The following is an 82,061-nucleotide window of genomic DNA, read 5'->3' on the forward strand; positions in this document are numbered from 1 at the left end:
CCGTCACCACCGTTTCGAACCACCTCAAAGACCTCGAAGACGCCGGAGTCATTAACGGCTACACACCCATCGTCGACTACGACGAACTCGGCTACGACGTCACCGCCGTCCTCCAGCTCAAGGTCGAGGGGAACAGTCTCCCCGACATCACCGACCGGATGCGCGCCCACAAGCAGATGGTGTCGGTGTACGAGGTCACGGGCGACTACGACATCTTCGCCGTCGGGAAGTTCCGCGACACCGACGACATGAACAACCTCATCAAGACGCTGCTCGGCGACGCCGACATCAAGGAATCCAGCACGAGCGTCGTCCTCAACGCCGCCGCCGAGCACGAACAGTTCGAACTCGACATCAACGAAGAATAGGTCGTTCTCGCGGGATTGCTCTTCGGTTCTGAAAAAGCGTGCGTAGGGCCGAGTGCAGTCGTCGAACGGTGCGAACGCGGAGCGGCGGTTAGTGGGCTAGTGTGAAGCTCTCCGAGAGTTTCACATCATGCCGCCCATGCCGCCGCCCATGCCGCCCATGCCGCCGCCGGGCGCACCACCTTCGTCGTCGCCCTTGTCGGTGGAGAGGTCGCCGGCGGAGATGATGTCGTCAATTTTGAGCACGAGGTTCGCGGCCTCGGTGGCGCTACTGAGCGCCTGTTCCTTAGCGTGTGCGGGTTCGACGACACCGGCCTCGTAGGTATCGTCGAGGTCGCCCGTGAGAACGTTCAGGCCGGTGTTCTGCTCGCCGGTCTCGTGGGCCGCGCGGAGGTCGACGAGGATGTCGATGGGGTCAAGGCCCGCGTTCTCGGCGAGGACGCGCGGGATGAGTTCGAGCGCGTTCGCGAAGGACTCGACGGCGAGCTGTTCGCGGCCGCTGACGGAGTCCGCGTAGGAGCGGAGGCGGTCCGCGAGTTCGACTTCGATTGCGCCGCCGCCGGGGAGGACGCGACCGTCCGTAATGGTCTGGGCGGCCACGTCGAGGGCGTCCGTGACGCCGCGTTCGAGTTCGTCGACGACGTGGTCCGTGCTACCGCGGAGGAGGAGCGTGACGCCGTGCGCCTCCTCGGCGAGACCTTCGACGTAGAAGAGGTCGCCCTCCTCGTCACGTCGGACGCTGCCGCGGCCGAGGTCGTCGGCGGTGAGGCTGTCGAGGTCCTGGACGACACTGCCGCCGAGGACGTTCTTGAGGAAGCCGATGTCGGACTTCTTCACGCGGCGGACGGCGAGCACGCCCTCCTTCGCGAGGTAGTGCTGGGCCATGTCGTCGATGCCCTTCTGGCAGAAGACGACGTCGACGCCGGTTTCGACGATCTTGTCGACCTTGTCCTGGAGCTGTTTTTCCTCCTGGTCAAGGAAGCTCTGGAGCTGGTCGGGGCTGTCGATGCTCACACTCGTGTCCGCGTTCGTCTCCTCGACCTCGATGGCTTCGTTGAGGAGGAGCGTGTTCGCGTCGTCGAGGTCGACGGGCATCGAGTCGAGGACGGGGTCCTTGTCGATGGCGGCGCCCTTGAGGAGTTCGGACTCGCCGACGGAGCGGCCCGTCTGGGTCTCGATGTTGATGTTCGCGACGTCGACGACGGTGGAGCCGTCCTGGGCGTCGACGGACACCTGATTGAGCGCCTCGTAGAGGAGTCCGCTGAGGAGTTCCTTGTCGATTTCGGCGCTCTTGCCCGTCATGGACGTCTCGGCGACGGAGCGGATGAGGGCTTCGTCCCCGGGGTCGACGGAGACCGCGATGTTGTCGACTTCCTCGCGGGCCTTCTCAGCGGCCTGATTGTAGCCCTTGATGATGGCCGTCGGGTGGATGTCCTGTTCGAGGAGGTCCTCGGCTTCCTTGAGGAGTTCGCCCGCGATGGCGACCGCGGTCGTGGTGCCGTCGCCGGCCTCGTCCTCCTGGGTCTCGGCGACTTCCACGATCATCTCCGCGGTGGGGTTGTCGATGTCCATCTCCTCGAGGATGGTGACGCCGTCGTTCGTGATGGTTACGTCACCCATCGAGTCGACAAGCATCTTGTCCATCCCTTTCGGACCGAGGGTGGAGCGCACGGCGTCCGCGACGGCGCGTGCCGCAGAGATGTTGTGTTCCTGCGCGTCCTTGTCCTTGACTCGCTGGGCGTCGTCTCCCATGATAATCATGGGCTGGCCCTGCATTCGCTGTTGCGACATAGCTACTCGAATGATTGTTTGTCCTTCTATATAAAACCTTGGTGCCTGTTGGGGGAGAACGGCGGCGAGACGCTCCGAAACCCCAGAATTCGTGTTGTATGTTCACACAGTACACTCCGGTGGCTGTCGCCCGCCACGCATTTCACGGTGCTCTGAGAACCCCCGGGTATGGCGACGCTCACACCGGAGGACGAAGGCAAGTTCCTCGTGGACATCGAGGGCGAACAGCTCGGCATCGTCACCGCCGTCGAGGACAACACCGCCTGGGTCGACCCCGAACCCGGCCTCGGCGAATCCGTGCTCGCCGCGTTCGGCTGGACCGAGAAGGGCGAGGACGACTACACCGTGAGCGGCGACGCCGTCGACACCGTCACCGACGAGGAAGTCCGCGTCCACGCCGACCTCTAGAACAAGAATTAAGCCACATACTCGACCAGTCCGCCGTATGACGACCGAATCACGGTGGGTGCGGGGCGCGGAACTCGCGGGGCGAACCCTTGCGGGCGCGCTCGCGTGGCTGCTCGTGCTCGCCGGCACACTCTGTGTCGGCTACACACTCCTTCGAGCGTTCGGCCCCGCGCCGTGGAGTACGGTCGGGTTCGCGCTCGCGCTCACCGTCTCCCTCCTCGCCGTCGCGGCCGGCCTCTACGGTCACCCCGGCATCCGCGAACGCGTCCGCGCGCGACGCGACTAACCGCAACCCCCGCGTCCCCTGGTTTTACCTTCCGCGTCCCGCAACCCCAGTCCATGTCCGCCCTCCTCATCGGCGTCGGCGTCGTCCTGCTCCTCATCGCCGCCTTCGCCGGCGTGTACGGCCGCCGCCAGCACCGCCGAAGCGCGCTCGTCGCGGGAACCGAAACCACCGACGTACGGAACCTCCGCGACGAGGGCCGCGTCGAACTGAAAGGCACGATTCGAAGCGAACACCCGTTCGACTCCCCGATTCGTGGCGAGCGCGCGGTGCTCTCCGCGTGGGAGGTCGAGGAGTGGGACGAACGCGGAAGCTCGGACATGTGGGAGACGCGCGCCGAGGGCGTGTACGCGACCGCGTTCGACCTCGACGACGGCACCGGCAGCGTCACCGTCGACATCGGCACGCACGTGGACGACACGTCCACCGGAACCGGCATCGACGACATTCAGGTGAGCGCCATCGACGTGGACCGCTTTCTCTCCACCGGCGTCACCGTCGACGGCGTCACCGCCGCCATCGACGGCTTCTCCGCCGAAACCACCGTCCCGCCGGACGCGGAACCCCCCGAGCGCATCACGGAGTTCGTGCGCGGCGAAGGGAGCGTCGGCGAACAGACCGACTCCATCACGAACGTCATCGACCTCGGGAACGCCCACGGCGAACGCCGCTACTACGAAGGCACGCTCTCCCCCGGCGACGACGTCTACGTCCTCGGGCACGCCCGCGCCAGCGAGACCGCAACCCACCCGCTCAAACCCGAGGACATAGTCATCGAACCCGTCGAGGGCGAGACGTTCATCGTCTCCGACAAACCCGAAAGCGAACTCGTCGAGACGTTCGGTCGCTACACGTACGCGTACGCCATCGCCGCCGTCCTCGCCATCGCCGGCATCGCCGCCATCGCGTACGGCGCAGGCGTGGTGTAGAATCGCTCGTCGCGGAGTTCTCCGACAGTCACGTGCGGGACGTCAATTTCGCCGGGAGCCATCAGACAGATTCGGGACGAGAACTATTCCACAGTATACGACAGTCTTATAATATTATATATCACTTTTTCAAATATGAAGGGTGCTGCACTACAACGGTTCGCGATACTCATAGTGCTATTTGGATGGCTATTCGAAATATATCGGTTACTCCAGCTTGAGATCGGCAGTGGTACTGCTTCTTTCGAGATACTTTATCTGGGTTTACTCATCGGAATTATCGGCCTAGTAATTGAACTCGCGGAATCCATGAATAGAGAGTAAGTGTTCGTTACACGTGGCGTGCCAGTAGACACCGCTTGGCCACCAAGCGAGCGTTTAGAATACCCACTAGGAGTTCACGACCGCACGCAGACCAACACGCTGACCGCTTCGCGGTGTGAGTTATAGAGAAGCGCCGGGACTGGAAGCTTGAACTGGGCGAGACGCCCGCACTTCGCCGCCGAAACGTAGCGCGTTTCGGCTGCCAGCGAGCGCTTCGCTCTCGCCTCGTTCGGCTGCGACTCGCTGGCTCAAATCCCAACCGGGCTACCGCATCCTCGACCGGGGACGCCCAGCCGAGACTGGGCGTCTCGGTCTCAGTAGAAAACGCCGGGACTGGGAGTTTGAACAGCGTCAGACTCCCTACGGTCGCCTGACTGGCTCAAATCCCAGTCGAACGTTCTCCCACTCACTGGTGACTGAGCGACCGCTACGCGTCGCTCAGGGGTGTCGTTCGTGGAGAGAAGCGCCGGGACTGGGATTTGAACCCAGAACCCCGTAAGGGGACACGCTTTCCAGGCGTGCGCTTTGCCATTCGGCCATCCCGGCCTACACGATTTCGTAGCCGAGTCGTGGGTTTAAACCCTTCTCATTCGGGCGGCGACGGCGGGAACAGTGACGGTGGTGACGGCGAAGACGGCGATGGCGACACCGAGCAGGACGGGGAGGCCCAGACCGTCGCCGGTGGCGAGGCGGTAGCCCTGCGCGAGAACGAGAAAGGTGAGCGCGCCGACGACCCCCCAGACGGCGGCGTCACGGTTCATCTAGTCGCGGGTGGCGATGGCTTCGATTTCGACGCCGACGCCCTTCGGGAGCGCGCCCGCCTGCACGGCGCTCCGCGCGGGCGGATTGTCCTGGAAGTACTCCGCGTACGCCTCGTTCATCTCGTCGAAGTCGTCGATGTCAGCGAGGAACACCGTCGTCTTCAGCACGTCCTGCGTGGTGATCCCCTCCTCCTCGAGGATTGCTTTCACGTTCTCGAGGCTCTGCCGGGTCTGGGTGGCGATGGGTTCGTCGTCGAGGAGGTCGCCATCGGGCGTCATCGGAATCTGACCGGCGGTGAACACGAGGTCGCCGTTCGTCGTCGCCTGACTGTACGCGCCGACGGCTTCCGGGGCGTCACCGGTGGAGATAGTTCGCTTCATACCTGAACGGACACCGCGGGACGACTTAAGTTCCCGCGACTAGCCGTCGGCTTGACGGCGCAGGAACCCGAACAGGCCGTATGGACACGCGGAGTGCGGGCGGCGTGCTCGCGGGACTGATTGGACTGGCCGGCATCGCGCTGTCTCGCGAGCGTGCGCGCGGGATTCCGTTCAGTCCGGTCAACGGCGGTGCGCGAATCGGCGCGGACTTTCCGGAGCGCGCGGGGCTTGCGAACGACGACGCGTCCGCGCCGCGCGGCGAGATGGACGACTTCGACGCGTTCGCGCGCCCGGACTTCGACACCACCCGCGTCGCACCCGGAATCCGCTCGTTCTACGAGGAGACACGCGACTTCGAGATGACGTATCGCGCTACCTGGCATCGTCCGTTCCGCACCGGCGCGCGCCTCGCCGCCCCGCTGACGACCCTGTTCCAGCAGTTGAACCTCCCCGCGCCCGGCGACCACGAGGCGAAACGGCTGGAGAGCCACTTCGTCCCGCTCGACCCCGAAGTCGACCCGCGGCCGGGCGCGCGTGCCTGGGTTCGCACCGACCCCGAGACGGGCGACGCCGTGTTCGTCGCGCTCTACGCTCACCACGACGCGGACCACGGGCCCGCTGGCTCACGAACCCCGGAGCGGTTCGTGAACATTGCCGCACCCCTGCCGGGCGGGAACCTCTCGACGGTACTCCACCTCGAATCGTTCGCGACGGACAGCGCGCGAGGAGACGGGCTGCGGTTGACGACGCGCGCGCCCGGCGACCCCGGGCTCTACCTCGTGCGGGACGGCACGGGGTTCTGGCTGCCGATGGAGCAGACGTTTACGGTGTGGCCCGCGGACGCCACGGACGCACCGGACGCGCCCGCCGGGGGAGCGGGCGTCGTGGCGACTCACGAGATGTGGCTACTCGGCGGGAAGTTCCTCACCGTGACGTACGGAATCGAGCGATAGCGAAGTAGGCGAACGGCCCCGCCTTACGCCGCGTAGCCGTCGCGGAACGCGCCGGCGGTGCGAACAACGGCCCACGAGACGGCGGCAAGGAGGGCGACGCCGGCGAGCGCGAGCAGTGATGCGGGACCGAACAGGAGAAGCGGGCCCAGGAGGACGGCGGCCGCACTCCCGTACCCGGAACGTGACATACGAACGAATAGTTCGGAGTCGGTGATAGGCGTTTCCTATACGAGGACTTCGACGTCGTAGCCGCGCTCGCGGAGGCGGTCAAGGAGGTCCTCGACGTGGTCTTCGCCCCGGGTTTCGAGGTCGAGTTCGACTTCGGCGGCGTTCATCGCGATGTCGCGGTTGGTGCGGTCGTGCTGGATGGCGTAGATGTTCGCGCGGGCGTCGCTGAGCACCTCGATGAGGTCGTCCAAGGCGCCGGGGCGGTCTTTGAGGACGGTGCGAATCTTGATGTAGCGACCGCTCGCGACCAATCCGCGGGTGATGACTGTGGTGAGGAGGTTGAGGTCGATGTTCCCGCCGCAGAGCGCGGGGACGATGACCTCGTCCTTCTCGTACACGAACTTGCCTTCGAGGAGCGCGGCGAGCGGAACCGCGCCAGCGCCCTCGACGAGCGTCTTCCCGCGTTCGAGGAGCATCGTGAGCGCGCTCGCGATTTCGTCGTCAGTGACAGTGACCACGTCGTCGACGCGCTCCCTGATGACGGGGAACGTCTGCTCGCCGACCCGGCGGACGGCGATACCGTCGGCGATGGTGTCGACGGAGTCGATGGCCTCCGGACTTCCCTTGCGGAGGGACTGCGCGACGGTCGAAGCGCCCTCGGCCTGCACGCCGACGACGCGCGTGTCGGGGCTACGGGCCTTGATGGCGGTGGAGATACCGGAGATGAGGCCGCCTCCACCGATCGGGACGACGACTGTCTCGACCTCGGGGAGGTGGTCGAGGATTTCGAGGCCGATGGTTCCCTGACCCGCCATCACGCGCTCGTCGTCGAACGCGTGGACGTACGTCCGGCCCTCCTGGCTCTCGAGTTCGTGCGCGCGCTCCTGGGCGGCGTCGTAGTCCACGCCGTGCAGGACGACCTCCGCGCCGTAACTCCGCGTCGCCTTGATTTTCGAGATGGGCGCGGTCTCGGGCATCACGACCTTCGCGTCGACGCCGGACCGGGACGCGGCGAGCGCGACGCCCTGCGCGTGGTTGCCCGCGCTGGCGGTGACGACGCCCGCGTCCGCCTCCTCGTCGGAGAGCGTGCGGATGCGGTTCGCCGCGCCCCGAATCTTGAACGACCCCGTGCGCTGGAAGCACTCCAGTTTCAGGTGGACCTCGGCACCCGTGAGGTCCGAGAACGTGTGCGAGTAGTCGAGCGGCGTGTGGCGGGCGACGTCGCTCACGCGGTCCTCGGCTTCGAGGACGTCCGCGAGTTCGAGCATACCGGGGAGAGAGCAGGGGATACAGTAAGAATAGCGATATAGGGGAGAGGGAGCGTGTGACTCCACTCACGTCTACGCGTAGTCGAATCATAAACCCGCGGGAAGCGGAGTGAAAGTGGAACGGATGACGGTTCCGTGGGAAACCGGAACGCGCCCTCGACAGCCACACGAGCGCGTTTTCGGCCGGTTCCTCGGGCGCGTTCAATTTCACCGGGGTCGGTCTTCCGGTTCCGGTACGGTGAACACGCTCGGCCCTGTCGCTGGACGTAGTGCGCTCTCACCGCGCGGTCTGGAAGCGCGTCCTCTCGCTCGCGTGGCCGGTGATGACCGAGCAGACGCTCCGCACGCTGATGCGGACGGTGGACATCGTCGTCACCGCGACGTTCAGTCCCGTCGCCGTCGCCGCCATCGGTCTCGCCGACCTCTACGCGCGCTTCCCGCTCCGCGTCGGATTGGGTCTCGGCGGCGGCGCAATCGCGCTCTCCAGTCAGGACACGGGCGCCGGCGCGGACGCGAACCGCGACGAAGCCATCAGCCAGGCCATCCTCATCGGCGGCCTCACGGGCCTCCCGTTCGTCGCGTTCGGCGTCCTGCTCGGCGCGCCCGCCATCGGCGCGCTCAACGCCCCCAGCGAGGTCGCCCGGTTGGGGGGCGCGTACCTCGCCATCGTCCTCGCCACCGCGCCCGCCCGCCACGTCGCGCTCATCGCCGCACGCGCCCTCCAGGGCACCGGCGACACCCGCACGCCGATGTACGTCAACGTCGTCGCGAACACGCTCAACATCACCGGGTCGGTCGTGCTCGGCCTCGGCCTGTTCGGCGCACCGCGGCTCGAAATCGTCGGCGTCGGCCTCGCCACCGCCGCCGCGAACGTCCTCACCGCCGCCAGCCTCATCGGCATGCTCGCAAGCCCGTGGACGACCGCCGGCCTCGTCCGCCCGCGGGGCTGGATAATCACGAAACAACTCCTCGTCGTCAGCGCGCCGAAGGTCGCGGAAGGGTTCGCGTCCGCGCTCGCCGAGTTCCCGTTCAACGCCATCCTCCTCGGGTTCGGCACGCCCGTGAACGCCGGCTTCCAGATCGGCCGCCGGATGTACCAACAGGTCACCGGCCCGCTCTCCAGGGGGTACAACGTCGCCGCGAACGTCGTCGTCGGCCAGTCGCTCGGGGACGGCCGCCCCGACGACGCGCGCTTTCAAGGGTGGAGCGTCACCGCGCTCGGCACCCTCACCGTCGGCGCTATCGGTCTCGCGCTCTCCGCGCTCGCGGACGCCTTCGTCCGGCTGTTCGCGACCGACCCAGAGACCGTCCACTACGCAGTCCGGTTCGCCCAAGTGTACGGACTGACAGCGGGCTTCCTCGTCGCGTTCAGCGTGCTCTCCGGCGCCCTCCAGGGCGCGAGCGAAACCCGCGTCCCGTTCGTCGCGCGCACCACCGGCATGGTCGGCGGATTCCTCGGCGTCACCTACGTCTTCGGCGTCCTCCTCAACTACGGCCCGCTCGCCGCGTACGCCGGCGTCGCCGTCGCCTACGTCTGGATGGCCGCCGTCGCCGCCTGGGGCTTTCGCGACGGCGACTGGGCCGCCCGCGCCGCCGACATGATGGACGAACGCGCCACTACCGACTGAACACCACGCTAACGAACGAAACGACCCGAAAAGAAACGCCGTCTACCGTTCGTCAATCGGCGTCCACTCGTTGTTCTCGTCGCCGATGTAGCGGCCGCGCGGCCGGATGAGGCGGTTGTCCTCCTGGTATTCGAGGACGTGGCCGACCCAGCCACCCACGCGAGACATGGCGAAAATGGGCGTGTAGAGGTCGAGGGGGATGCCGAGCTGGTAGTAGACGGTGCCCGAGTAGAAGTCGACGTTCGGGGCGAGGCCCTTCTCGTCGAAGTTCTTCTCGTCGACGAGGTACTGTTCGATGTCGTGGGCGATGTCGTACCACTTCTTCTCGCCGCTCGCGTTCCCGAGGTCCTTCGATTTGCGTTCGAGGATGACGGCGCGCGGGTCCTTGACGTTGTAGACGCGGTGCCCCCAGCCGGGGACGCGGAGGCCGTCGGCGATAGCGTCGTCCACCCACTTGAGGGGGTCCTTGCCGGACTCCTCGACTTCGACGAGGAGTTCCATGACGTCCTGGTTCGCGCCGCCGTGGAGGCTGCCGGAGAGCGCGCCGATGCCGCCGGTGACGGAGGAGTACATATCGGCGAGCGTCGAGGCGATGACCATGCTCGTGAACGTGGACGCGTTCAGACCGTGGTCGGCGTGGAGCGTGAGCGCCATGTCGAACGTCTCGGCGGCCACATCGTCGGGTTCCTCGCCGGTGAACATGTAGAGGAAGTTCGCGGCGTGCCCGAGGTCCTCGCGGGGTTCAACCACGTCTTCGCCGCGACGGAGGCGGTCGTAGGCGGCGAGGATAGTCGGAATCTTCGCGGTGATGCGGCGGCCCTTCCGGAGGCTGGCGTCGAGGTCTTCGGGGTCCGCGTCGTCCTCGGGTTCGTACGCGGAAAGCTGGCTGACGGCGGTGCGCAGCGCGTTCATCGGGTCCTCGTCCGCGTCCACGAGGTCGCGGAGGAGGTCGACGACGCCGTCGTCGACCTCGCGCTCGGCCGCCATCTCGGACGCGAACTCGTCGAGTTCCTCGCGAGTGGGGAGTTCGCCGTGCCAGAGGAGGTAGAGGACTTCCTCATAGCTCGCGTTCTCGGCGAGGTCCTCGATGGTGTATCCACGGTAGACGAGTTTGCCCTCGTCACCGTCGATGTAACTTAGCGAGGACTCGGCGACGAGCACGCCTTCAAGCCCCTTGTGAAGTTCGTCTGCCATAGCCAGGGGTTCTTCGCGGTCTTTCAAAAGGATTGTCTATTAGGAAGCGCGCGAGGGTTTTTATTCGCGGGCGCTGAACCCGGACGCATGAGTGGCCGCGTCGAGTACGAGCCCGCGAGCGTGAAGGACCTCCTCGCGGAGATGAAGGACACCGCGGAGCTCCTCATCGACCTCTCGTACTCCGCCGTCCTCCACGGGAGCGACGACATCGCGCAGGAAGTGCTCACGCTGGAGGAGCGCATGGACGTGCTGCAGATGCGGGCGCGGATGAGCGTGATGATGGCGGCGCGCAATCCCGAGGAAGTGGAGTCGCTCGCGCCCGTGCTCGGCATCACGGGCGCGGCGGAGAAGGTGAGCGACGCCGCGGGCGACATCGCGAAAATCGTCCTAGAGGACATCGGACTGCCGGAGGCGATTCGGGCGGCGCTCCCGGAGGCCGTGGAGACGCTGGTGCGCGCGGAACTCGACGAGGAGTCGACGTACGCGGGCCGGACGTTCGCGGACGTGAACCTCGAAACCGAGACGGGCGTGCGCGTCATCGCGGTGCGGCGGGGCGGCGACTGGCTCCTCAATCCGGACCGGGAGACGGCGTTCGAGGCGGGCGACGTGCTCCTCCTGCGGGGGCCGGAGGAGACCATCGGGGACGTGGTGGAGACCGCGACCGGTGGGACGTACCACCCGCCGGACCCCGTAGAACCGGATATCGGGGACCTCGAACGGGCGGTGGACTCGCTCGTGTTGATGAAGAACATGAGCGAACTCGCCGTGGACCTCGCGTACGGGAGCGTGCTCTTCGACTCCGAGGAGATAGCGGAGGAAGTAGTCGAACTCGAGGCCGAGGTGGACGCGCTGAAATCGCGCTTCGAAGCGTGGACGCTCCGCGCGGCCGCGGACGTACCCGACCCCGTTCGACTGCGCGGCCTGATGCACCTCGCGACCGCCACCGAAGTCATCAGCGACGCCGCGGTCGAAATCAGCGAGGGCGTCCTCCGCGGGCTGGACACGCACGTCGTCGTGCAGGAAGCCGTCGAGGAGTCCGACGAGGTCATCGTCCGGCAGACCGTCGAATCGGGAAGCGCCCTCGACGGCACGACGCTCGGCGAGCGCGCGGTGAAGACGGAGACCGGGATGCGCATTATCGCCGTGCGGCGGCCCGATACTGACGACGAGTGGGTCGTGCAGCCCGGCCCGGACACGGAAATCCGCGCGGGCGACGTGCTGCTCGCGAAGGGCACCCGCGCGGGTGCCGAACGCCTCGACGCGCTCGCGTCCGCGTGACCGCGCTCTCCGGGGGTTCTCCGGGACCGAACCAATCAATACCTTCCAGCGGCGGATTGTAGGTAATGACTACGCTGGGCTCCGCGAGCGCCGAGCCGGGGGAGGCCGGGTTCGGCCGCCTCGACGTCGGCGAGACGCGGGACGGAACCACCATCGGACTCCCCGTCGCCGTCATCAACGGCGCCGACGAGGGAGAGACGCTGTACGTGCAGGCGGCGAGCGACGGCGACGAACTCAACGGCGTCGGCGTCGTGAACCGCGTCGTCCCCCAGCTCGACCCCGACGAACTCGCGGGCACGGTGCTCGTGGTCGGTATCACGAACTGGCACGCGTTCCAGGTGGCGGAGCACCGCAACCCCATCGACGACACGAAGATGAACCGCGCGTACCCCGGTGACGCGAACGGCTCCTCCTCGGAGCGCATCGCGCACGCGACGTTCGAGGCCGCCCAACGCGCCGACCTCGTCCTCGACCTCCATCAGGGGTCGACGAGCCGGATGCTGAACGAGGTCCGGGTGCGCTGCGGGCGCCGCCACCGACTGCACGACGAGTGCCTCGAACTCGCGAAGGTGTTCGACTGCGGGCACGTGCTCGACCAGAAGGGCCCGGACGGCCAGCTCGCGCGCGCCGCGCCCGACGAGGGCGTTCCGACCATCGACCCCGAGCTCGGCGGCGCGGTGGGCTGGGACGAGGAGTCCATCGAGTACGGCGTTCGGGGCGTCTGGAACGTCCTCGAACACTACGGCTTCCTCGACGGCGACGCCGAGCCGGAGACGCAGACGCGCGCGAAGCGCTTCGACCGGTACGGTGCACCGTCGGGCGGTATCGTGAACTTCGAGGCCGACCTCGGCGACGAGGTGTCCGCGGGCGACGTGCTGTTCCGCGTGACGGACGTGTTCGGGTCGCTGAAGGCTGAAGTCGCCGCGCGCAGCGACGGCGTCTTCTGGCGCTCCCGGCGGCTCCCGCAGGTCGCGACCGGCGAGTACGTCTGCTCGGTCGGCACGAGCGTCGACACCGTATGACCCTGGAGTGTCGGTCGTGCGGCAATACGTACGCGGAGAGCGCGGCCGAGCCGTGGCGCTGTGAGTGCGGGCACGCGCTCGACTTCGCGGACCGCGCGCTCCCCGAACCCCGCGACGTGGACGCCTCTCGGGGACTGTGGGCGTTCGAGTCATTCCTCCCCGCGGGCCCCGCGGTGACGCTCGGTGAGGGGTTCACGCCGCTGACCGACGCGCCCGCGTGGGACGCCCAGTTCAAGCTCGACTTCGTCTTCCCGTCCGGGAGTTACAAGGACCGCGGCGCGACCGTCCTGCTCTCGCGCGCGGCCGAACTCGGCGTGGAGCGCGTGGTCGAGGACTCCTCCGGGAACGCGGGCGCGGCCGTCGCGCAGTACGCCGCGCGCGCCGGTATCGACGCGGACATCTACGTGCCGGCGGACGCGAAACCCTCGAAACTCCGCGCCATCGAGGCCGCTGGCGCGACCCCAGTTAGAGTCGACGGGACGCGCGGGGACGTGACGGACGCGTGCGTCGAGGCGGTGGAGGCGGGCGACAGCTGGTACGCGAGCCACGCCTGGAACCCCGGGTTCTACGCGGGCACGGAGACGTTCGCGTACGAGCTCGCCGTCCAGCGCGAGATGGACGTGCCCGACGCGGTCGTCCTCCCGCTCGGCCACGGCACGCTCTTTCTCGGCGCGTACCGCGGGTTCCGACGACTCCACGACGCCGGCTGGACGGACTCGGTTCCGCGACTGTACGGCGTGCAGGCGGCGGGCGTCGCGCCCATCGCGAACCGCCTGCACGCGGACGGCGACGGCGAGAACGACGTGGCGGACGGCATCCAGATAGCCGACCCCGCTCGGGCCGACCAGATTCTCAACGCCATCGACGCCGCGGGCGGCGACGCCATCGCGCTGGACGCAGCCACCACCCGCGAGGAACTGGAGCGTCTACACGACCACGGCTTCTACTGCGCGCCGACGAGCGCCGTCGCGCCCGCCGGCCTCCGCGCGTACCGCGAGCGCGGCGAAATCACGGAGAGAGAGGACGTGGTGGTGCCGCTCACCGGGAGCGGGCTGAAAACGTAGCTAGCGGCAGTCGTCGAGCGAGACGAACGCGTCCTCCGTGGCGGTGAGCCACGTCGTCACGTCGTCCTCGGGGGCGTCAGCGGGGTACACGGTGCACTCGTCGCCCTCCGGGTACGACTCCACGCGACAGGCGAGCTCGAATCGCGGCCAGCGCTGGCTCGCGCGGGGTAGTTCGCCGCGCTCGGCGCACGTCGCAGCGTCGTGGGCGTCGGCGCCACTCATCGTGCGGCCACCTCCGCCGTGGGTGCGACAGTCGAATCGCGCATCGGCTGCCCGACGATTCACACCCCCAGTATTTACGTCCACCTATTCCGTTCCGAAATTAAAATCGGAAGTATACAAACCCCGTCCGAAGTCGGCCCGAAAGGATATATGTGAAAACGAACCGGAGTCGGGCTCCCCGTTCCTCAACATCGAATACCTGGACCAGAGGCACCTCCGGACCGCACCGTCAGCCCTCCGGATGCGTCGGCGCGTCGAATCCGCCGCGGACGAGCGGTTTGGCGACGTGCCGGCGCGCACACGGCGGAACCTCGTACCAGCCCGGCGCGAGGTCGCGGCGGAGCGGTCGCTCGGTCTTCCCGGGCGCGCTGGTGTCGCAGTCCCGACAGCGATACCCCTGGTCGCGGCCGGCGGACTCCATGCGATTTCCGCAGTCGGGACACGTCGGCGTGCCGCGCTCCACGGAGACGAGCGCGTCGACGCGGAGCTTTTCGAGTTTGAGCGTTCCATCACTGACCTCGCCACAGGCGAGCACGCGGTCGCCGGGGCGGAGCGCGCGCACCCGCTCGCGGAAGCGCTTCGTCGGCTCGAACGCCGCGCACGCGAGCGTTTCACCGTCAGCTTCGATGTCGACGAAGACGTGGCCGCCGCGCCGCGTCTCCGGGTCGGACGCGACCACTCCCCCGACGCGGTACGCGCCGCCGTCCGCGACCTCCGGGAGGGCGGCGTCTTGGAGGTGGGCGTCCGTCCCCTGGTTCGTGACGAACGTCCGCGCGGCGTGCACGGGTTCGGAGTCGATGCGCTCCGAAACGTCGCTGACGGCGGTCGGGCTGTCGCCGCGAATCCCGTGGAGGACGGGGCCGGGCGTGTGCGGGACGCAGACCGCCTCGCCCTCGCCCCGGTCGACGGTGTCCCAGACATCGGGATAGCCCGCGTCCGCGGCCGCGAAGACGGACTGATGGGAGAACTCGCGCGGGGTGCCCCAGCGCTCGGGCTCTCGATACGAGATGCGTTCGTACGTCCAGTCGGAAAAAGCGGTCCACGCGCCGACGGCGGCCAGTGCGCCGATGCGGCCGCGGCCGCCCCGCCAGCCCTCGTGGCGGTAGCCGAGGTCGTCGGCGAACGCGAGCGCGTCGTTCAAGTCGAGGAGGTCTCGGACGGCGGTCCACGCGAACTCGCTCGCGCCCGCGCCGTCGTCGGGCGCGACCACGACGCCGGGCTGGGTGTTCGGGTCGTCGACCGCAGCGGCCTCGCTCACCACGGCGCTAGCGGCGTCGAACGCCCTCCCGGGGTCGGCGTCCGTGTGAATCGCGAGCGCGGCGTTCCCCCGCGTTTTGTGCGGGGCGGCGGGATTCAGGCGGACGAGGAGGACGCGCTCGACGCCGTCACCCCCGGATTCGAGCCGTTCGGCGACCCGGTGGGCGGCGTACGTCGTGCACATCCCGCGCTCCCGGGAGTCCGTGTCGTCCAGGCCGACGATAGTCACACGCACAGTTCTCTCGCCGCGGATTAACAGCTTTCGGACGCTCTGCGGGCGGCACAACGCATATATGCGCCCAACGGCTTATTTTAGGCTATGTCACGGTCGGCACTCATCGAGAACGTCACCGCGATGCTCGCGGACGCCGGGTTTTCGGTGAGCGACCGCGCCACCATCCGACCGAAGAGCTTCGACGTCGCCGCCCGCCGCGGCGAGGACGTCGTGTTGCTCAAAATACTCGCGAACATCGACGCGTTCGACGCGCCGACGGGCGCGGAGATGCGGCGGCTCGGCCACTACCTGAACGCCACCCCGCTCGTCATCGGCCTGCGCAGTCGCGACGAGGAGCTGGAACACGGCGTGGTCTACTTCCGGCACGGCGTCCCCGCCATCAGCCCGGACACCGCGCTCGACTACTTCCTCGAGGGCGTCCCGCCGCTCATCTACGCCGCACCCGGCGGTCTCTACGTGAACATCGACGGCGACGTGCTCGCGGACGAACGCGAAGAACAGGGGTTGAGCCTCGGCCAGCTCGCCCAGGAGCTCGGCGTCTCCCGGCGCACCGTCTCGAAGTACGAGGACGGCATGAACGCCAGCATCGACGTGGCCGTTCAGCTCGAAGACCTGTTCGGCGACTCCCTCACGAGTCCGGTGAACGTCATGGAGGGCGCGGAGGACGTACGGGACGCCGAGCCCACGCCAGAGGACCCGGACGTGGACCCCGCCGACCAGCCCGTGCTCACCGTCCTCACCCGCGTCGGGTTCGACGTGCACCCGACCACGCGCGCGCCGTTCAAGGCCGTGAGCGAGGACGAACGCGAACCCAGCCTCCTCACCGGCAACTCAGACCTCACCGAAGCCGCCGTCAAACGGGCGCGCATCATGTCGAGCGTCGGCCACATCACCCACACCCGCTCGGTGTACTTCGTCGATAAGTCGAAGAAGACATCCATCGACGGCACCGCCATCATCGAGCGCAGCGAGGTCGAGGACATGGACGACCCCGAGGAGTTCCGCGACCTCCTCAAGGACCGCGGCGAACCGAGCGAAGCGTGACTGGGTGTACGTGACCGACGTTCGCCGTGGCTACGACGAACTCGCCGACGAGTACGCCGACGCGAGAGAACTGAGCGAGCGGGAGCGCCGGATTCTGGACGGGTTTTTCGACGGCGTGCCGGCGAACTCACGAGTGCTGGACGCTGGCTGTGGCCCGGGAACCGTCACCCGGTCCGCCGTCGGCCTCGACTTCTCCCGCAAACAACTCCAGCTCGCCTCGGAACGCCTTTCAGTCGTACAAGGCGACCTCCGACAACTCCCGTTCTCCGAGGAAACGTTCGACGCAGTGGTGGCGTCAAACGCCGTGATTCACGTCCCCGTTCCCGACCACGAAACCGTGTTCGCGGAGTTCGCGCGCGTCCTCGAACCGGGCGGCCGTCTCCTCGTCTCCGAATCCGACATAGCGAGAGAACGCACGAACCCGGACTGGCTCGGCGAAGGTCGAGAGATGACGTGGCACATGGCCGGGGCCGACGCGACGCGGACGACGCTCCGCGAGGCCGGATTCGAAATCGAAGACGAGTGGCTCGCCCCGGAAACAGAGGGAGCGCCGGAGCCGCCGTACCTCGCGGCGCGCCGTCAGTAGGGGTCGTACTCGGCAACTGGAAGAACGGACTGCACGTCGTCGCGCCAGAAGTGTTTCTCCGCGGTCGCGAACGTCGCGCCGTGCTCGCGTGCGGACGCCGCGATGAGCGCGTTCGGGTGGTCGGCCGGAACGCCGAGGGAGAGGAGTTCGTCCTGGAGCGTCGCGGCTTCGTCGGCAGTTCGTGCGGTGGCGTCGAGGACGTCCATCGACATCGTGACTGCACGTCGAACCGTCTCCGGGGAGCCGTCGATGTAGCCGTGAACGCAACCCAGGTACGCCTCGTAGAGGACTATCGAGGAGACCGCCCACGGCTCGTCGTCGTACTGTTCGAGGAAGTCGCGGGCGGCATCGCGGCCGTCGAGGTAGTCGCTCAGCAGGTTGTTGTCGAGGACGAGCATCAGGGCTCGATGTCCTCGGCCGTGCCCTCACGCATCTGCTCTCGAATTGTCTGCATTCCCTCCCGGGTCGACCCTTCCGAGTCCGCGAGCGCGCCGAACCCGGCCCAGTGGTCGCCCTCGGTCAGTCGCATGATGGCGTCCTCGTAACTCTCGCCCTCGCGCTTGTATCGATCGAGGCGCTGTTTCGCCTCCTCGGACACCCGAATCGACGTGCCGGACATGTATGCAGGTACGTATGCAACCGCGAAAAGTGTTGCTGCGCCGCGAAACCCCGTTTACGCGTACTGTTTTTCGAGGTACTCGACGATGTCGTCGGATTCGGGCATCCCTTCGACGCCGTTCTCGGGGTCGACGAGAACCGGAACGCCGGTCTGGCCGCTGACTTCCTCGACCTCGGTGCGCTCCGAGTGAGCGCGCGGCACGTCGATTTGCTCGTAATCGAGGTCGAGCTCCGCGAGCTTGTCTTTGACTTTCGCGCAGTACGGGCAGCCGGGGAGGTTGTAGAGCGTGATGTCGCTCATGCTCGAAAGGAGAGCGTGGAGAACAAAGAGCGGTGGGGTAGGGGCGTTACGCGACAGTGCTCTGGAGGATTCCACTAGTTCGGACGAAGAAGTAGAGGACGAAGGCGAGGGCGAGGAGCCACTGGCCGACGCTGACTTCGTCGTACTCGCCGACGGCGGTCTTGACGACCGGGTAGGAGACGATGCCGGCGGCGATGCCGTACGCGATGCTGTACGTGAACGGCATGACGAGGATGGTGAGGCCGGCGGGGATGGCGTACGTGAGGTCGTTCCAGTCGATGCCGGTGACGTTCCCGAGCATGATGACGCCGATGACGACGAGCGCGATGTGGCTCGCGTACTGGGGGATGACGGCGGCGAACGGAACGAACACGAGGCTGACGAGGAAGAGGATGGCGATGACGAGCGCGGTCATTCCAGTTCTTCCGCCTTCCTCGACGCCGGTCGCGGATTCGATGTAGGCGGTGACGGTGGACGTGCCGAGCATCCCGCCGACGGTCGTGCCGACCGCGTCCGCCATGAGGGACTTATCGGCGTCAGGGAGGTCGCCTTCCTCGTCGAGGAACCCGCCGGCCTGGCCGACGCCGACGAGAGTGCCTGCGGTGTCGAAGAAGTCGACGAAGAAGAACGTGAAGACGATGAGCGCGAAGCTCAGGGCTTCGACGTTCTGGAAGCCCTCGATGAACGCGCCGGCGAGCGGCGTGATGTCGTACTGGGCTTCGGGGAGTTCGCTCCACTGGAAGCCGGAGGTGGTGACGAAGTCGGCGGCGAGGTTCCCGCCGCCGAAGCCGGCGAGGGTGAGGGCGACGCCGGCGACGGTGGTGCCGACGATGCCGAAGATGATGCTGCCGGTGACGCCGCGGGCGTAGAGCGCGAGCGTGAAGAACAGGCCGACGATGGCGAGGATGGCGACGGGGTTCTGCGCGAGGTTGCCGAGGGAGACGGCGGTCGCGGAGTCGGTGACGACGACGCCCATCTCCTGGAAGCCGATGAGCGCGAGGAACAGCCCGATACCGGTTCCGACGGCGAACTTCACGGGTTCGGGGAAGAGCTTGATGACGTATTCGCGCGCGCCGATGGCGGTGAGGACGATGAACAGCACGCCCTCGGTGACGACGGCGGCGAGCGCGGTCTGCCAGGGGACGCCGAGCGCGCCGACGACGGTGAACGCGAAGAAGGCGTTCAGGCCGAGGCCGGGCGCGAGTCCGAACGGTCGGTTCGCGTAGAACGCCATCACGAGTATCGCCGCGGCGGACGCGAGGATGGTGACGACCGCGAGCATCTGCACCGTCTCGGCGTACGTGTAGCCCTCGACGACGAACCCGCCGAACTCGTCGCCCTTCTTGGCGAGCGTGGCGGGGTTGACGACGATGATGTAGCTCATCGCGAGGAACGTGGTGATTCCCGCGACGGTCTCTGTCCTGAGGTCCGTGTCGTGTTCGTCGAACCCGAAGTAGTCGGCGAGGGTATCAGCGAGTCCCATGATGCACGTTCGAGCGTACACGGCAGACGTTACTTAAACGTTACCACACAGTTGTGCTAGACGTGCAATAATTGACTTTCACAGTGGGGAAAACAGCATATTCGTGCTTACTTCTCGAACTCGGTGAGGGTGCCGACCGGCGCGTCCGTGCGCTCGCGGGCGCGCTCGACGCCCTCGTCGCCGACCGCGATGAGCGTGAACACGCCCGCCACGTCCGCCTCGGCCGTCCCCGCGATATCGAGGAGGAGTTCCTGCGTCTCCCCCGAGCGGATGAGGTCGTCCACGACCAGCACCGACTCGCCCGCGGAGAGCGCGGACTCCGGGAGGTAGTACGTGAGTTCGATGCCGGAGTCGAGGCGCTGGCGGGCTTCGATGAAGTCGTCGACGGCGGTCTCCTTCGACTTCTTCGCGTACGCACAGCGCGCGTCGAAGTAGGAGGCGAGCGCCGCCGCGAGCGTGATGCCGTCCGTCGCCGCCGTGAGCACCACGTCCGGCTGGCCGAAATCGTAGGACTCCGCCGCGACCGGTGCGACCAAATCGAGGAAGGACTGGTCGAACACGACGCCGGAGTTGTCGACGTACCCTTCGTCGTCCACGGAGACGCGGGCTTCGAGTTCGTCGCGGAGCGTCTCCGTCCCGACGCCCTCGACGACCTCGCGGGCGCGGTCCGCGCTCGGGAGGACGTGCCCGTTCACGTACCGGTTCAGGTCGCCGGCCGGGAGTCCCGTCTCCGCCGCGAGTTCGTCGTACGTCCGCGTTTCCTTCAGGGTTCGGAGAACCGATACCGCCTGCAACTGGAGGGTCGCCTTCTCGGCGCGATTCATACCCCTATTCACGATTCCACAAGTATGAATAACTCGGATTCGTTCAGCGGAGAAAGCCGCACGTCCACGCGCTTACCGGCCCGCGTCCGCCAGCAATTCCTCGGCGGTGACGAGCGACTCCAGTTCGAGGTCGTGTTCCGCCAAGAGGTCGTTTCCGCCCTCTTCCCGGTCGACGACGACCAGCACGCGGTTCACTTCCGCCCCAGCATCCCGGAGGGCTTGGGCGGCGTCGAGCGCCGACTGCCCCGTCGTCGCGATGTCCTCCACCACCACGACTTCCTCACCCTCCGAGAGCCGTCCCTCGATGCGGTTTCCGGTGCCGTACTCCTTCGCCTGCTTGCGCGCGATGACGTACGGATTGTCGGTTTCGACGCTCGTCACCGCCGCCAGCGGAACCCCGCCCAGGGCGACGCCACCCAGTTTCTCGTCGTCGACGAGGTCCGCGAACGCCTCCGCGATGAGGCGCAAGCATCCGGGGTCCGTCTCGAACAGGTACTTATCGACGTAGTACTCGGAAGTCCCGCCGTGGGACAGCTCGAACTCCCCGAACCGGACCGAGTCGGCGTCCCGCAACGCCCGAATAAGGTCGTCGTTCGCCATTACGGAGAGAATCGAGAGGACAGGTGAAAAACGGTTCGCGTTGACGCTGACCGGACGAAACGGCTATGTGGTCGGCGTCGAGTCGAAAGAGGATGCGAGTCGTGCTCGACTACGGCGGTGTCGTGGTGAACCACGTGGACGAACGCGAGTACGCCCACCTGCTCGGGGTGTCACCCGACGAAGACCCGTACCCGGGCTGGCTCGCGTACTACCTGTTCAGAGCAGGGTTCCTGGATACGCACGCGCAGTACATCTCGCTCCTCTCGACGCTGACAGGCGCGAGCGAGGACGCCTGCGAGGAGTACGTAGAGGAGACGTGGCTCAGCCCCGAGTTCCCCGAGTCACACGTCCGAGTTCTCGAACGAACCGCTGACGACCACTCGATAGTGACGCTCAGTAACATGGTGAAGCCGTGGATGGAGACAGTGCTCCGACGACGCCGGGTACTGGAGTTATTCGACGCGCTCTACGTTTCGAGCGAGCTGGAACGCCCGAAACCGCACCCACGTGGCTACGTCCGGAGCATCGAGGACACCAACGAGGACGCCGTGATGGTGAGCGACGAGTTCAACGAGGACCTCTTGATGGCGCAGCACTTCGGGGTGACGACGGTGTGGCTGGAGAACGAGGACGACGAAGAACCGTACGACCGCCCCGACCACACCGTTCAGGCGTTCGAGGACGTTCCCGGCGTGCTGGACGAGATAGCGGCGGAGTAGCCGGAGTACGAGCTACCGCTCGACAGTCGTTCGCGTCGGGGACGCGGTTCGCTCGCGGTCGCAGAGCAATCAGTTCTGAGAGTGCGTTCCGGACACGCTTCGCGCGTCCGGTCTGTTTGGTGGTGAGCAAGACGCTTCGCGCCTTGCGACTTCCGCGAAGCTTCGCTTCGCAGAACAGGTTTTTGCGCCGAGTGGGTCGCCGGAGGCGACCCCGCGAAGGAAAAAGGGGCGTTACCAGGGTTCGTCCTTCAATCCCAGCTGGTAGGCGATGGCGTTGGTGAGGAGGTGGAGGAGGGGGGTGAGGACGAGGATTGCGAGGAGCACGTCGAGCGTGAAGTAGCGGCTGAACCACGCGGGGTCGGCGAGGGCGGTGAGGGCGAGCGCGACGACGACGAAGTCGAGCTGGTCGAGGAGGGGGAAGGACGCGCCGCGTTCGCGGCCGGTGCGGCGCTTGACGAAGGAGGCGAGGATGTCGCCGAGCATCGCGCCGGCGGGGAGCGCAATCATGGCCTCGAAGGGAAACCAGGGGAGCGCGACTCCGATGGCGCTGATGGCGTCAATCTGGAGGACGTTGAGCGCGGCGGCGACGGCGAACCCGGCGAGGACGCCGAAGACGGTGCCGCGGTACGTCTTCCCGTCACCGAGGACGCGTCGTCCGCCGAGGGTGCGGCCGCCGTCGATGGGCGCGCCGCCGCCCGCGAGCACGGCGGCGTTGTTCGGGACGTACGCGGGCAGCATCACCCATATCGCAGTCACGACCGTCGCGTAGAGACTCACACGGCCTCCTCGGCGCGCGCGAGCCATAAACGGCCGGGGTCGAGAGCAGGGAAGTTAAGCCGGCCACCGGCAAATCTTGGGATATGATTCCACCCATCGCGAGCCGGTTCGTCGCGGGTGAGACGCCAGCGGACGCCCTCGACCACGTCGCGGAGCTGAACGACGGCGGCGTGAAGGCCATCGTGAACCTGCTCGGCGAGCACTACCACGACCGCGGGCCGGCGGACGCCGACGCGGACGCCTACGTCGAGCTCGTCGAAGACATCGCGCACAGCGACGTAGAGGCCTGCATCAGCGTCAAGCCCTCCCAGATAGGGCTGGGCGTGGCGGACGACGTGTTCGAGGAGAACATCGCGCGCATCGCCGCGGCCGCCGACGAGCACGGCGTGTTCTGCTGGATAGACATGGAGGACCACGAGACGACGGACGTCACGCTCGACGCCTACGAGCGCCTCGCGACCGAGTACGGGGGCGGCGTCGGCGTCTGCGTGCAGGCGAACCTCAAGCGCACCAGCGACGACCTCGAACGCCTCGCGCCGCTCCCCGGGAAGGTCCGGCTCGTGAAGGGCGCGTACGACGAACCCAGCGAACTCGCGTACAAGAAGAAAGAACGCGTGAACGACGCGTACCGCGAGCACCTCGAATACATGTTCGAGCACTTCGACGGCGGTATCGCGGTCGGCAGCCACGACCCCGCGATGATAGAGTACGCGACCGACCTCCACGAGGAGTACGGGACTGACTTCGAACTCCAGATGCTGATGGGCGTCCGGAACGACGCCCAGTTCGAACTCGCGGAAGAGTACGAGATGTACCAGTACGTGCCGTACGGCTCCAAGTGGGTCTCCTACTTCTATCGGCGTGCGATGGAGCGCAAGGAGAACCTCCTGTTCGCACTGCGCGCCGTCCTGGGCCGGTAGGAGAAGGCTGATAGTCCAGCGCGCTAGAATCTCTCTCGATGGCAACGTGGAAACGGGACGCCGCGAGCGGCCTCATCGTACTGGTCCCCCTCCTCCTGACGCTGTTCGTGGTGTACTGGATTTACTCGCAGATAGCGAACTTCGGCCTGCTCGGCGCTATTGAACCGCCGGCGCTCCGGGTCGCGCTCGCCGTCGTCGTGTTCGTCGGCCTCGTGTTCGCGGTCGGCTACCTGATGCGGACCGCGGTCGGGAGCGTCGGCGAGGCGTACATCGACGACGCCATCAACCGCCTCCCCGGGTTGCGTGTCGTCTACAACGCCTCGAAGATGGGCGTCGAGACCGTGCTCGCCGGCGGGAGTGGCGAGTTCCAGAAGCCCGTGAAGATCGAGACCTGGGACGGCCTCCGCATGACCGCGTTCAAGACCGGGAAAAGCACCGACGACGGCCGCGAAATCGTCTTCATCCCTACCAGTCCCAACATCACCACCGGGTTCGTCGTCGAAGCGAAGCCCGAGGACATCGAGGACCTCGACGAGTCCACCGAGGACGCCCTGACGCGCGTGCTCTCAGCCGGGTTCGGCGAAGCGCACGAGAAAGACCTCGAAGAGCTAGTGGATTAGACGTAGGTGAACCACTCGTCGTGGTCGTCTGTGCGGCGTTCGACGAGGTCGAAGAAGGCGGTCTGGAGTTCCTCGGTGACGGGGCCGCGGGTGCCCTCGCCGATGGTGACGTTGTCCACCTGACGGATGGGCGTGACTTCCGCCGCGCTCCCGGTGAAGAACAGTTCGTCGGCGGTGTTGAGTTCGCCGCGACTGATGGAGACGTTGTCGTGGACCTCGTAGCCGCGCTCTTCGGCGAGTTCGATGACGGTGTTCCGGGTGATGCCGTCCAGGATGGACTCGCTGAGGCCGGGCGTGAAAATCTCGCCGTCCCGCACCAGGAAGATGTTCTCGCCGGGCCCCTCCGCGACGTTCCCCTCCTTGTTCAGAACGATAGCTTCCGCGTAGCCGTTCCGTCGCGCCTCCTCGCCCGCGAGCATGCTGTTCACGTACAACCCCGTGGTCTTGGCGTTCGTCGGGACCTGACTGGACGCGTGCTTGCGCCACGAGGACACCATCACCTCGATACCGTTTTCGAGCGCTTCCTCGCCGAGGTACGCGCCCCACGGCCACGCGGCGAGCGCCACGTCGGTCGGGCAGTCCTTCGGACTGACGCCGAGACTGTCGTAGCCGTAGTAGGCGAGCGGCCGAATATAGGCGGATTTGAGGTCGTTGCGGTCGAGGAGTTCGAGCGTCGCCTCGGTGAGTTCCTCGCGCGTGAAGTCGATGTCCATGTCGTAGGGTTTCGCGGACGCGAAAAATCGATCGAGGTGTTCGTCCCAGCGGAAAATCGCGGTTCCCTCGTCGGTGTCGTAGGCGCGAACGCCCTCGAAGATGCCCGTGCCGTAGTGGAGGCCGTGCGTGAGCACGTGAATCTGGGCGTCGTCCCAGTCCACGAACTCGCCGTTCATCCAGATGGTGCCGGAGCCTTCCATCTCGTCGAAGCCAGCCATACCTGAGGAATCGAAAGCCCCCGTAATAGAGGTTGTCAGTTCGGAACCCCCGACGAACGGAGGGGCTTACGCGAGTTCGTCGACGAGCGCGGCGCCCTCGACGAACACGAGGTCGTGGCGGTCGGCGTACGCGCGGGCGTCGTCCACGGAGCGCGCGCCGCCGGTCTCCTCGTCCAGCATCTCGCAGACGACGGCGGCGGGTTCGCGGTCGGCGGCAGCGGCGAGCGCGACGCCGAGTTCGGTGTGGCCCGTCCGGTGCGCGAGCGAGGGCGCGGCGCGGAGGACGTGGACGTGGCCGGGCGCGCGGAACTCCGCGGCGAAGTCCGTGTTGTCGGGGTCGGCGGCGGCGTGCCCGAGTTCGGTGATGGTGCGCGCGCGGTCGTCGTCCGTGATGCCGGTGTAGGTGTCGCGGTGGTTCACGGGCAGCGAGAACGACGAGCGCGAGTCGTAGCCGAGGTCGCCGCCGTCCGCGGCGGGGTGGTCGATTTCGTCGACGAGGAACGGGAGGTCGAACGCGTCCGCGACCTCGTGGGAGAGTGCGACGCAGATGAGGCCGCCGGCGTCGGTGCGCATACGGGCGACGGCGGCGGGCGTGACGGACCGCGCCGGGTAGACGAGGTCGACCTCGCCCTCGCGGTCCGCGAAGTCGTGGACGAGAACGGGCCGGCCGTCGCGGAACGCCTCGATGGCGGCGTCGACGGAGGTGTCGAGCGCGGGCATCACTCGTCCTCCACGTGCACGACCACGTCGTCGCCGTCGTCGAGGCCGAGTTCGTCCCGCAGGCGGTCGGGCGCGATGAGTTCGAGCTGGTCCTCGTCGTGGTGGGTGCGGTCGGGAACGATGACGTGCACGGGCCGGTACGTGCCGCTGTCGGCTTCGAGCATGGCCGGGTAGCAGGTGGCGCTCCCGTACGTGCGCTCGTCGTCCTCCCACGAGTCGATGGGGACGCCGTCGAGCGACTCCATCGCGGCGCGTTCGCGCTGGCTGCGCGCGGACAGCGAGACGTTGAGCGTTCCGGGGAACGGCTCGTAGCCGAGTTTCTCGCCGAACTGGCGCTTGTATCCGGGGAGGTTGATGTAGTGTCGGCCTTCGCCCATTCCGCCGGTCACGGTACCGGTGAGGGAGAGGTCGCTCGACTCCTCGAAGATGCGGCGGTAGTCCTCGTACTCGCTCTCGAGGAGGCGTTCGCCGTCCTCGGTGACCTGCACCCACTGGCCGTCGCTGACGAGGTCGCGGTCGACGAGGCCGTCCTCGTCGAGGGACTGGAGGCGGCGGGACGCGGTCTGGCTGGAGGCGTCGAGCCGGTCCGCGAGGTTCGCACAGGACACCTTCACCTCGCCGCGGCGCGCGCCGTCGAGCGCGAGGAGTTTGAGGACGGCGAGCTCGTCCGAGCCCACCGCCGCCCGCGTGGTGTTCGACATGGACTCGAGTAGTCGCCCGCCGGCTATAATGGTTTTGGGATGCCTCTCAATTTTGCTACGGGCTACGGGGAGTGCGTGAGCGACTCCACCCACGTGTCCTCCTCGCGCGCCAGCAGCGCCACCGACGACTGCTCCTGGTCCTTGAGAACCGAGTGCTCGGGGAGGTGCGCCTGAACCTCACGCGCGAAGTCGAGCACGTCCTCGTGGCGCGGCATCGCCGACCGGTCGAGGCGGCCGCGCGAGTGCCCGACGTGCATGTACGCCTTCAGCTCCACGAAATCCGGGTCCGCGCGCTCGTAGAGACCCGCGTACCAGTCCGGGTTCTGCATGTTCTCGCCGTTCACGAGCGTCGTCCGCAGCGTCGTCCGACAGTCCTTCCCCGAGAGCACGTCGAGCGTTTCGACCAGTTTCTCCCACGCGTCCTCCTCCATCGCACCCACCACATCCTCGAACGTCGCGCGCTCCGGCGCGTCCACGGAGACGTACAACTGGGTCGGGTCGCACTCGCGCAGCACGTCCGGCCGCGTGCCGTTCGACACGAGGAACGTCGTCATCCCGCGGTCGTGGAACGCCTCGACGAGTTCGGGCAGGTGCGGGTAGAGCGTGGGTTCGCCGTCCAGACTGATGGCGACGTGCTGGGGGTCCATCGCCTCCTCGAAACGCTCCCGCGGAACCTCGTCGTTCCCGCCGAACCCACTGAGGAGTTTCTTCTGGAGGCGGATGGAGGCGTCCACGACCGCCTCGGGGTCGTCCCACTCCACGCCGTCGAGTTCGTACGTGTGGCCGGCGTGGTCGCGCCAGCAGAACACGCAGCGCTCGTTACACCGGACGACGGGCGTCATCTGGATGCAGCGGTGAGAGCGAATCCCGTAGAACGCGTACTTGTAACACGTGCCCTCGCCGCGCAGCGAGTTCGCCGTCCAGCCGCACGTCTGGGCCGCGGTGTGGTTCTCGCTGTGGTACTCCGGCGAGGACACCTGCTTCGGCCCGTCCGACTCGCTCATTACGGGAAACCCACACGCTCCCGGGTGAAGTAGTCGTTGCTCCCCTGCGCACATCAAGCGAATATCTGAGCCGTCTATCGCAGAACGGGAAGGAACGCAACCGCGTTATACGCGACGTGAGCGAGTATTGGCGCGACAAGCGTCCGTGTCCGCAGATAGAGTGCACCGAGGAGGACAGACTGGGCGAACACGGTCGCCACAGAAACGGTGAGGATGAGAGGCGGTGCGGAGACGTACAGTGGGAGGTGTGGAAGAACGAAGAACGCACTTGCCGCACTGAGAGCGAGCGAGGGAGAAAACACCTCGGAGAACCGCCGTAAGAAAACACCACGGTACAGTACCTCCTCGCCGACTGGAACGAGAAGTACTCCAATAAGCAAAACGGGAAGCGCATCGGTGGTTCTGGCCGGGAGCGTTCGAGACGCCGCAGGAGAGACGCCGGGAACGGCCGAGGTAACCGTTGCTACGAGAAGGAGACAGACAACGGTAACAGCCACAGGAAGCAGCGTACGCGGAGTGCAGCGTGTCAAACCTATCCCGCTTGTAGGCCATGGTTTGTACAGACGCAGATAGATGAAGACAGCAACTGCGTATCCGATAACGGTGAAACTGCCGCTGAGCCAGAACGAGATGTCGGATAGCCATATCAATAGGAGACTCCGGAAACTCGCTGAAACAGCTATTGCAGCCGTGAAAACAGCGAAGCACTCCCAGAATGCAGCTAGTCCGGGAGATAAACTATCTCGAAGTGATGGATAGGTGCGGGTTTCGAGAGGTTCGAGCGGGCCACACTGAAGCGTGGCGTTCGCGTATTGATAGCTTGATAAAGAAACAATTGATGAGAGAAACGCCCCGAAGAGAACGCCCAAGAGGGAGGAATCGGGATAGACGATGAACGAACTGGCCGCTATGAGTGAGAGTGCGAAGACGAACACCGAGTACGAGGCGAGGGCGGTTCGAGCCGGTATCGAAATCGTCGTTCGTGAAGAGAGTGAATCTGTATTCGGGAATCGGATACCGAGCGCCACCGAGAACGCTCCACCGGCTAGTAGGGCCGGGATGAGTATCCCCAGAAGGAGTATCGACTGCGTGAGTGTGTAGCCGGCTAGATGGCTTGCAAGGAGGGCGAGAGGAACGAATACGATGGTGTTCGGAATGAGCGTGGTGAGGAGTTTCCCAGCAAAATACTCGTCTGGTTTCAGGTTTCCGGAGAATAATAGCGCGAGGATGTCAGCGTCAATTCCGAGGGCGTTTAGCGTCGGACTGACGCCCGTACTCAATAGACCAAGCGTTACGCACGCGATCGGAAGAATTTGGATAGAACGAGATCCAGAGAAGACGCTGTACCACGTGAGCAGAAGACCGAGTGCAGGAAACGTGGCATAGAGGAGTGTCGTCGGGGAGCGGATGTACGACCGGAAGGACAGATGAAGTGCGGTGAAAACTCGCCGAAGTTTGGTGGTATCTCGAAAACGGGAGGGGACTGTAAACGTCGTTGGCGGCTCCGTTTCGGACCCCATATCTACGGTAGTCGGTCTCCACGCAATACGGGTTACCAGGGGAGTCGTGGCGGCGACGAGAACAGCGGAGACCACAAGCGCCAGTAGTGGAAGGCCAAGACCGTCGGTTAGAGAGAAGACAGAAGATCCAGCGAGTGCAAAACGACCGAAGGTCGAAAGCGGCGTATCAACCAATTGAGAGACAACGATAGCCCGTTTCAGAATCAGTGCCTCGTACAGTAGAAGGACCCCGAGACCAACTAAGAACTTGATCCGGCGTCCCGAGAGGACGGACGCTAGTAAGGTATTTAGGCCGATTCCAAGAGGGAGACCAAAGAGAACCGCTGTCGTGGTAAGCGACGCGCTTGCCGCAAGCGTGGACATACCGACGAACAGACTATGTCCACCGAGTGAAAGGGCGATAGCGGTCATGAAAGCAGGGATAGTGACGAGGAAAAGCGCACTCGCGAGTTCGGAGAGGACTACGCCATACGTGTGGAGACAAAGCGGGATATGGAGTCGCTCGCGATGAACAGTCGACTCAAAGGTCGCCGTATTCGTTGCTCCACGAAAGACGTATAGCAGAAAGATAAGCATGAAAAACGTAACAGCCGTCGTTCTGGCGGCAGACAATACCTCTGCAGTCGCACCCACGAAGAGCAATCGACCGTAGTGGTACGCGCCGACACCGAGCGGGTTGACAAGGACGAACGATAGACCACAGACAATGATTCCAAGGAGTGCTGCCAGGGGTGGCGAACTCCTAGCTTCGCGTCCACGGACTCTGAGCCGGGAGGAGATGACGGCGCGTATCGAGCGAAGACGGCTCATGGGTTCGTGAGCTCCAGAAAGGCGGATTCGAAGTCGGTTTCTGTCTCGTCGCGGACCTGTGAAGGCGTCCCTTCGAAAACAAGCGTCCCATCGGATATGATACCGATGACGTCCGCTACTTTTTCGACGATGGAGAGGATGTGTGTGGAGAGCAAGACTGTGTTTCCTCGGTCGGAATACTCTTCGACGAAATCCTTGAATACGCGAACCGACTGAGGATCGAGGCCCGCCGTTGGCTCATCAAGAATTAGGACGGAGGGTTCGTGCAGGCACGCTTGCAAAAGGTTCAGTTTCTGTTTCATCCCTGTGGAGTACGTTTCAACCCAATCATCCGCCGCGTCAGCTAAATCAAACTGGTTCAATAGCTCAGAAATCCGTTCATCCGCGTCCTCTGGCCGAAGGCCCCGAAAATCAGCGACGTATCGGAGGTGTTCACGAGCGGACAACTGGGGGGAGACCGCCGGTGTTGCCGGAGCGTATCCGAGGCTGGAGACTGCGTAGTCGGTGTTGCTAACGGGATTCCCGCGAATGTATACGTCTCCGTGCGTGGGTTCGATTAACCCGGTAATCAGTCGAAGTGTGGTAGTCTTCCCGGATCCGTTCGGCCCCAGAAACCCGTAAACAACACCGGAGGGGACTGTCATATTCACAGTATCGACGGCGCAAACATCTCCAAACGACCTCGATAGCTCCTTGGTTTGTAGTTCCTTCATAAAATGAGTGAGGGGTGTGGATCAGGAACTCAGAACCTGATAGGTGAATGCCGCGGTTCCGACCGCAACCCCGGCGACAGCGACCGCGCACAGCGGAGTGAGCGTAGCTATCATCGGTTCAGCTGGCGTAGTGTGCGGCGGCACCAGCCGCACCGCCAGCAGCAAGGGCGGCAGCGGCCAGTATAACGCCACAGAGAGGGGCTAATCCCGTCATTGTTCGATCCGCCACGAAGCAGAGTGATCTCTCCTCATGGCATTGAACCCTTATTCGTCAAGATAAAAAAACTACTGTTCAGGTTTTAAATATACTCCTGAATGACAGACATCCATTAGTTGTGGGATGGATGAGGAGGGCAGCAAGTATAACACACGATGTCGTCAGACTCAGCAATGCACGACCCTTCTTGGCACGCGGTTGCCAATTGAGATCGTGATTGAAGTACATCGGTCAAGAACGGTAACAGCCGTGTGCGCCGCCGTCGCGATCACCGGCTGATACCTCATCACGGAGTACACGTCCGCGGACTCGGCGTCAATCATCGTCCTGCTCGGCATCGGCGTCGTCCTGCCCATCTCATCAACAGCTACCTCGACAGGAACGACGGCGAGTAGGCGAGCGCTTTAGGACGTGTAGTCCGTCTCCTCCGGTATGAGCGACCCGACCGTCGTTTCCCTGCTTCCGTCGGCGACGGAGATACTGTACGCGCTCGACTGCGAACCCGCCGCCGTCTCCCACGAGTGCGACTACCCGCCAGCGGCGCGGGAGAAGCCGGCGGCGAACCGTCTCCTCATCGACCCGGACGTGTCGAGCGACGAGATAAACGACCAGCTGGAGGGCGCGAGCGACGTGTACGAGATTCGGCGGGACGTACTGCGCGAGATCGACCCCGATATCGTGGTGACGCAGGGCGTCTGCGACGTGTGCGCGGTGGACGAAATCCTCGTCGAGGACGCCGTCCGCGACCTCGGTCTGGACTGCGAGATTCTCACCACCGACCCGCACCACCTCGACGACGTGTTCGGCGACATCGAACGCATCGGGGCCGCCGTGGGGCGCGACGAGCGCGCAAGCGACCTCGTCGCCGACCTCCGCGAGCGCGTTCGAGCAGTCGAGGAACGCGTCCCGGACGGCGAGCGCCCGCGGACGCTGGTGTGCGACTGGATGAGTCCACCGATGGTAGCGGGCCACTGGGTGCCCGAACTCGTCGAGAAAGCGGGTGGAACGTACGGCCTCACCGACCCCGGCGCGTACAGCGCGCCCGAGGACTGGGACGACATCGTCGCGTTCGACCCGGAGGTGTTCGTCGCCGCGCCCTGCGGGTTCGGGATGGACCAGACGCTCGACAACCTCGACGAACTCCGGGAGCGAGCGGGCTGGCAGGACCTGTCGGCGGTCGAATCCGGACGAGTGTTCGCAGTGGACGGCCACCATTACGTCAATCGGCCGGGACCGCGGCTCGTGGACACGCTCGAACTGCTCGCGTGGTGTCTGCACCCGGACGCGTTCGAGACGCCCGACAGGGCGGACGCGCGGCGGGTCGCGCGGCAAGTGGCGTAGGCCGGCCGCGGCGAGGCCGCGCCGGCGGGTTCGCGGTCGCGGTCCGCGTAACTCACAACGCCTTTAGGCAGCGCAACCCCACGAATCCGTATGTTCCTCGCGTTTCGCACGGAGGTCGAGGACGCCCTGAGCGGGGCGCTCTCGGCGCTCGACCTCCCGACCGACGACCTCGGACTCGAAGAACCGCCCGAGGACGTGCCCGCCGTACTCGCGTCCAGCGTCGCGTTCCGCCTCGCCAGCGAGGCGGGCGTCGCGCCCGCCAGCGTCGCCGCGGACATCGCCGACGAGCTCGACACGAGCGGGTACGACTACCTCGGGGACGTGACGACACAGGGCCCGTACGTGAACTTCGAGGTCACGGGTCAGTACGACGCGGACACGCTCGCCGCGACCCGCGAGGAGGGGTTCGGCCGCCTCCCCGACACGGGCGACAGCGTGGTCGTGGAGCACACGAGCGCGAACCCCACCGGGCCCGTGCACGTCGGGCGCGCCCGCAACCCCATCATCGGGGACGCGACGGCGCGCGTGCTCGACCACGCCGGCAACGACGTGACCCGCGAGTACTACGTGAACGACGCCGGCCGCCAGATGGCCGTGTTCACGTGGGCGTACGAGACCTTCGACGAGTCCGACCTCCCCGAGCCCGAACGCGAGAAGCCCGACTACGACCTCGTCCGGTACTACCGGAAGGGGAACGCGTTCCTCGACGAGGCGTCCGAGAGCGAGGTCGCAGCCGCCGAAGAGGAAATCGCAGACCTCATTGAAGGCCTCGACAGCGGCGACGAGGAGACGTACGAGCGCGTGAGCGAGGTCGTCGACCAGGTTTTGGAGGGGATGACCGACACGCTCAGCCGGCTCCCCGCGGAGTTCGACGAGTTCGTGAAGGAGACGCGATTCCTCCAGGACGAGTCCACGCACGAGGTCGTCTCCCGGCTGAAGGACGCCGAGTACGCGTACAAGGAGGAGGGCGCGTGGCAGCTCGACCTCGACGACTGGGACATCGAGCAGTCGTTCGTCTTCCTGCGCTCGGACGACACGACGCTCTACACGACCCGGGATTTGGCGCACCACGAGTGGAAGTTCGACGAGTTCGACCGCGCGGTCACCGTGCTCGGCGAGGACCAGGAACTCCACGCGAACAAGCTCCGCGCCGCGCTCGACATCCTCGGAAACGACACCGAACAGCTCGAAGAATTGTTCTACGGCTGGGTGAACCTCCCCGGCGGCGAGTCGATGAGCACGCGCGCCGGTACGGGCGTCGACATGGACGACCTGCTGGACGAAGCGGTCTCCCGCGCCCGCGACGAGGTTGAAAAACGCCTCGACGACCGCATCCGCGAGGACGACCTCACCGAGGACGACATCGAACGCATCAGCCGCCAGGTCGGCATCGGCGCGGTGCGCTACGACATCGTCGCGAAGCAACCGCAGAAGGCAATCACGTTCGACTGGGACGACGCGCTCGACTTCGAGGGGCAGAGCGCGCCCTACGTCCAGTACGCCCACGCCCGGTCCTGCGGGATTCTCGACAGTCAGACCGTCCCGGAGAGCGTGGACGCGAGCCTGCTCACCGAGGACGCCGAAATCCAGCTCGTGCGGTCCGTCGCCCGCCTCCCCGTCGTCGTCGAACGCAGCGCGGACGAACTCGAACCCCACCAGGTGGCGACGTACGTCCGCGACCTCGCCGACGACTTCAACACGTTCTACCGCGAGTGCCCCGTCCTCGCCGACGACGTGGACGACGACGTGCGGGACGCCCGCCTCGCCGTCGTCAACGCCGCCCGCGAAGCCCTCGACACCGGCCTCGGACTCCTGGGTGTGGAAGCGCCCGAGTCGATGTAAGCGGACACGGAGTGTCCGCTGAACGAACGAACGGGGAACGCGAGTGACCCGTGAGTAGGACGGGAAATCGAAGATTTCCCGGAAGTAGCGAACGGGGAACGCGAGGGACCCGCGAGCGGACACGGAGTGTCCGCTGAACGAACGAACGGGGAACACAAGTGACCCGTGAGTAGGACGGGGAATCTCTGATTTCCCGGAAGTAGCGAGCGGGGAGGAACGACCCGTGAGCGGACACGAAGTGTCCGCTGAACGAGCGAGCGGGGAACGCAAGTGACCCGCGAGCAGGGCAACTCGGAGAGTTGCCCGGACGCGGCGTGTCGCCCGACCGAGCGTGCGTGTGTTTCGGACGCTCAGCGGCCGCGCGCGGGCGCGCTGAGAGTGTCAAAGGTTACTTACCGTTTCGCGGGCTAGTTCCGTGTAATGAGTGAACAGCAGGAGGAGCAGTCCGAGGACCGGAAGAAGTACGAGTTCCGGAAGCTCATCGAGGAGCTGAAGGAGCACTCCGGTTCGGGGACGCAGCTCGTCACTATCTACATTCCGCCGGAACGCCAGATTTCGGACGTGGTGGCGCACGTCACGCAGGAGCACTCGGAGGCGTCGAACATCAAGTCGAAGCAGACGCGGACGAACGTGCAGGACGCCCTGACCTCCATCAAGGACCGCCTGCGGTACTACGATACGTTCCCGCCGGAGAACGGGATGGTGTTGTTCTCGGGCGCGGTGGATTCGGGCGGCGGGCAGACGAAGATGGTGACGGAGGTTCTGGAGAACCCGCCGCAGCCGGTGGAGTCGTTCCGCTATCACTGCGACAGCGAGTTCCTGACGGAGCCGCTTGAGCACATGCTGGCGGACAAGGGCCTGTACGGCCTCATCGTGCTCGACCGGCGTGAGGCGAACGTCGGGTGGCTGAAGGGCAAGCGCGTGGAGCCGGTGAAGTCCGCGAGTTCGCTCGTTCCCGGGAAGCAGCGGAAGGGTGGACAGTCAGCGCAGCGGTTCGCGCGTCTCCGGTTGGAGGCTATCGACAACTTCTATCAGGAGGTCGCGGGGATGGCGAACGACCTGTTCGTCGCGAAGCGCCACGAACTCGACGGCATTCTCGTCGGCGGCCCCAGCCCGACGAAGGACGAGTTCCTGGACGGCGACTACCTCCACCACGAACTCCAGGACAAGGTGCTCGGGAAGTTCGACGTCTCGTATACGGACGAGTCCGGACTCTCGGACCTCGTGGACGCGGGTTCGGAGGCGCTCTCCGAGGCGGAGTTGATGCAGGACAAGGACGACATGAACGAGTTCTTCTCGGAACTCCAGGGCGGCGGCCTCGCGACCTACGGGTTCGAGCCGACCCGTCAGAACCTCGTGATGGGGTCGGTGGACCGCCTCCTCTTGAGCGAGGACCTCCGGAAGGACGTTGTCGTCTACGAGTGCGAGAACGACCACGAGGAGTACGAGGTCGTAGAGCGCCGGGCGTCCACGCCGAGCCACGACTGCACGGACTGCGACGCAACAGTTGCAGCCGAGGACGGCGAGCGCGAGGACGTCATCGACTTCCTGATGAACATCGCGGACCAGCGCGGGACGGACACGCACTTCATCAGCACGGACTTCGAGAAGGGCGAACAACTCCTCACGGCGTTCGGCGGAATCGCGGGTCTCCTCCGGTACGACACCGGAATCTAAGCTCAGACCATCGCGTCCGATTCTATCTCCGGGTGTTCTCTGACGTAGTCGACGAGCGCGTCGACGTAGCTCTCGAACGGCGGACACTCGGTGTGTTCGAGGTCGCGTCGAGTGTTCGGACAGACGTACGTCGTCGGGTGCGTGAAGTAGTCGACCGACTCGGGGAGAATGTCGGTTTTGCGGCCGATGCGGGTGCGGAGGAAGCGTTTCGTGAGTCCGCGCGTGCTCGGCACGGGGAGTGTTTTGGTGGCGGCGGCGTCCGCGAGTAACGCGGTGAGTTCCGGAATCGTGGGCGGGTTCGGGTCGCAGAGCTGGTAGACGGTCCCCGAAGAGCGCTCCAGCCGGCTGAGTTCGTCGATGGCGTCCACGACGAAGTCGCGGGGGACGACGTTGAGTTCGGTGTCGAGCGACCCGGGAATGAACGGGACGGGCGCGACGCCGGGACAGCGGAGGAGCCAGCGGAGGATGAAGTAGGGACCGTCGTACTTCTGGGTCTCACCGGTTTCGGAGTCGCCGACGGCGATGGCGGGCCGGTAGATAGTGGTGGGGATCTCTCCCATTCGGTCCCGAACGGCGCGCTCGGCGAGGAACTTCGTCTCCTCGTAGTGGTTGTTGAAGGACTGCCCCACGTCGAGGTCGGTCTCGCGGAAGACGCCGTCGTGGCGGCCGGAGACGTAGCACGTGCTCACGTACTGGAGGCGGCGGAGGTCGGCGTCCGCGGCGAAGTCGAGGACGCGCTCGGTTCCCTCGACGTTCACCGCCATCCCGCCCTCGCGGTCGACGGCGAGGTCGTAGACTGCGGCGAGGTGAAACACCTCGTCGGCGTCCGCCTGGAGTTCGTCGTACGCGTCGGGGTCGAGGCCGAGGTGGGCCTGCGTGATGTCGCCCTCGTGGAGCGCGATCGTATCGGTCCAGTCGTCGCCGGCGATGGCTTCGGCGCGCGCCTCGGCCTGCTCGCGGTACCGGGACTGAATCAGGCAGTCGATGCGGTCGGTGCGGTCGCGGAGCCGGTCGACGAGCGCCGACCCGAGGAAACCCGGGAAGCCCGTAAGGAAGACGCTCACGGCAACCACCCCGTGACGCGCTTCAGCGCACGCAGGCCGAGCGTGAGGCCGGACGCCCAGAGAGACTGCGGGAGCGGTCCCGGGTCGATGCGGACGCCGCGCTGCGTCGCGACCGTCTGGGACTCCGTGTACTTCAGGAGGCCCTCGTCGCCGTGGCGGCGGCCGACCCCGGAGTCCTTCATCCCGCCCATCGGCGCGTCGATGGACGCCCACGCGGCCGCGTACCCCTCGTTCACGTTCACCGTCCCGCACTCGATGCGCTCGGCGACGCGCTCGCCGCGCGCCGTATCGGTGGTCCAGACCGACGCGTTCAGGCCGTACGGCGAGTCGTTCGCGCGGTCGACCGCCTCGTCGACGGACTCGACCTCGTAGAGCGCGACGACGGGGCCGAACGTCTCCTCGCCGGAGAGCGTCATCTCCGAGGTCACGTCCTCAAGCACGGTCGGTTCGTGGAAGTACGGGCCGAGGTCGGGGCGCGCGCGACCGCCGGCGAGCACGGTGGCGCCGCGCTCCACCGCGTCCTCGACGTGCGCGGTCACCTTCTGGAGTTGCTGGTCGGACTGGAGGCTCCCCATCTCGGGGCCGTACTCGAGTCCCGGGCCGAGCGCGAGGTTCCGTGTCTCGCGGACGAACGCGTCCACGAAGTCGTCGTAGGCGTCGGTGTGGACGTAGAGGCGTTCCGTGGAGATGCAGAGCTGGCCGGCGTTCGCGAAGGACGCGCGGACCGCGCCCGCGGCCGCCTTCCCCGGGTCGGCGTCGTCCAGTACGAGCAGGGGGTTCTTCCCGCCGAGTTCGAGCGACACGTCCGTGAGGTGTTCGCCGGCAAGCGCGCCGACCTCGCGGCCGACCGCGGTCGACCCGGTGAACCCGATGTGGTCGACGCGCTCGACGAGTGGTTCGCCGAGGTCCGCGCCGTCGCCCGAAACAATCTGGAGGAGGCCGGGCGGGAGGCCGGCGTCCTCGAGGAAGTCACGGGCGAGCAGCGCGGTGTGCGTGGTGGACTCGTCGGGCTTCAGGACGACGCCGTTCCCAGCGAGCAACGCGGGGAGCGCGTCCGAAATCGCGAGCGTGAGCGGATAGTTCCAGGGCGTGATGAGGCCGACGACCCCGACGGGACGGTGATGAACGACCGCCTTCGTCAGCAGCGGGAACGCGCCGGTTCGGCGCTCCGAGTCCAAGAGGCCCGTGCAGTCAGCGTAGTGGCGGGCGGTCGACGCCACGTCGAGCACCTCCTCGAACGCGTCCCGCCGGGTCTTCCCGGTTTCGAGCTGCATCACGTCCAGGAGGTCGTCCTGACGGTCGAGCACGATGTCGTGGAAGTCGGACAGGACGCCGGCGCGCTCCTCAGCGGGTCGCGCAGCCCACGCCGCGCCCGCCTCCCGGGCCTGGTCGACGGCCGCGTCCACGTCCGCCGCGGTGCACGCCGGCACGTCCGCGATTCGCTCGCCCGTGAACGGAGCCCCCACGGGAAACGTCGGTCGGTCGTCGACGCGCGTGATTCCCTCACGTAACGCCGCCAGCCGGTCCGGGTTCGCCCAGGCAGTATCCATAGGCCCCGGTCGTCCCGCGTGGGAATAAGTGTCAGGGGCGCGCTACTCGTAGAGAAGCTGTTCGAGCTGGCGACTCCGCCGCGACACGTCGAAGTACGGCTCGATACCGTCGGTCGCAGCAAGGCGGTCAATCAGCAAGAGCACGTCCACGCCGCGGCGTTCCGCCTCGCCCGCGAGCGCCGATACCTCCGCGCGGTAGAGCGCGAGCGAGTCCGCGAGCGCGAACAGACACGCGACTATCGCGCCCGCCTCGCCGTCCGGAAATCCCGGAATCGACGCGGAGAACGCGGGATACTCGCCGGGCGGGTCGTCCACGGGCTCGACCGCGAGACACCGCGTGCAGAGCGCCGCGCCCGGCCGGTCGTCGGGAAGGTGGTCGCGCGCCACCGCAGGCACGGGAAACGGGAGTTGGTCGCCGCCGCACAGAGAACACGCCATACGCGAAGAAAACAGCGAGAGGAGATTTAGTTGACGACCGCGCGTCTACGTCTCGGCTTCGCGCGCCCGCTTCGCCTCTTCTTCCTTCTTGTTCTTCACTTTCTTCATGCGGAACGTCTCCTCGCGCTCCTGCTCTTCGAGCTTCTGCTCGATGTAGTCCTGGTTCTCCCGGAGTTCGGGCAGGATGTTGAACTCGAGGGCGTTCACGCGGCGCTTCGTCTGCTCGATCTCGTCGAGCATCTTCTTCATCGCCGTCTCCACCTCGGCCGCGAGGATGATGGATTCGAGAAGCTCCTCGTAGGCGTCCGCGGCCTCGTCGATGCGTGCGGACGTGCCGATGACGCCGTACCCGCGCTCGTCGAGGTTCTTCTTCACCTTCGAGGACTCGATCTGGGGGACGACGACGCCCATGATGTTCTTCGACTCCACGGTGAGCTCCGGCTCCTCCTTCAGGGCCGCCGCAGCACCGCGAACGGCGACGTCGCCCTCCATCGCGCGCGCCATGTTGATCTTCTTCTGCGCGTCCTCGTAGTCGTCTTCGAGGTCGGAACGCACGTCCTGCGCGGTGTCGAGGATGTCCATGAACTCCATGATGAGGCCGTCACGCTTCTGTTCGAGCGTGTCGTGCCCGCTCTCGGAGAACTCGATGCGCTCCTCGATCTCCATCAGGTTCTTGCGCGTGGGTTTGACGTCTCCTGCCATGGTTTAGTCGGCGCTGACGGGTGAGTCGTCGGACTCCTCGGAGTCCGTCTCGACCTCCACGTCCTCCGTGTAGTACTGTTCGATGTGCTCCTCGTCGAGGCGGTTGAGCTCCTCCTTCGGGAGCATCGAGAGCACGTCCCAGCCGATGCCGAGCGTCTCCTCGATGCTGCGGTCGGTGTCGAAGCCCTGGTCGACGAACTCGGACTCGAACGCGTCCGCGAAGTCGAGGTACTTGTTGTCGCGCTCGCTGAGCGCTTCGCGTCCGACGATGTTCACGAGGTCGCGAAGGTCTTTGCCTTCCGCGTACGCCGCGAACAGCTGGTCGGCCACGTCGCCGTGGTCGCCGCGGGTGAGACCCTCGCCGATACCGTCGTCCATCAGCCGGCTGAGGCTGGGGGAGACGTCCACGGGCGGCGTGACGCCCTGACTGTTGAGGTCGCGGTCCATCATGATCTGGCCTTCCGTGATGTATCCCGTGAGGTCGGGAATCGGGTGCGTCTCGTCGTCACCCGGCATCGTCAGGATTGGGAGCTGCGTCACCGTGCCCTCCCGGCCCTTGATGCGGCCCGCGCGCTCGTAGAGCTGCGCGAGGTCCGTGTACATGTATCCGGGGTAGCCACGGCGGCCCGGCACTTCCTCGCGCGCCGCACCGATTTCGCGCAGCGCCTCACAGTAGTTCGTCATGTCCGTGAGGATGACGAGCACGTGATAGCCCTTGTCGAACGCGAGGTACTCCGCGGTCGTGAGCGCGAGCCGCGGCGTAATCGTCCGCTCCACGGCCGGGTCGTCGGCGAGGTTCGTGAAGACGACGCTGCGTTCGAGCGCGCCCGTGCGCTCGAAGTCGTCCATGAACTCGTTCGCCTCCTCCTGCGTGATACCCATCGCGCCGAACACGACCGCGAACTCCGTGTCGTCGTCCTCGTCGCCCTCCTCCGGCACCTCGGCCTGACGCGCGACCTGGAGCGCGAGGTCGTTGTGCGGGAGGCCGGACGCGCTGAAGATCGGGAGTTTCTGGCCGCGCACGAGCGTGTTCATCCCGTCGATGGACGAAACACCCGTCTGGATGAAGTCCTCGGGGTACTCGCGGGCGTGCGGGTTGATGGCGGAGCCGATGATGTCGCGGCGCTCGTCGGGGACGATGTCGGGACCGCCGTCGATCGGGTTCCCGGAGCCGTCGAGCACGCGCCCGAGGAGGTCCTCGGTCACGGGCATCTTCATCGTCTCGCCGAGGAACCGCACCGACGCGTCCTGACCGATACCTTCCGTGCCCTCGAACACCTGAATCGCGACGAGTCCGTCGCTGGATTCGAGGACCTGACCGCGCTTGGTCTCGCCGCTCGGGGTTTCGATTTCGACGATCTCGTCGTACCCGATCGGTTCGTCGATCTCGACGTAGACCAGCGGGCCGCTGACTTCAGTGATGGTCTGGTACTCTTTCATTAGTACTTCTCCCGGAGCTGTTCGGTGAGCTGTTCTTTGATATCCTCGACCTCCGCCTCGGCCTCGTCGTCCGGCGTCGTGCCGAGCCGGTTCAGCCGCGGCGCCGCGTCGACGTCCGTGATTTCCTCCACGGGAACGCCGGCTTCGAGCGCGCGGAACGCCTCCTCGCTGTAGTGATGGATGGCGGTGAGGATGAGGTAGGTCTTCTCGGGCGGACAGTACGTGTCCACGTCGTGGAGCGCGTTCTGCTGGAGGAACGCCTCCCGGATGTAGCGCGCCACGTCGAGCGTGAGGCGCTGGTCGTCCGGAAGCGCGTCCTCGCCGACGAGCTGCACGATCTCCTGAAGGTCGGCCTCCTCGTCGAGCACGTCCACGGCCCACTGGCGCTCGTCCGGCCAGTCCTCGGCGACGTTCTCACGCCACCAGTCGTCGAGCTGGTCCTTGTAGAGCGAGTAGGACTCGTTCCAGTTAATCGAGGGGAAGTGACGGCGTTCCGCGAGGTCGGAGTCGAGCGCCCAGAACGTCTTCACGATACGGAGCGTGTTCTGGGTGACCGGCTCCGAGAAGTCGCCGCCCGGCGGGCTGACCGCGCCCACGACGGAGACGGAGCCCTCGCTGCCGTTCAGGTTCTCGAACAGGCCCGCGCGCTCGTAGAACTGCGCGAGACGGCTCGCGAGGTAGGCGGGGTAGCCTTCCTCGCCCGGCATCTCCTCCAGCCGGGAGCTGATTTCGCGCATCGCCTCCGCCCACCGGCTGGTGGAGTCGGCCATCAGCGCGACGTCGTACCCCATGTCGCGGTAGTGCTCCGCGATGGTGACGCCCGTGTAGATGCAGGACTCGCGCGCCGCGACCGGCATGTTCGAGGTGTTCGCGATGAGGCACGTCCGCGCCATCAGCGCGTTCCCCGACTTGGGGTCCTCGAGCTCGGGGAAGTCCTCGATGACTTCCGTCATCTCGTTCCCGCGCTCGCCACACCCGATGTAGACGACGATGTCCGCGTCGCTCCACTTCGCGAGCTGCTGCTGGGTGACGGTCTTCCCGGACCCGAACGGCCCCGGAATCGCCGCCGTCCCGCCCTTCGCGAGCGGGAACAGACCGTCCTGGACGCGCTGACCCGTGACGAGCGGCGTCTTGGGCGTGTGCTTGTCCACCGTCGGACGGGCCTCGCGGACCGGCCACTCCTGGTGCATCGTCACCGTCTCACCCGAGTCGAGTTCGACCACGGAGTCGGTGACGGTGTACGCGCCCTCGTTCGCGGTGGTGACCTCGCCACCCTCGTAGCGGGGCGGAACGAGGACCTTGTGTTCGATGCTCTCGGTTTCGTCGACCGTCCCGACGACATCGCCGGGTTCGACGACATCACCCTCTGAGACGACGGGCGTGAACTCCCACTCCTTCTCCATGTCGATGCCCGGTGCGTCGACACCACGGTCGAGGAAGGCGCCCATCTCGTCTTCGAGGACGTCGAGCGGGCGCTGGACGCCGTCGTAGATGGAGTCCAACATACCCGGTCCGAGGTCCACGGTCAGCGGGTCGCCCGTGTTCTCGACGGGTTCGCCGGGCGCGACCGCGGACGTCTCCTCGTAGACCTGAATGGTCGTCACGCCGCCTTCGATTTCGATGACCTCACCCATCAGCCCCTCTTCACCGACGTACACGACGTCGTTCATTTGGGCGTCGAGGTCCGTGGCGGTCACGACGGGACCGCTCACGCTCTCGATTTCGCCGGAATCAGTGATTGTTTCTGCCTGACTCATTCGTTCTCACCGTCTTCGTCCGCCATCAGGTCGATACCGATGGCGCGCTTGATTTGTTCGCGGAGGCCGCTCCCGCCCGCTTCGCCGCTGCCGATGGTGACGACCGTCGGTTCGACGCTCGTCTCCACCGCGTTGCGGGTCTGCCGGGAGAGGTAGTCGAGGTCGTCCGCGTGCATCACGACGATACCGACATCGTCGTTCGCGAGCACGCCTTCGACGGCCTCGTCGAGTTCGTCGGGTTTCTCGTCGTCGGGGACGTTCTCGAACGTCTGTACGCCGGCCAGTCGGAACCCCGTGGTGAATTCGGCGCTCCCGACGACGGCTATTTCCTGACTCATAGGATGACGAGTTCCTCCTCGATCTCTTCTTCCGTGAGGCCGACCTCACGGCCGCGCGCGATGGCGCGGACGTTGTCCACTTCGCGCTCCTTCGCCAGCACGTACCCGAGCACGGGACACACGGACAGCGGGAACACGTGCGAGAGGTGTTCCGAGTACGAGAGCAGCGCGGCGTCGAGCGCGTGCTCGAACGCGATGAGGCTGTCCGTCTCGTCGAGCTCGTCGAGTTCGTCCGCCAGCTCGTTCCCGTAGTGGCTGTCGCGGAGTCGCGCGACGAGTTCGGTCCAGTTGTCCGCGAGCGCGTCGAGTTCGGTCGGCTCGAACAGCCGGCCGCCCTCGATGTAGTACTCGGCGGGGTCGAGGTCGGCGCCGCTTCGCGCGAGACGAACGGCGTTCCGGACGTTCCGGAAGTCGATGTCCGCCTGCAGGAACTTCACGAACTCGCGAGTGCCCGCGGACGTTCCCTGCACCTGCTTCAGGAGGCGCTCGTAGAACGCGAGGTCGACCGCGTTCTCCAGCGGGACGAGCGAGTTCGTCTCCTCGAACTCGCCGTACGCGTCGTCGAGCGCCGGTCCGAACAGCGTCTCGGAGAGCGCGTCGACGACCGTCCGAACCTCGTCCGCGTCGGCGAGCACGGCGAGCGTGTCGTCAGTGAGTTCGCCCGCGCGGATGAAGTCCTGTTCTATCTCCGCCGAATCGGTGTCCGAGTAGACGCCGCGGAGCGCCGTCTTGACGTTCCACGCGTCGAACTTCCGGAAGTATCGGACGAGGAGGTCGCGGAGCGTCCCCTGCGACCACTGGAGGAGGTCGTCGAAGTGCTTCGCGAGGTTTCGGTTCAACGCGTACTCCACCAGGTCGACGCCGGAGAACCGCGAGCCGAGGTCGTTCACTTCCGTTTCGTACTCGGACTCCTCGAGGAATCGAGCGATCTCGCTCGTCCCCATCCGCATCAGCGTCCGGTAGTCGTCCTCGTCGAAGAGGACGGCACGCCGCGACTTCACGCGGGCGTTAACGTACGCGTAGTTCGATGCGTCGCGGCTGATGACGTTCATTGTTCGTCGAAGAGCCGGTTACTGATCTGTTTGAGGTCGTCCTCCCAGACGTCGTCGAGAACCGAGTCGAACGTGTTCTTCACGCGCACTCGCGAGGTCTCGCTCTCGACGACGACGCCGCCGAGGCAGTCGTACTCGCCCGCGAGCGAGACGTGCGTGTAGTCGTCGAGGATGTCGGAAAGGAGGTCCTCGTCGCTGGGCGCGTAGTGGACGGCGAGCTGCTCGTCCTCGTCGAACGCGTCCAGCGCGTCGTCGAGCAGAGCACGAGTGAGTTCCTCGCGCTCGTCGCCGTCGAGTCCCGCGATTCGGCCCTCGACTTCCTCCCGGACGGATTCGAGGGCGTCGCGGCGAGCGCTCATTCGCTCGTGTTTCGCGTCGAGCTTCGCGCTGGAGAGCGCCTGTTCGCGCTCGCGTTCGATTTCGCGCTCGACCTCCGCCTCGGCCTCCTCACGGATGTCGTCGGCCTCGGACTCGGCGGCCGACACGATGTCGTCGGCGCGTTCCTCGCCCTCCTGGCGGATTTCGTCGGCCCGTTCCCGGGCGTCCTCGCGGATCTCTTCGACTACCGTGTCCAGACTCATCTTAGATGATGAAGATGACGACAATCGCGAGGATGACGAGAGTCTCGGGGAGGACCGTGAACAGGATCGCGTTCCCGAAGAACTCCTCGTCCTCGGCGAGGGCGCCGACTGCTGCGGCACCGATTCCGCCTTCCGCGACACCGGCACCGAGCGCGGCGACGCCAACGCCGAGCGCGGCGCCGGCAGTGGCGATGTTCCCCGTGAGTTCGGCGGGGGCGATAGCGGCGTTGTTCAGGAGCGGTGCGAGAGCGTTGACGAACGCGATAACGAATTCAAACATGACTAATTAGTCTTGGGTCGTGTAGGATCGGTCGTAGCCGAACGGTTCGTATTTCGTCCCACCGCCTTCATAAAACTTCCCAAAGAACTCGACGTATTCGAGGCGAACGGCCTGTAGGCCGGCGCTCGTGACGCCGAGGGCAAGCACTAAGAGGTGGCCGAGGACGAAAATGAGGATGCCGCCGAGCACGGCCGTAATCGGGCCGTGCACGAGGCCGCCGAACATCAGTTCGGCCTCGGGGTAGTGTTCCTGTACGTAACTCCAGTCGTAATCGAGCATGAAGTGGAACTTCCCGTCCTGCGTCTCGTACGCGCCGAAGAAGAGGAGGTTGACGACGAACGCCATCCCTCCCTTCGCGAGCATCACGGCGGCGAGCCGCGTGTACGAGAGGACGTGAGTGAGCGAGTTCAGCGCGCCTTCGATTGCGCCGACCGCGCCCTCCGCGTAGATGAGGAGCGCGTATCCGACGACGCCGACGCCGAGCGCCGCCCAGCCGATTGTCGCGTCGAGTCCGGTGAAGCCGAGCGGCGGCCCGGACAGCGCGGTGAACAGGAGGTCGGGTTTCGCGTCGGAGAGCGCGTGACTGAACACCCACACCCAGAGGCCGACCATCAGAATCGCCCACGACGCGCCCTCGGTGAGCGCGTCCCAGACGCCGTGACGCATCCGCTTGTACGTGTCAATGGCGTACCCGAGCGTGAGGTGGGCGAGCGCCACGAGCACGGAGACGACGAGCCAGAGGCGCGCCCACTCCGCGTTCCCGGGCATGAGTCCCTTGTGAATCGGCGGATTGCCGTTCCAGAGGTACTCGCCGACGAGGTGGAAGCCGAATATCTCCCCGTACAGGAACCCGAACACGATCGTCGAGAGTCCCGAGAGAACGGCGACGCCGCCGAGTGCGGCGAGCGCGTCCGAGTCGAGGGACGTGTACATCCACCAGCCGAGCGCGGTGTAGATGACGCCGTACCCGACGTCCCCGATCATGAACCCGTAGAACGCCGGGAACGTCAGGAAGAGGATGATGGTCGGGTCGAGGTCGTAGTAGTTCGGGCGGTTGATGACGCGGACGAGCATCTCGAACGGCTTCACCGGCCCGGGGTTGTCCTGCACGACCGGCGGCTGTTCCGCGGTGCCGCCGTCTGTCGCGGCTTCCTGCTCACCGTGTCCGATTTCGTGCTCGGGCGGCTCGTACTCGGCGCGTTCGAGTTCCTCGACGTCGACGCCGTCACCGCCGGCGTCCTGCACCGCGGACGCGAACTCGGCGTACTCCGTGGTCGGAACCCAGCCCTCCGCGACGAACGCGTGGTCCGTGGTCGCGAAGTTGAGCGGGGCTTCGGCCTTCTGCACCTCGATGTTGAGCTTCTCCTCCGCCGCGAGGAGGAATCCCGCGTGTTCGAGGCGGAGTCCTTCGAGTTCGTTCTCGACGGTCGCGAGTTCGGATTCGAGCTTCTGGCGCTTGTGCTCCAGCGAGTCGAGGTAGTCCGCGGGGCTGCCGTTCCCCGACGGGATTTCGTGCTGGATGAACTCCACGCCGACGAGCGCGTCCTCCAGAACAGCCTCGCTGTCGCCGCTCGGGTACGCGAAGACGGCGACGACGCCGCCCTCGCTGAACGTCTCGAACGACCGCACGTCGCCCTCGTCCGCGAGCGCGTGCTCTATCTCGTCACTGTCACCCTCGCCGACGGCGACCTCCACGGTATCGTACCCCTGGAGGAGGTCGAGGTCGATGCCGAGCGTGACGAACGGCTCGACCGCGTCGACGCGGTCTTCGAGGTCGCTCAATCGGTCTTCGACCTCGGTGCGGCGCTCGTCGAGCTCGTTGACCTCGTCGCGGATGTCCGCGAACTCGTTTTCGAGCGCGTCGTCCGTGACGATGCGAGTCGGACCGGCGTCCTCCTCCTCGACACCGAGGATGGAGAGGAGCGACCGGACCGTCACCAGTTTGTCGGAGGCGTCGTCCGCCCCGTCCAGGGGGGAGCCGGCGTCGAACCCTTCGACACCGACCTCGCCGCTGGAGTCGCTGAAGTGGAGAACGTTCTGGTCGTGCGCCGCCTCGATGACGTCCTGCACGACTCGATTGGTGCCCACGACGGACACCTTGCTCATTCGCTCAGGTCTGAGCATGCACCGCCTCCGTGAACCGGTCGAGGGCGAACGCCACCGCGTCATCCTCGTTCTCGGCGGCCGTCGCGAGCAACGCCTCGCGTTCCGCCTCGCCCTCTTCGAGGATGCGTTCTTTCTCGCTCTGTATCTCCTCGCGGGCTTCGGAGAGGCGCTCTTCCTTGCGCTCGGCCGCCTCCTCCTCGGCCTCCTGACGGATGTCCTCTGCCTCCTCGCGGGCTTCCGAGATGCGCTGCTCGCGCGCCTCCTTCGCCTCCGCGATGATGTCGTCGGCGTCGGACTCCGCCTCCTTTAGTCGTGTAAGAACCTCTGGCCTCGCCATGGGCTAACGGGCGAGATATTGAGCGAGCGCGTATAAGGTAGTTGCGAAAGAACCGAGCGAACTATGCCGCGTCCGGCCGAACGCCGAGACAATGGGAGTTCTCGAAGACAAGGGCAGGGCGCGCGTCTTCTACAAGTACCTCTCGAAGGTGTACGACGAGGTGAACGCGTTCATCTGGACCGAGGAGATGCGCGAGGAAACCCTGGAGTGGTTCGACCTCGACGCCGACGATTCCGTGCTCGACGTGGGCTGCGGCACCGGATTCGGCACCGAGGGCCTCCTCCGGTACACGGACGACGTGACCGGCCTCGACCAGTCCGAACACCAGCTAGAGAAGGCCATCGCGAAACTCGGCACCGAGGACGCGGACTTCACGCGCGGGGACGCCGAACGCCTGCCGTTCGCGACGAACTCCTTCGACGCCGTCTGGTCGTCCGGTTCAATCGAGTACTGGCCGAACCCACATCTCGCGCTCCGCGAGTTCCGCCGGGTCGTCCGCCCCGGCGGGAAGGTGCTCGTCGTCGGCCCGGACTACCCGGACTCCACGGTCATGCAGAAGGTCGCGGACGCCATCATGCTGTTCTACGACGAGGCCGAGGCCGACCGGATGTTCCGGGACGCCGGGTTCGTCGACGTCGAGCACCGCGTCCTCCAGGCCGAACCGAACCGGCCGCGCGCCATCGTGTCGTTCGGCCGCGTCCCCGACGACGGCTGAAACGACCGCGACCACGCCGCGGCTCGTTCTGAGCGTCACGCGTACGTCGTCGCCAGCCGCGGGAACGGGCGTGTTCGTCCCCGCGATGCGGAACGACGCGCGCTCGCCCGGGGACCACTCGGGGTCGGACGCGCTGTTGAACGGGCCGGTCGGCCCGCTCCGGAATCCGAGCGCCGAGAAGAACGGGACCGGCGGCTGGCTGGCGAGCGCGCGGCCGTTCACGCGAACGTCGACAGAGAGGTCGCGCGCGTCGAGCGACCCCGAGACGAGGAGAAGGGTGAGCGTGCCGTCCGCGTCCGCGGTCAGCGAGACGACCGCTGGCTCCGCGGGCGTCACGGACACCGCCATCCCCGCGACGGCCGCGGCGAGAAGGACGGTGAGAACGGCGAACAGCGCGACGCCGACGACGGGCGCGAGCGCACGACGGGACACACCCGGGTTGGCCGCGGCTTCCTACTTCAAGTCGCGGTCGCGTTCACGCGCAACTCCTCGCCGCCCACGGTGGTCGACACCGCGAACTCGCCGCGCGGCGCGAGCGTCCACAGCACGCCGTCGCCGACGCCCGTGGTGCCGACCCGCTCGCCGTCAATAGTTATCGGCACGCTCACCGCGGAGCCGTCGTGCGTCACGCTCACGCGGAGCGGTCCACCGGGATAGGAGCGGTTCACCGCGAGCGTGTAGTTCCCGCTGGTGTTCGTCCACCCGGGGTCGGTCGCGACGACGGAGAGCGCCGTCTCACGGGTCTCGTGGTAGGGCTGGCCGCTGCTCGCGTCCATGTAGGAGAGAATCGTGCCGTGTAAGTGCGTGATTCGGGCGCGGTACGCGTAGCCGCCGAACTGATACCGGCCGGAGCTAACGAAACCATCTCCACCGCGCGCCCACGGATAGAGGCCGTCGAGGATGCTGTCGAGGGCTGAGGAGCTGATTTGGCGGGCGCCGTTCTCGTCGAGCAGGTCGGGCCGGTAGACGGTGCGCTGGTAGACGCCGTCCGAAATAGTGGAGAGCGCGAACCCGCTCGGGGCCGCGAGCACGGAGAGGCGGTCACTCGTCCCGCCGCGGACGGCGCTCGCCACCGTCGACCCGGGCTCCGTCACGAGCGGCGTCACCTCGGCCTGGAGGGAGAACAGGGTGGAACGGAGGTCGGAGCCGCGGGCCGCATACGAGAGCAGCGAGTTCGTCGCGGGGTCGCTCCGCGGGCCGATGTAGGAGAGGAGCTGGTCGGCGCGGCCCTGGAGTTCGCCGAGCGTGGTGACGTACTGCTCGGCGGTGCTGTCGCCGTCGAGGTAGGCCTGTCGGGCGGCTTGTTCGCGTTCGAGGAGCGCGTCGACGGCGGACGCGGCGTTCTCGGTGGCGTTTTCGAGGACGCGCTGGCGTTCCGCCTGCGTCTCGGCGGCGTCGAGCTTTCGCGCGAGGGACTCACGGGAGAGCGTCCACGTGGCGTCGGCGGCGTCCATGCGGATGGACGCCATCACTGACGCGTCGGGCGCGGTGAAGTTCGAGCGCTGTGCGCCGGGAAGGGGGACAACGCGGCTGGTGTTCTCGGAGAGCCCGACAACCGTCGTGGCGGCCTGCGCCTCCGACGCGGACGATTGCACGAGGGAGGGATCGTCCGCGGCCGCGACCGCGAGCGGCGTCGCGAGGAGGAGGAGCGCGGCGAGCGCGAGCGGGACCGAAACGCGGGACATACCCGAGTCGTGGAGCGCGGCGTACAAAAACCTACGCGGGACGTGTCCGAATGATGGAAAGCGTTTTGCCGTCACGACAACCAGTCGGGAGTGTTCATGCGGCAGGCCGCCCTGATACTCGCCCTCGTCGCCCTCCTCGTCGCGCCCGCGGCACTCAGCGGTGCCGCCGGCGCGCAGTCCGCGACGCCGGAGCCGTCCGGGACGACCGTCGCCATCCACCTCCAGGCGGACGGGGACGCGCGCTGGAACGTCTCCGTTCGGTACAACCTCTCCGGCGCGAACGAGACGACGGCGTTCGAATCGCTGCTCGCGGACTATCGGAACGGCGCCGCAGTCGGGCCGACCGCCGACGTGTTCGAATCGGTCGCCGCTCAGCAGTCCGAGCGCGTCGACCGCGAAATGACGATTCAGCAGATAGCGCGTAGCGGACAGGTGAACTCGGCGGACGAGAACGCCACGGGCGTGCTCACGCTCACGTTCACGTGGACGAACTTCGGCGTGGTCGAGAACGAGAGCCTGCGCGTCGCCGACGTCTTCGACGGCGGCTGGTTCGGCCACCTGGAGGCGGGTGAGGAACTGCTCGTCTACCCGCCCGACGGATACTCGCCGGACACGGCCGTTCCGGAGACCGGACTGGTGAACGGCGCGCTCCAGTGGTCGGGCCCGCAGTCGTTCGAGAACGGGCCGTCGATGACGTTCACTGAGGGTGCGCCCGCCTCGGGCGTTCCGTGGTTGCTCGTCGGCGGCGCGGCGGTAGTCGCGCTCGTCGTCGGCGCCGCAGTCGTGTACGTCTGGAAGGACCGCAGCATCCGGAACACCCTCCTGTCGGACCGGAACAGCGCGAACGAGACGAGCGGCGCGAAGACCGCGGAGACTGCGCCCGCAACCGGGGATGCGAGCGAGAGCGCAGCAGCGGGGAGTGAGAGCGAAACGACGGCGGAACCGACGAACGGGGACGGGAGCGCGGACGGCCAAGCGCCCGGTGGCGAGCAGGCCGCGGAGGAACTGTTGAGCGACGAGGAGCGCGTGGAGCGCCTCCTAGAGGAGCACGGCGGCCGGATGAAGCAGGCGAAAATCGTGGAGGAGACACGGTGGTCGAACGCGAAGGTCTCCCAGTTGCTCTCCTCGATGGCCGACGAGGGCCGGGTGGAGAAGCTCCGCATCGGTCGGGAGAACCTCATCTCGCTCCCCGGAGAAAACGGCGAGTCGTAGGCGACGCGTTTCGAAAGCGTTTACGTCGATGCGACAGCAGTAAATGACGATGAAAGTTCTTGTCACCGTCAAAGAGGTGGCCGAAGTCGAGGAGGACTTCGAGATTTCGAACGGCGAAATCGAGGAGACCTACCTGGACTACGACCTCAACGAGTGGGACGACTACGCCGTCGAGGAGGGCGTCCAGCTCCAGGAGGCCGGCGACGACATCGAAGTCGTCGCGGTCACAATCGGCCCCGAGCGCTCCGAGGAGACGATTCGGATGGCGCTCGCGAAAGGCGCGGACCGCGCCGTCCGAGTGTGGGACGACGCGCTCGAGGACGCGGACATCCTCGACGTGGAGGCGAAGGCGGACATCCTCGCTTCCGTGGTCGAAGAAGAAGACCCCGATATCGTGCTCTCGGGCGTGCAGGCCGCCGACGACGCGTTCGGCGGCACCGGCGTCGCGCTCGCCGAGGAAGTCGGGTTCGAGTGGGCGGCGGTCGTGAACGCGCTCGACACCCAGAACGTGCTCGACGAGGGCGTCGCGTCCGTCCACCGCGAGCTCGAAGGCGGCGTCGAGGAGCTCACGGACGTGGAACTCCCCGCCGTGCTCACCATCCAGACCGGTATCAACGAGCCGCGGTACGCGAGCCTGCGCGGCATCCGGCAGGCGCAGTCGAAGGAAATCGCGCCGAAGTCCTTCGACGACCTCGGTCTGGACGCGAGCGTCGCGGACAGCGCGCTCGAACTCACCGACATGTACGAACCAGAGAGCGAGAGCGACGCTCAGTTCCTCGAGGGCGACGCGAGCGAGCAGGCCGCGCAGTTGGCTGACGTGCTCCGCGAGAAGGGGGTGGTCGAGGGATGAGCGACGTTCTCGCCGTCGCCGAGCATCGCCGCGGCGAACTCCGGGACGTGTCCTTCGAACTCGTCACCGCGGGCCGCGACCTCGCGGACGCCACGGGCGGCGACCTTCACGTCGCCGTCGTCGGCGGCGATACGGACGGGTTCGCGGACGCGCTGAACCGCGAGGGCGTCGACCAGCTCCACACCGTCGACTACGGCGAGGAGTTCAACCACGACGTGTACGTGCAGGCCACCGACGCCCTGTTCGACGAGGTCGACCCTGAGTTCCTCGTGCTCCCGAACAGCGTGAACGGTCTCGACTACGCGCCCGCCATCGCGAACAAGCTCGGCCTCCCCTACGTCTCCGACGCGGTCGACGTCGAGTACGACGGCAGCCTCACGGCGACCCGCGAGATGTACGGGTCGAAGGTCGAGACGACCATCGAGGTCGCGGAGGGCCCGTACGCCGTCTCCATCCGGAGCGGCGAGTGGCCGGCCGCCGAGGGCGTCGGTGACGCCGACGTCTCGGCGTTCGACGTGGACTTCGACGAGGATGCCATCCGCTCCACGGTCACCGGGTTCGAGGAAGTCGGCGGCGGCGACGTGGACATCAGCGAAGCCGAGTTCCTCGTCTCCATCGGCCGCGGTATCGAGGAGGAGGAGAACCTCCCGCTCATCGAGGCGCTCGTCGAGGCGACGGACGCGACGCTCTCGTCCAGTCGCCCCATCGTGGACAACGGCTGGCTGCCGAAGAACCGCCAGGTCGGCCAGTCCGGTAAACAGGTCACGCCCGACGTCTACCTCGCCATCGGTATCTCCGGCGCGGTCCAGCACGTCGCCGGGATGAAGGGCGCGGAGACCATTATCGCCGTGAACACGGACCCCGACGCCCCCATCTTCGACATCGCGGATTACGGCGTCGTCGGCGACCTCTTCGACGTCGTCCCCGCCCTCATCGAGGAGTTCGGCGGCGACGCGCCCGACGTCTAGAGCGGAGTGGTTCGGCTGTAGACCATTCTTCCCTCGCGCGAACACAGTGAGCGCGGGTTTTTTGGTTCAGGTTTTTACGCTGAGTGGTTCGCTTGCGAACCCGAGGCGGAAAAAGGTGGGTGCAGGAGTTCAGCGGCGAGGCACCCTACGTCTGACACGAACGCTCTCTCCGGTTTTTGCGGTGTCGTAGTTCCCGTGTAGCGTCGCGAGCGGCGGGAGTTCTCTGGCGGGTTAGGTGCTGGTGGGTAGTTCGTCGTCGAAGAGGCCGCGGAAGCGGGCGTAGATTGTGTCGCTGAGGGCGGGGCGGTAGAACTCGTAGGCGCCGCGGAGGTCGCGGGCGCGGGCGGTGTGAGTGAGGAAGTCGAGGAAGCGGTAGAGCCGTTCGGGCGTGACGTACATGAGGGCGGCGGAGAGCCCGCGGACGTACAGCCAGTCGCCGGCGTCGAGGGTGTCGAGGGCGGTGGTGAGGCGGATGCCGAGGCCGGTGAGGTCGCTGGGGGAGACGCGGTCGGTGACGGTGAGCGGGCCGGTGTAGTCGAGGTCGGTGCTGGCGACGGGGACGACGGTGACGGTTGCGGGGTCGATGCCGCGGTCGTGGAGGCGGCGTTCGAGCCGATTGGGTGTGTCGCGGTAGGTGACGACGAGGAGGTGGGCGGCGTTCGACGGGAGCGGGGCGAGGTCGGCGGTCTGCGTGGATTGGGGGATGAGGAGTTGCGTGCCGGGTTCGACATCGGCGAAGGGCGCGTCCTCACTCATTGTCTCCCCCGAGCGCGTCGAACGCGTCGTGTCGGTCGTCGATGATGTCGCGGACGAGGTACCAGGCGCCGACGGTGAGCGCGAGCGCGGCGAGCGCGTGAACGAGGTAGGACGCGATGACGAGGAGGTCGGTGCCGACGCCCGCCCAGAAGTGGAGCGTCTGGAGGACGGCGGACGCGGTGAAGAGGAGGACGCCGTAGCCGATGGCTTCGACGCCGTCCCGGTAGTGGAGGGTGTCGCGGTACCGAGTGCCGACGTAGATACCGACGACGCTCGCGACGACGAAGACGACGAGCGAGACGCCGATGAGGGCGCGGGCGAGCGCGTCGAGGACGGTCATCGGACGACCACTCGGCCGGTGCCGATGCGGTAGTACTGGGTGGCGGCGTACGCGACGGCGAGCGACGCGACGAACCACGCGAGCGCGCTGAACAGGAGGTCGTCGACGAACTGGACGCCGAACGCCCACGCGAGGAGCGTGCCGGCGAAGACGGCGACGGCGCCGATGACGCTCCCCCAGGGAGTGCCGCGGTACTCGCGGTAGGCGAGCAGGGAGAACGCGGTGGTGAGCGTGTAGCAGACGAGTTCGAGGTGAACGACCCCCTCCCTGACGAGGTCGACGAGCGCGGCCATACGTGGTGGGACGGCCGCGGGCACGTAACGTTGACGGGGCGTTCCGAGGGAGTGAAATGCGTGAAGCCCCGACGAGGTGGTAATGGAGTACGTCGAGGCGCGTCGCGAACGGGTCGAAGAGCGCCTGGCGGAGGTCGTGGCGCGCGTCGACCCGGTGGAGCTGTCGGACCAGCTCGCGGACGCAGTGCTCGCGGGCGGAAAGCGCGTGCGCCCGACGTTGACGTTACTCGTCTGTGAGGCAATGGGGGGCGATCCCGCGGACGCGCTCGATTTCGGCGTCGGCATCGAACTCGTGCACAACGCGTCGCTCGTGGTAGACGATATCATCGACCGCTCCGAGTTGCGGCGGGGCGAGCCGTCGGCGTGGGCGGCGTCCGGGTACGGCCCCGCCCTCATCGCGTCGGACGGCCTGCTGGGGGAGGCGTTCGCGCTGTTCGACGACCCGCGGGCGATGAGCGCGGTGGCGGACGCGATGGTCGAACTCGGAGAGGGCGAGGCGATGGAGCTCGTGGACCGCCCGGAGACCGAGGCGGAGTACATGACGCTCGCGCGCCGGAAGACGGGCGCGCTGTTCCGCGCGGCGGCCGAGTTGGGGGCGATTGCGGCGGACGCGGACGAGACCGCGGTCGAGACCGTGGGCGAGTACGCCGAGCACGTCGGGGTGGCGTTCCAGATTCGGGACGACGTGCTGGACGCCACCGGCGACACCGCGGCGCTCGGGAAGCCCGCTGGCCAGGACGAGATGCTGGAACGCCCGTCCGTTGTGCGGGTGACGGACCGTCCCGTCGAGGACGTAAACGAGCTCGCGGAGACGGAGAGCGCGCAGGCGCGGGCCGCCCTAGAGAGCCTCGACCTCGTGGACGGCGACGCCCGCGTGTACCTCGAAGAGCTCGCCGCGTTCGTCGTCGAACGCGAGCGCTAGGCGGGGTTTCTGCGGCTCTCGATGACGGCGAACGCGAGCGTGCTGACGACGCTGAGGATGGTGCCGGCGGTGAGGACGAGCGCGAGCAGGGGGAGGGTGACGTAACCGAGGACGTACGCGCTGAGCGTGTGGAGGACGGCGGTGATGGCGAGCACGTAGAACGGTGCGTTGAGGTACCGCCACTTGAAGCGACCGGCGAGGTACTCGTCCGTAATCTGGCCGAGGCTGCTGGTGAGACCGGCGGCGGCGAACCAGCGGACGGCGCCGAAGAGAAGGGCGGCGACGATGGTCGCGGCGTCCGGGTCGGCGGCAGCGTCCCGGACGGTCTGGAGGTGGGTGACGCCCTGCATACCGCCGACGGCGAGGAGGGCGGCGGCGACGACGTACGTGATGATGGTGACGCGGCCGGTGTAGAGGACGTTACGCGCGCGGTCGACCGCGGAGTCGACGGCGTCCTCCAGTCCCAGTCCGCGGAAGAGGACGTAGAGGCCGAGCACGGCGGAGGCGAGGCCGAGCACGGTGCCGGGGAGGCCGACCGCGTTCGCGAGCACCGTGAGCGGATAGATGAGGAGGAGGACGCCGAGTGGAACGAGGAGCGTGCCGCGGGTCTCGGGGTCGTTCAGGACCTGTTTGATGGTGTAGTACATGGATTCGAGGTCCTGGGCCTGCCGGACGACGACGCGGCGGACACCGTCGATGGTGACGCGGGAGCGGATGACGGGAACCACGGATTCGTCCTGTGCGCCGTCCGTGACGACGATGGCGCGGACCGGCTCGCTCGTCTGGAGGCCGGCGAGGATTTCGTCGACCTCGCGGCCGACCTCGCGGTTCGCGGCGACGCCGCCGGACTCGACGCCGGTGACGGCGGCGACCTCCACGCGCTCGTCGGCGTCGAGGCGGTCGTGGAGGTGGACGCCCTCGAAGAGGACGTTCACGTCGGAGTCTTCGGGGTCCGCGGTCGCGAGGGAGACGGCGGCGTCCTCCACGGCGTCCCGGCCGACGACCGGCGTGTCGAGTCCGGTCTTCCGGCCGAGGTCGTCGTCGAGGTCGACGCAGAGAACGAGCAGCATCAGCGATGGATAGACCGTAGAGGGTTAAGGACCTTCGGGAGACGCGCGGTGCGCGGTGGCGCGCGGTCAGTCGGGAGTCGCACGGCTTTTGGCCCTTCACGCAGTAAACGGAGGTAACGAATGATATCGAAGGGCTGTGAGCAGTGCGCGAAAGGAGGGAAGATGGTGCTGTTCGTCTACGGTTACTGCGACCAGCGCGACTGCTTCTACTGCCCGCTCGGCGAGAACCGGAAGAACGTCACGCAGACGTACGCGAACGAGCGCCCCGTGGAGAACGACGAGGAGATCATCCAGGAGGCGAAGAAGATGGACGCGCTCGGCACGTCCATCACGGGCGGCGAACCGCAGGAAGCGCTGGATAAGACCTGTCGCTACCTCCGCCTGCTCAAGGAGGAGTTCGGCGAGGACCACCACACCCACCTCTACACGGGCATCACGGGCGGCCGCGAGAACATGCGACGCCTCAGCGAGGCCGGCCTGGACGAAATCCGGTTCCACCCGCCGTACGAGCAGTGGGGCGACCTCCACGGCACCGAGTGGGAGGACATCCTCTACGTCGCCCGCGAGGAAGGCCTCACGCCGGCGTTCGAGATTCCGGGCATCCGCGCGGAACAGGAGTTCCTCGACTTCCTCGACGAGGGCGCGGCGGACTTCTGTAACGTCAACGAGTTCGAGATGAGTCAGGGGAACTACGAGCGGATGCAGGAAGCCGGCTACGAACTCCAGGACGGCCACATGAGTGCCGTCGAGGGCTCGAAGGACGCCATCCTGGAGGAGATGGCGAGCCACGAGAAAGTGTACTTCTGTACGAGCGTCTTCAAGGACGCCGCGCAGCACCGGAACCGACTCAAGCGGATGGCCGAGAACATCCGCCGCGACTTCGACGAGGTGACCGACGACGGCACGCTCGTCTACGGGAAGACGCACACCGACCGCGAACGCTTCGAGGACCTCGGCGTTCCGGACGAGTTCTACACCGCGAAATCCGACCACGTCGAGGTCGCGTGGTGGCTCCTCGAAGAAATGGTCGAGGACGGCGACCTCGCGGACGGCGAAATCGTCGAACAGTACCCGACCTACGACGGGCAAGTCGTCGAGCGCACGCCGCTCGCGTAGGACCGCGAGCTGGAGAGCAGTGGTTAGGGGCAGGTGTCGCGGACGGCCTCGCAGGCACGGTCGGCGTCGATTTCGTAGATGGTGACTTGCTCGTTCTGGTAGGCGACGGTGACGCCGGTGCGGTTCTCGTAGATGCTGGGGCCGTAGGCCTCGCGTTCGTTCGGGCCGTAGTAGACGTACTGGACGTCGTGGTAGTCGAGGAGGAACGCGGCGGAGCGCCAGTTGGCGTCCAGCATGTAGGCGGCGTCGGTGGCGCGGGTGGTGTAGGCGTCGACGCCGCGATAGCCTTCCTCGTGGGTCCAGCCGGCGACGGTGGGAATGCCAGTAAGGCTGGAGGGCGCGTTGACCCACGTGTAGGTGGTGCGGCCGGGTTTCGAAAGGAGCGTCGGGGTGCCGTCGACGTTGTCGTTGAGCCAGTCGATAGCGGCGGCTTCGTGGGGGTGGTGAGTTTCGGCGTAGCGGGTGCCGTCGAGGCTGGGTTGGTCCCCGGCGAGAGTGTGGTGCTGGACGAGCGCCGCGGCGGGGAAGACGGCGGCGGCGAGCAGGAGGACGGTGAGGGCGAGCGCTGGCGCGAGCGCGCGGGCGGTACGGAGCGGTGGGGCGGCGGACCGAACGCGGGTGGCGGCGCGTTCGAGAACGCCGGCGGCGGCGACGGCGGCCCCGATTCCCCAGAGCACCCAGACCTGCATCGAGACCTTGTAAACGGTGTTCCAGCGGGGGACGGCGGGGCTGAAGGGATAGACGCGGGCGTACGCGAACTCGACGGCGAGGACGAGTCCGGCGCCGGCGACGAGGAGCACCAGCCAGAACGCGGGGGTGCGGCGGCGGAGGACGTACCAGCCGACGGCGAGGAGCGGGCCGACCACGAGCACGGCGGCGAGGTCGAGCGCGAGCAGGACACCCGCGAGGACGACCGCGAGCACGCCGAGGGCGAACGAAATTCGGGGGTTGGGGAGCGGGAGGTCGTAGCGGCGGACACCGAGCGCGAACGCGGCGAGGAAGACTCCGTAGGCGAGGAGGAGCGGGCCGAGGGCGGTGCGCGGCGGGAGGAAGCCGACGCCGCGGTTGACCGGCGTGTGGAAGAGGAGGAAGGGCGCGGCGACGAGCACCGCGAGACCGGCGACGCAGAGGGCGCCGGCGACGGCGCTTGCGTACCGCGCGAGTTCGTTCGCGAGCGGTGAGGCGAAGCGGCGTGGACTCGGGGTGTGCGGGGAGAACGCGAGCGCGAGCGCGGCGAGGCCGATAGTCGTGGGGAGGCCCCACGTGTTGACGAGCGTGAGGAAGCCGCCGGCGACGCCGAGGCAGGCGAGGCGGACGAGGCGGGCGCGCCCGCGAGTTCGGAAGACGGTGTAGGCGAGCGCGGCGACCAGGACGAGGAAGGGCGCGGCCACGATGTGCGCGTGCAGGTCGCCGTTGAGGTACGCCCAGAACGGCGAGACGGTCAAGGTGCCTTCGATGACGTAGCGGCCGAGCCAGTACGACCAGTCGGCCGCGACCGCGTCGACGGCCTCCGGAATCGTGGTTCGGATGCCGGTGAAGGCGAACGCGGCGTGATCGGCCGCGAACTCGGGTGCGAGATTCGCGAGCAGGAAGCGGACTGGCGTAGCGAGCGTGCCGGCGAGACCGACGAGGAACGCGGCGAGGCCGCCGGCGAGCGTTCCGTTCCGGCCGGCGTGCGTCGCGGCGGCGCGCGCGAGGCCGAACGCGCCGGTGACGAGCGTGGCGTAGAAGGTGGGGAGCGCGAGGTTGTACGCGACGCTCGGCGTGACGCCGGTGAGGTGGACGAGCGTGGCGGTGGCGAGCTGCGCGCCGTAGTAGTAGCGGAGGCGTTCGCCCGCGAACCACACGTCCTCCGGCGGGAGGTAGTCCGCGCGCAGGAGGACGTTCAGGAGGCCGAAGTCGAGGAACTTCTCGCCGCCCGCCGGGTGGATTCCGGGGTCGTACGCGCGCACGACCACCAGAAAGGTGAACGCGAGCAGGAAGACGGCGAGCGGGAGGCGGACGCGGGCGAGGCGGGGGCGTCGCCACCCCCAGAGTGCGACGCCGGCGAGGACGAACACGCCGGCGGCGGCGAGGCTGACGAACCGGCCGTAGGCGAGGTGGCCGAGCCAGTACGCGAGGACCGTAACGGTGGCGAGGGCCGTCGCTGGCGCGAACGACGCGCCGCTGTCGGGGAATCCGCGGAAGACGCGGTCGGCAATCGGGAGGGCAGCGGCGGCGAGCGCGAGGACGACACCCAGCCACGCGACGACTGGGACGAACTCCACGCCACCTCGGTTGTCCGGCGCGTGTATGAGTCTTGTGCTCGTGTCAGGAGACAGTCCGAACACGGGCGGGGCGAGGGAGCGCGGAAGCGGAGCGGGGTGGGGGCGGCGGCGTGGGGCGGTTCTTTTTCCCACCAGGTTTTTGCAGACGAGGCGCAGAGCGCCTCGTCTCGAAAAAGGTGGGTGAGGAACGCTTTTAGCGCGTCCGCTGCCAGTATAGGGTATGGCCGACTGTCCAATCGCGGACGAGTGCCCGGGCTTCTCGGAGCGGATCGAGGGGATGGGGTGTCAGTATTACGGGGACCGTGGCGGGAAGGAGTGGTGTAACAACTACAATCAGCCGATAGAGGAACTCAAGACGGCGCCGGTGGTTCCGGGGGAGGAGATCGTCATCGACGTGGAGGACATGCACGAGTCGGGTGCTGGTGTGGGGCGGCACGAGGGCACGGGGTTCATCGTGATGGTGGACGGCGTGTTGCCGCCGGCGCGGGTGCGGGCGGAGGTGACGAACGTGAAGTCGAACTACGCTCGCGCGGACCTCATCGAGAAGCTTCCCGACGAGGAGGGCGAGGTCGAGGACGCGACAGAGGTGGACACGGAGGGCCGCGAGAGCGAGGAAGAGGATGATCCGCGGCTGGGGAGTCGGGAGAACTTCTGGGGGAGTTGAGCGACGCGGACGACCTCCTGGCGCGCGCGGGGTTCGACGCGTCGGAGAGCGTGTTGACGCGGCGGCAAGCGGAGGTGTTGGCGTTGCGCGAGCGTGGGGTGGCGCAGGCGGATATCGCGGAGTCGCTCGGCACGTCCCGTGCGAACATTTCGAAGGTGGAGGCGGCGGCGCGGGAGAACGTCGCGAAGGCGCGGGAGACGGTGGCGTTCGTGGACGCGCTTCGGGCGCCCGTGCAGGTGGAGGTCGAGGCGGGCACCGACCTCTACGACGTGCCGGACGCGGTGTTCGACGCGTGCGACGAGGCGGGTGTGAAGGTCGCGTATTCTGGCGTTGATATGATGACGCGCGTGAGCGAGGCGGCGGGGGACGCGGTCGTGGGGCGTGAAGTGCGGACGACGGTTCTCGTCGGTGTGTCCAGCGAGGGCGACGTGCGGGTGCGGGTCGCGCCGGACTAGAACAGGCCGCTGTCTCTGAGTTCGTGCACGGCGTCGCGGACGCGCTGGGTCTCCTCGCGCGGGACGACGAGCACGCGGTCGTCGTAGGCGGCGACGACGAGGCCGTCGACGCCGATGGTGGTGACGTGTTTGTCGTCGCTCGCGAGCACCGAGTCCGTGGTGTCGATTGCGAGCGCGTCCCCGAGGACGGCGTTCGCGTCGCTGTCGGTGTCGAGGACGCGGGCGAGCGCGTCCCACGACCCGAGGTCGTCCCAGTCGAAGCCCGCGGGCACGACGACGGCGTCTTCGGTGTGCTCCATCACGGCGTAGTCGACGCTCACCGACGCCACGGCGTCGAAGCCGCGCTCGGGGTTGCCCGTGTCGAGCGCGTCCACGAGCGGGCGGAGCGGGCCGTCGCGGGCGGCTGCGAGGAAGTTCTCGGGCGTCCACGCGAACATGCCGGCGTTCCAGAGCCAGCCGCGCTCGACGTACTCGCGGGCCGTTTCGACCGCCGGTTTCTCGTGGAACGCGGCGACGTCGCGGTAGCCGTCGTGCTCCGCGCCGGGTTCGATGTAGCCGTAGCCGGTCGCGGGTCGCGTCGGTTCGACGCCCACGGTCGCGAGATAGCCGTCGCGGGCGGCGTCGAGCGCGGTTCGGGCGGTCGGTTCGAAGTCGCCGTCGACCCGGTGGTCGCTCGGGAGGCAGAGCACGGCGCACGCGCCGACCTGTTCGCGGACGCGGTGTGTCGCGTACGCGAGTGCGGGACCGGTGTCCTTCGCCGCGGGTTCGACGAGCACGCCGGCCTCGGGGACGATGTCGCGGACGCGGTCGGCGTACGCCTCGCGGGTCGCGACGTAGACGTGGTCCGCGAAGCCGACGCGGTCGGCCGTCCGGCGGAGGAGCGAGCGCTCGCCGTCGAGTGCGAGGAACTGTTTCGGGCGGTCGCTCCGACTCGCGGGGTACAATCGGGTGCCGGTGCCGCCAGCGAGCAGGAGCGCGACAGTGTCCATACGCCGCCCTCTCGCGCCGTCCCCTAAACTCTACTTTCACCCTGGTTGACGAGGGTTTATAGGGAAAGACGGCCTATCCACGGGTGTCTCCCATCGAAAACACACGCGGAGACAGGAACCAACGATGAGCGACATACAGCAGACAGCGAGCGACCTGTACGAACAGTTCTCGGACCACGTCGACGTCACCGAAGACGAGATAGAGGAACGCCTCGACAGACTCGTCTCCGAGTACAAAGTCCCCCTGAGCGAGGCGCGTCGGAGCGTCGAGAGCCACTACCTCGACGAGGCCGGCCTCGAACGCGACGACATCGGAAGCCGCGGCGGGAACGAGACCGTGCAGGTCGAGGACGTGGACGAAGCGGAACAGTGGGTGGACATCACGGCGAAGGTCGTGGACCTCTGGGAGCCCCGAAGCGACTCCGTCGGCCAGGTCGGCCTGCTCGGCGACCCGACGGGCACGATCAAGTTCACGAAGTGGGCGAAGTCCGACCTCTCCGAACTCGACGAGGACACCGTGTACCGGTTCGGGAACGTCGTGACCGACGAGTACCAGGGCCGGTTCTCGGTGAAACTCAACCGCACGACCACCATCGAGGAGCTCGACGAGGACCTCGAAGTCGGCGACAACGCCGAGACCGTCGACGGCGCGCTCGTGGACATCCAGTCCGGGAGCGGCCTCATCAAGCGCTGCCCGGAGGAGGACTGCACGCGCGTCCTCCAGAACGGCCGGTGCAGCGAGCACAGCGAGGTCGAGGGAGAGTTCGACCTCCGCATCAAGGGCGTGCTGGACGACGGCGAGGACGTCCACGAAGTCATCTTCAACGACGAGTCCACCGAGTCCCTCACGGGCATCGGCCTGGAGGAGGCGAAGCAGATGGCGAAGGACGCGCTCGACACGACCGTCGTCGCCGACGAGATGCGCGACCGCGTGCTCGGTCGGTACTACCGCGTGAGCGGGCCGACGCTCGGCCGGTACGTGCTCGCGAACGACATCGAGGAACTGTCCGCGCCGGATGATGCCGAAGCGGTTCTCATCAAAGCGAGGTCGATGTAAATGAGTCAGAGTGCCCCCACGCGCGAGGTCGCCCGCCGCGTCTTCGCCACCGAGTTCAACGACGCCACGTTCACGTTCAAGGAATCCGACGACGAGCGCGCGCCCGTCTACAGCCTCCTCCCGACGGGGGAGCAGGCGAACCGCGTGTTCATCGTCGGCACGCTCACCGAAACGGAGGACGTGGGCGAGGACTCCGAGTACTGGCGCGGCCGAGTCGTCGACCCGACCGGGACGTTCTTCGTCTACGCCGGCCAGTACCAGCCGGAAGCCGCGTCCGCGCTCCGCGACCTCGACACGCCGAGTTACGTCGCTATCGTCGGGAAGCCGCGGGCCTACGAGACCGATGACGGGTCCGTGAACGTCTCCGTGCGGCCCGAATCCATCACCGAAGTCAGTTCCGACGTGCGTGACCGCTGGGTGGTGGAGACGGCCGAACGAACCCTCGAACGCGTCGAGGCGTTCGAGTCCGAGGGTAACGAGTACGCCCGCCGCGCGGAGGAGGAGTACGACCTCCCGCTCTCGCGGTACACCGAAGGCGCTATCGAAGCCCTGGAGAGCCTCGACGAGGAGGAATCGGTCGAACAGCCCGCCTAGCGCGGGGAATCAGTTAAGTAACTGGACGCGCCAGTTACGCGGGAGATGGGGAACAAGAACAAGACCGTCTCGTTCCGCGTGAACGAGGACACGTTCGACGCCCTCCGCGACATCGCGGAGGAACGCGACCTCTCCCTGTCGGCCGTCTTCCGCGATTACGTCGACCAGCTCGTCGCACACGACGGGAAGGTCCGCGTCGTCCCGGAGGACGAGACGACGGAGGTCGAGTCGGAGTTCCCGCCGACAGTCGAGGTGTCGAAGAGTTTCGTCCGCGAGCACGAACGCCTCGAACTCGAAGCGAAACACCTCCGCGACCAGCTCGACGAGCACAAACAATACATCTCCCAGCTGCGCGCGGAGCTCGAGGGCCGCGACGATGTGGAGGACGTCGTCCACCTCGACGACCTCGACGACCTCGACGACGAGGACGAGCCGTTCCAGCTGGGTTAGCCGGAGAGTTCGCGTTTCTTCTCGCCCGCGCGCCGCTCAGCTTCGGGGTTGCCGTCCACGGCGGCGAGTTCTTCGACCGCTTCGAGCGTGCGGACGGCGTTGTCGAGGAACGAGTACACGTCGCCCGGATACGCGTACACCATGTAGTCCTCCGTCATCACGTCCACGATGGCTTCGGGGTCGAGACCCTGCGCGCGGAGTTCGAGCACGTACTGGATGAACTTCCGCTCCGGATGCCCGCAGTACGGGTTCGACTCACAGTTGCAGTCGAGGAAGTCCTTCGCGAAGTCGAGCACGCGCTCCTGGGTCGCCTCGTTCAACTGGTCGAGGTTGCTCCCGCTGAACAACACGTCCAGCGTCGCGCCGTGGAACGCGCCTTTCGGGAAGTTCGCGTCCAGCTGCGACACCACCTGCCGGTGGTTCTTCACGTACACCTTATCCGGGAACGCCACACTCGCCCTATGGCGGAACGAGCAAAAAGCGTGTTGTCTCCCGGCACAGGGTTTTCGGAGCTCCACTGACTCGTACCAAGTATGGCGACCACGGAGTACGTGCAGTGTCCGACCTGCGGGTGGACCGGGCGCGCAACCGATCTCGACGGAACGGGCGACTCCACCGCGTGCCCCGTCTGCGACACCGCCGTCACACCCGGCTGATTCGTAACGCATATTTGCACACGGCGACTATCCGGGAGTGCAGTGTCCGGGTTGGGGTAGTGGACTATCCTTCAGCCTTGTGGAGGCTGAGACGCGGGTTCGATTCTCGCACCTGGACCGTTCCAATTTCTTATGCTTTTCCGAGTCGGCAGGGAGTCGCGTAGGAGTTTCGGACTGTACCGGTGACCCCCGATGACGAAGAGCAGACCGTCGACCTGGAGGACGTCATCGAGGAGAACCACGGACTGGGCGTGGAGTTGGACGACTAGGCGCGCAGCGACGGCGACTGGGCCTTCCGGCCCGTGTTCTGGATGATGTTGAACGCGGTCATCAAGTCGGTTCGGGAGACCAGTCCGACAGTGTCGCCGTTCACGTCCACGACGATGAGGCGGCCGACGCCGTGTTCCTGCATCGATTCGAGCGCGGTCATCGCGTCGTCGTACTGCGGAATCGTGTACACGTCGTTCGTCATCACGTCGCCGACCGTGTAGGCGTCCCGCTCGACTTCCTTCACGCCGCGCGCGTCCTCCAGCGTGACCATGCCGACGACCTCGCCGCGTTCGACGACGGGGTAGCCGGTGTGGCGCTCGTCGAACATCCGCTCCATGAGTTCGGCGACCGTGGTGTCCTTCGAGACGGTTTTCAGGTCGCTCTCGGACGTCATCACGTCCGCGACGGTAACGCCCTCGAAGGCGGCGTTCATCGTGGTTCGCTGGCTCTCGCTGGACGCGCCGATGTAGATGAAGAAGGCGATGAGGATGAGGAAGAGGTTCGCGAACAGCCCGACGATACCGAGAACGATGGCGAACAGCTTCCCGACCTCGGCGGCCATCTGGGTGGCGCGCGCGAACGGCCGGTTGCGGGCGAGGAGCGCGCGGAGGACGCGCCCGCCGTCCATTGGGAACCCGGGGAGGAGGTTGAACGCGGCGAGCGCGAAGTTCATCAGCGCGAGGTAGCCGAACACGAACCGAACGAGGTCCAAGCTCGGCGGGAAGAGCGTGAGCACGCCCCAGGAGAGCGCGCCGAGCACGATGCTGACTAGCGGTCCGGCGATGGCGATGGAGAACTCGTGCTTCCAGTCCTCGGGTTGCTCGCTGAGGCTGGCGATGCCGCCGAGTATCCAGAGCGTGATGGAGTCGATGGGGTAACCGTACCGTATCGCGACGAGGGAGTGGCCGAGTTCGTGGAGGACGACGCCGGCGAACAGGCCGACGGCGGCCGCGAGGCCGAGGTACCATTCCCGGTTGCCCTGCGTGAGCACGGCCTGGTCGAGGCTGGTGCCGAACACGCCGTTGAGGATGTTCACCCACTGCCCGACCTGGGTGCCGATGACCCACGCGAGGAGTGGGAGGATGAGGAGGAACGTCAAATCGACCTTGATGGGAATGCCGAACGCGCTCCCGATCTTGAAACTGCGCATACCCATGACGTGGGTCGACGCGGGTTTAAATTCCGGTGGCCGGCGAAGGCTTTACTCCCGGGACCGCGAACCTCCGAGTATGACGAATCCGGTGGTTCGACGCGCGGACGACGTATCGTACGAGACCGTTGACGCCGCAGAGGGGATGCGCAAGGGCGTACTCGTCGGGGAGGACGAGGGCGCGCCGAACTTCGCGATGCGGCGGTTCGTGCTCGACGCGGGCGCGAGCGTCCCCGAGCACACGAACGAGGTCGAACACGAGCAGTACGTGCTCGCGGGCGAATACACGGTGGGAATCGGGGGCGAGGAGTACGTGGTGTCGGCGGGCGACAGCCTCCTCATCCCCGCGGGCGTCGTCCACTGGTACGAGAACGACGGCGACACCGAGGGGTCGTTCATCTGCGTCGTCCCGCACGGGGAGGACGAAATCAATCTCGTTGAGTGAGGACGGCCACGGGGTCGGACGCGCGCTGCCCGAGCGGAGGCGAGTTCGGGTTGGCCGGCTTCCCGGGTTTTTTGGTGGGCGGTTGTCGAGTAGTGGCATGGATTCTCCGGAGACGCGGAGGGACGCGGTCGTGGAGGAGTTGCACGGCGAGCGCGTCGAGGACCCGTATCGATGGCTGGAGGGCGACGGCGACGAGGTGGCGGCGTGGACGGAGCGGCAGAACGAGTACGTGGATTCGGTGCTGGACGACGACGTGCGCGAGGCGCTGGAGCCGACGTTCGAGCCGTTGGCGGACGTTCCCTCGTTCGGGTCGGTGACGGCGCGTGGCGGCCGGGCGTTCCAGTCAGTGCGCGACGCGGACCAGGAGCGCCCCGTGTTGACGCTCCGCGCGGGCGGCGACCGGACGGTGCTCGCGGACCCGAACACGTGGGCGGACGAGGCGTCGATGGACTGGTTCACGCCGTCGCCGGACGGCGAGCACGTCGCGTACGGCGTCGCGACGGGCGGAAACGAGCAGTACGACCTCCGAATCGCGGACGTGCCGTCGGGCGAAGTCGTGCACGAAGTCGCGGAGGTCGGGCGAACCAATCCGGGGATGTTCGCGTGGTCCGACGACGGCTTCTACTACGTCGCCACCGGGGGGATGGGCGAGCAGATGGCGAAGGAACTCCGCCACGAGACCCTCGCGGGCGACCGGGCGGTCGTCGGGACGCACGACGACCAGCACGTCTGGCCGGGGTTGGACGCCCACCGCGGCCGTCTCGTGGTGTCGTTCAGTGAGATGAGCGGCGGCACCGAACTCGCGGTGCTGAACGACGGCGAGTTCGTGACAGTGTTCGACGGCGGAGACGCGGCGGCGGACGTGTCGTTCGCGGGTGACGACGCCTACGTCCGCACCGAGAAGAACGCTCCGCGTGGTCGCGTGCTCCGCGCCGACGCCGACGACTTCCTCGCGGGCAACCCCGACTTCGAGACGGTGGTACCGGAGGGCGAGGGCGTCGTGCGGAGCGTCGCAGTGGCCGACTCGCACCTCGTAGTGCACGAACACCGGGACGCGCACTCCCACCTCGCGGTGTACGACCGAGCGGGCGCGCCGGCGTTCGACGTACCGCTCCCGGACTACGTGAGCGTGGACGGCCTCGACGCGGACACCGACGCGGCCGAGTGCTACTACCGCGTGCAGTCGTTCGGCACGCCCGCGACGGTGACGCGCTGCGACCTCGACGCGCGGGAAACGGAGACGCTCGACGCCCCACGCCTCGACACCGAAGTCGACGTGGACGTGACGCAGGAGTACGTCGAATCGACGGACGGCGCTCGCGTCCCGGTGTTCATCGCACACGCCCGTGGAACCACGCCGGACGCGGAGACGCCCGCGGTTCTCTCCGCCTACGGCGGCTTCCGCATCAACCGCACGCCCGCCTTCTCGCGGTTCCGCCTGCCGTTCCTCGCGGACGGCGGCGTGTTCGTGCAGGTGTGCGCGCGCGGCGGGTCGGAGTTCGGCGAGGAGTGGCACGAGGCGGGGATGCGCGAGCACAAACAGCACACGTTCGACGACGTCGTCGCGGCCGCGGAGCACGTCGTCGACGAATCGTACACGTCCCCGGAGAAGCTCGGTGTCGTCGGCGGGAGCAACGGCGGACTGATGGCGGGCGCGGTGCTCACCCAGCGCCCCGACCTCTGGGGAGCCGTGGTGTCCGCCGTTCCGCTGCTCGACATGCTGCGGTTCCACGAGTTCCTGCTCGGCGAGTCGTGGACCGTCGAGTACGGCCACCCCGAGGACCCAGAGGCGTTCGAGTACATCCGCGAGTACTCGCCCTACCACAACGTCGAGTCCCGGGAGTATCCGCCGACGCTGTTCACGACGGCCGTCGGAGATTCTCGAGTGCATCCGAGCCACGCGCGGAAGATGGCCGCGCGCCTCCAGTCGGAGGGCCGGGGCGGGCCGTTCCTCTGCCGGACGAAAACCGACACCGGGCACGGAACCGGGAAGTCGATGTCGATGGCGGTGGAGGAGCAGCTCGACCAGTGGACGTTCCTCTACGGGTTCCTCGGCGTGGAGGCGAACCCCTGAAATAGCCGGCGGGAGTAGGACGGGTATCGTGGCGACGCAGGTTCAGGGCGTGGATACGTTGTTCTTCCACGAGGTCGGCGACGAGTACCTCGTGGTGGCGGAGCGGGACGGGGAGCGACTGTTCCGCGCGAAACTCGAACTCGCGGAGAAGGCGGCGGGTCCGCGGCCGGTGAAGTTCCGCGTGAAGGACGGGTCGTCGGAGGACCCGCGGCCGCCGGACGAGTTCGTCGAAATCGCGCGGCGAGCGACCCGTATCCGCATCAGTCAGCAGACCCGGCGCGGGAAGCGCGAGGAACTCCGGGAGATGCTCTCCGGGTACCAGCTCGAGGAGAAGGCGAAGGCGGTGCGGACGTGTCGGTACTGCGCGAACCAGGGCCGGTATTCGCCCATCACGACGGACACCGCCATCGAGGCGGACGGCGAACACATCTGTCGGGACTGCGCGAAGCAAGAACTCGAACGCGAGCTGGCGTTCAACGGCGACCTCACGGGCGCGGCGCAGGACCGCCTGGAAGACCTCCTGATGGAGGTGCAGGACCTCGACCGCATCACGAGCCTCCTGCAGGGACAGCTCGACCCCGACCTGACGAAGTTCGACGAGATAAGCGCGAACACGGACGACATCGACCCCGTTCCAGTGAGCGACCTGGACATCCATCCGGGGATGCGCGAGCGGCTTCAGGACCGATTCGACACGCTCCTTCCGGTGCAGTCGCTCGCGGCGAAGAACGGGCTGGCCGAGGGCGACGACCAGCTCGTGGTGTCCGCGACCGCGACCGGGAAGACGCTCATCGGGGAGATCGCGGGCCTCCACCGGCTACTCTCCGGGAAGGGGAAGATGCTCTTCCTCGTGCCGCTGGTCGCGCTCGCGAACCAGAAGCACGAGGACTTCGAGGACGACTACGGCGACATCGCGAACGTCAGCATCCGCGTCGGCGCCTCGCGGATTCGGGACGACGGCATGGCGTTCGACCCGAACGCGGACATCATCGTCGGCACCTACGAGGGTATCGACCACGCGCTCCGCACGGGCCGCGACCTCGGCGACATCGGCACCGTCGTCATCGACGAGGTGCACACGCTCCAGGAGGAGGAGAGGGGGCACCGATTGGACGGCCTCATCAGTCGCCTGAAGCACTACTGCGAGCAGCGCGAGCAGGAGCGCGCCGAGTACGCGGGCGCGCAGTGGATTTACCTCTCGGCGACGGTCGGGAACCCCGGCGCGCTCGCACGGGGGCTACGGGCGAATCTCGTGGAGTTCGAGGAGCGCCCGGTCCCCATCGAGCGACACGTGACGTTCGCGGACGGCCAGGAGAAGCCGCGAATCATCAACAAGCTCGTGCGCCGCGAGTTCGACAAGGAGTCCTCGAAGGGCTACCGGGGGCAGACCATCGTGTTCACGAACAGTCGGCGGCGCTGTCACCAGATAGCGCGAAAGCTCGACTACCCCGCGGGCGCGTACCACGCCGGCTTGGATTACGGGAAGCGCAAGAAAGTCGAGCGCGAGTTCGGCGACCAGGACCTCGCGGCCGTGGTGACGACCGCGGCGCTCGCAGCGGGCGTGGACTTCCCCGCCTCACAGGTGGTGTTCGACTCGCTCGCGATGGGAATCGAGTGGCTCAGCGTGCAGGAGTTCGAGCAGATGCTCGGCCGCGCCGGCCGCCCGGACTACCACGACCGCGGGAAGGTGTACATGCTCGTCGAACCCGACGGCGTCTACCACAACTCCATGGAGATGACGGAGGACGAGGTCGCGTTCAAACTCCTCAAGGGCGAGATGGAGGACGTCGTCACGACGTACGACGAGACGAGCGCCATCGAGGAGACGCTCGCGAACGTCACGGTCGCGGGGAAGGGCGCGAAACGCCTGAACGACCGCATGATCGGCGAAATCCCGACGAAGCAAGCGTTGGGTCGACTCCTCCAGTACGAGTTCATCGACGGGTTCAGTCCGACGCCGCTCGGCGAGGTGGTGACCTCGCACTTCCTCGAACCCGACGAGGCGTTCCAGATGCTCGACGGCATCCGGAAGGACCGCACGCCGTTCGAGATTGTCGCGGAACTCGAACTGTACGGCGAAGACATCTAGCGTCTCTAACTATATTCTAGGGGTTTTAGGGACGAACGTAAACCGCACTATGTGAAACGTTATCTCATGCGACCGAGTGACAGTGCGGGCGGGAGTGGCGTGTTCGAGTGCTTCTCGTGCGGCGCTCGCGTGTCCGCGCCGTCCGGCCGCACCTGCAGTGAGTGCGGCGGCGAACTCAACAACATCGGCGCCCCGCGGGATTTCTAGACCCCCCAGAGAACCGCGATACCGCCGACAGTGACGAAGGAGAGGAGGAACTGGAGGGGCGCGCCGACGCGGAAGAAGTCACTGAACCGATACCCACCGGGTCCGTAGACGAAGAGGTTCGTCTGGTAGCCCACGGGCGTCATGAACGCCGTCGACGCGGCGAACATCACGGCGAGGATGAACGCGAACGCGTTCGACCCGACCTGCTGGGCGGATTCGACGGCGACCGGAATCATCAGCACGACCGACGCGTTGTTACTGATGACGTTCGTCAAGAGAGCGGTCGCGACGTAGAACACCCAGAGCACGCCGATAACGGGAAGGAACTCGCCCGTGCTCGCGACGGCGTTCCCAAGGAGCTCCGCACCGCCCGTCTGCTCGATGGCGATGCCGAGCGGGATGACGCCCGCGAGCAGGAAGATGACGTTCCAGTCCACCGAGTCGTACAACTCGGGCGGCTTCAACACGCCCAGTAATACCATCGCCACCACGCCCGCGAGCGCCGTGGTCACGATATCGAACGTCGGAATCCCCGACAAAACATCGAGGACGGGAACACCCGAGAAGACGCCCCACGGCATCGACGCGAACCCGATAACGCCCGCGATGATGGCGACCGCGTGCGGAATCTTCTCCGTCCGGTAGTCCGGGTCCTCGGGTTCGTGCGCGACGATGAAGTCCCGGTTCTGACTCAAGCGGTCGAGGCTTCCCGTCGTCGCCTGCACGAGCAGCGTGTCACCGACCTTCAGCGGCGTATGGTCCATGCGCTCCCGGACGAGTTCGCCCCGCGACCGGAACGCGAGCACGTTCACGTCGTAGCGGTCCCGGAACGTCGAACTCGCCAGCGTCTCCCCGACGAGCGCGCTCCGCGCCGGAATAATGACCTCCACCAGGCCCTGCTCTTCTTCTTCCTGCTCCAGTTCGTCCCCCGTGATGGCGCCCACCAAATCCAGGCCGTCCACGTCCATCAAGCGCTCCAGACTCGTGCGGTCCGTCCGCACCTTCAGCAGGTCTCCCTGCCGCAGCGTCTTCTTATCGAGCGGCTCGACGAACGACTCGCCGTCACGGTCTATCTGGAGGATATCGAAATCGAGCGGCGTCTGCTGACCCACGTCCTCCACCGTCACACCCACGACCGGCGAATCCTCCCGCACGACGACCTCCGTCAAGTAATCCTCCAACTCGTACTCCTCCACGTAGTCCTCATCCGGGAGGATGCGCTCCGGCAGCAACCGATACCCGACCGTCATCAAGTACACGACACCGACCACGAGCACCACGGCCCCGAGCAGCGTGAACTCGAACATCGAGAACTCCCGCAACCCCAACCCCGCGTACTCCGGCTGCTCCGCCAGCCGCGCCGCGATATCGCTCGCCAAGATGTTCGTCGACGTCCCGATGAGCGTCAACATCCCACCCAACATCGACGCGAACGACAACGGAATCAACAGCTTGGACGGACTCGTCTTCCCCTCATGCGCCAAATCAGAAATCACGGGCACCAGAATCGCCACCACCGGCGTGTTATTGATAAACCCCGACACCGGCCCCGCAACCCCCACCGTCGCCGCCAACTGCCGGAACGGGTCGTCACCCGCGAAATCAGCCAGCCGATTCCCCACCCGCTGCACCACCCCCGTCCGACTAATCCCCGTCGACAAAATCAGCATCGCCAACACCGTAATCGTCGCCGGACTCGAAAACCCAGAAATCCCCTCCCGCGCCGAAATCCGCGTCCACGGCTCCAACACCATCAACAACACCATCACCAGAATCGCCGTGACATCCACCGGCAACGCCTCCGTCGCGAACAACACCAACGCCAACCCCACCACCGCAAACACCACCACCATATCCACCGACAACCCGAACGGCAACGCTAGAGGACAGAGAGACATACACCCCGCTACGGTAACCCCCAATAAGAAACCACTCGCCACGCAACGAAACGCTTTACCGCCACCGACGGCAAGAAACAGACGCGGGACCGTGGGGTAGCTTGGCATCCTTCAGCGTTTGGGACGCTGTAACCCCGATTCAAATTCGGGCGGTCCCACTTCTCTACGATTTCTTTCGACAGGGACCCGGATGTGACTCAGCCATATAGTCAATAAAGACTATATTGTATTTGTCGTATAGAATGAGCATGGAGACGCACCAGAAAGGCGACTTCACGGAGGCCGTCGTCATCGCCGAGTTGAAGCGACGGGAAATTCCCGTCTCGATACCGTTCGGGGACAACGAACGGTACGACGCGGTGGTTGAAACGCCCGAAAGCGAGTTTCTCCGCGTGCAAATCAAAACGGGCTGGCTCGCGGACGGCGTCGTGCAGTTCCACGGGAAGAGCCAGCACACGAACTCGCGAGGGAACACGTACAAGGAGTACGACGGTGACGTGGACTACTTCGCGGTCTACTGCCACGACCTCGAAGAGCTGTACTGGATCGGTGAGAACGAGTTCGAAACGTCACTCGCACTCCGGGTAGAGGAACCGATGGTCACACAACCCTCGATAAATTGGGCGTCGACATACGAGTTCGACGAGCGGTGGCCGCCGGAGAGCAACGGGGAGGAGACGGGTGGTGTAGTAGAGCGGACGGTGGCGGAGTTGCGGGGGCGTGGGGTGCGTGTGTTCGAGGCGGGTGCGGACGAGGCGTACGACGTGCTCTTGGCGTATCCGGACGGGGGGTTCGCGCGGACGAGTGTTCGACCGGGGTCGGTGACGGAGGGGCGTGTTCGGTTCGATACGGGTCGGACGCGAGCGCCCGGGGCGGACGAGGTAGACCTCGTAATAGTCGCGTGTGAGGCGTTGGAGGACGTGCTCGTCGTGGAGCGGGAGGCGTACGAGAAGAGTATGAGTTTTCGCGTCGAGGAGCCGGGACAGCGCCATCCTGGGACGAATCTCGTCGCGGAGTACGCGTTCGGTGCGCGGTGGCCGGTGGGTTAGTCGGCGTCGAGGCGGTCGCGGAGGGCGTAGGCTGTGCCGCCGATGACGCCGGTGGCGGCGGTGAGCGCGCCGAATCCGGGTGTGGAGCCGGAGGTGGTCGTCGTCGGTTCGGTGGTGGTTGGGTTTTGGTCGAGGGTGGCGGTGCCGTCGTAGGCGGTGAAGAGGCTGTCGGGGCCGGGGAAGACCGTTGTGGTGGGGTAGGCGTCGTTGTCGTCGACGTTGTGGTCGGGGTCGGTGATTGTGCCGGTGGTGAACGCGAGGTCGGTGTCGAGAGCGGTCGCGAGGGAGTTCTGGCGGGCGGTGGCGTTCCCGGGGGCGGCGGCGCTCCCGAGGAAGATGACGGCGCCGCCGTCCGCCTGGAAGGACTGGAGGGCGTCGAGTTCGCCGTCCACGAGGTCGTCCGCGGGGGCGGTGACGAGGAGCGCGCTCGCACCGTCGAGGACGCCGGAGGTGTAGTCGTTCACGCCCTCGATACCGTGGTCGACGCCTTCGAGGTAGCGCTGGTAGGTCTGCGCGCTCTCCGCGGAGACGCCGTAGGAGGCGTCGAACTGGCCGTGGCCGCCGTCGATGGCGAGGTAGCCGTCGCGCTCCGAGAGCGCGGTGGCGAGGTTGGTGAGGAACGCGTAGTTCCCGTAGGACGTGGCGTCGTCCGCGAGGTCAAGGAAGCCGTAGTCGTCGGCGAGGAACGTGCTCGCGACGAGCGCGACCCGGTTTGCGGGGTCGGCGGCGGCGAGCGGCGCGTCGGCGCGGGAGGTGGACGAGTGGGCGGCGACCACGACTGACTCGGCGGGAACCCCGCCGCCGGTGGCGGTGAGCGGGACGGCGTTCGGGAACGCGAGCGACTCCACGGGGACGTTGGCGAGCGTCGGACTGTCGTCGGGGTCGCTCTCCGTCCAGACGCCTGTGCCATCGGCGCGCGCGTCGAGTTCCGCCTGGACGAGCGCGTCGTGGCCGGCGTACCCGGAGTCGTAGACGCGGCCGTGGCCGGTTTCGACAACAGTCTCCGACCAGTTCGTGTCGTACTCGCCGGTGTCGTCGGCGTCGTAGTGAACGCTGGCGAGGAGGCGGCCGTACGGCCCGCGAACGCCCTCGTTGGGGTCGAACGCGAACTCGACCGTCTCGTCGGCGAGCGTCTCCTCCGCGAGCATGGACGCGTTCGCACCCCACTCGGCGAGGTAGGGGTACTCACCGTCAACGTCACGACCGTCGGGTTCGTCGGCGAGCCCCTCCCACTCGTAGGGGTTCTCCGCGTCCGCGTTCGCGGCCGTCTCCGGCGTGTCGATGCCGAGGATTCGGATGGTTTCGGTCGCGCCGCCGTCGAGTTCCACGTCCACGGTGTCGCCGTCGGCGACGTTCGTCACGGTCGCGGTGTAGCGCTCCCCGACCTCGAACGTCGGGCCGCTGTTGATTCCCTCGCGGGGCGCGAAGTAGGGGAGACCGGTGTTGAACTGGTCGGTCCGGACGACGTACGGCGCGCCCGCGTTGTGGTCGGGGTCGACGATTTCGGTGTCGTTAAAGCGGAACGCGAGGTCGAGCGCGTTCGCGATTTCGTTGAGTTCGTCCGTCCGGTCGTAGCCGCCGTAGTCGGCCTGGTGGTGGAGGAACACCGCGCCGCCGCGGTCGCGGAACGACCGGACAGCGTCGAGTTCGGCGTCGGAGAAAGCGTCCGGGGACGTGACGACGACGGCGTCCGCGTCCGGGAGGTCGGCGGCGAGGCTGGTCGGCGACTCGACGGTGTAGCCGTTCGACTCCGCGTACGACTCGAAGCGCGAGAACTTCGAGAGCTCGTAGTACTGGCCGTGGCCCTCGTCCCAGAGAACGGTACCGCCGCCGACGTGCTCGTCCCAGACGTTCAGGAGGAACTCGTCGTTCCCGGACGCGAAGTCCGTCTCGTCAGTGGCGAACGGCGCTCCCAGTCCGACCACGGAACCGTCGACGGCGACGAGCGGCGGCCGACTGTTCGGGTAAGGCACGGTGTCGCCGTTCCCGTCCTCGTCGACGGCGGTCGCGCTCTCGTGCGCCCAGACCGCGACGTGGTCGTCGGCGAGTCCGGAGTTCATCGAGTCGTCGAGGAGGGCGCTCGTCGAGTCGAAAACGAGCGGCCGAATCGTTTCCTGAGGGAGGGCGGTGGCGTGGCCGGCGGTCGCGGCGGCGGCCGTGCCGGCGACAGCGGTCTTGAGGAAGGCGCGACGGCGCATATCGACCACTGACGAAATGGTCGGAAAAAGATACCTATGATGTCTATATAGTCGGAGTGTTGGGAAGGTTCTTACGCGAGTACGCCCTACCCCGGAGAGAATGGCGCAGTCCCAGGACCAGGAACTCACGGAGCGCTTCGAGACGTTCTTCCGCCGGTACTACAGCGACGAGGTCGGCGCGCTCGCGCGGCAGTACCCGCGGGACAAGAAGTCACTCGTGGTCGACTGGGACGACCTCTACCAGTTCGACCCGGACTTCGCGGAGGACTACGTCCGCCACCCCGACCAGTTACAGGAGGCCGCGGAGGAAGCGCTCCGCGTGTACGACCTCCCCATCGACGTGTCGCTCGGCCAGGCGCACGTTCGCGTGCGCAACCTCGGCGAAACCACGGAAATCCGGAGCCTGCGCGCCGAACACATGAACACGTTCGTCGCCGTGCAGGGTATCGTCCGGAAGGCGACGGACGTGAAGCCGAAGATTCAGACCGCCGTCTTCGTCTGTCAGCGCTGCGGGAGCGAGCAGCACGTCCCGCAGGGCGACGGCGGCTTCCAGGAACCCTACCAGTGCGAGTCCTGCGAACGCCAGGGCCCCTTCCAGCTGGACTCCGAGAAGTCCGAGTTCGTGGACAGCCAGAAGCTCCGCATCCAGGAGAGCCCCGAAGGCCTCAGCGGCGGGGAGACGCCGCAAGCCATCGACGTCCACATCGAGGACGACATCCCGGGCCGGGTGACGGCGGGCGACCACGTCACCGCGACCGGCGTCCTCCGCCTCGACGACTCGAACACCGACGACGACTCCCCCGTCTTCGACCACTACATGGAGGGGTCGTTCATCGAAATCGAGGACGAGGAGTTCGAGGACATGGAAATCAACGAGGACGACAAGGAGGACATCGTCGAAATCTCCCAAGACCCCGAGATTTACGAGACGATGGTCGACTCCATCGCGCCCTCCATCTACGGCCACCGACAGGCCAAACTCGCGATGCTCCTCCAGCTCTTCTCCGGCGTCACCAAACACCTCCCGGACGGCTCCCGCATCCGCGGCGACCTCCACATGCTCCTCATCGGAGACCCCGGAACGGGGAAGTGCGTCGACGGAGACACTCGCGTAACTCTCGGTGACGGCTCCGAGCGCCGGATTCGAGACCTCGTCGAGGAGAACCTCGACGACCCGAAACCCGTGGACGACGGCGTGTGGGACGACGCGGACATCCCCCTTCCGTCGATGGCCGCGGACGGCAGGCTCACCGAGCGCCGCGCCACCCGCGTCTGGAAGCGCGAAGCCCCCGAGCGGATGTATCGAATCCGAACGGCGAGCGGAACAGAACTCGAAGTCACGCCGTCACATCCGCTTTTCGTACGAGAGAGTACGCAACCGACTGCGAAACGAGCGGACCGACTTGACTGCAGATGCGAGGTAGCTGTTACACCACGCACTGCCACAGATGGCGGAACGGTCTCCGCCGAAACACGGAGTTCCGAATCCAGGAAGGTTTCGTGGGAGCGCATCGAATCCATCGAGACCGTAGAACCCAGCGAGGAATGGGTGTACGACCTCGAAGTCGAGGGAACGCACACGTACCTCTCGAACAACGTCGTCTCGCACAACTCCCAACTGCTCTCCTACATCCGTCACATCGCGCCGCGGTCGGTGTACACGTCGGGGAAGGGGAGTAGTTCGGCCGGTCTCACTGCGGCCGCTGTCCGCGACGACTTCGGTGACGGCCAGCAGTGGACGCTGGAGGCGGGCGCGCTCGTGCTCGCCGACCAGGGTATCGCGGCGGTGGACGAACTGGACAAGATGGCACCGGACGACCGCTCGGCGATGCACGAGGCCCTGGAGCAACAGCAGATTTCGGTGTCGAAAGCGGGTATCAACGCCACCCTCAAATCGCGCTGTAGCCTGCTCGGGGCGGCGAACCCGAAGTACGGGCGGTTCGACCAGTACGAGCCCATCGGGGAGCAGATTGACCTCGAGCCCGCGCTGGTGTCGCGGTTCGACCTCATCTTCACGGTGACGGACAAGCCCGACCCCGAGGAGGACTCTCGGCTCGCGCGCCACATCCTCCAGACGAACTACGCGGGCGAGCTGAACACGCAGCGGTCGAAAGTGTCGTCGAGCGAGTTCAGCGAGGCGGAGGTCGAAGAGCAGACAGAGGAGGTCGCGCCCGCCGTCGACCCCGAAATCCTCCGGAAGTACATCGCGTACTCGCGGCGGAACGTCTACCCGACGATGACCGAGGAGGCCCGACAGGCCATCGAGGATTTCTACGTCGACCTCCGCGCCGAGGGGCAGGGCGAGGACGCGCCGGTTCCCGTGACGGCTCGCCAGTTGGAGGCGCTCGTGCGACTCGCGGAAGCATCTGCGCGCGTCCGGCTGGCGGACGAGGTGACGCAGGAGGACGCGGACCGAGTCATCGAAATCGTCCGCTCCTGTCTGCAGGACATCGGCGTCGACCCGGAGACGGGCGAGTTCGACGCGGACGTTGTGGAGACGGGACGGTCGAAGACCCAGCGCGACCGCGTGAAGAACATCCGGAGCATCATCGGCGAGATTCAGGAGGAGTTCGAGGAGGGTGCGCCCATCGAGGAGGTGCTCGACCGCGCGGAGGAGGTCGGGATGGAGGCGTCGAAGGCTGAACACGAGATAGAGAAGCTCAAGCAGAAGGGCGAGGTGTACCAGCCGAGCCAGGGCCACCTCAGGACCACGTAGATGGACCGGATTAGCGCGCTCCGGAACGTGGAGGACGCCCTGTCAGCGTACGAGGATGGCGACCTCGACCTGGAGGGGATGGAGGAGCGCGTGCTGGGCGTGCTCCGGACGTACGCGACGGAGTTCGAGGCGGAGTCCGCGCTGGCGGCGTACCGGGCGCGTGGCGACGCGCGAGCGGACGGCCTGGTCGTCGTCGCCGAGTCAGCGGACGAGGCGCGCGAGCGCGTCCGCGACCTCCTCGACGCGGAGGACGCCGAGTTCGACCTCGAACACGTCGGATAGTAACTTATTTTAACTCTAGTTTCCTATAGAAGTTAGTGTTGCTCGTGGTGACGTACTCCCGGGGCGCGCGGCAGACGCTCCGGACGATGTGCGGGACGTACGACGAGACGGTCGTGCGGCGGTTCGGGCGCGCCGCGCTGTTCGCGGAGACCGAACTCGGGGCGTTACTCGCGCTCCGCCTCCGCGCGAAACACGCCGGCGACGTGCAGGTCGAACGCACCGAGCCGTGGAACGAGTTCCGGGACGCACCCGAACGCGTCCGGGACGCCGCGTCGGCGTACGAATCCCGAGATACCGCAAGCACGCCCTACGCGAAGTTCCGCGCGGGAACCGACCACCCGACCACCGACGCGTTGCGGGACGCCGAGCTGTGAGGCTCGACATCGCGGGGGCTCGCGTCCGGGGACTGGCGGTCGACCTCCGCGGCCGCGATATCGACCCCAACCCTCTTCTCGCCGCGATACGCGACCCGCGAGACGACCGCGTGCGCTGCCGGCGTCCCGGTCCCGCGCACGCCCACATCGGGTATCTCGGCCCGAAAACGCCCGCACCGGACGCGACGGTGCTCGCGGCGGTCGCAGCGTCCCGCGGACTCGAACCCGCGGCGGGCGCGCCGCCCGCGGACTCGGCGGCCGAGCGGCGCGCGGTCGCGGCGGCGACGGCGGACGTGGTGGCGCTCCGGGAGCGCGTGGAGCGCGCGAGCGGCCGACTCGAAGCCCTCCGCGACCTCGATACCGACACCGAAGAGGCCGCGGCCGACCTGCGGCGCGCGACGCTCGAACTCACCGACGCGGAGACGGAGCGCGTCGCCGCCGAACAGCGCCTCGACGCCGCGGAATCCCGGTTGCGGCGCGAACGTAACGCTCGCGAGTCCGGCCTGCGACGGGCGGACGCCCGACACAACCACCCCGAACGCGCGGCGGCAGCACGCGCCGCGCTCGCGCGACCGCTCGTCGACCGGGCGCGCGCGGCGGTCCCCGACTGGAAGGCGAACGCGCTCGCCGCCGCCCGCGCCGCCCGCACTCGCGCACCCGTCATCGTCGAGAACGGCCCGTTCCGCCGGGCCGCACAAGCCGCGGCGTGCCTCGGCGCGCCCGTCGTGCTCCTCTAACTTCAAGTAGGAATCCGCGGCCAACGAGGACCATGAATCACGACGCCCGAACCGTCGAACGCGGGGACGTGACGCTGGTCGCGGTGCTCGTCGAGAACACCACCGACCGCGAGCGCGGCGTCCGCGTGACGAACCTGCTCGACGGGCCGGTGTGGCCGCCGCGAACGAACGGCGTCCCCGACGACGGCTGGAGCGAATCGGGCTACGAGGGCGTGCTCGCGCCCGGCGAACGCCGCGGCGTCGGGTACGCGACGCCCGCGCCGCCCGCGCCGAACCCGGTCCGCGTCGACCCGCTCGAACGAGCGCCGGCAGCGACACCGAATCCGGACCCGGTACGGGACCTCCCGGACCCGCGGCCGCCCCGGGACGCGCTCGGTTCGTCGGTGCCGGCGGCGGTGACGGACTGGCTGGACCGCGTGGAGTCGCGCGGCCGGCCGACCGAGAGGGAGCGGGACGTGCTGGAGCGAGCGGCGCGACTCCGGGAGGACGCGTGATTCTCGCCGTCTGCGGCGGGAAGGGCGGCGTCGGGAAGTCCACGGCGGCGTTCAACCTCGCGGCGCTCCTCGAAGCGGTGGTCGTCGACGGCGACCTGGCGATGGCGGACCTTCCGACCGCGCGCGGCCCCGACTTCCACGACGTGCTCGCAGGCCGCGCGAGCGCCGTGGAGGCGGTGCGCGAGGACGGGGCCGTTCGGATTCTCCCCTGCGGGCGGTCACTCACCGGCGCGCGAGCCTGCGACCTCGACAGCATCGAGACCGCGCTCGCGGCGGTCGAAGACGAGTACGGCGATGTCGTGGTGGACTGCCCGGCCGGGCTGAACGCGGCGGTCGGCGCGCCGCTCGCCGCCGCGGACGCGTGCGTGCTCGTGACGACGCCCGCACCGGCGGCGCTCGCGGATGCGCTCAGGACGAGGGCTCTCGCGCGCGAACTGGACGCCGGCCTCGCAGTGGTCGCGCTCAACCGAGCGAGCGGAGAGGGCCGGGAGTCGTACGAGCGGACGTTCGGCGGGCCGGTCGTGCGAGTGCCGGAGCGGGAGGAGGTGGTGCTCGCGGGAGCGCGCGGCGTTCCTGTGGTGCTGTCGCGGCCCGACTCGCCGGCGAGCGCGGGGTTCCGACGGCTCGCGGCGCAGGTTCAGTCCAGTGCGCGGTAGGTGCTGCGGAGCGTGACCGGCGTCACGTCGGCGACCGCCGCGGCGTCGGCCTGCGTGACGGCGTGCTCGGTGTCGCGCGCGGCGGCGTAGAGGCAGGCGGCCGCGACGCCGCTCGGGTTCTTCCCGCCGACAGCGAAGTCGTCGAGGAGGCCGCGGGCGCGACGCTCGAGCGCGGGCGGGAGGTCGAGTTCGGTGGCGAACCGCGGGAGGTACTCGCGGGGGTCGATGGGGCCGACGGGGAGGCCGAGGTCGCGGTTCATCGCGGCGTAGGCGGCGCGGAGTTCGTTCCGGTCGGCGCGCGCGACCGCGACGACCTCGCCGACGGTGCGGGCGACGTTGTTCGTGCGGCAGACGGCGTAGACCGCCGCGGCGGCGAACCCTTCCAGGCTGCGGCCGCGCAAGAGGGATTCGTCCTGCGCGGACGAGAACAGCGCGCACGCCTGGTCGCGCACGCTGTACGGGAGCGACAGTTGGCCGACGACACGGCGGATTTCGGTGAACGCGTACACCTTGTTTCGGTCCGTTTTGGTGGCGATGCGGGCGCGGTCGTGCTGGCGGCGCATCCGCGCGAGACGGCGTCGTTTTCGCCCCTTCACCCGCGTACTGTGGCCGATTTCGGTGGAGAGCCCGCGGTCGTGCCGGGAGCGCGTGAGCGGCGCGCCGGTGCGTTCGCGTTCGTCGGCGTCGCACGCCCGCCACTCCGGCCCGCAGTCGAGGGGGTCGTCGGCGACGACCAGCCCGCACTCCGTGCAGACGGTCTCGGTGCGTTCGGTGGTGAGCGAACCCTGGCATTCGGGGCAACTTCGACTCATCACTCCACGCTTGGCCCCACACGACTATTTAAACGAGCGTGGAATCAGGGGTTCGGCCCCCGAACCGGCGGGAGGAACGTCCCGGTAACCGTGGCGTTCGGACGAGATGCGACGCAGTCGTCGTATTTTCCCGGGAAAGAATTATGTACGAAAGTGATAGAGAGTGACGGTATGGCGCTGTCGGACATCGCGGCGGGACTGGAGGTGACGACGACCCAGCGCGAGCGCGGGCCGACGACCGTCGACGGGACCGAACGCGCGCTCACGGACCGCCTCGTGCCGTTCGCAGCCGACCTCCCGTGTGACGCGGCGACCGCGGCGGCCCTGCTCGACGCGTACTCCGCCGGCGGACGCGTCGAGGACGCCGCGCGCGCCGCGGGACTGGCGCCGGTGGCGGGCGCGAAGG

87 protein-coding genes, 3 tRNA genes and 1 pseudogene (1 of these 91 only partly in view) are annotated in these 82,061 nt (G+C 66.9%); 44 read left to right on the plus strand and 47 right to left on the minus strand.

Annotation, left to right across the window (positions count from 1 at the left end; all coding sequences use genetic code 11):
* A protein-coding gene (gene lrp / locus U3A55_RS05830) for an HTH-type transcriptional regulator Lrp (protein ID WP_330990535.1) crosses the window boundary here: on the plus strand, positions 1–368 show its 3' portion. The gene continues 94 nt to the left of window position 1, outside the view; only the last 368 of its 462 coding nucleotides appear in the window; the start codon falls outside the window, past its left edge; the stop codon is at positions 366–368.
* 120 nt (positions 369–488) lie between these two features.
* Here lrp and thsB read toward each other — a convergent pair whose 3' ends face one another.
* Positions 489–2,156, minus strand: coding sequence for a thermosome subunit beta (thsB, locus tag U3A55_RS05835; protein ID WP_442978275.1), 1,668 nt, complete (start codon positions 2,154–2,156; stop codon positions 489–491).
* Positions 2,157–2,324: 168 nt separating this feature from the next.
* Between thsB and U3A55_RS05840 the strand changes: the two genes are divergently transcribed.
* The 4 genes from U3A55_RS05840 to U3A55_RS05855 all read left to right on the plus strand — a co-directional run bounded on the left by U3A55_RS05840 (position 2,325) and on the right by U3A55_RS05855 (position 4,100).
* Positions 2,325–2,564 carry a hypothetical protein gene (locus U3A55_RS05840; protein WP_330990536.1) on the plus strand — a complete coding sequence of 80 codons (240 nt, stop codon included), beginning with the start codon at positions 2,325–2,327 and terminating at the stop codon, positions 2,562–2,564.
* 37 nt (positions 2,565–2,601) lie between these two features.
* Positions 2,602–2,850, plus strand: a complete 249-nt coding sequence (locus U3A55_RS05845; RefSeq protein ID WP_330990537.1) for a hypothetical protein — start codon at positions 2,602–2,604, stop codon at positions 2,848–2,850.
* Positions 2,851–2,903: 53 nt separating this feature from the next.
* Positions 2,904–3,776: a hypothetical protein gene (locus U3A55_RS05850; RefSeq protein WP_330990538.1), complete on the plus strand. Its 873-nt coding sequence runs from the start codon at positions 2,904–2,906 to the stop codon at positions 3,774–3,776.
* A gap of 135 nt (positions 3,777–3,911) precedes the next feature.
* Positions 3,912–4,100, plus strand: coding sequence for a hypothetical protein (locus U3A55_RS05855; RefSeq protein WP_330990539.1), 189 nt, complete (start codon positions 3,912–3,914; stop codon positions 4,098–4,100).
* Positions 4,101–4,564: 464 nt separating this feature from the next.
* Here U3A55_RS05855 and U3A55_RS05860 read toward each other — a convergent pair.
* The 3 genes from U3A55_RS05860 to U3A55_RS05870 form a co-directional block, all read right to left on the minus strand.
* A tRNA-Ser gene (locus tag U3A55_RS05860) sits at positions 4,565–4,646 on the minus strand.
* Between the two features lie 29 nt (positions 4,647–4,675).
* Positions 4,676–4,861: a hypothetical protein gene (locus U3A55_RS05865; protein ID WP_330990540.1), complete on the minus strand. Its 186-nt coding sequence runs from the start codon at positions 4,859–4,861 to the stop codon at positions 4,676–4,678.
* Positions 4,862–5,242 (minus strand): Rid family detoxifying hydrolase, encoded by a 381-nt coding sequence (locus U3A55_RS05870; protein ID WP_330990541.1) that lies wholly within the window; start codon positions 5,240–5,242, stop codon positions 4,862–4,864.
* A gap of 80 nt (positions 5,243–5,322) precedes the next feature.
* Between U3A55_RS05870 and U3A55_RS05875 the strand changes: the two genes are divergently transcribed.
* A complete protein-coding gene (locus U3A55_RS05875) occupies positions 5,323–6,195 on the plus strand; it encodes a hypothetical protein (RefSeq protein ID WP_330990542.1) in 873 nt (290 codons plus the stop codon).
* Positions 6,196–6,218: 23 nt separating this feature from the next.
* On the opposite strand, the gene U3A55_RS05880 is transcribed toward U3A55_RS05875, so the two are convergent.
* The gene (locus U3A55_RS05880; RefSeq protein WP_330990543.1) at positions 6,219–6,383 is read right to left on the minus strand and encodes a hypothetical protein; all 165 of its coding nucleotides are present in this window, start codon (positions 6,381–6,383) and stop codon (positions 6,219–6,221) included.
* Between the two features lie 36 nt (positions 6,384–6,419).
* Positions 6,420–7,631, minus strand: a complete 1,212-nt coding sequence (ilvA, locus tag U3A55_RS05885; RefSeq protein ID WP_330990544.1) for a threonine ammonia-lyase — start codon at positions 7,629–7,631, stop codon at positions 6,420–6,422.
* Between the two features lie 260 nt (positions 7,632–7,891).
* Between ilvA and U3A55_RS05890 the strand changes: the two genes are divergently transcribed.
* A complete protein-coding gene (locus U3A55_RS05890; RefSeq protein WP_442978279.1) occupies positions 7,892–9,259 on the plus strand; it encodes an MATE family efflux transporter in 1,368 nt (455 codons plus the stop codon).
* Positions 9,260–9,301: 42 nt separating this feature from the next.
* Here U3A55_RS05890 and citZ read toward each other — a convergent pair whose 3' ends face one another.
* Positions 9,302–10,453, minus strand: a complete 1,152-nt coding sequence (citZ, locus tag U3A55_RS05895) for a citrate synthase (RefSeq protein WP_330990546.1) — start codon at positions 10,451–10,453, stop codon at positions 9,302–9,304.
* Between the two features lie 87 nt (positions 10,454–10,540).
* On the opposite strand from citZ, the gene U3A55_RS05900 reads away from it, so the two are divergent.
* The 3 genes from U3A55_RS05900 to U3A55_RS05910 all read left to right on the plus strand — a co-directional run bounded on the left by U3A55_RS05900 (position 10,541) and on the right by U3A55_RS05910 (position 13,817).
* Entirely contained in the window at positions 10,541–11,731 is a 1,191-nt protein-coding gene (locus U3A55_RS05900; protein ID WP_330990547.1) for a potassium channel family protein, read from the plus strand.
* A 65-nt stretch (positions 11,732–11,796) separates the two neighbouring features.
* Positions 11,797–12,753: a succinylglutamate desuccinylase/aspartoacylase family protein gene (locus tag U3A55_RS05905; RefSeq protein ID WP_330990548.1), complete on the plus strand. Its 957-nt coding sequence runs from the start codon at positions 11,797–11,799 to the stop codon at positions 12,751–12,753.
* Positions 12,750–13,817, plus strand: a complete 1,068-nt coding sequence (locus U3A55_RS05910; RefSeq protein WP_330990549.1) for a pyridoxal-phosphate dependent enzyme — start codon at positions 12,750–12,752, stop codon at positions 13,815–13,817. Before U3A55_RS05905 ends, U3A55_RS05910 begins: the two co-directional genes overlap by 4 nt.
* Here U3A55_RS05910 and U3A55_RS05915 read toward each other — a convergent pair whose 3' ends face one another.
* Positions 13,818–14,039 (minus strand): DUF7511 domain-containing protein, encoded by a 222-nt coding sequence (locus U3A55_RS05915; RefSeq protein ID WP_330990550.1) that lies wholly within the window; start codon positions 14,037–14,039, stop codon positions 13,818–13,820.
* A 229-nt stretch (positions 14,040–14,268) separates the two neighbouring features.
* A complete protein-coding gene (locus U3A55_RS05920; protein ID WP_330990551.1) occupies positions 14,269–15,525 on the minus strand; it encodes a tRNA(Ile)(2)-agmatinylcytidine synthase in 1,257 nt (418 codons plus the stop codon).
* Positions 15,526–15,615: 90 nt separating this feature from the next.
* On the opposite strand from U3A55_RS05920, the gene U3A55_RS05925 reads away from it, so the two are divergent.
* Both U3A55_RS05925 and U3A55_RS05930 read left to right on the plus strand, forming a co-directional pair.
* Positions 15,616–16,575 (plus strand): transcriptional regulator, encoded by a 960-nt coding sequence (locus U3A55_RS05925; protein WP_330990552.1) that lies wholly within the window; start codon positions 15,616–15,618, stop codon positions 16,573–16,575.
* Positions 16,576–16,585: 10 nt separating this feature from the next.
* Entirely contained in the window at positions 16,586–17,161 is a 576-nt protein-coding gene (locus tag U3A55_RS05930) for a class I SAM-dependent methyltransferase (protein WP_330990553.1), read from the plus strand.
* On the opposite strand, the gene U3A55_RS05935 is transcribed toward U3A55_RS05930, so the two are convergent.
* The 6 genes from U3A55_RS05935 to pyrE all read right to left on the minus strand — a co-directional run bounded on the left by U3A55_RS05935 (position 17,155) and on the right by pyrE (position 20,987).
* The gene (locus U3A55_RS05935) at positions 17,155–17,559 is read right to left on the minus strand and encodes a PIN domain-containing protein (protein ID WP_330990554.1); all 405 of its coding nucleotides are present in this window, start codon (positions 17,557–17,559) and stop codon (positions 17,155–17,157) included. The genes U3A55_RS05930 and U3A55_RS05935 overlap by 7 nt on opposite strands.
* Complete coding sequence (locus tag U3A55_RS05940) at positions 17,559–17,780, minus strand: DUF7557 family protein (RefSeq protein WP_330990555.1); 222 nt, start codon at positions 17,778–17,780, stop codon at positions 17,559–17,561. Before U3A55_RS05940 ends, U3A55_RS05935 begins: the two co-directional genes overlap by 1 nt.
* Before the next feature lie 54 nt (positions 17,781–17,834).
* The gene (locus U3A55_RS05945) at positions 17,835–18,080 is read right to left on the minus strand and encodes a glutathione S-transferase N-terminal domain-containing protein (protein WP_330990556.1); all 246 of its coding nucleotides are present in this window, start codon (positions 18,078–18,080) and stop codon (positions 17,835–17,837) included.
* Positions 18,081–18,126: 46 nt separating this feature from the next.
* On the minus strand, positions 18,127–19,563 hold the full coding sequence (locus tag U3A55_RS05950; RefSeq protein ID WP_330990557.1) for an NCS2 family permease: 1,437 nt from the start codon (positions 19,561–19,563) through the stop codon (positions 18,127–18,129).
* Between the two features lie 107 nt (positions 19,564–19,670).
* Positions 19,671–20,387, minus strand: a complete 717-nt coding sequence (locus tag U3A55_RS05955) for a phosphoribosyltransferase family protein (protein ID WP_330990558.1) — start codon at positions 20,385–20,387, stop codon at positions 19,671–19,673.
* A 72-nt stretch (positions 20,388–20,459) separates the two neighbouring features.
* On the minus strand, positions 20,460–20,987 hold the full coding sequence (gene pyrE / locus U3A55_RS05960) for an orotate phosphoribosyltransferase (protein WP_330990559.1): 528 nt from the start codon (positions 20,985–20,987) through the stop codon (positions 20,460–20,462).
* 92 nt (positions 20,988–21,079) lie between these two features.
* Between pyrE and U3A55_RS05965 the strand changes: the two genes are divergently transcribed.
* Positions 21,080–21,706, plus strand: coding sequence for an HAD family hydrolase (locus U3A55_RS05965; protein WP_330990560.1), 627 nt, complete (start codon positions 21,080–21,082; stop codon positions 21,704–21,706).
* A 231-nt stretch (positions 21,707–21,937) separates the two neighbouring features.
* Here U3A55_RS05965 and U3A55_RS05970 read toward each other — a convergent pair whose 3' ends face one another.
* On the minus strand, positions 21,938–22,483 hold the full coding sequence (locus tag U3A55_RS05970) for a CDP-2,3-bis-(O-geranylgeranyl)-sn-glycerol synthase (protein ID WP_330990561.1): 546 nt from the start codon (positions 22,481–22,483) through the stop codon (positions 21,938–21,940).
* Positions 22,484–22,566: 83 nt separating this feature from the next.
* Between U3A55_RS05970 and U3A55_RS05975 the strand changes: the two genes are divergently transcribed.
* Complete coding sequence (locus tag U3A55_RS05975; RefSeq protein ID WP_330990562.1) at positions 22,567–23,403, plus strand: proline dehydrogenase family protein; 837 nt, start codon at positions 22,567–22,569, stop codon at positions 23,401–23,403.
* Between the two features lie 38 nt (positions 23,404–23,441).
* Entirely contained in the window at positions 23,442–24,023 is a 582-nt protein-coding gene (locus tag U3A55_RS05980) for a DUF502 domain-containing protein (protein WP_330990563.1), read from the plus strand.
* On the opposite strand, the gene U3A55_RS05985 is transcribed toward U3A55_RS05980, so the two are convergent.
* From U3A55_RS05985 to U3A55_RS06010, 6 genes are all read right to left on the minus strand, one after another.
* Positions 24,020–24,955, minus strand: coding sequence for a branched-chain amino acid transaminase (locus U3A55_RS05985; RefSeq protein ID WP_330990564.1), 936 nt, complete (start codon positions 24,953–24,955; stop codon positions 24,020–24,022). The two genes, U3A55_RS05980 and U3A55_RS05985, sit on opposite strands and share 4 nt — an antisense overlap.
* 66 nt (positions 24,956–25,021) lie before the next feature.
* Positions 25,022–25,675 (minus strand): 3,4-dihydroxy-2-butanone-4-phosphate synthase, encoded by a 654-nt coding sequence (ribB, locus tag U3A55_RS05990; protein WP_330990565.1) that lies wholly within the window; start codon positions 25,673–25,675, stop codon positions 25,022–25,024.
* Positions 25,675–26,376, minus strand: a complete 702-nt coding sequence (locus U3A55_RS05995; RefSeq protein WP_330990567.1) for a DUF120 domain-containing protein — start codon at positions 26,374–26,376, stop codon at positions 25,675–25,677. The genes ribB and U3A55_RS05995 overlap by 1 nt, the downstream gene beginning before the upstream one ends.
* Positions 26,377–26,438: 62 nt before the next feature.
* Positions 26,439–27,380, minus strand: coding sequence for a 4-demethylwyosine synthase TYW1 (twy1, locus tag U3A55_RS06000; protein ID WP_330990568.1), 942 nt, complete (start codon positions 27,378–27,380; stop codon positions 26,439–26,441).
* 74 nt (positions 27,381–27,454) lie between these two features.
* Positions 27,455–29,710: a CPBP family intramembrane glutamic endopeptidase gene (locus U3A55_RS06005; protein WP_330990569.1), complete on the minus strand. Its 2,256-nt coding sequence runs from the start codon at positions 29,708–29,710 to the stop codon at positions 27,455–27,457.
* Positions 29,707–30,354, minus strand: a complete 648-nt coding sequence (locus tag U3A55_RS06010; RefSeq protein WP_330990570.1) for an ABC transporter ATP-binding protein — start codon at positions 30,352–30,354, stop codon at positions 29,707–29,709. The genes U3A55_RS06005 and U3A55_RS06010 overlap by 4 nt, the downstream gene beginning before the upstream one ends.
* A 718-nt stretch (positions 30,355–31,072) precedes the next feature.
* On the opposite strand from U3A55_RS06010, the gene U3A55_RS06015 reads away from it, so the two are divergent.
* From U3A55_RS06015 to prf1, 3 genes are all read left to right on the plus strand, one after another.
* The gene (locus tag U3A55_RS06015) at positions 31,073–31,981 is read left to right on the plus strand and encodes an ABC transporter substrate-binding protein (protein ID WP_330990571.1); all 909 of its coding nucleotides are present in this window, start codon (positions 31,073–31,075) and stop codon (positions 31,979–31,981) included.
* A gap of 90 nt (positions 31,982–32,071) precedes the next feature.
* Positions 32,072–33,823, plus strand: a complete 1,752-nt coding sequence (gene argS, locus U3A55_RS06020) for an arginine--tRNA ligase (RefSeq protein WP_330990572.1) — start codon at positions 32,072–32,074, stop codon at positions 33,821–33,823.
* A gap of 420 nt (positions 33,824–34,243) precedes the next feature.
* Positions 34,244–35,500 (plus strand): peptide chain release factor aRF-1, encoded by a 1,257-nt coding sequence (gene prf1, locus U3A55_RS06025; RefSeq protein ID WP_330990573.1) that lies wholly within the window; start codon positions 34,244–34,246, stop codon positions 35,498–35,500.
* A 2-nt stretch (positions 35,501–35,502) separates the two neighbouring features.
* Here prf1 and U3A55_RS06030 read toward each other — a convergent pair whose 3' ends face one another.
* Genes U3A55_RS06030 through ahaH form a run of 12 tightly spaced genes read right to left on the minus strand, consistent with a single transcriptional unit; the run spans position 35,503 to position 47,145 of the window.
* The gene (locus U3A55_RS06030) at positions 35,503–36,564 is read right to left on the minus strand and encodes an SDR family oxidoreductase (protein WP_330990574.1); all 1,062 of its coding nucleotides are present in this window, start codon (positions 36,562–36,564) and stop codon (positions 35,503–35,505) included.
* Entirely contained in the window at positions 36,561–38,114 is a 1,554-nt protein-coding gene (locus tag U3A55_RS06035; protein WP_330990575.1) for a succinic semialdehyde dehydrogenase, read from the minus strand. The genes U3A55_RS06030 and U3A55_RS06035 overlap by 4 nt, the downstream gene beginning before the upstream one ends.
* A 42-nt stretch (positions 38,115–38,156) precedes the next feature.
* The gene (locus U3A55_RS06040) at positions 38,157–38,552 is read right to left on the minus strand and encodes a DUF6276 family protein (RefSeq protein ID WP_330990576.1); all 396 of its coding nucleotides are present in this window, start codon (positions 38,550–38,552) and stop codon (positions 38,157–38,159) included.
* A gap of 45 nt (positions 38,553–38,597) precedes the next feature.
* Complete coding sequence (locus U3A55_RS06045) at positions 38,598–39,254, minus strand: V-type ATP synthase subunit D (protein ID WP_330990577.1); 657 nt, start codon at positions 39,252–39,254, stop codon at positions 38,598–38,600.
* Positions 39,255–39,257: 3 nt separating this feature from the next.
* Positions 39,258–40,694, minus strand: a complete 1,437-nt coding sequence (locus tag U3A55_RS06050; RefSeq protein WP_330990578.1) for an ATP synthase subunit B — start codon at positions 40,692–40,694, stop codon at positions 39,258–39,260.
* Entirely contained in the window at positions 40,694–42,451 is a 1,758-nt protein-coding gene (locus U3A55_RS06055) for an ATP synthase subunit A (protein WP_330990579.1), read from the minus strand. The genes U3A55_RS06050 and U3A55_RS06055 overlap by 1 nt, the downstream gene beginning before the upstream one ends.
* Complete coding sequence (locus tag U3A55_RS06060) at positions 42,448–42,789, minus strand: V-type ATP synthase subunit F (RefSeq protein WP_330990580.1); 342 nt, start codon at positions 42,787–42,789, stop codon at positions 42,448–42,450. The genes U3A55_RS06055 and U3A55_RS06060 overlap by 4 nt, the downstream gene beginning before the upstream one ends.
* Entirely contained in the window at positions 42,786–43,841 is a 1,056-nt protein-coding gene (locus U3A55_RS06065) for a V-type ATP synthase subunit C (RefSeq protein WP_330990581.1), read from the minus strand. Before U3A55_RS06065 ends, U3A55_RS06060 begins: the two co-directional genes overlap by 4 nt.
* Entirely contained in the window at positions 43,838–44,422 is a 585-nt protein-coding gene (locus U3A55_RS06070) for a V-type ATP synthase subunit E (protein ID WP_330990582.1), read from the minus strand. The genes U3A55_RS06065 and U3A55_RS06070 overlap by 4 nt, the downstream gene beginning before the upstream one ends.
* Position 44,423: 1 nt before the next feature.
* On the minus strand, positions 44,424–44,702 hold the full coding sequence (locus tag U3A55_RS06075; RefSeq protein ID WP_330990583.1) for a F0F1 ATP synthase subunit C: 279 nt from the start codon (positions 44,700–44,702) through the stop codon (positions 44,424–44,426).
* Positions 44,703–44,708: 6 nt separating this feature from the next.
* Positions 44,709–46,826: a V-type ATP synthase subunit I gene (locus U3A55_RS06080; protein ID WP_330990584.1), complete on the minus strand. Its 2,118-nt coding sequence runs from the start codon at positions 46,824–46,826 to the stop codon at positions 44,709–44,711.
* Entirely contained in the window at positions 46,813–47,145 is a 333-nt protein-coding gene (gene ahaH / locus U3A55_RS06085; RefSeq protein ID WP_330990585.1) for an ATP synthase archaeal subunit H, read from the minus strand. The genes U3A55_RS06080 and ahaH overlap by 14 nt, the downstream gene beginning before the upstream one ends.
* Positions 47,146–47,236: 91 nt before the next feature.
* Between ahaH and U3A55_RS06090 the strand changes: the two genes are divergently transcribed.
* A complete protein-coding gene (locus U3A55_RS06090; RefSeq protein WP_330990586.1) occupies positions 47,237–47,860 on the plus strand; it encodes a methyltransferase domain-containing protein in 624 nt (207 codons plus the stop codon).
* A 270-nt stretch (positions 47,861–48,130) separates the two neighbouring features.
* Here U3A55_RS06090 and U3A55_RS06095 read toward each other — a convergent pair.
* A pseudogene (locus tag U3A55_RS06095) lies at positions 48,131–48,292 on the minus strand (type IV pilin); the annotation flags it as partial.
* Positions 48,293–48,318: 26 nt separating this feature from the next.
* Positions 48,319–49,545: a DUF7094 domain-containing protein gene (locus tag U3A55_RS06100; protein WP_330990587.1), complete on the minus strand. Its 1,227-nt coding sequence runs from the start codon at positions 49,543–49,545 to the stop codon at positions 48,319–48,321.
* A gap of 96 nt (positions 49,546–49,641) precedes the next feature.
* Between U3A55_RS06100 and U3A55_RS06105 the strand changes: the two genes are divergently transcribed.
* Genes U3A55_RS06105 through U3A55_RS06115 form a run of 3 tightly spaced genes read left to right on the plus strand, consistent with a single transcriptional unit; the run spans position 49,642 to position 52,575 of the window.
* Positions 49,642–50,757, plus strand: coding sequence for a helix-turn-helix transcriptional regulator (locus tag U3A55_RS06105; protein ID WP_330990588.1), 1,116 nt, complete (start codon positions 49,642–49,644; stop codon positions 50,755–50,757).
* A gap of 49 nt (positions 50,758–50,806) precedes the next feature.
* Positions 50,807–51,607 (plus strand): electron transfer flavoprotein subunit beta/FixA family protein, encoded by an 801-nt coding sequence (locus tag U3A55_RS06110; RefSeq protein ID WP_330990589.1) that lies wholly within the window; start codon positions 50,807–50,809, stop codon positions 51,605–51,607.
* A complete protein-coding gene (locus tag U3A55_RS06115; protein ID WP_330990590.1) occupies positions 51,604–52,575 on the plus strand; it encodes an electron transfer flavoprotein subunit alpha/FixB family protein in 972 nt (323 codons plus the stop codon). Before U3A55_RS06110 ends, U3A55_RS06115 begins: the two co-directional genes overlap by 4 nt.
* A 231-nt stretch (positions 52,576–52,806) precedes the next feature.
* Here U3A55_RS06115 and U3A55_RS06120 read toward each other — a convergent pair whose 3' ends face one another.
* The 3 genes from U3A55_RS06120 to U3A55_RS06130 are packed head-to-tail and all read right to left on the minus strand — an operon-like array spanning position 52,807 to position 53,964.
* Positions 52,807–53,331, minus strand: a complete 525-nt coding sequence (locus U3A55_RS06120) for a DUF7504 family protein (protein WP_330990591.1) — start codon at positions 53,329–53,331, stop codon at positions 52,807–52,809.
* Positions 53,324–53,671 (minus strand): hypothetical protein, encoded by a 348-nt coding sequence (locus tag U3A55_RS06125; RefSeq protein WP_330990592.1) that lies wholly within the window; start codon positions 53,669–53,671, stop codon positions 53,324–53,326. The genes U3A55_RS06120 and U3A55_RS06125 overlap by 8 nt, the downstream gene beginning before the upstream one ends.
* Positions 53,668–53,964, minus strand: coding sequence for a hypothetical protein (locus U3A55_RS06130; protein WP_330990593.1), 297 nt, complete (start codon positions 53,962–53,964; stop codon positions 53,668–53,670). Before U3A55_RS06130 ends, U3A55_RS06125 begins: the two co-directional genes overlap by 4 nt.
* An 82-nt stretch (positions 53,965–54,046) precedes the next feature.
* Here U3A55_RS06130 and U3A55_RS06135 point away from each other — a divergent pair, with 82 nt between their 5' ends.
* Complete coding sequence (locus U3A55_RS06135) at positions 54,047–54,886, plus strand: polyprenyl synthetase family protein (RefSeq protein ID WP_330990594.1); 840 nt, start codon at positions 54,047–54,049, stop codon at positions 54,884–54,886.
* On the opposite strand, the gene U3A55_RS06140 is transcribed toward U3A55_RS06135, so the two are convergent.
* Entirely contained in the window at positions 54,883–55,956 is a 1,074-nt protein-coding gene (locus U3A55_RS06140) for a DUF373 family protein (protein WP_330990595.1), read from the minus strand. The two genes, U3A55_RS06135 and U3A55_RS06140, sit on opposite strands and share 4 nt — an antisense overlap.
* 120 nt (positions 55,957–56,076) lie before the next feature.
* Between U3A55_RS06140 and U3A55_RS06145 the strand changes: the two genes are divergently transcribed.
* Entirely contained in the window at positions 56,077–57,072 is a 996-nt protein-coding gene (locus U3A55_RS06145; protein WP_330990596.1) for a radical SAM protein, read from the plus strand.
* 23 nt (positions 57,073–57,095) lie between these two features.
* On the opposite strand, the gene U3A55_RS06150 is transcribed toward U3A55_RS06145, so the two are convergent.
* Complete coding sequence (locus U3A55_RS06150; RefSeq protein ID WP_330990597.1) at positions 57,096–59,339, minus strand: DUF2298 domain-containing protein; 2,244 nt, start codon at positions 59,337–59,339, stop codon at positions 57,096–57,098.
* Between the two features lie 220 nt (positions 59,340–59,559).
* On the opposite strand from U3A55_RS06150, the gene U3A55_RS06155 reads away from it, so the two are divergent.
* Positions 59,560–60,003 carry a TRAM domain-containing protein gene (locus U3A55_RS06155; protein ID WP_330990598.1) on the plus strand — a complete coding sequence of 148 codons (444 nt, stop codon included), beginning with the start codon at positions 59,560–59,562 and terminating at the stop codon, positions 60,001–60,003.
* Positions 60,000–60,458 (plus strand): Tfx family DNA-binding protein, encoded by a 459-nt coding sequence (locus tag U3A55_RS06160; protein WP_442978276.1) that lies wholly within the window; start codon positions 60,000–60,002, stop codon positions 60,456–60,458. Before U3A55_RS06155 ends, U3A55_RS06160 begins: the two co-directional genes overlap by 4 nt.
* On the opposite strand, the gene U3A55_RS06165 is transcribed toward U3A55_RS06160, so the two are convergent.
* Positions 60,455–61,447, minus strand: coding sequence for a mannose-1-phosphate guanylyltransferase (locus U3A55_RS06165; RefSeq protein ID WP_330990600.1), 993 nt, complete (start codon positions 61,445–61,447; stop codon positions 60,455–60,457). The genes U3A55_RS06160 and U3A55_RS06165 overlap by 4 nt on opposite strands.
* Positions 61,448–61,571: 124 nt before the next feature.
* Here U3A55_RS06165 and U3A55_RS06170 point away from each other — a divergent pair, with 124 nt between their 5' ends.
* Genes U3A55_RS06170 through U3A55_RS06180 form a run of 3 tightly spaced genes read left to right on the plus strand, consistent with a single transcriptional unit; the run spans position 61,572 to position 63,548 of the window.
* Positions 61,572–62,504, plus strand: coding sequence for a replication factor A (locus U3A55_RS06170; RefSeq protein WP_330990601.1), 933 nt, complete (start codon positions 61,572–61,574; stop codon positions 62,502–62,504).
* Complete coding sequence (locus U3A55_RS06175) at positions 62,505–63,098, plus strand: RPA family protein (protein WP_330990602.1); 594 nt, start codon at positions 62,505–62,507, stop codon at positions 63,096–63,098. It abuts the gene before it with no gap.
* A gap of 45 nt (positions 63,099–63,143) precedes the next feature.
* Positions 63,144–63,548 carry a CopG family transcriptional regulator gene (locus tag U3A55_RS06180; protein WP_330990603.1) on the plus strand — a complete coding sequence of 135 codons (405 nt, stop codon included), beginning with the start codon at positions 63,144–63,146 and terminating at the stop codon, positions 63,546–63,548.
* Here U3A55_RS06180 and U3A55_RS06185 read toward each other — a convergent pair.
* Positions 63,545–64,000 carry a DUF5814 domain-containing protein gene (locus tag U3A55_RS06185; RefSeq protein WP_330990604.1) on the minus strand — a complete coding sequence of 152 codons (456 nt, stop codon included), beginning with the start codon at positions 63,998–64,000 and terminating at the stop codon, positions 63,545–63,547. The genes U3A55_RS06180 and U3A55_RS06185 overlap by 4 nt on opposite strands.
* 81 nt (positions 64,001–64,081) lie before the next feature.
* Here U3A55_RS06185 and U3A55_RS06190 point away from each other — a divergent pair, with 81 nt between their 5' ends.
* Together U3A55_RS06190 and U3A55_RS06195 are read left to right on the plus strand one after the other, a co-directional pair.
* Positions 64,082–64,204 carry a hypothetical protein gene (locus U3A55_RS06190; protein WP_330990605.1) on the plus strand — a complete coding sequence of 41 codons (123 nt, stop codon included), beginning with the start codon at positions 64,082–64,084 and terminating at the stop codon, positions 64,202–64,204.
* A gap of 45 nt (positions 64,205–64,249) precedes the next feature.
* Positions 64,250–64,322 (plus strand) — tRNA-His (locus tag U3A55_RS06195).
* A 147-nt stretch (positions 64,323–64,469) separates the two neighbouring features.
* On the opposite strand, the gene U3A55_RS06200 is transcribed toward U3A55_RS06195, so the two are convergent.
* Entirely contained in the window at positions 64,470–65,624 is a 1,155-nt protein-coding gene (locus tag U3A55_RS06200; RefSeq protein ID WP_330990606.1) for a CBS domain-containing protein, read from the minus strand.
* 79 nt (positions 65,625–65,703) lie between these two features.
* Between U3A55_RS06200 and U3A55_RS06205 the strand changes: the two genes are divergently transcribed.
* From U3A55_RS06205 to U3A55_RS06220, 4 genes are all read left to right on the plus strand, one after another.
* Positions 65,704–66,069, plus strand: coding sequence for a cupin domain-containing protein (locus U3A55_RS06205; RefSeq protein WP_330990607.1), 366 nt, complete (start codon positions 65,704–65,706; stop codon positions 66,067–66,069).
* A gap of 97 nt (positions 66,070–66,166) precedes the next feature.
* The gene (locus tag U3A55_RS06210; RefSeq protein WP_330990608.1) at positions 66,167–68,143 is read left to right on the plus strand and encodes a prolyl oligopeptidase family serine peptidase; all 1,977 of its coding nucleotides are present in this window, start codon (positions 66,167–66,169) and stop codon (positions 68,141–68,143) included.
* Between the two features lie 28 nt (positions 68,144–68,171).
* Positions 68,172–70,232 (plus strand): DEAD/DEAH box helicase, encoded by a 2,061-nt coding sequence (locus tag U3A55_RS06215; RefSeq protein ID WP_330990609.1) that lies wholly within the window; start codon positions 68,172–68,174, stop codon positions 70,230–70,232.
* 66 nt (positions 70,233–70,298) lie between these two features.
* Complete coding sequence (locus tag U3A55_RS06220; RefSeq protein WP_330990610.1) at positions 70,299–70,439, plus strand: rubrerythrin-like domain-containing protein; 141 nt, start codon at positions 70,299–70,301, stop codon at positions 70,437–70,439.
* Here U3A55_RS06220 and U3A55_RS06225 read toward each other — a convergent pair.
* The gene (locus U3A55_RS06225) at positions 70,436–72,361 is read right to left on the minus strand and encodes an SLC13 family permease (RefSeq protein ID WP_442978277.1); all 1,926 of its coding nucleotides are present in this window, start codon (positions 72,359–72,361) and stop codon (positions 70,436–70,438) included. The two genes, U3A55_RS06220 and U3A55_RS06225, sit on opposite strands and share 4 nt — an antisense overlap.
* Before the next feature lie 61 nt (positions 72,362–72,422).
* Between U3A55_RS06225 and U3A55_RS06230 the strand changes: the two genes are divergently transcribed.
* Both U3A55_RS06230 and U3A55_RS06235 read left to right on the plus strand, forming a co-directional pair.
* Positions 72,423–72,495, plus strand: a tRNA-Pro gene (locus U3A55_RS06230).
* A 90-nt stretch (positions 72,496–72,585) separates the two neighbouring features.
* Positions 72,586–73,386, plus strand: a complete 801-nt coding sequence (locus tag U3A55_RS06235; protein ID WP_330990614.1) for a group I intron-associated PD-(D/E)XK endonuclease — start codon at positions 72,586–72,588, stop codon at positions 73,384–73,386.
* Here the strand turns inward: U3A55_RS06235 and U3A55_RS06240 are convergent.
* Positions 73,383–75,584 (minus strand): thermonuclease family protein, encoded by a 2,202-nt coding sequence (locus tag U3A55_RS06240; protein WP_330990615.1) that lies wholly within the window; start codon positions 75,582–75,584, stop codon positions 73,383–73,385. The two genes, U3A55_RS06235 and U3A55_RS06240, sit on opposite strands and share 4 nt — an antisense overlap.
* Positions 75,585–75,684: 100 nt before the next feature.
* On the opposite strand from U3A55_RS06240, the gene U3A55_RS06245 reads away from it, so the two are divergent.
* From U3A55_RS06245 to U3A55_RS06270, 6 genes are read left to right on the plus strand one after another with little or no spacing between them, the layout of a single operon-like run.
* Positions 75,685–78,300: an ATP-binding protein gene (locus U3A55_RS06245; RefSeq protein ID WP_330990616.1), complete on the plus strand. Its 2,616-nt coding sequence runs from the start codon at positions 75,685–75,687 to the stop codon at positions 78,298–78,300.
* Positions 78,301–78,582 (plus strand): DUF7854 family protein, encoded by a 282-nt coding sequence (locus tag U3A55_RS06250; RefSeq protein ID WP_330990617.1) that lies wholly within the window; start codon positions 78,301–78,303, stop codon positions 78,580–78,582.
* A 35-nt stretch (positions 78,583–78,617) separates the two neighbouring features.
* Positions 78,618–78,956 (plus strand): DUF7855 family protein, encoded by a 339-nt coding sequence (locus U3A55_RS06255; RefSeq protein WP_330990618.1) that lies wholly within the window; start codon positions 78,618–78,620, stop codon positions 78,954–78,956.
* A complete protein-coding gene (locus U3A55_RS06260) occupies positions 78,953–79,693 on the plus strand; it encodes a DUF7856 family protein (protein ID WP_330990619.1) in 741 nt (246 codons plus the stop codon). The genes U3A55_RS06255 and U3A55_RS06260 overlap by 4 nt, the downstream gene beginning before the upstream one ends.
* A gap of 32 nt (positions 79,694–79,725) precedes the next feature.
* A complete protein-coding gene (locus U3A55_RS06265) occupies positions 79,726–80,187 on the plus strand; it encodes a DUF7857 domain-containing protein (protein ID WP_330990620.1) in 462 nt (153 codons plus the stop codon).
* Positions 80,184–80,843 carry a nucleotide-binding protein gene (locus U3A55_RS06270; RefSeq protein WP_330990621.1) on the plus strand — a complete coding sequence of 220 codons (660 nt, stop codon included), beginning with the start codon at positions 80,184–80,186 and terminating at the stop codon, positions 80,841–80,843. Before U3A55_RS06265 ends, U3A55_RS06270 begins: the two co-directional genes overlap by 4 nt.
* On the opposite strand, the gene U3A55_RS06275 is transcribed toward U3A55_RS06270, so the two are convergent.
* Positions 80,825–81,655: a transcription initiation factor IIB gene (locus tag U3A55_RS06275; protein ID WP_330990622.1), complete on the minus strand. Its 831-nt coding sequence runs from the start codon at positions 81,653–81,655 to the stop codon at positions 80,825–80,827. The genes U3A55_RS06270 and U3A55_RS06275 overlap by 19 nt on opposite strands.
* A gap of 171 nt (positions 81,656–81,826) precedes the next feature.
* Between U3A55_RS06275 and U3A55_RS06280 the strand changes: the two genes are divergently transcribed.
* Positions 81,827–82,061: DUF7858 family protein (locus tag U3A55_RS06280; RefSeq protein ID WP_442978278.1), on the plus strand; the 235-nt coding region annotated here is incomplete at its 3' end.

This window comes from Salarchaeum sp. III, from assembly GCF_036418315.1.
GTDB lineage: Archaea > Halobacteriota > Halobacteria > Halobacteriales > Halobacteriaceae > Salarchaeum.

Coding starts and splice junctions, on each gene's coding strand:
- thsB (WP_442978275.1), bottom strand. CDS start 2,156: ATGTCGCAACAGCGAATGCAGGGCCAGCCCATGATTATCATGGGAGAC.
- U3A55_RS05840 (WP_330990536.1), top strand. CDS start 2,325: ATGGCGACGCTCACACCGGAGGACGAAGGCAAGTTCCTCGTGGACATC.
- U3A55_RS05845 (WP_330990537.1), top strand. CDS start 2,602: ATGACGACCGAATCACGGTGGGTGCGGGGCGCGGAACTCGCGGGGCGA.
- U3A55_RS05850 (WP_330990538.1), top strand. CDS start 2,904: ATGTCCGCCCTCCTCATCGGCGTCGGCGTCGTCCTGCTCCTCATCGCC.
- U3A55_RS05855 (WP_330990539.1), top strand. CDS start 3,912: ATGAAGGGTGCTGCACTACAACGGTTCGCGATACTCATAGTGCTATTT.
- U3A55_RS05865 (WP_330990540.1), bottom strand. CDS start 4,861: ATGAACCGTGACGCCGCCGTCTGGGGGGTCGTCGGCGCGCTCACCTTT.
- U3A55_RS05870 (WP_330990541.1), bottom strand. CDS start 5,242: ATGAAGCGAACTATCTCCACCGGTGACGCCCCGGAAGCCGTCGGCGCG.
- U3A55_RS05875 (WP_330990542.1), top strand. CDS start 5,323: ATGGACACGCGGAGTGCGGGCGGCGTGCTCGCGGGACTGATTGGACTG.
- U3A55_RS05880 (WP_330990543.1), bottom strand. CDS start 6,383: ATGTCACGTTCCGGGTACGGGAGTGCGGCCGCCGTCCTCCTGGGCCCG.
- ilvA (WP_330990544.1), bottom strand. CDS start 7,631: ATGCTCGAACTCGCGGACGTCCTCGAAGCCGAGGACCGCGTGAGCGAC.
- citZ (WP_330990546.1), bottom strand. CDS start 10,453: ATGGCAGACGAACTTCACAAGGGGCTTGAAGGCGTGCTCGTCGCCGAG.
- U3A55_RS05900 (WP_330990547.1), top strand. CDS start 10,541: ATGAGTGGCCGCGTCGAGTACGAGCCCGCGAGCGTGAAGGACCTCCTC.
- U3A55_RS05905 (WP_330990548.1), top strand. CDS start 11,797: ATGACTACGCTGGGCTCCGCGAGCGCCGAGCCGGGGGAGGCCGGGTTC.
- U3A55_RS05910 (WP_330990549.1), top strand. CDS start 12,750: ATGACCCTGGAGTGTCGGTCGTGCGGCAATACGTACGCGGAGAGCGCG.
- U3A55_RS05915 (WP_330990550.1), bottom strand. CDS start 14,039: ATGAGTGGCGCCGACGCCCACGACGCTGCGACGTGCGCCGAGCGCGGC.
- U3A55_RS05925 (WP_330990552.1), top strand. CDS start 15,616: ATGTCACGGTCGGCACTCATCGAGAACGTCACCGCGATGCTCGCGGAC.
- U3A55_RS05935 (WP_330990554.1), bottom strand. CDS start 17,559: ATGCTCGTCCTCGACAACAACCTGCTGAGCGACTACCTCGACGGCCGC.
- U3A55_RS05940 (WP_330990555.1), bottom strand. CDS start 17,780: ATGTCCGGCACGTCGATTCGGGTGTCCGAGGAGGCGAAACAGCGCCTC.
- U3A55_RS05945 (WP_330990556.1), bottom strand. CDS start 18,080: ATGAGCGACATCACGCTCTACAACCTCCCCGGCTGCCCGTACTGCGCG.
- U3A55_RS05950 (WP_330990557.1), bottom strand. CDS start 19,563: ATGGGACTCGCTGATACCCTCGCCGACTACTTCGGGTTCGACGAACAC.
- U3A55_RS05955 (WP_330990558.1), bottom strand. CDS start 20,387: ATGAATCGCGCCGAGAAGGCGACCCTCCAGTTGCAGGCGGTATCGGTT.
- pyrE (WP_330990559.1), bottom strand. CDS start 20,987: ATGGCGAACGACGACCTTATTCGGGCGTTGCGGGACGCCGACTCGGTC.
- U3A55_RS05965 (WP_330990560.1), top strand. CDS start 21,080: ATGCGAGTCGTGCTCGACTACGGCGGTGTCGTGGTGAACCACGTGGAC.
- U3A55_RS05975 (WP_330990562.1), top strand. CDS start 22,567: ATGATTCCACCCATCGCGAGCCGGTTCGTCGCGGGTGAGACGCCAGCG.
- U3A55_RS05980 (WP_330990563.1), top strand. CDS start 23,442: ATGGCAACGTGGAAACGGGACGCCGCGAGCGGCCTCATCGTACTGGTC.
- U3A55_RS05985 (WP_330990564.1), bottom strand. CDS start 24,955: ATGGCTGGCTTCGACGAGATGGAAGGCTCCGGCACCATCTGGATGAAC.
- ribB (WP_330990565.1), bottom strand. CDS start 25,675: ATGCCCGCGCTCGACACCTCCGTCGACGCCGCCATCGAGGCGTTCCGC.
- U3A55_RS05995 (WP_330990567.1), bottom strand. CDS start 26,376: ATGTCGAACACCACGCGGGCGGCGGTGGGCTCGGACGAGCTCGCCGTC.
- twy1 (WP_330990568.1), bottom strand. CDS start 27,380: ATGAGCGAGTCGGACGGGCCGAAGCAGGTGTCCTCGCCGGAGTACCAC.
- U3A55_RS06005 (WP_330990569.1), bottom strand. CDS start 29,710: ATGAGCCGTCTTCGCTCGATACGCGCCGTCATCTCCTCCCGGCTCAGA.
- U3A55_RS06010 (WP_330990570.1), bottom strand. CDS start 30,354: ATGACAGTCCCCTCCGGTGTTGTTTACGGGTTTCTGGGGCCGAACGGA.
- U3A55_RS06015 (WP_330990571.1), top strand. CDS start 31,073: ATGAGCGACCCGACCGTCGTTTCCCTGCTTCCGTCGGCGACGGAGATA.
- argS (WP_330990572.1), top strand. CDS start 32,072: ATGTTCCTCGCGTTTCGCACGGAGGTCGAGGACGCCCTGAGCGGGGCG.
- prf1 (WP_330990573.1), top strand. CDS start 34,244: ATGAGTGAACAGCAGGAGGAGCAGTCCGAGGACCGGAAGAAGTACGAG.
- U3A55_RS06035 (WP_330990575.1), bottom strand. CDS start 38,114: ATGGATACTGCCTGGGCGAACCCGGACCGGCTGGCGGCGTTACGTGAG.
- U3A55_RS06040 (WP_330990576.1), bottom strand. CDS start 38,552: ATGGCGTGTTCTCTGTGCGGCGGCGACCAACTCCCGTTTCCCGTGCCT.
- U3A55_RS06045 (WP_330990577.1), bottom strand. CDS start 39,254: ATGGCAGGAGACGTCAAACCCACGCGCAAGAACCTGATGGAGATCGAG.
- U3A55_RS06050 (WP_330990578.1), bottom strand. CDS start 40,694: ATGAAAGAGTACCAGACCATCACTGAAGTCAGCGGCCCGCTGGTCTAC.
- U3A55_RS06055 (WP_330990579.1), bottom strand. CDS start 42,451: ATGAGTCAGGCAGAAACAATCACTGATTCCGGCGAAATCGAGAGCGTG.
- U3A55_RS06060 (WP_330990580.1), bottom strand. CDS start 42,789: ATGAGTCAGGAAATAGCCGTCGTCGGGAGCGCCGAATTCACCACGGGG.
- U3A55_RS06065 (WP_330990581.1), bottom strand. CDS start 43,841: ATGAACGTCATCAGCCGCGACGCATCGAACTACGCGTACGTTAACGCC.
- U3A55_RS06070 (WP_330990582.1), bottom strand. CDS start 44,422: ATGAGTCTGGACACGGTAGTCGAAGAGATCCGCGAGGACGCCCGGGAA.
- U3A55_RS06075 (WP_330990583.1), bottom strand. CDS start 44,702: ATGTTTGAATTCGTTATCGCGTTCGTCAACGCTCTCGCACCGCTCCTG.
- U3A55_RS06080 (WP_330990584.1), bottom strand. CDS start 46,826: ATGCTCAGACCTGAGCGAATGAGCAAGGTGTCCGTCGTGGGCACCAAT.
- ahaH (WP_330990585.1), bottom strand. CDS start 47,145: ATGGCGAGGCCAGAGGTTCTTACACGACTAAAGGAGGCGGAGTCCGAC.
- U3A55_RS06090 (WP_330990586.1), top strand. CDS start 47,237: ATGGGAGTTCTCGAAGACAAGGGCAGGGCGCGCGTCTTCTACAAGTAC.
- U3A55_RS06100 (WP_330990587.1), bottom strand. CDS start 49,545: ATGTCCCGCGTTTCGGTCCCGCTCGCGCTCGCCGCGCTCCTCCTCCTC.
- U3A55_RS06105 (WP_330990588.1), top strand. CDS start 49,642: ATGCGGCAGGCCGCCCTGATACTCGCCCTCGTCGCCCTCCTCGTCGCG.
- U3A55_RS06110 (WP_330990589.1), top strand. CDS start 50,807: ATGAAAGTTCTTGTCACCGTCAAAGAGGTGGCCGAAGTCGAGGAGGAC.
- U3A55_RS06115 (WP_330990590.1), top strand. CDS start 51,604: ATGAGCGACGTTCTCGCCGTCGCCGAGCATCGCCGCGGCGAACTCCGG.
- U3A55_RS06120 (WP_330990591.1), bottom strand. CDS start 53,331: ATGAGTGAGGACGCGCCCTTCGCCGATGTCGAACCCGGCACGCAACTC.
- U3A55_RS06125 (WP_330990592.1), bottom strand. CDS start 53,671: ATGACCGTCCTCGACGCGCTCGCCCGCGCCCTCATCGGCGTCTCGCTC.
- U3A55_RS06130 (WP_330990593.1), bottom strand. CDS start 53,964: ATGGCCGCGCTCGTCGACCTCGTCAGGGAGGGGGTCGTTCACCTCGAA.
- U3A55_RS06135 (WP_330990594.1), top strand. CDS start 54,047: ATGGAGTACGTCGAGGCGCGTCGCGAACGGGTCGAAGAGCGCCTGGCG.
- U3A55_RS06140 (WP_330990595.1), bottom strand. CDS start 55,956: ATGCTGCTCGTTCTCTGCGTCGACCTCGACGACGACCTCGGCCGGAAG.
- U3A55_RS06145 (WP_330990596.1), top strand. CDS start 56,077: ATGATATCGAAGGGCTGTGAGCAGTGCGCGAAAGGAGGGAAGATGGTG.
- U3A55_RS06155 (WP_330990598.1), top strand. CDS start 59,560: ATGGCCGACTGTCCAATCGCGGACGAGTGCCCGGGCTTCTCGGAGCGG.
- U3A55_RS06165 (WP_330990600.1), bottom strand. CDS start 61,447: ATGGACACTGTCGCGCTCCTGCTCGCTGGCGGCACCGGCACCCGATTG.
- U3A55_RS06170 (WP_330990601.1), top strand. CDS start 61,572: ATGAGCGACATACAGCAGACAGCGAGCGACCTGTACGAACAGTTCTCG.
- U3A55_RS06175 (WP_330990602.1), top strand. CDS start 62,505: ATGAGTCAGAGTGCCCCCACGCGCGAGGTCGCCCGCCGCGTCTTCGCC.
- U3A55_RS06180 (WP_330990603.1), top strand. CDS start 63,144: ATGGGGAACAAGAACAAGACCGTCTCGTTCCGCGTGAACGAGGACACG.
- U3A55_RS06190 (WP_330990605.1), top strand. CDS start 64,082: ATGGCGACCACGGAGTACGTGCAGTGTCCGACCTGCGGGTGGACCGGG.
- U3A55_RS06200 (WP_330990606.1), bottom strand. CDS start 65,624: ATGCGCAGTTTCAAGATCGGGAGCGCGTTCGGCATTCCCATCAAGGTC.
- U3A55_RS06205 (WP_330990607.1), top strand. CDS start 65,704: ATGACGAATCCGGTGGTTCGACGCGCGGACGACGTATCGTACGAGACC.
- U3A55_RS06210 (WP_330990608.1), top strand. CDS start 66,167: ATGGATTCTCCGGAGACGCGGAGGGACGCGGTCGTGGAGGAGTTGCAC.
- U3A55_RS06220 (WP_330990610.1), top strand. CDS start 70,299: ATGCGACCGAGTGACAGTGCGGGCGGGAGTGGCGTGTTCGAGTGCTTC.
- U3A55_RS06235 (WP_330990614.1), top strand. CDS start 72,586: ATGGAGACGCACCAGAAAGGCGACTTCACGGAGGCCGTCGTCATCGCC.
- U3A55_RS06240 (WP_330990615.1), bottom strand. CDS start 75,584: ATGCGCCGTCGCGCCTTCCTCAAGACCGCTGTCGCCGGCACGGCCGCC.
- U3A55_RS06245 (WP_330990616.1), top strand. CDS start 75,685: ATGGCGCAGTCCCAGGACCAGGAACTCACGGAGCGCTTCGAGACGTTC.
- U3A55_RS06250 (WP_330990617.1), top strand. CDS start 78,301: ATGGACCGGATTAGCGCGCTCCGGAACGTGGAGGACGCCCTGTCAGCG.
- U3A55_RS06265 (WP_330990620.1), top strand. CDS start 79,726: ATGAATCACGACGCCCGAACCGTCGAACGCGGGGACGTGACGCTGGTC.
- U3A55_RS06275 (WP_330990622.1), bottom strand. CDS start 81,655: ATGAGTCGAAGTTGCCCCGAATGCCAGGGTTCGCTCACCACCGAACGC.